Origin of the sequence: Nostoc sp. PCC 9305, assembly GCF_963920915.1 — a bacterium.
In the GTDB taxonomy this organism is placed as follows: Bacteria; Cyanobacteriota; Cyanobacteriia; order Cyanobacteriales; family Nostocaceae; genus Nostoc.
Map to the genome: position 1 here is coordinate 57672 of NZ_CAWUDN010000001.1, position 115343 is coordinate 173014.

The 115343-nt window shown below is 41.4% G+C and carries 92 protein-coding genes, 3 tRNA genes and 1 pseudogene (2 of these 96 cut by a window edge); 40 read left to right on the forward strand and 56 right to left on the reverse strand.

Annotation, left to right across the window (positions count from 1 at the left end; genetic code table 11):
• From ACM0OX_RS00235 to ACM0OX_RS00275, 9 genes are all read left to right on the forward strand, one after another.
• Nucleotides 1-31 carry the 3' end of a hypothetical protein gene (locus ACM0OX_RS00235; protein ID WP_414512089.1) on the forward strand. 203 nt of this gene lie to the left of the window's left edge, so only the last 31 of its 234 coding nucleotides appear in the window; its start codon lies off the left edge, out of view; the stop codon is at nucleotides 29-31.
• Between the two features lie 292 nt (nucleotides 32-323).
• A complete protein-coding gene (locus ACM0OX_RS00240; RefSeq protein ID WP_414512091.1) occupies nucleotides 324-446 on the forward strand; it encodes a hypothetical protein in 123 nt (40 codons plus the stop codon).
• A complete protein-coding gene (locus tag ACM0OX_RS00245; RefSeq protein WP_414512092.1) occupies nucleotides 409-543 on the forward strand; it encodes a hypothetical protein in 135 nt (44 codons plus the stop codon). The genes ACM0OX_RS00240 and ACM0OX_RS00245 overlap by 38 nt, the downstream gene beginning before the upstream one ends.
• Nucleotides 544-607: 64 nt before the next feature.
• Nucleotides 608-2428, forward strand: a complete 1821-nt coding sequence (locus ACM0OX_RS00250) for a hypothetical protein (RefSeq protein WP_414512094.1) — start codon at nucleotides 608-610, stop codon at nucleotides 2426-2428.
• A gap of 189 nt (nucleotides 2429-2617) precedes the next feature.
• Entirely contained in the window at nucleotides 2618-3757 is a 1140-nt protein-coding gene (gene gshA / locus ACM0OX_RS00255) for a glutamate--cysteine ligase (RefSeq protein ID WP_414512096.1), read from the forward strand.
• 336 nt (nucleotides 3758-4093) lie between these two features.
• The gene (locus ACM0OX_RS00260; protein WP_335198969.1) at nucleotides 4094-4555 is read left to right on the forward strand and encodes a tRNA (cytidine(34)-2'-O)-methyltransferase; all 462 of its coding nucleotides are present in this window, start codon (nucleotides 4094-4096) and stop codon (nucleotides 4553-4555) included.
• A gap of 792 nt (nucleotides 4556-5347) precedes the next feature.
• The gene (locus ACM0OX_RS00265; RefSeq protein WP_414512099.1) at nucleotides 5348-7672 is read left to right on the forward strand and encodes a peptidoglycan DD-metalloendopeptidase family protein; all 2325 of its coding nucleotides are present in this window, start codon (nucleotides 5348-5350) and stop codon (nucleotides 7670-7672) included.
• Between the two features lie 166 nt (nucleotides 7673-7838).
• Nucleotides 7839-7912: transfer RNA gene (locus tag ACM0OX_RS00270), tRNA-Met, on the forward strand.
• Between the two features lie 407 nt (nucleotides 7913-8319).
• Nucleotides 8320-8392 (forward strand) — tRNA-Ala (locus ACM0OX_RS00275).
• Nucleotides 8393-8471: 79 nt separating this feature from the next.
• Here the strand turns inward: ACM0OX_RS00275 and ACM0OX_RS00280 are convergent.
• Together ACM0OX_RS00280 and ACM0OX_RS00285 are read right to left on the reverse strand one after the other, a co-directional pair.
• Nucleotides 8472-8780 (reverse strand): hypothetical protein, encoded by a 309-nt coding sequence (locus tag ACM0OX_RS00280; protein WP_414512101.1) that lies wholly within the window; start codon nucleotides 8778-8780, stop codon nucleotides 8472-8474.
• 75 nt (nucleotides 8781-8855) lie between these two features.
• On the reverse strand, nucleotides 8856-9767 hold the full coding sequence (locus ACM0OX_RS00285) for a hypothetical protein (protein ID WP_414512103.1): 912 nt from the start codon (nucleotides 9765-9767) through the stop codon (nucleotides 8856-8858).
• A gap of 244 nt (nucleotides 9768-10011) precedes the next feature.
• On the opposite strand from ACM0OX_RS00285, the gene ACM0OX_RS00290 reads away from it, so the two are divergent.
• Nucleotides 10012-13716, forward strand: coding sequence for a hypothetical protein (locus ACM0OX_RS00290; protein WP_414512104.1), 3705 nt, complete (start codon nucleotides 10012-10014; stop codon nucleotides 13714-13716).
• 406 nt (nucleotides 13717-14122) lie between these two features.
• Nucleotides 14123-15298 (forward strand): sulfate ABC transporter substrate-binding protein, encoded by a 1176-nt coding sequence (locus tag ACM0OX_RS00295; protein WP_414512106.1) that lies wholly within the window; start codon nucleotides 14123-14125, stop codon nucleotides 15296-15298.
• Between the two features lie 8 nt (nucleotides 15299-15306).
• Here the strand turns inward: ACM0OX_RS00295 and ACM0OX_RS00300 are convergent, their stop codons facing one another.
• The 3 genes from ACM0OX_RS00300 to ACM0OX_RS00310 form a co-directional block, all read right to left on the reverse strand.
• Nucleotides 15307-16713, reverse strand: coding sequence for a lysophospholipid acyltransferase family protein (locus ACM0OX_RS00300; RefSeq protein ID WP_414512108.1), 1407 nt, complete (start codon nucleotides 16711-16713; stop codon nucleotides 15307-15309).
• 112 nt (nucleotides 16714-16825) lie between these two features.
• Nucleotides 16826-17272: a DUF2127 domain-containing protein gene (locus ACM0OX_RS00305; protein ID WP_414512110.1), complete on the reverse strand. Its 447-nt coding sequence runs from the start codon at nucleotides 17270-17272 to the stop codon at nucleotides 16826-16828.
• Between the two features lie 280 nt (nucleotides 17273-17552).
• Nucleotides 17553-17625: transfer RNA gene (locus tag ACM0OX_RS00310), tRNA-Ala, on the reverse strand.
• A gap of 71 nt (nucleotides 17626-17696) precedes the next feature.
• Between ACM0OX_RS00310 and ACM0OX_RS00315 the strand changes: the two genes are divergently transcribed.
• Nucleotides 17697-18611: a rhodanese-related sulfurtransferase gene (locus ACM0OX_RS00315; protein ID WP_414512111.1), complete on the forward strand. Its 915-nt coding sequence runs from the start codon at nucleotides 17697-17699 to the stop codon at nucleotides 18609-18611.
• Between the two features lie 15 nt (nucleotides 18612-18626).
• On the opposite strand, the gene ACM0OX_RS00320 is transcribed toward ACM0OX_RS00315, so the two are convergent.
• From ACM0OX_RS00320 to psbA, 3 genes are all read right to left on the reverse strand, one after another.
• Nucleotides 18627-20126: an ATP-binding protein gene (locus tag ACM0OX_RS00320; protein WP_414512113.1), complete on the reverse strand. Its 1500-nt coding sequence runs from the start codon at nucleotides 20124-20126 to the stop codon at nucleotides 18627-18629.
• 10 nt (nucleotides 20127-20136) lie between these two features.
• The gene (locus tag ACM0OX_RS00325; protein ID WP_414512115.1) at nucleotides 20137-22461 is read right to left on the reverse strand and encodes a PAS domain S-box protein; all 2325 of its coding nucleotides are present in this window, start codon (nucleotides 22459-22461) and stop codon (nucleotides 20137-20139) included.
• A gap of 856 nt (nucleotides 22462-23317) precedes the next feature.
• A complete protein-coding gene (gene psbA / locus ACM0OX_RS00330; RefSeq protein WP_414512117.1) occupies nucleotides 23318-24400 on the reverse strand; it encodes a photosystem II q(b) protein in 1083 nt (360 codons plus the stop codon).
• A gap of 726 nt (nucleotides 24401-25126) precedes the next feature.
• Here psbA and ACM0OX_RS00335 point away from each other — a divergent pair.
• A complete protein-coding gene (locus ACM0OX_RS00335) occupies nucleotides 25127-25498 on the forward strand; it encodes a DUF2237 domain-containing protein (protein WP_335181780.1) in 372 nt (123 codons plus the stop codon).
• Between the two features lie 104 nt (nucleotides 25499-25602).
• Here ACM0OX_RS00335 and ACM0OX_RS00340 read toward each other — a convergent pair whose 3' ends face one another.
• From ACM0OX_RS00340 to ACM0OX_RS00360, 5 genes are all read right to left on the reverse strand, one after another.
• On the reverse strand, nucleotides 25603-27846 hold the full coding sequence (locus tag ACM0OX_RS00340) for a response regulator (protein WP_414512118.1): 2244 nt from the start codon (nucleotides 27844-27846) through the stop codon (nucleotides 25603-25605).
• Nucleotides 27847-27850: 4 nt separating this feature from the next.
• Nucleotides 27851-28423: a chemotaxis protein CheB gene (locus tag ACM0OX_RS00345; RefSeq protein WP_414512120.1), complete on the reverse strand. Its 573-nt coding sequence runs from the start codon at nucleotides 28421-28423 to the stop codon at nucleotides 27851-27853.
• 64 nt (nucleotides 28424-28487) lie between these two features.
• Nucleotides 28488-29351 carry a metal ABC transporter permease gene (locus ACM0OX_RS00350; RefSeq protein ID WP_334728224.1) on the reverse strand — a complete coding sequence of 288 codons (864 nt, stop codon included), beginning with the start codon at nucleotides 29349-29351 and terminating at the stop codon, nucleotides 28488-28490.
• 24 nt (nucleotides 29352-29375) lie between these two features.
• A complete protein-coding gene (locus ACM0OX_RS00355; RefSeq protein ID WP_094351264.1) occupies nucleotides 29376-30155 on the reverse strand; it encodes a metal ABC transporter ATP-binding protein in 780 nt (259 codons plus the stop codon).
• Nucleotides 30156-30305: 150 nt separating this feature from the next.
• Nucleotides 30306-31277, reverse strand: a complete 972-nt coding sequence (locus tag ACM0OX_RS00360) for a metal ABC transporter substrate-binding protein (RefSeq protein ID WP_414512123.1) — start codon at nucleotides 31275-31277, stop codon at nucleotides 30306-30308.
• A gap of 820 nt (nucleotides 31278-32097) precedes the next feature.
• Here ACM0OX_RS00360 and ACM0OX_RS00365 point away from each other — a divergent pair.
• The 5 genes from ACM0OX_RS00365 to ACM0OX_RS00385 all read left to right on the forward strand — a co-directional run bounded on the left by ACM0OX_RS00365 (nucleotide 32098) and on the right by ACM0OX_RS00385 (nucleotide 36615).
• A complete protein-coding gene (locus ACM0OX_RS00365) occupies nucleotides 32098-32598 on the forward strand; it encodes a DUF2231 domain-containing protein (protein ID WP_414512124.1) in 501 nt (166 codons plus the stop codon).
• Nucleotides 32595-33212, forward strand: a complete 618-nt coding sequence (locus tag ACM0OX_RS00370; protein ID WP_414512125.1) for a DUF2231 domain-containing protein — start codon at nucleotides 32595-32597, stop codon at nucleotides 33210-33212. The genes ACM0OX_RS00365 and ACM0OX_RS00370 overlap by 4 nt, the downstream gene beginning before the upstream one ends.
• 74 nt (nucleotides 33213-33286) lie before the next feature.
• A complete protein-coding gene (locus ACM0OX_RS00375) occupies nucleotides 33287-34201 on the forward strand; it encodes a cytochrome c oxidase subunit II (protein ID WP_414512127.1) in 915 nt (304 codons plus the stop codon).
• A gap of 13 nt (nucleotides 34202-34214) precedes the next feature.
• Nucleotides 34215-35876 (forward strand): cytochrome c oxidase subunit I, encoded by a 1662-nt coding sequence (gene ctaD, locus ACM0OX_RS00380; protein ID WP_414512129.1) that lies wholly within the window; start codon nucleotides 34215-34217, stop codon nucleotides 35874-35876.
• A 136-nt stretch (nucleotides 35877-36012) separates the two neighbouring features.
• Entirely contained in the window at nucleotides 36013-36615 is a 603-nt protein-coding gene (locus tag ACM0OX_RS00385) for a heme-copper oxidase subunit III (protein ID WP_334842311.1), read from the forward strand.
• Between the two features lie 114 nt (nucleotides 36616-36729).
• On the opposite strand, the gene ACM0OX_RS00390 is transcribed toward ACM0OX_RS00385, so the two are convergent.
• The 3 genes from ACM0OX_RS00390 to ACM0OX_RS00400 all read right to left on the reverse strand — a co-directional run bounded on the left by ACM0OX_RS00390 (nucleotide 36730) and on the right by ACM0OX_RS00400 (nucleotide 39234).
• On the reverse strand, nucleotides 36730-37326 hold the full coding sequence (locus tag ACM0OX_RS00390) for a hypothetical protein (protein ID WP_292723666.1): 597 nt from the start codon (nucleotides 37324-37326) through the stop codon (nucleotides 36730-36732).
• A gap of 202 nt (nucleotides 37327-37528) precedes the next feature.
• Nucleotides 37529-38881, reverse strand: coding sequence for an OB-fold nucleic acid binding domain-containing protein (locus ACM0OX_RS00395; RefSeq protein WP_414512131.1), 1353 nt, complete (start codon nucleotides 38879-38881; stop codon nucleotides 37529-37531).
• 227 nt (nucleotides 38882-39108) lie between these two features.
• Nucleotides 39109-39234 (reverse strand): hypothetical protein, encoded by a 126-nt coding sequence (locus ACM0OX_RS00400; protein ID WP_414512133.1) that lies wholly within the window; start codon nucleotides 39232-39234, stop codon nucleotides 39109-39111.
• Here ACM0OX_RS00400 and gatA point away from each other — a divergent pair.
• Nucleotides 39233-40693, forward strand: coding sequence for an Asp-tRNA(Asn)/Glu-tRNA(Gln) amidotransferase subunit GatA (gene gatA / locus ACM0OX_RS00405; RefSeq protein ID WP_334842319.1), 1461 nt, complete (start codon nucleotides 39233-39235; stop codon nucleotides 40691-40693). The two genes, ACM0OX_RS00400 and gatA, sit on opposite strands and share 2 nt — an antisense overlap.
• Before the next feature lie 170 nt (nucleotides 40694-40863).
• On the opposite strand, the gene ACM0OX_RS00410 is transcribed toward gatA, so the two are convergent.
• Nucleotides 40864-41328: a helix-turn-helix domain-containing protein gene (locus tag ACM0OX_RS00410; protein WP_414512135.1), complete on the reverse strand. Its 465-nt coding sequence runs from the start codon at nucleotides 41326-41328 to the stop codon at nucleotides 40864-40866.
• Nucleotides 41329-41621: 293 nt separating this feature from the next.
• Complete coding sequence (locus ACM0OX_RS00415; protein WP_414512136.1) at nucleotides 41622-47021, reverse strand: Calx-beta domain-containing protein; 5400 nt, start codon at nucleotides 47019-47021, stop codon at nucleotides 41622-41624.
• A gap of 296 nt (nucleotides 47022-47317) precedes the next feature.
• Between ACM0OX_RS00415 and ACM0OX_RS00420 the strand changes: the two genes are divergently transcribed.
• From ACM0OX_RS00420 to ACM0OX_RS00430, 3 genes are all read left to right on the forward strand, one after another.
• Nucleotides 47318-47461 (forward strand): hypothetical protein, encoded by a 144-nt coding sequence (locus ACM0OX_RS00420; RefSeq protein ID WP_414512138.1) that lies wholly within the window; start codon nucleotides 47318-47320, stop codon nucleotides 47459-47461.
• A 77-nt stretch (nucleotides 47462-47538) separates the two neighbouring features.
• Nucleotides 47539-48666: an acyltransferase family protein gene (locus ACM0OX_RS00425; RefSeq protein WP_414512139.1), complete on the forward strand. Its 1128-nt coding sequence runs from the start codon at nucleotides 47539-47541 to the stop codon at nucleotides 48664-48666.
• Between the two features lie 263 nt (nucleotides 48667-48929).
• Nucleotides 48930-49634, forward strand: a complete 705-nt coding sequence (locus ACM0OX_RS00430) for a CAP domain-containing protein (protein WP_414512140.1) — start codon at nucleotides 48930-48932, stop codon at nucleotides 49632-49634.
• Between the two features lie 188 nt (nucleotides 49635-49822).
• Here the strand turns inward: ACM0OX_RS00430 and ACM0OX_RS00435 are convergent, their stop codons facing one another.
• The 5 genes from ACM0OX_RS00435 to ACM0OX_RS00455 form a co-directional block, all read right to left on the reverse strand.
• Nucleotides 49823-51205: a carotenoid oxygenase family protein gene (locus ACM0OX_RS00435; RefSeq protein WP_414512142.1), complete on the reverse strand. Its 1383-nt coding sequence runs from the start codon at nucleotides 51203-51205 to the stop codon at nucleotides 49823-49825.
• Between the two features lie 130 nt (nucleotides 51206-51335).
• Nucleotides 51336-54527 (reverse strand): efflux RND transporter permease subunit, encoded by a 3192-nt coding sequence (locus tag ACM0OX_RS00440; protein WP_414512143.1) that lies wholly within the window; start codon nucleotides 54525-54527, stop codon nucleotides 51336-51338.
• A 119-nt stretch (nucleotides 54528-54646) separates the two neighbouring features.
• Complete coding sequence (locus ACM0OX_RS00445) at nucleotides 54647-56233, reverse strand: efflux RND transporter periplasmic adaptor subunit (protein ID WP_414512144.1); 1587 nt, start codon at nucleotides 56231-56233, stop codon at nucleotides 54647-54649.
• A gap of 996 nt (nucleotides 56234-57229) precedes the next feature.
• Nucleotides 57230-58519 carry a glycosyltransferase family 4 protein gene (locus ACM0OX_RS00450; protein ID WP_414512146.1) on the reverse strand — a complete coding sequence of 430 codons (1290 nt, stop codon included), beginning with the start codon at nucleotides 58517-58519 and terminating at the stop codon, nucleotides 57230-57232.
• An 865-nt stretch (nucleotides 58520-59384) separates the two neighbouring features.
• On the reverse strand, nucleotides 59385-59963 hold the full coding sequence (locus ACM0OX_RS00455) for a PEP-CTERM sorting domain-containing protein (RefSeq protein ID WP_414512148.1): 579 nt from the start codon (nucleotides 59961-59963) through the stop codon (nucleotides 59385-59387).
• Nucleotides 59964-60141: 178 nt separating this feature from the next.
• On the opposite strand from ACM0OX_RS00455, the gene ACM0OX_RS00460 reads away from it, so the two are divergent.
• From ACM0OX_RS00460 to ACM0OX_RS00470, 3 genes are all read left to right on the forward strand, one after another.
• Complete coding sequence (locus ACM0OX_RS00460; protein WP_414512150.1) at nucleotides 60142-60300, forward strand: hypothetical protein; 159 nt, start codon at nucleotides 60142-60144, stop codon at nucleotides 60298-60300.
• Nucleotides 60301-60467: 167 nt separating this feature from the next.
• Nucleotides 60468-62111, forward strand: a complete 1644-nt coding sequence (locus ACM0OX_RS00465) for a type I secretion C-terminal target domain-containing protein (RefSeq protein ID WP_414512152.1) — start codon at nucleotides 60468-60470, stop codon at nucleotides 62109-62111.
• 848 nt (nucleotides 62112-62959) lie between these two features.
• Nucleotides 62960-63154: a hypothetical protein gene (locus tag ACM0OX_RS00470; RefSeq protein ID WP_414512154.1), complete on the forward strand. Its 195-nt coding sequence runs from the start codon at nucleotides 62960-62962 to the stop codon at nucleotides 63152-63154.
• Nucleotides 63155-63382: 228 nt separating this feature from the next.
• Here ACM0OX_RS00470 and ACM0OX_RS00475 read toward each other — a convergent pair whose 3' ends face one another.
• The 4 genes from ACM0OX_RS00475 to ACM0OX_RS00490 all read right to left on the reverse strand — a co-directional run bounded on the left by ACM0OX_RS00475 (nucleotide 63383) and on the right by ACM0OX_RS00490 (nucleotide 70713).
• Nucleotides 63383-64579, reverse strand: coding sequence for a serine hydrolase domain-containing protein (locus tag ACM0OX_RS00475; RefSeq protein ID WP_414512156.1), 1197 nt, complete (start codon nucleotides 64577-64579; stop codon nucleotides 63383-63385).
• Nucleotides 64580-64991: 412 nt separating this feature from the next.
• Nucleotides 64992-66047, reverse strand: a complete 1056-nt coding sequence (locus tag ACM0OX_RS00480; protein WP_414512157.1) for a calcium-binding protein — start codon at nucleotides 66045-66047, stop codon at nucleotides 64992-64994.
• A 573-nt stretch (nucleotides 66048-66620) separates the two neighbouring features.
• The gene (locus ACM0OX_RS00485) at nucleotides 66621-66857 is read right to left on the reverse strand and encodes a hypothetical protein (RefSeq protein ID WP_414512159.1); all 237 of its coding nucleotides are present in this window, start codon (nucleotides 66855-66857) and stop codon (nucleotides 66621-66623) included.
• Between the two features lie 313 nt (nucleotides 66858-67170).
• Nucleotides 67171-70713, reverse strand: coding sequence for an AAA-like domain-containing protein (locus ACM0OX_RS00490; RefSeq protein WP_414512161.1), 3543 nt, complete (start codon nucleotides 70711-70713; stop codon nucleotides 67171-67173).
• 183 nt (nucleotides 70714-70896) lie between these two features.
• Here ACM0OX_RS00490 and ACM0OX_RS00495 point away from each other — a divergent pair, with 183 nt between their 5' ends.
• From ACM0OX_RS00495 to murD, 3 genes are all read left to right on the forward strand, one after another.
• Complete coding sequence (locus ACM0OX_RS00495; protein WP_414512162.1) at nucleotides 70897-72294, forward strand: AAA-like domain-containing protein; 1398 nt, start codon at nucleotides 70897-70899, stop codon at nucleotides 72292-72294.
• A gap of 371 nt (nucleotides 72295-72665) precedes the next feature.
• Entirely contained in the window at nucleotides 72666-74819 is a 2154-nt protein-coding gene (gene glyS, locus ACM0OX_RS00500; protein WP_414512164.1) for a glycine--tRNA ligase subunit beta, read from the forward strand.
• An 84-nt stretch (nucleotides 74820-74903) separates the two neighbouring features.
• Nucleotides 74904-76439, forward strand: coding sequence for a UDP-N-acetylmuramoyl-L-alanine--D-glutamate ligase (gene murD, locus ACM0OX_RS00505; RefSeq protein ID WP_414512166.1), 1536 nt, complete (start codon nucleotides 74904-74906; stop codon nucleotides 76437-76439).
• Nucleotides 76440-76578: 139 nt separating this feature from the next.
• Here murD and ACM0OX_RS00510 read toward each other — a convergent pair whose 3' ends face one another.
• The 4 genes from ACM0OX_RS00510 to ACM0OX_RS00525 all read right to left on the reverse strand — a co-directional run bounded on the left by ACM0OX_RS00510 (nucleotide 76579) and on the right by ACM0OX_RS00525 (nucleotide 78493).
• A complete protein-coding gene (locus ACM0OX_RS00510; RefSeq protein ID WP_292719064.1) occupies nucleotides 76579-76803 on the reverse strand; it encodes a type II toxin-antitoxin system HicB family antitoxin in 225 nt (74 codons plus the stop codon).
• Nucleotides 76803-76994, reverse strand: a complete 192-nt coding sequence (locus tag ACM0OX_RS00515) for a type II toxin-antitoxin system HicA family toxin (protein ID WP_414512168.1) — start codon at nucleotides 76992-76994, stop codon at nucleotides 76803-76805. Before ACM0OX_RS00515 ends, ACM0OX_RS00510 begins: the two co-directional genes overlap by 1 nt.
• Before the next feature lie 125 nt (nucleotides 76995-77119).
• Nucleotides 77120-77728, reverse strand: a complete 609-nt coding sequence (locus ACM0OX_RS00520; RefSeq protein ID WP_414512170.1) for a hypothetical protein — start codon at nucleotides 77726-77728, stop codon at nucleotides 77120-77122.
• Nucleotides 77729-77905: 177 nt separating this feature from the next.
• Nucleotides 77906-78493, reverse strand: coding sequence for a thylakoid membrane photosystem I accumulation factor (locus ACM0OX_RS00525; protein WP_414512172.1), 588 nt, complete (start codon nucleotides 78491-78493; stop codon nucleotides 77906-77908).
• Nucleotides 78494-78780: 287 nt separating this feature from the next.
• Between ACM0OX_RS00525 and ACM0OX_RS00530 the strand changes: the two genes are divergently transcribed.
• The 3 genes from ACM0OX_RS00530 (at nucleotide 78781) to ACM0OX_RS00540 (ending at nucleotide 81742) form a co-directional block, all read left to right on the forward strand.
• Nucleotides 78781-80118 (forward strand): MurT ligase domain-containing protein, encoded by a 1338-nt coding sequence (locus ACM0OX_RS00530; protein WP_414512174.1) that lies wholly within the window; start codon nucleotides 78781-78783, stop codon nucleotides 80116-80118.
• Between the two features lie 96 nt (nucleotides 80119-80214).
• On the forward strand, nucleotides 80215-81033 hold the full coding sequence (locus tag ACM0OX_RS00535) for a type 1 glutamine amidotransferase (RefSeq protein ID WP_414512175.1): 819 nt from the start codon (nucleotides 80215-80217) through the stop codon (nucleotides 81031-81033).
• An 85-nt stretch (nucleotides 81034-81118) separates the two neighbouring features.
• Nucleotides 81119-81742, forward strand: coding sequence for a Uma2 family endonuclease (locus ACM0OX_RS00540; protein ID WP_414512177.1), 624 nt, complete (start codon nucleotides 81119-81121; stop codon nucleotides 81740-81742).
• A gap of 92 nt (nucleotides 81743-81834) precedes the next feature.
• On the opposite strand, the gene ACM0OX_RS00545 is transcribed toward ACM0OX_RS00540, so the two are convergent.
• From ACM0OX_RS00545 to ACM0OX_RS00555, 3 genes are all read right to left on the reverse strand, one after another.
• Nucleotides 81835-82401 carry a hypothetical protein gene (locus tag ACM0OX_RS00545; RefSeq protein WP_414512179.1) on the reverse strand — a complete coding sequence of 189 codons (567 nt, stop codon included), beginning with the start codon at nucleotides 82399-82401 and terminating at the stop codon, nucleotides 81835-81837.
• A 112-nt stretch (nucleotides 82402-82513) separates the two neighbouring features.
• A complete protein-coding gene (locus ACM0OX_RS00550) occupies nucleotides 82514-83050 on the reverse strand; it encodes a DUF4360 domain-containing protein (protein ID WP_414512180.1) in 537 nt (178 codons plus the stop codon).
• 741 nt (nucleotides 83051-83791) lie between these two features.
• Nucleotides 83792-83986, reverse strand: a complete 195-nt coding sequence (locus tag ACM0OX_RS00555) for a hypothetical protein (protein ID WP_414512182.1) — start codon at nucleotides 83984-83986, stop codon at nucleotides 83792-83794.
• A 293-nt stretch (nucleotides 83987-84279) separates the two neighbouring features.
• Here ACM0OX_RS00555 and ACM0OX_RS00560 point away from each other — a divergent pair, with 293 nt between their 5' ends.
• Nucleotides 84280-84666: a CVNH domain-containing protein gene (locus ACM0OX_RS00560; protein ID WP_414512184.1), complete on the forward strand. Its 387-nt coding sequence runs from the start codon at nucleotides 84280-84282 to the stop codon at nucleotides 84664-84666.
• A gap of 240 nt (nucleotides 84667-84906) precedes the next feature.
• Here the strand turns inward: ACM0OX_RS00560 and ACM0OX_RS00565 are convergent, their stop codons facing one another.
• The 9 genes and pseudogenes from ACM0OX_RS00565 to ACM0OX_RS00605 all read right to left on the reverse strand — a co-directional run bounded on the left by ACM0OX_RS00565 (nucleotide 84907) and on the right by ACM0OX_RS00605 (nucleotide 94297).
• Nucleotides 84907-86520 carry an NAD(P)H-quinone oxidoreductase subunit 4 gene (locus ACM0OX_RS00565; protein ID WP_414512185.1) on the reverse strand — a complete coding sequence of 538 codons (1614 nt, stop codon included), beginning with the start codon at nucleotides 86518-86520 and terminating at the stop codon, nucleotides 84907-84909.
• 762 nt (nucleotides 86521-87282) lie between these two features.
• Nucleotides 87283-88476, reverse strand: a complete 1194-nt coding sequence (locus ACM0OX_RS00570) for a hypothetical protein (protein WP_414512187.1) — start codon at nucleotides 88474-88476, stop codon at nucleotides 87283-87285.
• Nucleotides 88477-88558: 82 nt separating this feature from the next.
• Entirely contained in the window at nucleotides 88559-88798 is a 240-nt protein-coding gene (locus ACM0OX_RS00575; protein ID WP_414512188.1) for a type II toxin-antitoxin system HicA family toxin, read from the reverse strand.
• Nucleotides 88791-89057, reverse strand: a complete 267-nt coding sequence (locus tag ACM0OX_RS00580; RefSeq protein WP_414512190.1) for a type II toxin-antitoxin system HicB family antitoxin — start codon at nucleotides 89055-89057, stop codon at nucleotides 88791-88793. The genes ACM0OX_RS00575 and ACM0OX_RS00580 overlap by 8 nt, the downstream gene beginning before the upstream one ends.
• Nucleotides 89058-89070: 13 nt before the next feature.
• Complete coding sequence (locus ACM0OX_RS00585; RefSeq protein ID WP_414512192.1) at nucleotides 89071-89517, reverse strand: DUF29 domain-containing protein; 447 nt, start codon at nucleotides 89515-89517, stop codon at nucleotides 89071-89073.
• Nucleotides 89518-89574: 57 nt separating this feature from the next.
• Nucleotides 89575-92205, reverse strand: a complete 2631-nt coding sequence (gene acnB / locus ACM0OX_RS00590) for a bifunctional aconitate hydratase 2/2-methylisocitrate dehydratase (protein WP_414512270.1) — start codon at nucleotides 92203-92205, stop codon at nucleotides 89575-89577.
• A gap of 284 nt (nucleotides 92206-92489) precedes the next feature.
• Nucleotides 92490-92672 (reverse strand): annotated as a pseudogene (locus tag ACM0OX_RS00595) (DUF4351 domain-containing protein); the annotation flags it as partial.
• An 84-nt stretch (nucleotides 92673-92756) separates the two neighbouring features.
• Nucleotides 92757-93677 carry a DUF4351 domain-containing protein gene (locus ACM0OX_RS00600; protein WP_414512194.1) on the reverse strand — a complete coding sequence of 307 codons (921 nt, stop codon included), beginning with the start codon at nucleotides 93675-93677 and terminating at the stop codon, nucleotides 92757-92759.
• Nucleotides 93678-93901: 224 nt separating this feature from the next.
• Nucleotides 93902-94297 carry a hypothetical protein gene (locus tag ACM0OX_RS00605; protein ID WP_414512195.1) on the reverse strand — a complete coding sequence of 132 codons (396 nt, stop codon included), beginning with the start codon at nucleotides 94295-94297 and terminating at the stop codon, nucleotides 93902-93904.
• A 974-nt stretch (nucleotides 94298-95271) separates the two neighbouring features.
• On the opposite strand from ACM0OX_RS00605, the gene ACM0OX_RS00610 reads away from it, so the two are divergent.
• The 5 genes from ACM0OX_RS00610 to ACM0OX_RS00630 all read left to right on the forward strand — a co-directional run bounded on the left by ACM0OX_RS00610 (nucleotide 95272) and on the right by ACM0OX_RS00630 (nucleotide 98611).
• A complete protein-coding gene (locus tag ACM0OX_RS00610; protein ID WP_414512197.1) occupies nucleotides 95272-95592 on the forward strand; it encodes a 2Fe-2S iron-sulfur cluster-binding protein in 321 nt (106 codons plus the stop codon).
• 147 nt (nucleotides 95593-95739) lie between these two features.
• Nucleotides 95740-95919: a hypothetical protein gene (locus tag ACM0OX_RS00615; RefSeq protein ID WP_414512199.1), complete on the forward strand. Its 180-nt coding sequence runs from the start codon at nucleotides 95740-95742 to the stop codon at nucleotides 95917-95919.
• Between the two features lie 96 nt (nucleotides 95920-96015).
• Nucleotides 96016-97083 (forward strand): DUF3326 domain-containing protein, encoded by a 1068-nt coding sequence (locus tag ACM0OX_RS00620; RefSeq protein WP_414512201.1) that lies wholly within the window; start codon nucleotides 96016-96018, stop codon nucleotides 97081-97083.
• An 85-nt stretch (nucleotides 97084-97168) separates the two neighbouring features.
• Complete coding sequence (locus tag ACM0OX_RS00625; RefSeq protein ID WP_414512202.1) at nucleotides 97169-97759, forward strand: CPBP family intramembrane glutamic endopeptidase; 591 nt, start codon at nucleotides 97169-97171, stop codon at nucleotides 97757-97759.
• A gap of 231 nt (nucleotides 97760-97990) precedes the next feature.
• Nucleotides 97991-98611: a CP12 domain-containing protein gene (locus ACM0OX_RS00630; protein WP_414512204.1), complete on the forward strand. Its 621-nt coding sequence runs from the start codon at nucleotides 97991-97993 to the stop codon at nucleotides 98609-98611.
• Between the two features lie 268 nt (nucleotides 98612-98879).
• Here ACM0OX_RS00630 and ACM0OX_RS00635 read toward each other — a convergent pair whose 3' ends face one another.
• From ACM0OX_RS00635 to typA, 12 genes are all read right to left on the reverse strand, one after another.
• Nucleotides 98880-99995, reverse strand: coding sequence for an LptF/LptG family permease (locus ACM0OX_RS00635; RefSeq protein WP_414512209.1), 1116 nt, complete (start codon nucleotides 99993-99995; stop codon nucleotides 98880-98882).
• 351 nt (nucleotides 99996-100346) lie between these two features.
• Nucleotides 100347-101075 carry an LPS export ABC transporter ATP-binding protein gene (gene lptB, locus ACM0OX_RS00640; RefSeq protein ID WP_414512211.1) on the reverse strand — a complete coding sequence of 243 codons (729 nt, stop codon included), beginning with the start codon at nucleotides 101073-101075 and terminating at the stop codon, nucleotides 100347-100349.
• Between the two features lie 30 nt (nucleotides 101076-101105).
• On the reverse strand, nucleotides 101106-101603 hold the full coding sequence (locus tag ACM0OX_RS00645) for an LptA/OstA family protein (protein WP_414512212.1): 498 nt from the start codon (nucleotides 101601-101603) through the stop codon (nucleotides 101106-101108).
• A gap of 284 nt (nucleotides 101604-101887) precedes the next feature.
• The gene (locus ACM0OX_RS00650; protein ID WP_414512214.1) at nucleotides 101888-102280 is read right to left on the reverse strand and encodes a DUF309 domain-containing protein; all 393 of its coding nucleotides are present in this window, start codon (nucleotides 102278-102280) and stop codon (nucleotides 101888-101890) included.
• Nucleotides 102277-102642, reverse strand: coding sequence for a ferredoxin thioredoxin reductase catalytic beta subunit (locus ACM0OX_RS00655; protein ID WP_099100573.1), 366 nt, complete (start codon nucleotides 102640-102642; stop codon nucleotides 102277-102279). The genes ACM0OX_RS00650 and ACM0OX_RS00655 overlap by 4 nt, the downstream gene beginning before the upstream one ends.
• 206 nt (nucleotides 102643-102848) lie before the next feature.
• The gene (locus ACM0OX_RS00660; protein WP_414512216.1) at nucleotides 102849-104009 is read right to left on the reverse strand and encodes a DUF58 domain-containing protein; all 1161 of its coding nucleotides are present in this window, start codon (nucleotides 104007-104009) and stop codon (nucleotides 102849-102851) included.
• 271 nt (nucleotides 104010-104280) lie between these two features.
• On the reverse strand, nucleotides 104281-104868 hold the full coding sequence (locus tag ACM0OX_RS00665; RefSeq protein WP_414512217.1) for a Uma2 family endonuclease: 588 nt from the start codon (nucleotides 104866-104868) through the stop codon (nucleotides 104281-104283).
• 199 nt (nucleotides 104869-105067) lie between these two features.
• Complete coding sequence (locus ACM0OX_RS00670; protein ID WP_414512219.1) at nucleotides 105068-105457, reverse strand: type II toxin-antitoxin system VapC family toxin; 390 nt, start codon at nucleotides 105455-105457, stop codon at nucleotides 105068-105070.
• The gene (locus ACM0OX_RS00675; protein ID WP_414512221.1) at nucleotides 105454-105681 is read right to left on the reverse strand and encodes a type II toxin-antitoxin system Phd/YefM family antitoxin; all 228 of its coding nucleotides are present in this window, start codon (nucleotides 105679-105681) and stop codon (nucleotides 105454-105456) included. Before ACM0OX_RS00675 ends, ACM0OX_RS00670 begins: the two co-directional genes overlap by 4 nt.
• A 105-nt stretch (nucleotides 105682-105786) precedes the next feature.
• Entirely contained in the window at nucleotides 105787-106953 is a 1167-nt protein-coding gene (locus ACM0OX_RS00680) for a GUN4 domain-containing protein (protein ID WP_414512223.1), read from the reverse strand.
• Between the two features lie 47 nt (nucleotides 106954-107000).
• Complete coding sequence (locus tag ACM0OX_RS00685; protein WP_414512225.1) at nucleotides 107001-107396, reverse strand: hypothetical protein; 396 nt, start codon at nucleotides 107394-107396, stop codon at nucleotides 107001-107003.
• 194 nt (nucleotides 107397-107590) lie between these two features.
• Nucleotides 107591-109381 (reverse strand): translational GTPase TypA, encoded by a 1791-nt coding sequence (gene typA / locus ACM0OX_RS00690; RefSeq protein WP_414512227.1) that lies wholly within the window; start codon nucleotides 109379-109381, stop codon nucleotides 107591-107593.
• Nucleotides 109382-109878: 497 nt separating this feature from the next.
• Between typA and ACM0OX_RS00695 the strand changes: the two genes are divergently transcribed.
• From ACM0OX_RS00695 to ACM0OX_RS00705, 3 genes are all read left to right on the forward strand, one after another.
• Nucleotides 109879-111249, forward strand: coding sequence for a protein kinase domain-containing protein (locus tag ACM0OX_RS00695; RefSeq protein ID WP_414512229.1), 1371 nt, complete (start codon nucleotides 109879-109881; stop codon nucleotides 111247-111249).
• A 72-nt stretch (nucleotides 111250-111321) separates the two neighbouring features.
• Complete coding sequence (locus ACM0OX_RS00700; protein WP_414512231.1) at nucleotides 111322-112785, forward strand: ABC transporter substrate-binding protein; 1464 nt, start codon at nucleotides 111322-111324, stop codon at nucleotides 112783-112785.
• Nucleotides 112786-113147: 362 nt separating this feature from the next.
• Nucleotides 113148-114200 carry a hemerythrin domain-containing protein gene (locus tag ACM0OX_RS00705; protein WP_414512272.1) on the forward strand — a complete coding sequence of 351 codons (1053 nt, stop codon included), beginning with the start codon at nucleotides 113148-113150 and terminating at the stop codon, nucleotides 114198-114200.
• 81 nt (nucleotides 114201-114281) lie between these two features.
• Here the strand turns inward: ACM0OX_RS00705 and ACM0OX_RS00710 are convergent, their stop codons facing one another.
• On the reverse strand, nucleotides 114282-115343 hold the 3' portion of the coding sequence (locus tag ACM0OX_RS00710; RefSeq protein ID WP_414512233.1) for a M20 family metallopeptidase. Its footprint extends 123 nt past the window's final position; 1062 of the gene's 1185 nt are visible here — the last part of the coding sequence; its start codon lies beyond the right edge, outside the window; it ends in the stop codon at nucleotides 114282-114284.

Consider the following 115343-nt stretch of genomic DNA (forward strand, 5'->3'; position numbering starts at 1 on the left):
AGAAGAGGTACAAACCACTCATCTTCCATGAAGCCTGCCTGCTGTAGCGATTCTCATTTGAATTAAATATAGGCTTGATTAGGGGCGTACATCTGTGCGCCTCTATGAGAATCTATGTTTATATCGATTGTCACAAGCAATAACTAGAATTTTAACGGGAATACGGTAAAATCCAAAAGAGCTTTTATTGTTACCAACGCGGGTTAAGGATGGAAGTAATATGATTACGTTTTTGGCTGGAGGTGATGTTGCTCTTTGTGTGAGGCTATTGTTTCTATGTCATACATGTGGGCTGGGCAACTCTAATTTTGAATGTGGTTGCAATGGCTTTAGGTTTTGCGATCGCTACTTTAACCCGATTAGGAGAAAAACGCGTTACGGCAATTACAGTAGAAGTAGGAATTCAAAATGGGACACTGGCGATCGCTACCTACGCTGCTGAATAGTATTACAATGGCTATTCCTGGGACAATTTATAGGTTTGTGACTGGTGCTGGATTTGCTTGGTGGTCTAGTCGTCGCCAAGGCTTGTTGAAAGCATAAAATTACTTTGCATTATGGATTACAAGTATTTATAGAAATTGAATTATCCAATCTTGTTACGTTGATGTTTATAGCCTCTTCTGCTAAACCAATTGATGACAATCTCAAAAATTTTGTAGACGAAATTGAAGCGCAAAGTTCTAGTTTATCAGTTTTAGCAGCGCGTCAATTCCGTTATAGTTTGCGTCAGACTCCGGTAGAAGTGAGCATTAAAGAACCCCGTCAGTTTAACGTACTCGAAGAATTTATCATCCGCGCTGCTATTGAATTTCAACCTCCGCCAACAGAGGATGAATTAGCTTCTGTACTTGGGCTTGATTCTGTATTTATTAAAACTACTACTACAACTCTTCGTTCCCTACAAACTCTATCAGCAACATCGGCACTAACAGTTACTCCTGAAGGTCGATCATTTTATGAAAAAGGGTCGGTACCACAGCCGCCATATCCTATACAAATTTATGCTATTACAGACCCTTTAAGCGACAAGATAACTTTTCAATCTGAATCCTTAAATGAGACAGTCATAAATTTGCCTGATTTGGCAGACTTTATAACTATTGATAATACAATTACCGATATTGCTTCCTTACCGCTTGAGGAAATCCAAAAAAGTATTCAAGCTTCAGGTTTAGCACTTCATGTTCCAGAAGAGGGAAAAATTGTCACTTCCTCCAAGGTACTAGCTTCGACTCAAAAAATTTGGAGAAAGATATCGCTTTTCGTTATCTTTGATGCTCTTGAGAATAAATTGAGTATCCAAATAAGAAATGGAAAGCAAATTGTAGAGTCAGCATCAAATTGGTTAGAAGTTCTACATGCTGAAGGTAAAATATCCTTGCAAGTGTTATGTAAATTGTCAACCGAAACCATCAACTTTGAACGTGAAGCCATTCTCAAGCAGAAAAATACTGAAATAGAAGCTAGACTCGAAAATATTCGCACAAAGGCGATAACAACTGCTAAAAAATCTGATAAAAAGCCAGTAGTAGGTGAAGCCATTCAGTTACGAAATGGACAAATTAGCCAAACTTTTTTAGAAGTTTTAAATTCGGCTAAAAGCCAAATTCTGATTTATTCTCCTTGGGTGAATCAAGCAGTTGTTAATGAAAAATTTCTTACTCTATTACAGAAATTAGCTAATCGCGGAGTATGGATTTTAATTGGATATGGAATTGCGCAGCGACAAGAAGATGAAGAGAAACCAATTCCACCAGAAGTGGAGAAAAAACTTCGAGCGATAAAAACACTTGATGGTTTATCATCTGTACAGGTTTTTTGGTTGGGAGATTCCCATGTCAAAGAAGTAATAGTTGATCGAGGAATCTACCTTTGCGGATCTCATCACTGGCTATCTTATCGCGGCGATTACCTACCACTAGGCGAGTCAGTTTATAAAGTGACAATTCCTCTTCAAGTCCAGGAGGCTTATGAATTTCTCACCAATCGCTTCCAAAATCACGCTCAAAAATTATGGCAAAATGCTCTAAAAAACCGCGATTCTGAACTGGCTGTAGAGTCTTTATGTGTGTGGGGTGCGTTAGGTATGGAAGATATTGCACTCAAAGAGATACAGAAAAATAATTGGTTTGAACTTTTGCCTATATGCTTAAATGTAGCACTACAGGGATTAAAATCGAAAAACCTATCAGGTGATTCAGCAAGTTTTAAAACAGCACTTTCGTTGCTCAATCAAGTTTCTGTTGAAGAAGCTTTTATTGAGCAATTGCAACAGGGATGGCGGAAAGTTATCGGCGCGATCGCAATTAACAATCCCGAAACTGCTTTAAACTTACTTAATGATGAAGTCTGGGCACAGTTTATACGTCTCAAGATTGTTCAAGAGAGTGATTCACCCAATGATTTTATTTTGTCCTGTACTTAACTGACACTAGGATATTTTTCATACTCCAATAGTCATAATTTATCAAAGACAGCCCAGAAATATACCTAGCTTGTATTTCGCGGGGATTATCAATTAAATGATTCTTAACCTTTGATTGACTTAAAGATAGATCCAGAGATTCGTCTTGTTCGATACAATTTATAGGTAGAGAGAGCCGAGGAGAACAAGGTGGTCTTATTAAAAGGCTTTGAGATTGAGATGTACACTGGCACGCCTCAAGGTGAAATCGTCGGTCTCTCCGACAAAATTGTTGCGGCTTTGGATGGATTTATGCGCGAACCAGATAGCCGCAACGTCGAGTACATAACTCAACCATCCCATAATTACGAAAATTTATTGTGTGCTTTGTTGCGTCCCCGGCGAGAGTTGCGAAACTACCTCAATCGTTTGGGCGATTACACCCTGATACCAGGGAGTACTTTATCTTTGGGTGGGGGCGATCGCTTTCTCCGTTCCGATCCAGCAAACCCGTATCATGATTACATTGAGAATACCTACGGCACGAAAGTAGTTACCGCTAGCGTACACATCAATATAGGCATCAGTGACCCAGAAGTATTAATGCGGGCATGTCGAGTCATCCGTATGGAAGCGCCCCTATTTCTCGCCCTCAGCGCCTCATCTCCCTTCTTGGATGGCAAAGCTACTGGCTATCACTCCACCCGTTGGGGCGTCTTCCCACAAACGCCCAGCCATGTACCCTTATTTGCCAGTCACGCCGATCATATCCAGTGGGTGGAAGATCAACTCGTTGCCGGAACTATGCAAAATGTAAGGCATTTGTGGGCATCAGTGCGACCAAATGGCGATCGCCGTCCTTATGACTTGAATCGCCTAGAACTACGAATTTGCGATTTAGTCACAGATCCCATTGCCTTATTAGCTATTACTGCCTTATTAGAAGCGCGTTTGTTGCAAATAATCGAAAACCCCAGCATCGATCCGTTAACCCAAAGCACTTTCTCTGCTGAAGAACTTGTTACTCTGACAGCTGACAACGAAGCTGCTGCTGCTGCTGGTAGTCTTGATGCTCAATTGAGGCATTGGCAAGATGGCAGAAACATTATAGCCAGAGATTGGATTGCCGAAATTTACCAAGATGTTTGGGCGATCGCCAAACAACAAGGTTTTAGCTGTTTCCTTTCCCCTTTGCACAAAATCCTCCGCGAAGGCAATGAAGCTCAACAGTGGTTGCAATTACACGCAGTCGGTTTTGACAGCCAGCGCGTCATCACTCAGGCTATTATTGCCACCCAAGAGCGCGAAATCGAACTCGAAGACAAATTATGTTCGTCTCTGCTGGGTTAACTCAAAAGGCATTGGGGATTAGGCATTGAGAAAACACTTTGTCTTATTCCCTTATCTCCCCATTTTCGTCTTCATACAAATGGTAGATTTTTTTCAGGCACTACCAGCCCTAAAAGACACAAGTAATTACCTTTTCTACACAAAACTTAATATTTACCGATTGTTGTCAAATATCCTCTCAGGCATTGCTCTGGGATGGTTTGTACTTCGTTTTAAAAATCTAATCGATAGATGATGCTTGATTATTATTAACAAAACCTATGAATAGCCTCTACCTTTTGGTAGATTTAACATTGACACTAAATTGTTTTATACAATACGTAAGTTGTACGGATAATGCCTCAGGTAGTTTTAGTTAACCCGCAGATACCTCCTAATACAGGTAATATTGCCCGTACTTGTGCAGCTACGGGTACAGAGTTGCATTTGGTGGGGCCTTTGGGATTTGAAATTAGCGATCGCTACCTCAAAAGAGCCGGCTTAGATTACTGGCCTTATGTCAAACTACACTATCACGAATCACTAGAAGCCTTTAAAACCGTACATCAGAGGCGTGGCGGCAGATGGTTGGGTTATACGGTTAATGGAAATTGTAATTATGTAAGCTTTCAGTTTCAACCTGATGATTGGCTACTTTTTGGTAGTGAAACCACGGGTTTACCACCAGCAATTTTGTCAGATTGCGATGCTACCCTTTATATTCCCATGAGCCAACCGGGGGTTCGCAGCTTGAATCTGTCAGTGAGTGTAGCAATTGGTTTATTTGAAACCCGTCGTCAGTTAGGCTATTTACAATAGTTGCTTACATTCCTGGTTATAAGTGTATTTACTTATGAGCTTTCCAGAAACCTATTAGACGATTTATTTGTGACTGCAAAAATTTTCTTGGTGACAGCAAGAATATGTAAAACAATATACCAAAAATTAAGTTTATTCGCAAAATGTAGTGGAAGATACTTACAAGTATAGTAAGGTTATTATAAGAAATTTGTATATGAAACTTGGGATATTACCAAATTTGAATGATAGATTTTGATGAATTTAAAACATCCTAAACTAGGAACGAAATTGCTAAAATCCAGTCATGTATTACATTTGAGCTATTTTTGCTCAATCAAGGACAGAAATCAGCCCAAAAGTAGCCGATAGTTAATACGGTTGTTTTTTAGGGAATAATCAACGTAAAGTCTCGTGTTGAGAAGACTGATGGGGTAGAAATATCTTGAAGATATCTACAGCAGGGGGCATAACTTTTCCAGAAGTCGCCGCAATTTAATTTTCAGCAGCGACTTGGACTTGGCAAATAGTTTGTCCAGTCCCCGCGATTGACGCAAGACAAGCGCGGATAATGGTAAAGAGTAAAATCGTCCTAAGTGGTGTTAGGAGTGGTTCGGACAGGTAAACACAGCAAAATTTAAGTTTTGCAAACAGATGTGAACTTGTCTAAATCAGAGAAGCAGGTTAATCTTGCGTAAGCATCTCTGGTGAATGTGATCTCGATCTATCATTTGTTGCGATCTAAATCATTGACTAGTATCCAACTGAAAAATCGAGGTTAGTTAAGCGCTAGTGATCGTAAGGAGGTCGTCTTTGAAACGAGCATTGAAAAAGAGAGTAAAAGCTGTGTTGAACAATACCCCTAGCAGCGATGATGCCCCGGTAGAACTGCTAAATGTGATGAATCCAAAAGTTAACAGCCGGGTGCGGACAAAAGCGGCGATGATTGGCTTGGCAATCTCTATGGGAGCAACCAGCCTTTTGGTGACTCGACAAAGCGATCAAGCCCAAGCAGCAGTGCCAGTAGGTAGCCAAAAGGCAACTTCAGCGATTCCTGCTGTTCCTGACACCCAGGTGAAATTCGCCTCCACTAAGCTGGAGTCCCAAGCAGTCTCATCAGCGAGCGTGCCGGAAAATCCTGTAATCGTGGAACCAACGGCAGTCTCACAAGTGCCTGGGCTTGAAGCTAAATGGCAAGTCGCGGCAAGTGGAATATCTTTGCAAGTTCCTGCATCAAACACGTTTTCTCAAACAACAGCAGGTTATAAAAATTCCACTTACCTGAAGCCCAAAATGGCACAGGGATTGAACAATACCTTAGCCGAAACTAGTTTTCCAACAGTCAATAAGCTGTCTGACTATAGTGCTGATGGTGTTGATAGTACAAATACATCACTAACTGCCCAGCCACAAACAGTGGCAACGTCAACCGCAGCTAACAGTGAAATAAATGCACAACTTAAGGCGCAACAAGAGTTCGCACTAAATCGCTTACAAGAAAAATCGAACCGTTTAAGAAAGAGTCTGGCGCAGTTGCAGTCTGGAGAGACCAAAAATTTATCACAAGCTGATATAGAATTGGCGCAGCCGACAACTGTGGTTGAGAAAACTGCATTAGCAGTCCAGTCAGACACTTCTAGCGATGCAAGCCAAGCGAACCTGATATCGAGGTTGAAACAGAAGACACAGACAAGTGCATCTGTACCAGCGGCGCCAATAGTGATTGCCTCCTCGACACATACAGCTTATGAAGTTAAACCTGGAGATACATTAGCAGCGATCGCCAGCAGATACAACACTTCAGTATCAGAACTAGTTAAAGCAAATAACCTCAATAATCCCAATGAACTGCGAATTAGTCAAAAACTAGTTATTCCTGCTGTTCAAACTCCTGCTGTTCAAATTCCTGCTGTTCAAGTTGAGGCAACTGTAGCGAGTCAGCCCACTTTTGTAGAGCCTAGCAAAACTCCAAAAGTAGCTACCTCCCCTTTGAATATTGGCAGTGCTAACTCATATCTACCTAGTTCACCATCGCCAACTATTGCCGATAACAGTAGCGTTGCCGTCCCTACACCGGTAACTGTACAGGTTCAGGCAAATAGTGCGACCGAATTAGAAACTGCCCCCCTGCCTACAGCTAAATCTTATGGCGTCGGTGGTGACATTCCAGTGCCACAAGCTTTTGCCGAAATGCAACAGCCTAAGACACCAGCAAATAGGGTAGCAAGGGTAAACAATAACAATAATGACCGTTTGCGGGGCTTACAAGCGGAAATCCAGAGGTTACAGCAGAAATATCGCGCTCAACAGTCTGGTAATTTAGTTGTGCCAGCAGCAGCGATCGAAGCAAATAATCCTGCTATGCTCACTCCTATTTCTACGCCCAATAATTTCAGTGTACCTAACCCTGCATCTAGACCAAATAGTGTAGCAATACCAATTCCAGTTCCGACACCGATTCAGGCTAACTATAGAGTTCAGCCAATTAAGTCCCAATTCCGTACTACTGTACGCCCTACCGAAGCAGTAAACCCAGAATTCCTGCCTAATCTAGGTTCTGCTAGCCAGTGGACTCCCTCTCGTACTCAATCTGCCACAAGGGTTGCAACGCCTTCTGGAAGAGTAAATGCCTCTGACTCCTTAGGAAAGATGCGAGGAACTACAGTTTCTCCACAGGTATTACCGCCTTTGGCAGCAGTGGATCAATATCTTCCCAGACCCATTGACGAACTTACACCTCCTCCATCTTCCTCAACCTTAGCTTACACCTGGCCAGCAAAGGGCACCCTTACTTCTGGCTACGGCTGGCGCTGGGGTAGAATGCACAAAGGAATTGACGTTGCTAACTCTACTGGCACGCCAGTTGTCGCTTCTGCTGAGGGGACGATACTAAAAGCTGGCTGGAACAATGGTGGCTACGGCAACCTCGTCGAAATCCGCCATCCTGATGGCAGCACGACTCGCTATGCTCATAACAGCAAGATTCTGGTGCAACCTGGTCAGGCAGTACATCAGGGAGAAACAATTGCTTTAATGGGTACCACTGGTCACAGTACTGGGCCACACACCCACTTTGAAATCCATCCATCAGGCAAGGGTGCTGTTAACCCAATAGCTATGTTACCGGAACGCCTATAATTCTTGGCTGTCTGTAACTAAATTATTACCTTCTTAGTTGAGGGAGCTTCCCTCCCTCTTCTACTTTCTATTCACTCAATAGGGATGGAAGTTATAACAAAATTGCAAAAGGGGCTAGTCTTATGCAATTTTGTATGCTATCATAGATGATGATTTGGAAAAACATGGCTCAGTAGCTCAGTTGGTTAGAGCACGGGACTCATAAGCCTGGGGTCGTTGGTTCAACTCCGACCTGAGCCACTTTAAAAGTCAATCTATATAAGGGTTTCAGTTTCTAGTCATCTGTAGTACTAGGGAGCGGAATTGCTATATAAGGCTCTTTTGACTATCCAATGACTATGCTTATTCAACAGCGTGATAGTCATGAAAGTTGGAATTGAAGCCTTGAAAGCTCGTTGAAGATTAAGATTTCCTAGACTTTTGTTTAATGGTAATGAGAAATACTTATCTTAAAATTTAGCTGACATTGCTGAAAATACGGTGATTGTTGAAATTAAGGCACGTCAAGCTGAATTAGACATACTAGCTGGCATAGAACTTAATATAGTTGTCTTGACTTAACTTGCATAAACTTGCATAATAGTTAAGTTAATGCAGTTTATATTAACTAATTAGTAAGCTTTCAAAGCTTACCTAATAAAGGTTCTGGGGTTATAGCGCAGTTGGTAGCGCACCTCAATGGCATTGAGGGGGTCAGCGGTTCGAATCCGCTTAGCTCCATTATTCAAATCTAGCTACTCAAAACCGTTGTTATGCCAAAAACATACCTGTAAACGCTCTGGTGATTCTTTAGTTATTCTTAAATATTCCAAAAAACAATTCCAGCACTACTCTCACTGCCTACGGGAGTAGTTCTGAGCATGATAAAACCACACCATTGCTTGCTGCATGAAGGGGGTGTGAGAGGATTAGAAAAACCATTAAACCCATTAAGTTGTACTCCGTTTTGCTGGATAGAAGTTGTATCTTGGAGTTCGGTGTTGGAGTCATCAGTCAGCGTTGGTGCAGAGTTAGTTCCAGAGTCAGCGATCGCTGTACCTATTCCCACAAAAGAGCATAAATAAATCACTACAATTGGTGCCAATTTTTCAAGCATATATTTATTCATAGTTGCACCTCTTAAGAAAAGAAATTAGGTAAAAGCCGCAACGAAAGTTTTTGTTGCGGCTTTTACTTCACGAGCTTAACGGCTTGCGCGATCGCATAACTGAGTACCACCAGAGGACGCAAAGCACGATGTTCGCATTTTCGCCACATCTTCCTTGGGAATCGGCGATAGAGAAACAACAGTATAATAGTTAACACCTTTGAGGGTATCACCCGAACCGTCAAGGTTACTCAAGGTTAAGGAATTACTTGTTGCCAGCTGTTCGCCGTCCCAGTATCTGTCGGATAAATTACCAACAGCAGGTCGATACAAACGCCAGTAAAGTTTTTTACCAGACAAGTTGTTTGCCTTAACAGCTAAGTCAATAGAGGGTACAGAAACGCTCAACTGAGTAATAGGAGATTGGAAAGTAGTCGGTTGTGGTGGCGTAACTGTACTGTTGCTAGAGGTAAGCAAAGTATATAAAGCAGGAGATGTTTTAGTAAAAGTTACACCATCCACTACTTCATTCTGGGTAGGCAAGCCAAAATGAAGGTGAACTGCGTAGCTCACTGCACAGCCACGATCCTTAGGTGTATCACCAGCAACAACACCAATCTGTTCACCTGCACGAAACTGACGGTTGTTATAGATATTTCCAGAATTGCCTTGAACATGGAATAAAGTATATTGCCTGCCACCACTATTAGCTTGTTCAAGTAAAATTGCGTAGTGGTTAGAAGTTCCTTTTGCAATACAATGCCAGACAACTTTTGAATCAACAGGTGCGAGGACTGGAGTACCTGCTGGAAGGTCAATATCAAATGCTGACTTGCCTAAACCATCGACGTGCAATGTCTGGGATACTTTACCGGAGACTCCTCCTTGCCAAGGAAATTTGCCAAGAGTATTTGCTTGGGCAGCAAGAACACTTGCTAGAATGATTGTGGAAGCGATCGCGCCAGTAGCTAAAGTTCTAGAGATAAGTTTTTCAAGTAAAAATTGCATATTGGCTCTCCAAAGGTTTTGTGGATAAAGGTGTTTGCTTTTTGTCTTGGCTTGATTACCTCGACACAACCTATCAAATCACCACTGCCAAATGGTCGGGGCGCAATTAACGACATTAAAGTAAAGTTCCTGAGTAATAATCCTGAAACCTTTGTCACAATTAGATTTGGGGATTTGCTAAAGAAAACCTAACTTAGTAAGGTCGTCCTTAACTTCCTTAAAGTCATCTTTCTAAAATAGGTCTATGGGAACAGGAAGAAAACGAGGTTTCGTGCTGACGGAGATTGGTGAGAAAAAAATAATTGATGCCCTCACTAAAAAAGAAGTGAAGCCTCGTTATCAGGCTAGTTGCTTAAAAGAGGCGACACAAAAGATTGGTGAATCCCTAGATAACACCACAATCCGCAAAATTTTACGAAAGCAGGGTGTTGACGAAAACTCAATCCATTCTGTTTTTAAAGCGTTAGAACTACAATACAAGCATGGTATTGATAGCGTACTAGCTTTAAAAGATACTAGTATTATAAAGAGTGAAATTTTAGAAAAATGTCCCTATCAAGGCTTATTTGCTTTTAGGAAGGAGGATGCGCCTTTTTTCTTTGGGCGTGAAAGTTTTATCAAAACTTTAGTAAATGCGGTACAAAAAAAACCGCTAGTAGCAGTTGTTGGTAATTCTGGAATTGGTAAATCTTCGGTAATTTTTGCTGGGCTTATTCCTATATTAGAGGAACTAGGAACATGGAATATAGCAACTTTTAGACCAACTAATAGTCCTTTTTACGGACTGGCTAAGGCATTGCTTGAATTATTTGAACCAGAGATGGATACGTTAGAACGAGTAACCAAAGCTAAAAAATATGTAGATAATTTCAAAAAAGAAGATTTAACTTTAAAAAATATTTTAGAATTTAAGTTGCAAGAATTTTCTTCTAAAGAGCGGTTTTTAATAGTCATTGATCAACTTGAAGAACTTTACACACTTTCTTTAGAATATGAAAGAAATATTTTTATAAATCAATTATTAGAAGTAATCGAAATAGAAAGTCAAAAACGAATACCTGATGTTATTTTAGTTATTACTTTGAGAGCAGATTTTTATGGATATGCTCTATCTCATCCTGCTTTAGGAAAAGCTTTGCAAACATGGAAGCCAGAAAATCTTCTAAAGATGAGTTTCGATGAGTTAAAAGAGGCTATTGAAAAACCTGCGAAGGTAGCAGGATTAAAAATTCAAGATGGACTAACACAAATTATCCTGAATGCTATAAAGAACAATCAAGGCGAATTACCCTTGCTAGAGTTTACCCTAGAAAAACTATGGAAAAAGCGTAGCAATGGTCAATTGACAATTTCTGCCTATGATGAAATTGGGGGGGTAGAGAAAGCGTTAGCTAATCATGCTGAGGAAGTTTACAACAAGTTAGACGAAGACGAGAAGAAGCAAGCCAAGCATATATTTACTCAATTGGTAAGTTTTGGAGAAAATACAGATGATACCCGTCGTCTGGCTACCCGTGATGAGATTGGAGAAGAAAACTGGAAATTAGTAAATAAATTAGCTAGTTCAGAGCGCGAACTAGAAGCTCGTTTAGTAGCCACAAGTTATGATGAATCTAAACAACAACCAACTGTTGAAGTAGTTCATGAAGCTTTAATTAGAGGTTGGGAACGCCTGCGGCAATGGATGGAGGAAGACCGGGAATTTAGAAAATGGCAAGAGCGGTTACGAACTGAAAAGTATATCTGGGAAAACAGTGGTAAAGATAATGGTGCTTTGTTGCGAGGAGCATTACTAGTAGAAGCTCAAGACTGGTTACAGCGAAGACGTGAAAGTATTACTAATTCAAAAGAGATAGAGTTTATTCTAGCAAGTCGTCAGTATCAGGAACAGGAAGATGTTGAACGTATTCAAGAGTTATTGAATTTATCTCAGAAAGAATTACAGTTAAAACAGCAGTTAATTTCTTTAGTAACTGCTGTGAAGGCTGGTATCAAGTTACGCAATATTGAAGATCCTTCAGAGAAATTAATAATAAATGTTATTGAAAGGCTACAACAAGGAAGCCATGAAATTAGTGAACAAAATCAATTGATAAGACATGAGGGTGAAGTAAATGGGGTGGCTTTCAGCCCAGATGCTTCAATAATCGCTTCAGTCAGTGACGATCAAACTGTTAAAATCTGGGACTTAGACGGTAAGCTTTTACAAACTTTTTTAGGGCATACTAATGATGTTCTTCGAGTGGGTTTTAGCCCCGATGGTCAAATAATTGCTTCTGCTAGTTCTGATAAAACAGTAAAATTATGGAATTGTGATGGGATACTTTTGAGAACCTTAGAAGGACATACTGATCGGGTTTATGGAATAAGTTTTAGCCCCGATGGTCAAATGATTGCTTCTGCTAGTCTGGACACAACAGTCAGACTGTGGAATCTGGATGGAATCCTTTTGAAAACCCTAGAAGGACATACCGATCGGGTTTATGGAGTAAGTTTTAGCCCCGATGGTCAAATGATTGCTTCTGCTAGTCTGGACACAACAGTCAGACTGTGGAATCTGAATGGAGTCCTTTTGAGAACCCTAGAAGGACATACTGATCAGGTCTGGGGACTAGCTTTTAGCCCCGATGGTCAAATGATTACTTCTGCTAGTTCTGACAGAACAGTAAAATTATGGAATCTGAATGGAGTCCTCTTGAGAACCCTAGAAGGACATACCGATCGGGTTTATGGAGTAAGTTTTAGCCCCGATGGTCAAATGATTGCTTCTGCTAGTTCTGACAGAACAGTAAAATTATGGAGTCTGAATGGAGTCCTCTTGAGAACCCTAGAAGGACATACCGATCGGGTCTGGGGAGTAAGTTTTAGCCCCGATGGTCAAATGATTGCTTCTGCTAGTGGTGACAGAACATTGAGATTATGGAATCTGGATGGAATCCTCTTGAGAACCCTAGAAGGACATACTGATCAGGTCTGGGGAGTAAGTTTTAGCCCCGATGGTCAAATGATTGCTTCTGCTAGTATTGACAGAACAGTCAGATTACGTAGTAATAATGGAATCCTCTTGAGAACCCTAGAAGGACATACTGATCAGGTCTGGGGAGTAAGTTTTAGCCCCGATGGTCAAATGATTGCTTCTGCTAGTATTGACAGAACAGTCAGATTATGGAATTGTGATGGGATACTTTTTAGAACCTTAGAAGGACATACCGATCGGGTCTATGGAGTAAGTTTTAGCCCCGATGGTGAAATAATTGCCTCTGCTAGTGCTGATAAAACAGTAAGACTATGGAATCGTAATGGGACAATTTTGAGAACCTTAGAAGGACATACCGATCGGGTCTATAGAGTAAGTTTTAGCCCTGATAGTCAAATGATTGCTTCTGCTAGTCTGGACACAACAGTCAGACTGTGGAATCCTGATGGGACAATTTTGAGAACCTTAGAAGGACATACCGATCGGGTTTATGGAGTAAGTTTTAGTCCCGATGGTCAAATGATTGCTTCTGCTAGTTCTGACAGAACAGTCAGATTATGGAATCTGAATGGAATCCTCTTGAAAACCCTGGAAGGACATACTGAGCGGGTCTGGGAAGTAAGTTTTAGCCCTGATGGTCAAATGATTGCTTCTGCTAGTTCTGACAGAACAGTAAAATTATGGAATCGTGATGGGACAATTTTGAGAACCCTAGAAGGACATACCGATCAGGTTTATGGAGTAAGTTTTAGCCCCGATGGTCAAATGATTGCTTCTGCTAGTTCTGACAGAACAGTCAGATTATGGAGTATTGATCGTGAAGATTTAATATTAAACTTGAATGTTAAATTGAATAACTTACTCAAAAAAGGTTGTAATTGGATCGGGGATTATCTCGCAACTAATCCTAATGTTACCGAAAGTGACAGCCATCTGTGTGACGATATTTGCTCTCCACAACAAAAGTCATAAAGAAAACTAATTGATATAGTATAAGTTTTGTCTAATCTCTTATTAATAGTTATTTTATCCACCATTGGTTATTCGTTTGTAAACTTCCCCAACTAGCCAATCTGACACTACCTTCCGAAAATCACGGTCATTCATGTAAGGCATCATGTAAAAATAAGTTGTACAAAATTTATTTGGAATAGCTTGCTAAATCTAGCTTTCACACAAAAACTGTTCAGGTTATTTTTACACAAATCCTTGGTTGAACAGCGATCGCTTTTGACTGTCTGACTGGTTGATTTCGGTACGGAGATAATTTCTTTAAATTTAGGTTAATAAAAAGTTATTTATCCTTAACCACTGTTTTATAATGCCCCTTAACAACAGTATCTAGATCAAGTTACCGCAGATTTAAGGGAAAAATTTGATGAACCAGAGGCAACGTACTTTTAAATCAAAGAGATATTTGACTGAATTAGTTCAGACTTATATTGTTAAAGCTTTACACGCTGCAAGACAGTGGCGCATACAACTAATACGAAATTGGTTGTATAAGTATTCTTCGTTGGGTGTTACGTCCCTATTCTTTGTCGGAGTTAGCTTGAGTGTCGTGATGGCTGCCTGCTCTCCACGTGATATCAATAATACTGGTAATACTGGCACGATTTCCCAGAATGATGTAACACTAACGTTTGTTTCTTACTCAGTTACTAGCGCAGCATACCAGCAGATCATTCCCAAATTTATTGAACAGTGGAAGAAAGAACATAACCAAAACGTCACTTTCAATCAAAGTTATGATGGATCGGGTTCCCAGACTCTTGCTGTGATTGACGGTAAAGAAGCTGATGTGGTACACCTCTCACTTGCCCTTGATATTAATAAACTTGTTCAGGCAGGGTTTATTCAACCTGGGTGGGAAAAAGAAGCACCTAATGATGCAATTGTTACTAAATCTCTAGATGCGATAGCTATTCGTGAGGGTAATCCCAAAAACATCAAAACTTGGGCAGATTTGGCACGAGATGGCGTAAATGTGGTTACACCTGACCCTAGAACCTCTGGCGGTGCTCGCTGGAATTTCCTTAGTCTTTGGGGTTCTGTAACAAAAACTGGCAAAAATGAAAATCAAGCAATGGACTTTACCTCTAAAGTCTATAACAATGCACCTTTGTTACCTAAAACGGCTCGCAATGCCAGTGAACTATTCTTCAACGATAATCAAGGTGATGTTCTGCTCAACTACGAAAACGAGATGATTTTACTAGCAAAAAATGGTAAAAAAATCTCATATATTGTGCCTGATATTAATATCTCCATCGACAATCCTGTTGCTGTTGTAGACAAAAATGTTGATAAACATGGTACTCGCCCGATTGCCGAAGCATTTATCAAATTTCTTTACACCCCAGAGTCGCAACGAGAGTTTACCAAATTAGGATTTCGTCCCGTTAACCTGACTGTTACAAAAGAAACGGAAGGCAAATTTCCTAAAATTAAAACGATCTTCAAAGCTCAAGATTTAGGAGGATGGGACGAAATTCAAAAGAAATTTTTTGATGAAGGTGCAATATTTGACAAAATTCGAGCGAAAAAGTCTTAGAATTTCTGTTATCTAATCATTTTCTCTAAAGCGATTTGCAAATCTTTTGTCAAATCGCTCACAGCTTGTTTAGACGCTTGGCGATCGCCCTGACAATTTGTGAAGCGTTCTGTAACTGAAATTGGCTCCCCCACAGTGATTTGTGCCTGTCGCAAACCTAACCTCGGTCGTCCCGGAAGCGTTGTATCCTGAATTCTAGAAAGCATATCGAATACAAGCAAAGCTGTTTCCGCAAACCGTTCCGCCGTTGGTTGTTCTTGAATATAAGTAGCTGTGACTGCAACAAAACTTTCCACTATCCGCATATGCCGCATTCGCAAGTCGGCTTCTTCAGCAATCCAGTCTGCTAAACCGCGTTTGAAGGGTGCTAAAGCATTAATATCTGGCAAATCTTCTCGGTAAACGTAACTCCAGCCAGCCTCTTCTAAACGGCGACAGCGGTCAATAAAATTACCCTGCGCTTGAACTTCAAAATATTGCTCAGTAACTTGCAAAGCCTTATCTAGTAGGCGATGGAGTCGGGCAATTAATACCTGATTAGCACTAGCAGATTCATCAGTTGAGATGGTTTTTGGGATATCTTGATGATAGAAGCGACGATAAAATTCTTCCATCTCAGTAATCAGATATTCAGCCAACCTACAGAGGCGCTGATAATAAATCTCTTCGCGATTGCCCGAATCAGTTTCCAAAACTTTCAAGCCACTATCAGCTTCTAACTTACTCAACAGCCAATCCAGTTTAGACCAAGGTGGCTCAACGTAGCGATATTGGATAGCGATCGGTACAACGATTACAGTCTCAGAACGGTTAGCTTTTTCTAAGTCTTCTACACACCAGAAGGCCATTTGAGCAACACCAGGTTCTAAGGGGCTAACAATGCCACTATGACCATTAGTACCACCTTCCGGCGCCACTGCGATCGGTAGTTCGCCATTAGCAAACAACTCCCGTGCATTTTGGATCGCTTGCCGATCTAGTCGCCTACCACGACGAACCGGCACACCCCCCAGCAGAGAGAACAGCCAACCTAGCCACTTTCCAGCCCAAACTGTCATACCTCGGTCATAAAGAAAATAGCTGTGAACCAGGGATTTTAGTGTAATACCTTTTTGACGAGCAACTTGTGGCACAATTCGAGAAAGCAAATACAGCATACAGAGGGGATCTTCTACCTCTGGGTGGCGAAATGCTAACAAAAAGCGAATTTTTCCAGACTGGAATTGTTGATAGAGTTCAGCTAATACTTCAACATTCTTGGCTTCAATCTTGACAATCCCAGCCGGTAGCCAAGGGCGAGTACGAAACCGTAGTGCGATCGGCAGTAACCACCGAACAATCTGGATTACCAACAGATTCAACTGTTGGGGAATAAATTTTAGCGGTGGTTGAGTAGACTGAATCGATCTAGGCAAGTTGCTCTCCAGATTGTATTTCTAGCGATTGTACAACGTGGGGTCTTGGTTTTGCGGAAACCCGTAGGCTCTTATCGTCAAACATTTGAAGTACCTTTTTTCTTATCAAAAATTAGTTTGGATCTTTAGGAAAATTTCGGAATAGATAGCCAAATACTGCTAAGTTCAACAAAAAAACGAATATTTTTATCAGAGATATTCCCTGAATCAATTCATAAATCTCTGGTGGAATACTTATACCGACAAGTCCCAATACCAAGACATGTGCCCAACGCTTTTCGTACCATAAACCAACGGCTTCAATAGCAGTAACAATAGCATAGATGCCTGTCCCGATACCGCTAAATGCCAGAGTTCTAGGATTTAAGTTAACAACTTTTTTTAAAAGCCAATCAATAATTATCGATTTACCTTCTAAAACATAATTTTCTGAAAATGCCTCTAGAGTTTGATAATTTTTTAATGTCAATAATAAAGCGATCGAAGTAACCATAAGCAGCAAGGCGGCAAATGTTTTGTAGATAACAATTGCCACTAACCCCAATGGACGCTTTTTCAAATAACCCCCTAAGTATAAATAAGTCAAATTTTGAAGGTCAAAATTACCTGAGTGCTGTCAAGTCAGAGTTCACCTCCCGATCCAGAGATTCTTCTAACTAAGTACGGCTTTGAATCGGTGCCATGAATGCAATACTATAATAATTTCCTCTCCCCGACCCCCCTGCCTAACAAGGAAAAACAATCCCATTTTTTGATAATGAATGGGGTTTTAATTGATTTGAATATGTGTAGACTAGCAAAAATAGCAGGCATCACACATTTCAATCAAAAATTTCCAATGGAGGTTAGCGGACTCGAACCGCTGACATCCTGCTTGCAAAGCAGGCGCTCTACCAACTGAGCTAAACCCCCATAAAATTAAAATAGTAGATAACTTTGATTACCGTTGCTATTGTAACTTATATTGTTCTATTACCAAAGGGATGAAGCCAGAAAATATTCAAGTTGTTGCAGCACTGTATAAATTTGTTAAGCTGCCAGATTTTGCCGAGAAACGAGATCCTCTGCTGTCTTACTGCCAAGCGCAAGGTGTCAAGGGGACGATTTTGCTGGCACTTGAAGGGATTAATGGTACAATTGCCGGTTCGCGTCAGGCCATTGACTCAGTTCTCTGGTTTCTGCGTTCTGACCCCCGTCTAGCAGACTTAGAATCCAAAGAGTCCTATACCGAAACCCCACCTTTTGAACGGATGAAGGTGCGGTTAAAGCAAGAAATTGTCACTTTGGGGTTGCCAGAAATTGACCCAAACGAGCAAGTTGGTATCTATGTCAATCCCCAAGAATGGAATGATTTAATTTCCAATCCAGAAGTAACGGTAATTGACACCCGCAATGATTATGAGGTGAATATTGGTACTTTCCAAGGGGCAGAAAATCCCCAAACTGAATCATTCCGCGAATTTCCTGATTATGTGCGCCACCATCTCGACCCAACTAAACACAAAAAGGTTGCTCTGTTTTGTACAGGCGGCATTCGCTGTGAAAAAGCTTCATCCTTCATGCTTGCCCAAGGCTTTGGAGAAGTTTATCATCTCAAAGGCGGTATTCTTAAGTATTTGCAGGAAGTTCCAGCACAAGAAAGTTTATGGGAAGGAGAATGTTTTGTTTTTGATGAGCGGGTAACCGTTAGTCATGGATTGGAGAAAGGAAGTTATGAGTTGTGCCTCTGTTGTGGGCGTCCGATTTCTGAGGAAGATAAAGCGTCTCCCAAATATGAGCAAGGTATCTCCTGTCCCGATTGTTTTGATAGCCTCACCGAAGAGAAAAGAGCGCGTCAGCAAGAAAAATGGCGCCACTACCAAACCCAAGTTGGCAACAAAAATCAGGATGTGAGTTGAAGAAGAATTTATAACTTATGATTCAGAATTTAAGGGCAAAATTACTGTAAATTTAGTACCAACTCCAACTTCACTTGTGACACTGATTTGACCTTGATGAGCATCAACGCATCTTTTAACAATTACTAATCCCAATCCAGTACCCTGAATTGATTTGACATTTGAGGCTCGGTAGAATGATTCAAAAAGTCGAGCTTGGTCTGCTTCGGGAATACCCATACCTCGATCTTGAATATAAAAAGTTGCTACTTTCTCAATGGGGTCGCATATTAAATCAAATTGAATTTTGCCACCTTCGGGAGAATATTTAACCGCGTTTGAGAGCAGATTTCCAAATAGGTAATGTAAGAGTCCTTCATCCATCACAGCAGATGTATTCTCACTATGACAGGTAAAAATAATTTCACATACGCTGTTTTCAAGAATCGAAAAATCTTCGATTAACTCTCGACAAAATTGCTCTAAGTTAAGAGAAGCTGGGTTGTATATGAGTTTCTCTGCTTCCGCTCGACCCATAAATAGCACCTCCTCCATGAGCTTTTCCATAGATTGCACAGCTCCTTGAATTCGCTTTAAATAGATACCTCTTTTTGTATCTGTCAAATTTGCTCCTTGCATTTCTATGAGTTCTACTGCCGTTTGAACAACAGTCAGGGGATTACGGAATTCATGAGATACAGTAGAGATAAATAGGGACTTGAGACGGTTAAGTTCTTGCTCCTTTTCCAATGCTTGCTCTAGCAATTTTGTTTGCCGTCGTTCGCTAAGATCCCAAAAAACAACTACTACACCATTTATCTGGTCAGTTCCTCGCTTCAGTGGTGAAGCACTATCGCCAATGGGAACTCTTTTGCCATTTTTTGTAATCAGAGATGTGAATTCCCCTAAATAAACAACCTGTTGCTCACGCAGTACTTTTGTCACAGGATTTTCTAATGTAACCTCTGTAACTTCATTGACAATATGAAAAATCCTCGCAGCCTCATTTCCTAAAGCATCTTTTTGCTGCCAGCCAGTCAGCGCCTCAGCCGCAGGATTCATAAATGTTATTTTTCCCTGCTCATTAGTAGCGATTACAGCATCACTCATTGAGTTTAAAAGGGTTGCTAACTGATCTCGATTCTCCCGCAGTTCGCGTTCTAACTGGTGTTTCAAGAGACCGATTTCGATCGCAATTTTTAAATCTTTTGTAGTAAATGGTTTAACTATGTATCCAAAAGGCTGGGTAATTTTGGCTCTTTCTAAAGTATGATCGTCGCCATAAGCGGTTAAATAAATTACAGGTACATCTAACTGTTCGCGAATCTGACTGGCGGTAGTAATACCGTCCATATCACCTTTAAGAATAATATCCATTAATACTAGTTCTGGTTGAGTTTCCGATGCCTTGGCAATGGCAACTTTTCCAGATGAAGCTGTACCCGTAACAATGTATCCTAATTGACTGAGTTGACTAGCAATAGTCCTAGCCACAATCACTTCATCTTCAACAACTAAAATCCTAGCTTGACCCATTTGATATTTATTAATGCAAAGTTAACTGCGTAAATTTTATTTTGAATACTGTTCCACGATCGCGTTCTAGAGTAATATCGCCTTCTAGTTGTTCTGTAACCAAGTCATGTACTAACGATAGACCCAAAGAATCAGTATTTCTCCAATCTAAATTATCTGGCAAACCAATCCCATTATCTCGGATAGTCATCTCGATACTATTGCCAATATTGTGTAAAGTAATACTGATTGTGCCTACTTGTTGATTGGGAAAAGCGTGTTTGAGAGCATTGGAGATTAATTCGTTAATCACCAATCCACAGGCAATAGCTTGATCGACATTCAAGCTTACTGAATCTATATGAGTTTCTAAAGAAATTTTACCAGGACATATTTGATAGGAAATTAGCAAGCTGGCTGCTAAATTACTGATATAGTCAGCGACATCAATTTGTCCAATATTTGCGGAAGTATATAAATTTTTGTGAATTAGAGATATTGACTCAATTCGATTTTGACTTTCTCGAAGAACTTTGATTATTTCTGGATCTTTGAGTGTTTGAGACTGAAGTTGTAATAAACTGGAGACAATTTGCAAATTATTTTTAACGCGATGATGAACTTCTTTTAAAAGAACTTCTTTTTCAGCCAAGGCTGTTTTTAACTTTATTTGAGCTTTTTGTCTTTGAACAAGTTCAGTTTGAGCTTGCGCTAAGATGCTGGATTGTTGAATTGCGATCGCTAATTGGACTGTCACTTGATCGAGCAAATCTAATTGATTTTCTTCCCACTCACGAAAACTAGAGCATTGGTGAGCAATCAGTAAACCCCAAATGTGAGAGCCAGGGTTTTGAGAGCTTACTTCTAGTAAAATTGGCACAACTAAATTTGCTTTCACCTCAAATTGTTCTAACAGGCGAATATGGCAATCAGTTAGTCCAGCTTCATAAATATTAGCGATCGCTCGTTTGTGTCCCTGATAATATTCCAATCCTGCACCTGTTTGAAAACACGTATCAGGAATCTCCACACCTAAAGAAACTGTCCATCCAGGTTCCACTGATTCTGCCATAATTGTGCCGATCATCTCTGAGTCAAACTGATAAACTACTACTCGATCAACCCCAAGTAAATCTCGCACTTCCTGAACTGTTGCATTCAGAATATTTTGAAGATTCAAAGATTGACGAATCCGTTGAGCGACAGTTCGCATCAATTGCTCCCGCTCGGCTTGGGCTTTGAGAGCTAGTTCAGTTTGCTTACGTTCTGTGATGTCTTGTCCAATACCGATAATTTGACCATTTGAAAGGTAAACATTAGTCCAAGACGTATCCAATAAACGACCATCGCGCACCTGAGTTTTAAAGTCACCCCAATTGCGTTGTGCAGACTGCATATAACTAATTACATACTGTCGATATTCAGGATTAGGGTATAGTGCTTCCAAAACATCACGAGTTTGGAAATCTTGAAATTTCCAACCGAGAATATTTTCCCATTCTTGGTTCACCCACTGGAGTTTACCATTGGCATTGACCAGGGCAATCATCAATGGTATATTCTCAAAAATTATCCGCAAAAAATCATTTTGTTCTTGAAGTTTTGTTTCGGCATTTTTGCGGTCATTAATATCATTAAATACTGTTAAAATGGCTGACTCATTGTTAAAAACTAAATATTGTAAGGAAGCGATCGCCCAAAAACGAGTTCCATCTACTTTTTTTAATTGCAGTTCATAATTATGAATAAAACCTTGCTGATTAAGAACTTTTAACAGGGCTTCTAAATCTGTCACATTATGATATAAATCTACAATTTTCTTACGATTAACTAAATACTCTGGAGAAAACTGAAATGTTTGAAGCAACTCTGTATTAGCGTATAAAATTAACCCATCAGACACACGCGAAATAATGAATGGAACAGGGATAGCTTCAGAAATAACTCGAAATCTAGCTTCACTTTGTTGAAGAGTTCTTTCTATTTGTTTGTGTTCTGTGATATCTCGTATATGAACTAAGCGAGCCTTATAACTTCCATAGTCTATTGTCTGTGTGAAAATTTCAACATCAATAATCTGTCCGTCTTTTCGCTGATGTCGCCATCGTCCAGTAAAGTCCAAGCTAGAATGCTTTTGTCGTAAATATTCAAGCAAGAGAGGCACATCTTCTGAAGGGCGAATGTCAGTTATTCGCATTTGCAAGAACTCTTCTCGTGAGTAGCCGTAGTGAAAAACAGCAGCTTCATTTACATCTAAGAATTGCAGATTATTCTGGTTATAGACCCACATCGGATTGGGATTTTTAGAGAAAAGGAAATTAAAACTCCTTTGGCTTTCATTTTCAGGAAATAGCATTAGTGGTTGCGTGATAAAAGTTTTTATTATGTACTAAAATTTAATAACTTTAAATCTAAAATAATTATTAATTTTTTTGCAAAATTTGTTTTTTATGATCAAATCTTCTAATAATTTAGAATTTCGTGTATAAGCTCTTTGATATTTAGGGATAAAAAAATAGTCTGTATTCAAAGAGACTTCCTACAGAGGTATATGTAGGTTCAATGTTTATGCAAATCTCGCAGTGTAAAATATGTCTGATAGTTTACACTAAGAAAATATCACTTGCACAGCTTGAGGTAAGATAAAATAGCCTGAAATGCCTACATACTAAAGAATTTGGCAATTTATGATAAAACAATAAAGAGCCTTCATTCGCAATAAGCATTATTTAATGATAAAATTGTCTGAATTTTAGGAAAAACACCTGAAACAGGAACTTGGACTTGCCGAATATTTAATACTAAAAATCCTGATTAATTTATTACAATCTATAAAAACTGTCAGCATAGAAGCATTGGCTACAGCTTTACCACAGCAATACTATTTGAAAGTAGAAGAAAGAAAATTCAACGGTTTTGATCTTTAAATTATATAAATGTTGAAGAGATATGGTTCCCTATAGTGAAAAATTGGCTAGAAATATATTTTTCCTTAACTCAAGTCGTTTACGTAGTAATTGACAGAACTAATTAAGGATGCGTCAACTTATTATTGATAAGTGTAGTTTGGGATAAGATGTCTATTCCTATATATTGTCCTATAGGAAATTTTTAGAAAAAGTACGTTAAAGCAACTTGTAATTCCTATACATTAAAACAAAAAGCGCTCTCCTTTTAAGGAGAGCGCTTTTTGATTAAGCTAAACTTCAGAATTAACCGGTGATGGCAGGAGCGGAAAGAGCTACAGGAGCAGAATCACCAGCAGCCAAATCAAGAGGGAAGTTGTGAGCGTTACGCTCGTGCATTACTTCCATACCCAGGTTAGCGCGGTTGATTACATCCGCCCAAGTTGCAATCACACGACCTTCAGAGTCAATGATTGATTGGTTGAAGTTGAAACCGTTCAAGTTGAACGCCATTGTGCTGACACCCAAGGCGGTGAACCAGATGCCGATTACAGGCCATGCTGCGAGGAAGAAGTGCAGTGAACGGCTGTTGTTGAAAGAAGCGTATTGGAAGATTAGACGACCGAAGTAGCCGTGGGCTGCAACGATGTTGTAGGTTTCTTCTTCTTGACCGAATTTGTAACCGTAGTTAAGGGACTCGGTTTCGGTTGTTTCACGAACCAAGGAAGATGTAACCAAAGAACCGTGCATTGCAGAGAACAAACTTCCGCCGAATACACCAGCTACACCGAGTTGGTGGAAGGGGTGCATTAAGATGTTGTGTTCTGCTTGGAACACGATCATGAAGTTGAAGGTTCCAGAAATACCCAAGGGCATACCATCAGAGAAAGAACCTTGTCCGATGGGGTATACCAAGAATACTGCACTTGCTGCTGCAACAGGTGCTGAATATGCGATCGCAATCCAAGGACGCATACCTAAGCGGTAGGATAATTCCCATTCACGACCCATGTAGCAGAATATGCCAATCAGGAAGTGGAAAATTACCAATTGGTAAGGGCCGCCGTTGTATAACCACTCATCTAAGGAAGCTGCTTCCCAAATTGGGTAGAAGTGCAAGCCGATAGCGTTGGAGGAAGGAACAACTGCACCAGAGATGATGTTGTTTCCGTAAATCAAAGAACCTGCTACTGGTTCGCGGATACCATCAATGTCTACTGGAGGAGCAGCGATGAAAGCGATTACGAAGCAAGCGGTAGCCGCTAGCAAGGTTGGAATCATTACTACGCCGAACCAACCGATGTAGATCCGGTTGTTGGTGCTGGTGATCCATTCGCAGAATCGATCCCATACGTTAGCGCTTGAGCGCTGTTGTAAGGTTGTTGTCATGGTTTTATGATTGCGGTTATTTATGAATCAGGCGGTTTCGTCTTTGCCTGTGAAACTACTTTACACTGCTTTACAATTTTTAATCAACTTTTATTGCTACAGTAAACCTGATACCAGTTATCAGGTTTGCTTATTTAAAAGCAAACTATAAGGCAGGAATACGCCGAAGTTATTTTTGATATATGACATCATGTATCTGGTTATATGCCTCTTTAGTATCGGTGTCTGATTTTATGTCTACGATTGCTGAATGGGAGCAACTCTCTATTCGCGCAGCCTTTCGTAGAAAAAGGAACAAGAAATTCTGATGTTGGAGGCTATAAGTATTATTTGCTTACTTATTTGGGAATAATAGCTTTGTATATTACCGCTATTCTAAAAAATTAACCCTCAGCTTACCACTGAGGGCTTTTTTGTTTGGCAAAATGGCATATCTCTAAATTAGGAGGTTGCTATGGTATTTGAGTAGGATACATTCCATGCGAAAAGTACTGACTTGCATTACCCCTGGTAGTTAGCCAGGGGTTTTATTTTTGATTTAAACTGAGAGCGATCGCTCTTAAATATTCTGCTGAGAAATTTATTTTTAACGATTTTGAGATAAGTAATTTTAGAATTCCCTGTTTTTGGGATATTAATTAGCGATCGCGATTTTAATTCAACCAGGGAATTGACAATAAATATAAGCTTATATCAAGTGGAAAAATCAAGTACAACGAATTAACGATGACAGACGCTAAAAATGTAATCGATGGAAACCTAGAGGTTTGCTGTACTTCTCCCATGACTGGGTTTCACCGCGACGGTTTTTGTCGTACAGGTGGTCAAGATTTCGGGTCGCATGTCGTATGTGCCCAAGTGACATCAGAATTCCTGGAGTTCACCAAATCGCAGGGGAACGACCTCAGCACACCTGTTCCTGATTTTAATTTTCCTGGATTGAAGCCTGGCGATCGCTGGTGTTTGTGTGCTTCTCGCTGGCAAGAAGCTCTAGAAGCTGGCGTTGCTCCACCCGTCATACTTTCAGCAACCCATGCTAGAGCTTTGGAAGTGGTTTCTCTAGACGAACTCAAAAAACATGCCTTAACTTCGTCTTGATTAGGCATTGGGGTTATGGGAGAGGTTACAGGTGAGAGGTTATAGGGAATAATCTGTCACCTGTACCCTGTACCCTATTCCATTCCCCAATCCCCACTTCCAAATCAACTCACTGGAACTTCTAGAGGTAGTTCTAAAACATTGGCAACGGCAGCAATCAATTTATTGGGGTCAATTGGCTTAGATAAATGCTGCTGGAACCCTGCTGAAAGTGCTTCTAAACGGTCTTCTTCTCGCGTGTACGCTGTTAAAGCGATCGCAGGGATGCGTCCGCCTTTTTCTGGTTCTAAAGAGCGCAGTTTCCTAATCAGCGTATAACCATCTTGCTCTGACATACCGATGTCGCTAATCAGGATATCTGGTTTTGCTTGTTCAAGTACTGCTAGTGCTTCATCAACTGATCCTACCGCAGTGGCAAAAGCCCCATGCTCCTCAAACATAAAACTGAGAAAGTTACGGGTATCTGCTTCATCATCTACAACTAGAACTCTTAATCCAGCAAGGGGCGTCGATGCCACAGAGGAAGAAGTTTCTCCTGTCGCTTCTCTACTCGTCCTGCCACCCCTATTGTCTTGTAGCAGTGGTAGTCTCACAGTAAAGGTTGCTCCTTGTCCACTACCTAAACTTTGAGCAAAGATTTTACCCTTGTGCAGTTCCACTAGATGACGGACGATCGCTAGTCCTAGCCCTAATCCATTGTGCGATCGCGTTGTGGTACTGTCTGCTTGCCGAAAACGTTCAAATACTTTGGGTAAAAACTCGGAACTGATGCCAATGCCCGTATCAATAACTTGAATTTGGGCGTACTGAGATTGTGGATTTTGAATTTTGGATTTTAGATTACTGCTTTCATCAGTGTTTGAAGAGTCTAAATTTTCACTATTAGATCCTAATCCAAAATCGTTTGACTGACTTGTACTGAGCCTTGTCGTTGGCGTAGCCTCTGTCTGCGACACGCTGTGCGAACGTAGAGAAGTAGCGCTCACGCCGTTCGCGTAGTATTCCGCAGGAAAGTCTGAAATCGAAAATCCAAGATACTTTGATAGCCTGACTTCAACCCTACCACCTTTAGGGGTAAACTTAATGGCATTAGTTAGTAGGTTCCAGACAATTTGCTGTAAACGGGCTGGATCGCCATATACTGACCCTATCGAAGTATCCAGCACAGTATTTAATTGAATATCTTTTGGCTCTGCGAGGGGACGAACTGCCTCTAAAGCTGCCTCCATCACCGAGAGCAAATTTACCGCAGATACATTTAACCGCAACTGACCACGGATAATCCGAGATACATCCAAGATATCCTCAATTAGTTGCATCTGAGATATGGCGTTGCGTTCGATCGCCTCCAAGGCACGGGAAGTAGCTTTTTCGTCAAGTTTTTTGGCGCGGAGGATTTTCGACCAGCCGAGCATCGAGGTTAGAGGCGTGCGAAGTTCGTGGGAGAGAACAGCTAGAAACTCATCTTTCATGCGATTCGCGGCTTCTGCTTCTTGTCTTGCCGTCTGTTCGCGAATCACTTGAGCGCGGACTTCTTCTGCTTGCTTGCGTTCAGTAATATCTTCAAGAGTGCCTACATAACCCAACAAGTCTCCTTGACTGGAAAGCATCGGTGATGAGCGGACTTGAACCCAACGAATGTTACCATGAACAGCTTGAAAGCGAAATTCTTCTGAGTATTCCCGACCTTCACAGATGTAAGCAGACCAACTAGCGATCGCTCGTTCTTTATCTTCTGGATGAACCGATTCTAGCCATTTTTTTTCTAAACTCTCTGCCGCTTTCAAGCCACAAATTGCCTGATAGCGGGGATTAGTATATTTACAGTTACCTTCAGTATCAGTTTCAAAAATGCCAACGGGTGAGCAGGTACTTAGCGATCGAAATCGTTCTTCACTTTGCCTGAGTTCGGTATTCACAGCTACTAGCTGCGCTGTTTGTTGCTTGACGGCTTCTGTTTTCTTAAATAGTTCTACGAATACTGTGACTTTAGAAGTCAAAATATTGGGGTCTAGTGGTTTAAGCAGATAATCAACAGCACCCAAAGCATAACCTTTAAACAGCATTTGGTCGCTGGTGCTAAAGGCGGTAAGAAAGATAATTGGAGTGTGACGCGATCGCCCCCGATTGCGAATTAAGGTAGCAGTTTCAAAGCCATCCATCCCTGGCATTTGCACATCCAGCAAAATCACTGCAAAGTCTTGATGCAGCAGACACCTCAAAGCTTCTTCCCCAGAAGTAGCTCTCACAAGATTTTCCCCTAGTTTTTCTAGGATTGCCTCTAGTGCCAGCAAATTTTCTAGTTTATCATCCACTAGGAGGATGTTGACTTTGGGTTCCATCTGCATCGGTTTATTTCTGTGATGATTGACAAAGCTTGACCATCTGGGAAGCAATGTTTGAGAGTGTCAAAATCCAGTCTACTGCAACACCAGAAATTGCTGCCTCTGGCATAATGTCGCTCTCCGCTGTGGCAGGTTCTTGTACAATGGTAATTCCTCCCCGCGCCTTTATTTTCTTAAGACCTTGCATACCATCTTGGTTTGCTCCTGTCAATATTACACCAATAACTTCCTCTGTGTAGACATCAGCTGCCGACTCAAACAGCACATCAATAGATGGTCTAGCATAAGAAACAGGCTCATCAGTCGAAAGGGCAAAGTGACCTGGCTCAACCAGTAAATGATAATCTGCTGGTGCTATGTAGATATATCCCGGTAGTATTTCGTCCTTGTCTTCCACTTCGCGAATTTTCAACAAAGTAGACTCTTGTAATAAATCCTGGAGTGTATTGCTAGACTCTTTGTGACGGTGTTGCACGATCGCGATCGGTACAGAGAAGTCTGCTGGTAAATTGCCCAGGATAATTTTCAATGCTGATAATCCGCCTAAAGAAGTACCAATTACCACAATTTTAAACGACACTTGTTTCGCCCTCACACCTGCGGAATGGGGATTACGTAAATAGCAAAGGCTATTTCATACTGAATCAGTCAGTGTTTTCTTGCTTCTTTGCTCTTACCAATAACCCATGTTTAGGTGCAAAAATCATTGCTATGACAAACAACAAGGTTTGCAACACAACTATGCAACCCCCTGTTGCACCATCGATATGATAGCTGATGTAAGTCCCCATAACACTAGAAAATACGCCCGATGCCATTGCAATTAGTATCATGTGGTCGAAACGGTCTGTTAATAAGTAAGCCGTTGCTCCCGGAGTAACCAACATAGCTACAACCAGAATAATTCCCACTGTCTGGAGTCCGGCGACAGCAGTTAACGAGAGTAATGATAGTAAAATATAGTGCAGTACCCCTGTATTCAAGCCAATGGAACGTGCATGAGTGGGGTCAAAACAAAATAATAGTAAGTCTTTGCGTAAAACAGCTATTGTTACTAAAGTAATTACGCTAATAATCACCGTTTGGATAATGTCTTCATTAGAAATACCCAAGACATTCCCAAACAAAATATGCGTCAAGTCAACGCTGCTTGGAGTTTTGGAAACTAATACCAAACCCAGAGCAAAAAATCCTGTAAATACAAGTCCGATGACAGTATCTTCCTTAATTCTCGTCTTCGCTTTGATATAACCGATCGCAATAACTGAACCCACTCCAAAGACAAAAGCGCCCACAGCAAAAGGGATATTTAAAACATAAGCAATTACAACCCCAGGCATTACCGCATGGGAAACAGCATCTCCCATTAATGCCCAACCTTTGAGGGTCATAAAACAAGATAAAACAGAACAGACCACCCCAACTAAGGCACTTACACAAATTGCCTTCACCATGAATTCATGCTGTAGGGGTGTGGTTAACCAGTCTAAGAATGCAAGAGTATTCATATTTTTAACAATATTAATTAGTGATTAATCAGATTCATTTTGATTTCTGCGGATTATCTGGCTTTTGCTGAGTGATAAATCTCCCAGAGAACCGCCAAAAGTCCGTGAGAGATTTTCTTCTGTGAAGACTTCGGATGTATCACCATAAGCTAAAATAGTCCGATTAATTAGTACTACTTGGTCACAGAAAGTAGTTATAGAAGCCAAATCATGAGTAGAAATCAAAATTGTATGACCTTCTTCTCGCAATTCCAGCAATAAGTCAATCATCGCTTTTTCTGTTTTGATATCTACCCCGGTGAAGGGTTCATCTAATAGTAAGACTGTTCCTTTTTGTGCTAAAGCACGGGCGAGAAAAGCACGTTTCTTCTGTCCCCCAGAGAGTTCTCCAATTTGGCGATCGCGCATCGACCACATTTGCACTCTTTCCAAACTCTCCCTCACCACTCTTTGATCGTTCGCCGACGGAATTCGCAGTATATTCATGTATCCGTAGCGTCCCATCATCACCACATCATGGACACTTACTGGAAAATTCCAGTCTACTTCTTCCGACTGTGGTACATAAGCAACCAAGCTTTTTTTCTGTACAGCTTTTATGGGTAAACCATTAATCAAAACCCGTCCTGTAACTGGCTTCAAAAAACCCATAATCGCCTTAAATAAGGTTGATTTACCACTACCATTCATCCCCACTAAACCACTAATTGAACCTGCTTGAATTCGCAAAGAAGCACCATGTAAAGCAACTTTGCCGTGGTAAGCAACTGTCAGATTTTCGACATCAATACTAATAGATTTCACTAAAAATCACCTCTAAGATTAATCATTAGTTTGTAATGAGTGGCTCCAGCCTTTTTTGCGAATACTTAACGTTTTCTAGAGAACAAAACAGGACTAAAGTCCTTACTACAAGCTAATTTTAAATAATTAAATTTATTCTTGCATACTTGCTCACTTTTCCTCTAATCCCTGAGTTAGAGTATTAATATTAAGTTCTAGCAACTTGAGATAAGTTGGTGCTGGCCCATTCGCTGGAGAGAGGGAATCAACATAAAACACTCCACCAAACCTTGCTCCCGATTCTCTAGCTACCTGACGTTGCGCTCCATCGTTCACTGTACTTTCACAGAAAACTACAGGTATTTTATTTTTTTTAACTATATCAATGACTTTTTCTAGCTGTTTGGGAGTAGCTTGTTGTTCAGAGTTGACTGCCCAGAGATAAGCTTCTTTCAAGCCATAATCGCGGGTGACGTATGAGAACGCGCCTTCACAGCTTACCATGTAGCGCTTGTCTGCTGGAACTACCGACACGGCTTTTCGCAGTTTCTCGTCAACTTCCTTAATCTTTTGGCTGTATGCTTTGGCATTGGTGTTATAAGTCTCTGCATTCGCTGAGTCTAAATTAACTAATGCCTTGCGAATATTATCTACGTAAATCAAGGCATTTTGTGGTGACATCCAAGCATGGGGATTAGGTTTCCCTTTGTAGGCATCCTCCGTAATTTCTACAGGCTTAATTCCTTCACTTAGGGTAATGTGAGGTACATTAGGGACGCTATTATACAATTTCTGCGCCCAACGCTCTAAATTAAGACCATTATTCAAAATTAGGTCTGCTTTTTGCGCCCTCACCAAATCGCTAGGAGTTGGTTCGTAACCATGAATTTCCGCCCCTGGTTTGGTGAGGGATTCAACAATCGCCTTGTCTCCTGCCACGTTTTGCGCCATATCTGCAATGACTGTAAAGGTGGTAAGAACTACTTTTTTACCTTTTTTATCTAGGTTGGTGTTAGTTGTGCCTGGGTTTGGACTTAACTGTGGTTGAGAATCGGAGATTGACGGGCTACACCCACTCAAACATAGCCACAATAGCAGCCCAGACGCTACAGCCAATTTTTGTCCGTGCTGCGGTAGTTGCATCTGAAAATTATTGATATTAAATCTCATTATACCAATTTCATAATCTTCTCACTTTTGTCTCACTTTAGCAGAAGTAAGATAAAAATGAAAGAATTATGAAAATAATATCATGACGAAAAAGCGAACCTGTTGTAATAAACTATATTTCTGAGTTCTGACTTAAGATTGATTCCTTACTTTTGTCTTTTTAAGGGGCTTTTTGAGTGATTCAAATATTTTTGTTATTTACATCACAAACAAATATTTTATTATTGTGAAATAACTTACAGACAAATATGATATTTCGACTTTTTTATATTTTAAAAACTGCAAAAATAAATACATTGTGAAAATATTTATTTGTTAAACACTTAACTTTTAAAAGTTTAATATTTATTGTTTTGACAATTCATAAAAATTTACTTAAGCTAAAGGATAGGTTAAGCAAATCAACAAACGACAGCGATTTGATTTAGCTACATCAAGAATTGCTGTTGCAGACTATTGGCATAAGGAAATGAATCAAAACAAAAATTATTCCATGTAGGCAATTTAACCAAATTTGGCTACAAAAAGCTAAGACATGATTAAGCGTATTGAACCGCGCAGATATTGAACAGAATTCGATCAATTATGGATGGATACTTGTGGTGATGTTAGTGAGTGTCCATCAATTATTGAAGCTTGACTAGCGATTTTAGATTTTTGATTAGGGTCTTTTAGTTTATATCTCGTCTGGGACGGAATAAATCTAAAAGACGCTCGCTAAGACTGCGCGATCGCTAATCCAAAATCCAAAATTTATTGACCAAAGTGCGGTAGATATGTCTAGGAGAAGACGATGATTGAGTATTTAACATCCTTGAACGACCACAATTTGCCCTATCCAGATACGATTCATCCCATCGTTGTCCACTTCGTAATTGCGATGGTGTTGTTTTCCTTCTTCTGCGATGTAATTGGCTATTTTACTGGTAAATCCGGTCTTTTTGAGGTGAGTTGGTGGAATATGTTAGTTGCCACGATCGCCATCTTCGTCGCAATTATTTTTGGTCAGTTTGAAGCGGGATTAGCACAGCCTTACAGTTTAGCGAAATCGGTGCTGAATTTGCATACGCTAATTGGTTGGTCGCTTTCGGGAATTATCACAGCAATTACAGCTTGGCGCTATGTAATTCGTGCCCGAAATCCGAAAAAAGTACCGATTTATTATTTGGGAGCCGGACTAATTTTAACCTTAATAGTTGGCTTACAAGTATATCTCGGCGATGAGCTTGTTTGGGTATATGGATTGCATACCGTGCCAGTTGTGGAAGCAGTAAAGGATGGTGTGTTGCGATGAACTCAGAATTAATTGATCAATTGAGCGGCTCTCTAGGTGCAAACGGACTGCCTTACACAATTCCCATTCATCCCAACTTAGTCCATCTGACAATAGGTTTGTTCATCATTGGGATGACCTTTGATATTGTTGGTGTTCTGTTCCCCTTTGAAAAATGGGTCTTCAAATTTTTGGCAATTACTGTGGAACGTGACAACTTATTTGCTGTTGGCTGGTACAACATGTTAGCTGCCAGCATCATCACATTTTTCACAGTAGGAGCAGGCTTTTACGAAATGCTATTGGCAGCACCACCAGCTGATATAAAGAGTGCCTGGGGATTGCAGGCAATGGAAACTATGCTTTGGCATGGTGTAGGTGGTGTGTTCTTATTAGCGCTGATTGTTGGTATGACCATCTGGAGAGCATGGCAGCGCTTCGTTTGGGGCAAACAAGAATATAAACAGACAGATAGAGAAGTGCAATGGATCTATTTGTTCGCAGGCATAGCAATCATGTTCATTCTGTATATCCACGGCACACTAGGAGCGCAATTAGCCGCCGAGTTTGGTGTACACAATACCGCAGATAATTTGCTGCGATCGCACCAAGACCTCAACACAACACTTAAGTAAGTCATTTGTCCTTTGACTAATACCCAATGCCCCATGCCCAATGCCCAATACCCAATGCCCAATAACCAAAGACCATGAAAATCCAGAAGATTTTAAATATTTTGACGCTGCTTACAGGCGCGATCGCAGTGACTTCTATGAGTCTCTGGATCGGCAAGCAGTCTTACTCTTGGCTTCCTCCCCAAGCAGCAGCCGAATCCCTACTCATTGATGATTTGATTAGCTTTTTAGTAACCCTCGGTGCCTTCATCTTCTTGGGAGTAACAAGTACTCTGATGTATTCTGTCATCTTCCATCGGGCAGTCAAAGATGACTTCACTGACGGCCCCCCGATTGAAGGTAACGTCGCCTTGGAAGTTGTCTGGACAGCAATCCCAATTCTGTTAGTCTTTTGGATTGCAAGCTACAGCTACCAAGTTTACGAACAAATGGGAATTCAAGGCCCATCGGAAATAGTTCACTTGCATAATCCCCTGGCAATGGAATCAGCTTATGCAGCACCAGCTAAAGCCTTAGCAGAACCCGTTGAGAAAATCGACGTATTAGCTAAACAGTGGGCGTGGGTTTTTCATTACCCAGAAAGAGATATTACCAGTACCGAATTGCATTTACCAAGCGATCGCCGGATACGTTTAGCACTGAAATCACAAGACGTTCTCCACGGCTTCTATATTCCTGCGTTCCGCCTCAAGCAGGATATTATCCCTAACCACGCGATCGACTTTGAATTTACTCCCATCCGCCCCGGACAATACCGATTAACCGATTCTCAATACAGCGGCACATACTTTGCGACGATGCAAGCGAATGTTATCGTCGAATCTCCTGAAGATTATCAGCAGTGGCTAGCCCAAGCTGCAACTCAAAAGCCATCCCCAGCAAAGAATCAAGCGGCTTCTGAGTATGCTCAAACATCCAATCAATCAGTCCAAACTGGTTGGGTTACAGTTCCACCTGCTGCACCTCCTCTAGTCAATTCACCTGGTTGAAAGGAAAGTAACCATGACTAATGTTCCTATTGAAGGCATCCTTCTCCCTGATGAGAAGCCTAACCACGAATCTCCGAGTAGCTGGAAAGAATACTTTAGCTTTAGTACCGACCACAAGGTAATTGGTATCCAGTATCTCGTTACCTCATTTTTCTTCTTTCTCGTCGGCGGTATCTTTGCGATGGTGATGCGGGGAGAACTGATGACACCCGAATCAGATTTAGTCGATCGCACTGTCTATAACGGTATGTTCACCATGCACGGCACTGTGATGCTGTTTTTGTGGACATTTCCCTCACTCGTTGGTTTTGCCAACTATCTAGTGCCCCTGATGATTGGGGCGCGAGATATGGCATTTCCCCGCCTGAATGCCGTCGCCTTTTGGATGGTACCAGTGGTTGGGATTTTGATGATGGGTAGCTTCTTCGTCCCTGGAGGCCCAGCCCAAGCCGGTTGGTGGTCTTATCCGCCAGTCAGTCTCCAGAATCCCACAGGTAACTTAATTAATGGTCAAGTTCTCTGGCTGTTAGCAGTGGCAATATCCGGCGTATCCTCAATTATGGGGGCAGTCAACTTTGTCACCACAATCGTCAAGATGCGGGCCCCAGGAATGGGCTTCTTCAAAATGCCGTTGTTTGTCTGGGCAGTCTTTAGCGCCCAAATCATTCAACTATTTGGACTGCCAGCACTGACAGCTGGTGCGGTGATGCTGCTACTAGACTTAACTGCTGGCACCGCCTTTTTCGACCCCGCCAAGGGTGGAAATCCAGTAATGTTCCAGCATTACTTCTGGTTCTACTCCCACCCAGCCGTTTACGTGATTATTTTGCCCATCTTCGGCATTTTCTCAGAAATCTTCCCAGTTTATTCACGTAAACCCTTATTTGGTTACAAAGTAGTTGCTGTTTCATCAATGTTGATTGCCGTAGTTAGCGGCATTGTTTGGGTACACCACATGTACGTCAGCGGTACTCCTGGCTGGATGCGGTTGATTTTCATGCTGACAACGATGTGCGTGTCTGTCCCCACAGGAATAAAAGTATTTGCTTGGGTAGCAACTATTTGGGGCGGTAAACTGCGGCTAAATACCGCCATGCTGTTTGCCTTGGGCGCATTAGTCATGTTTGTGTTCGCAGGAATCACAGGCATTATGCTTTCCTCCGTGCCCGTTGATGTCCACGTTAACAATACATACTTTGTAGTCGGACACTTCCACTACGTCCTCTACGGCACCGTGACAATGGGCTTATTTGCAGCCATCTATCACTGGTTCCCCAAAATGACCGGGCGGATGTACTCCGAAAGCTGGGGTAAAATCCACTTTTGGTTAGCCTTTATCGGCACCAACCTCAACTTTTTGCCCATGCACCCCTTGGGATTGCAAGGAATGTTACGCCGAGTTGCTTCCTACGCCCCAGAGTACCAATTCTGGAACATCATCGCCAGCCTCGGTGGATTTCTCTTAGGAATGTCCACCTTGCCCTTCATATTCAACATGGTGATTTCTTGGATGCAAGGCGAGAAAGCACCCGCTAACCCTTGGCGAGCAATCGGACTAGAGTGGTTAGTTTCTTCACCCCCCCCAGTAGAAAACTTTGAAGAAACTCCCATCATCATCTCCGAACCCTACGGCTACGGCAAATCAGAACCCCTAACAGCCAACCTCCCAGAATAACGCCAACCATCGGGAAGACGCAAAAACCCTCTGCGTACCTCTGCGCTTCCCTCCGCGACGGCAGTCGCTCATGGGGGAGACCCCCAAGACCGCGCTGCCTCTCCTTTGCGTTTCAAACTCCCCCTCAAAAACCAAAATGGACAGCTATATCAATTCCCACGAATTGCCCCACACAGCCGCAGAACATACCCACGACGAAGAAGGCAACAAAATGTTTGGCTTCATCGTCTTCCTCCTCTCAGAAAGCGTCATTTTCTTAAGTTTTTTCGCTGGATATGCCATCTACAAAACAACAACCCCTAACTGGCTACCAGCAGGTGTTTCTGGACTAGAAATAAAAGAACCAGCAATCAACACAGTAATTCTTGTTGCTAGTAGCTTTGTAATTTACTTAGCAGAACGCGCCCTTCAACGCCACGACTTAGTAAAATATCGCCTGTTTCTATTGGCAACAATGGCAATGGGAACTTACTTTTTAGTTGGCCAAGCGATTGAATGGAACGGCCTCGCCTTTGGTTTCACCTCCGGGGTATTTGGTGGAACCTTCTATCTACTTACAGGCTTCCACGGTTTGCACGTTTTCACTGGTATCCTGTTGCAGTTAATAATTTTGATCCGTTCTTTCATCCCTGGAAACTACGACACAGGTCACTTCGGCGTCAATGCAACTTCATTGTTTTGGCACTTCGTCGATGTTATCTGGATTATTTTGTTTGTCCTTATCTATGTTTGGCAGTAAAGATTGATGGGAAGGAAAACCCAGATAATTTCTCTGGGTTGGTGTATGTGGCATTGTTAATTACTTTTATGCCCCATACACCATTCACTGTAATAACTATATTTGGGTCTTAGTTCAACCTTTTAAATTCACCTTCTCCTCAAACTTTGACCCATCTTGATGAGATAAAAATTTTTCACTACTGTGATAACTTCTTCGCCATTGTTCGAGCTTATCTATAGATATTGATTTAGATGTGACATTCACACCATTTCCTCGCCAAGCAACTTCTGCATCTGTTGTGAAAACCCCGCACTCTAATTGATCTAGCCTCATATTCCAATATTCGCTAAATCTACCTTTTAAAGTGATGACTTGCTCAAATACCTTGTTTCTATGCTTATTTCTTCTTTTTCTTTCCGTTGCTCCAGTGGCTTCTGTATCAATAAACTTAGTTTCTATTAAAAACAGACTACCTTTAAAAGTCAGAAAGACAAAATCACACTTCCCTAAATCTGTATAATCTGAAATTGGAGACTTTTCAAATAACAGCAATTCAGCGCACGAGGGGAACAATTCTTTAATATTCAGAAATAAATAAGCTTGCAATAGAAGTTCCTTATCATAAGGAAACAAGATTACTCCTTCAAAAAATTTTTGAATGTCATCGTGAGTTTGGGGTTGAATTTTTTTACAGTATGAAACAAATCTATGTAGCTCGTTGACGATCATCAAGTTTTAACTCCTTCCCCCAGTCGCAGCCTTAAGGGTCTTAGCATAAAAAGATACCACTCCCTCAAAGAAATTATCATCAGCATAAGTAACTAAAAAAACGATTAAAATCCTCAATACTTAAGACAATTTACTGTTGACAGTTCAATAAAACTAATTTTCAAGCTGCTTTTCAGTATTGGTGGATTTTTTACACCTGGCCTCAGCTACCAGTCAGCGATTTTATATGAGCAGGAAAACTGGCATTTTGCAAAGCTTGAACAGTAATTCTAGAATCTTGTACACAAAATTGCCAACCTAAGCGAACAAGTTTACGAGAAGTTTCAGTTTGGATAATTCCAATCACTGGCATTTTTGCCTTTTCTTTGTCTACTGAATGGTCTTGCAAAATTGTTTTCAAGCGATGTAAATCTTCCATGTTACCTGCTTGTTGTGGATTTAATTCCACCATCACCATTTGTACTGTTTCCACTGGCTCTGCATCTTCAAGAATAAATTGAGTTTGCTCATCACGCCGATCTACTTTGCCCCAAATAATCAATCTAGTATCAACTTGCAGTAAGGAACTAATGCGTTCATAAGTTTTCGGAAAAACTACAGCTTCTGATTGTGTAGTGAGGTCTTCTATTTGCAATATTGCCATCTGATCGCCTTTTTTTGTCACCACTTTTTTGACGTTATTCAACATCACAACTGCACAAAGCCTTGTATCTTCTCTTTGTTCTCCCAGTTGTGAAAGGTTAATTGGTGTCAAAAGGGGTGCTATTTGCCGTAAGGATTTCAGTGGATGATCTGATACATAAAAGCCTAATAATTCTTTCTCCATCTGCAACTTTTTCTGTGGGGGTAAATCTGTCACAGGTTTAGATTTGGGAGCAGTTTCAAAGGCATTATTGGCTCTTTTATTCTGAGTTGCAGAAAAGCCGTCGCCCAATAAATCAAATAGATTCCCTTGACCACTAGCTCTATCTTTAGCACGAGATTGTGCCCAATCATACACTAATTCTGAGTCGTTAATTAACTGTTGGCGGTTGGATTCAATTTTGTCAAAAGCTCCACAGTAAATTAACGACTCCAGAGTTCGGCGGTTAACAGCACGCAAATCCACGCGATCGCAAAAATCAGCTAGTGATTTAAATTCTCCTGTCTCATTTCTCGCCTCCAAAATACAAGCGATCGCATTTTGTCCCACGTTACGCACTGCCGAAAATCCAAACAGAATCTTTCCTGCCGTTGGCGTAAAATCAACACCAGAGCGATTAATATCTGGTGGATCTATGGAAATCCCCATATTTGTACAGTTAGTAATGTATCTCTGTACCTTATCGGTATCGCCACTGTTAGCTGTTAACAGCGCCGCCATATATTCCAATGGGTAATTAGCTTTTAAATATGCTGTTTGATATGTTACATAACCATAGGCTGTCGAATGGGATTTATTGAAACAATTAGCAGCTATTAAGCCATTTTTTATCGTAAAATTATGGTCGCGCTCAACCCCAATGTCATAAACATTTTGTTTGCCTAAATATTTACGTGTGGCTATTTTTATCATCCTACCTTACCTCGAAAAATTTTGTGGAATTGAATAAAATTATGAAGTTTGTAGTATTAATAAGGTTGTAATACAAAATTATATCATTAGAAAACACTGCTATACTCTTACACAAAAGTAGCCAATATAGATGAAAACTTTGGCAAACTATTCAATAGATGGTTGATAGCCATGTGTTTGCTGTTTTTAAAAACTTATTAAACACATTTCAATACATATTAATCCGCTTAGTCAGATGAATGGGGAATGACAAGCAGAGGAGAATAAGCAATGCCCAAAGCCCAATAACCAATACCCAATTTTGACCAATATGTACTAGAATCAATGACTTGAGTCACAAAGAGAGCAATCATGGCATCCATCCGCGAGTTGCACCAACAGCTGGTAAAAAAAGAACGTTCTGCCGTTGAAATTACCCAAGAAGCTTTAGAGCGCATTCAAGCGTTAGAGCCGAAATTGCACAGCTTTTTATGTGTGACGGCAGATCGGGCATTAGAGCAGGCGGGTGCTGTGGATGCCAAAATTGCCGCAGGAGAAGAAATTGGGCTGCTAGCGGGCATTCCTGTGGGTATCAAGGACAATATGTGTACCAAGGGGATTCCTACCACCTGTGCCTCCCGGATTTTAGAAAATTTTGTGCCGCCTTATGAATCAACGGCGACGCAAAAACTGGCAGATGCTGGAGCAGTAATGGTTGGCAAAACCAACTTGGATGAGTTTGCAATGGGTAGTTCCACTGAAAACTCTGCCTATCAAGTCACGGCTAATCCTTGGGATTTGTCACGAGTTCCAGGTGGTTCTTCTGGGGGTTCTGCGGCGGCGGTGTCTGCCCAAGAATGTGTAGTTGCTCTCGGTTCTGATACTGGCGGTTCGATTCGCCAACCTGCATCTTTCTGCGGTGTGGTGGGGATGAAACCAACTTATGGTTTGGTTTCTCGTTATGGTTTGGTGGCTTACGCTTCGTCTTTGGATCAAATTGGGCCATTTGGAAATACGGTAGAAGATGCGGCAATATTGTTAAGTGCGATCGCAGGTTACGATCCCAAAGACTCTACCAGCCTAAAAGTTGCCATTCCTAACTATGCTGCTAGCCTAAAACCAAACTTCAAACCCAGAGGTCAGCTGAGAATTGGTATCATTAAAGAAACTTTTGGTGAAGGTTTAGACCCTGTAGTGGAACAAGCTGTTACCAAAGCAGTAGATCAACTACAAAGCTTAGGAGCAGAAATTCATATAATTTCCTGTCCCCGTTTTCGCTATGGCCTGCCCACCTATTACATTATCGCCCCATCCGAAGCATCAGCCAACCTGGCTCGTTACGATGGCGTGAAATATGGGTATCGCGCTCCTGATGCCGATAATTTGCTATCAATGTACACTCGTACCCGTGCCGCTGGTTTTGGTACAGAAGTCAAACGCCGGATTATGATTGGCACTTACGCCCTTTCGGCTGGCTATTATGACGCTTACTACCTGAAAGCGCAAAAAGTCCGTACTTTGATTAAGCAAGACTTTGAAAAGGCTTTTGGTGCGGTTGATGTGTTAGTTTGTCCCACATCTCCCACTACAGCATTCAAAGCAGGGGAAAAAACTACTGACCCCTTGAGTATGTATTTAACTGACTTGATGACTATTCCTGTGAATCTTGCTGGTTTACCTAGTTTAAGTTTGCCATGTGGTTTTGACGAACAGGGTCTACCGATAGGATTACAGCTAATTGGCAATGTGCTGCGCGAAGACCAGCTATTTCAGGTAGCTTATGCTTATGAGCAATCTACTACTTGGCATCTGCGTAAACCGCAAATATCTTGAAAATTGTCATTTGTCACTTGTACTGAGCGTAGTCGTTGGCGCAGCCTCTGTCTGCGACACGCTGCGCGAACGTAGAGAAGTATTGGTCATTTGTCATTGGTTCTTAATTCTTCTCCTCTACTCAGTAGAGACGCGATTAATCGCGTCTCACACTCTTTCTGCTTTTTTGGTCATTTGTTAGTCTGATTACTGACTATTGACTGTTGATTATTATCTTCTGGAGTCAGAGATTCAGCTGTAAGCTGTGGACTAAGTATATGAAGAAGACCAGCAGATGCACCGACCAATAATAAAATATAGGTCATAACAAGAGGGATGTATGTATTTTGTTTGTTGTCTGAGTTGTGGTGAGCATTTTTAGAATCTTGACAGACAACATTGGTTATAAGGCTGTACGATAAAGCATTTCCATCCAGCCCTAAAGCATCTCCATAACGACGGATGAATCCTTGCAGAAAAATCGGTTCAGGCAATTCTTCAAATCGATCTTCTTCTAACGCTTGCAAAATACCTACTCGAAGCATTGTCTGAGAGGCTATTTCTTCTATGCGGATAGATTTTTCTTGTCTTACTTGTCGTAAGCGTGTGGTTATTTGCTTTAGTTGCTCTACTTGAGCTTCATTTAAGAGCGTCACAGTCTTCTCCTGTATGGGCTAATTCTACTATTCATTGAGAAGACTTAAATCCGCATACGTAATTTTACTAGATATTTGATTTTAGGATAAATTTTTTTGATAATGGCTTAATCCTGGATTTTAAAATGCTAGTCCAATTCTAGCTAAGTATATTTTTTGTTACATTTGGTACTTTTTAGCCAAAAACCTGGGCGTGAAAATTAATAACCCGCAACTTATAATACAAGTATTTTGCCAACGCCTACCTGAGCTGGGATAATTGCAGCGATCGCTAATATTCTGCTCAATAACGATTAGTCATCATTCTTGATTGTGCCAACTCCTTGGTTATTATTAAATGTGGCATTTGCTGCACCATAAATATTGACAAAAAATGTTTCATTGGGTTCAACTTTATTATCACCTCTGACGCCAATACTAATAACTTTGCTGGTTTCGCCATAGTCAAAAATAATTGTCCCCAGCCCAAAATTGTAATCCGAGTCAGATTCTTTCGCAGTACCATCACTCGTACTATAATTTACAATCACCCGTTGATAAAATTCATTCGAGAGAGTGACGACAAAATTAGCATTAGTTGTCATCCCTGTTGTGCCTTCTTTGACTGATACATCTGCAATGCTAATGGTGGGGGGAGCATCATCATTTGTGATAGTAGCCACTCCCAAGCTATCAGTAATTGTGGTGTTTGTAGGGCCGAAGAGATTAACAGAAAATGTCTCGTTGGTTTCAGCTTTGCTATCACCTATGACACCAATACCAAGAGTTTTGGTGGTTTCGCCAGGATTGAAAACGATTGTCCCGGAAGTAGCGTTGTAATCAGAGTCAGAAGTTTTCGCAGTGCCATCACTCGTGTTGTAATTTACAGTAACCTGCTGTAAACTCGGTGCGGAGAGAGTGACGATAAAGTTAGCATTAGTTGTTGTGCCTGTGTTACCTTCAGCAATTGAGACATCCGAGATACTGACAGTTGTTGGGTTGTCATCATCAATGATGGTAGCGATTCCTAAAGCATCTGCGATCGTTGCATTTGTCTCACTTGAAAGATTGACAGAAAATGTCTCGTTGGCTTCACTTTGGTTATCGCCGATGACGCCAATACTAAGAGTTTTGCTAGTTTCACCAGGAGCGAAAATAATTGTTCCTGAATCAGAGTTGTAATCAGAGTCAGCAATTTGAGCAGTGCCATCACTCGTATTGTAATTTACAGTAACCTGCTGATAACTAGGATTGGAGAGACTGATAGTAAAGTTAGCATTACTTGTTGTGCCTGTGTTGTCTTCAGTAACAGAGACATCCGAGATGCTGATAGTTGGTTGGTTATCATCGTTGATGATGGTAGCAACTGCTAAACTATCTGCGATCGCGGCATTTGTTGCACCCAAAAGATTGACGGAAAATGTCTCGTCAGTTTCAAATTTGTTATCGCCTACAACACCAATGCTAAGAGTTTTACTGGTTTCGCCAGGATTGAAAGTAATCGTCCCCTGAGTAGAATTGTAATCAGAGTCAGCAACATCAGCAGTGCCATCACTCGTGTTGTAATTTACAGTAATCTGTTGAGAACTAGGATTAGAAAGACTGATAGTAAAGTTAGCATTAGTTGTTGTACCTGTGTTGTCTTCAGTAACAGAGATATCCGAGATGCTGATAGTTGGTTGGTTATCATCGTTGATAATAGTACCAACTCCTAAACCATCTGCGATCGCAGCATTTGTTGCAGCCGAAAGATTCACAGAGAATGTCTCGTCAGTTTCAGTTTGGTTATCGCCTATGACGCCAATACTAATAACTTTGCTCGTTTCCCCAGGATTGAAAGTAATCGTCCCCTGAGTAGAATTGTAATCAGAGTCAGCAACTTGAGCAGTGCCATCACTCGTGTTGTAATTTACAGTAATCTGTTGAGAACTAGGATTAGAAAGACTGATAGTAAAGTTAGCATTAGTTGTTGTGCCTGTATTGCCTTCGGTAACTGAGACATCTGAGATACTGATAGTTGGTTGGTTGTCATCATCAATGATGCTACCAACTGCTAAATTATCTGCGATCGCGGCATTTGTCGCAGCCGAAAGATTGACAGAAAATGTCTCGTTGGTTTCAGCTTTGTTATCACCGATGACACCAATGCTAATAACTTTGCTCGTTTCCCCAGGATTGAAAGTAATCGTCCCTAAAGCCGAGTTGTAATCAGAGTCACCAACTTGAGCAGTGCCATCACTCGTGTTGTAATTTACAGTAATCTGCTGATAACTAGGATTGGAGAGAGTGACAATAAAGTTGGCATTAGTTGTTGTGCCTGTATTGCCTTCAGAAACTGAGACATCCGAGATACTGATAGTTGGTTGGTTATCATCGTTGATGATGGTAGCAACTGCTAAACTATCTGCGATCGTGGCATTTGTCGCACCCAAAAGATTGACAGAAAATGTCTCGTCAGTTTCAAATTTGTTATCGCCTACAACACCAATGTTAAGGGTTTTACTGGTTTCGCCAGGATTGAAAGTAATCGTTCCAGAAGCCGAATTGTAATCAGAGTCACCAACTTGAGCAGAGCCGTTACTCGTGTTGTAATTTACAGTGATCTGCTGAGAACTGGGATTAGAAAGACTGATAGTAAAATTAGCGTTAGTTGTTGTACCTGTGTTGCCTTCAGTAACAGAGACATCCGAGATGCTGATAGTTGGTTGGCTATCATCGTTGATGATATTTACTGTAGCCGAACTGTTAATAATTGTGGAATTTGGCGCTCCAGTTATCAGGCTGGGGTTACTCAGGATAATAGTAATGTCTTCATTGAGTTCAAATGTGTTGTCACCCAAAACATCGGCTGTAATTGTCTTTGTGGTTTCCCCAACAGCGAAGCTTAAAGTTCCAGATGTAGCAGTTCCTCCACCCGTAATTTGAATATTGTTATAGTCACTGCCAAAAGTTGCCGTACCACCAAAAGCATAATCTACGGTGCTAGCGACGCCAATACCACCACTGCGAGTAACCGTGAAGGTAAGAGCTTGAGTACCACTATTACCTTCAGTTAAAGTTGAAGTGGGAGTGGAAATTGCATATTGAATCGCATCATTAGCAGCAATATTTAGAGTAGTTTCAGTTATTGTCCCCAAATCAGCCCCTGTTAGCGTGCCGAAGTTGAGTACAACTGTTTCTGCATTCTCAGGTAAATCGTCTGGGTTAATAGTAAAAGTAATTAGCTGTGTTAAATTTGCGCCTGTTGCGCCAGCAGTAAAAGAGATGGTAGCGGGGGAAAAAGTGTAATCGTTGCCACTACTAGCCGTGCTACTGTTTTTGACGACAATAGGAACTGTGACAGCGGTTTCAGGAGAGGCATTTAAGGTAACAGAAATAGTTACTGTAGTGGCAGTACTATCTTCTGTTGTATTGTACGTAGCAGCACCAAAGCTGACTTTTGGAAGTACATATTCAAATGCTCCAATGTCAATTCTGCTGCTTTCAATACGGTTAAAATCTGTGCCGCGTTGGTCGGTAGTTAAGCTACCATTGTAAGCGGGATCGCCAGCATTCCTGGCAAGACTGTTAAAGTATAGAGCGTGAGTTTGTGTCGAACCACCATAATCTCCTAGTGGTTTGAGTCCGGGGTTGGGGTTAATAATATCTGTACCCGTACCCAAAGTCCCCGATATTTTACCAGTAATTTTGCCAATCAGGTTGTAAGCATTACCATTGAAGTTGGCACCAGAGATATCGGCTCCTTGATTACCTAAATCAATATTGCCAGCAATGATGCTATTGCTAATGCTCCAAGTACCAGCAGATCTATAAATGCCGCCACCATTACCTGTGTTATTGTTATCGCTATCAGCGGTGTTGCCAAATATAGTGCTATTACTTACTGTGCCACCGCCAGAATAGATACCGCCGCCATTGACTTTTGCGGTGTTACTGGAAACAGTGCTATTAGTAAGTGTGGTGGTAGTACTGCTGTAGATGCCGCCACCATTAGTGTTCGCTGTGTTGCCAGAAATAGTGCTATTACTAGCTGTGACACTACTAGTGCTGTAGATGCCGCCGCCACTAGCGTTCGCTGTGTTGCCAGAAATAGTGCTATTACTAGCTGTGACACTACTAGTGCTGTAGATGCCTCCTCCAAGGGAAGCTATGTTGCCAGAAAGATTACTATTGCTGACTGTGACACTACTAGTGCTGTAGATGCCGCCACCGTTATTATTACTGCCTGCATTTCCCCCAGTTATCTTCAACCCATCAATTGATAGGGAGGCACTGGCATTAAAAATACGGGAAGTATTGTTACCACTGATGGTGAGTTTATTCGCCCCAGTTCCTTGAATGATGACTCCTTCAGTGATACTCAATTCCCCAGAAGTGAGGGTAATGGTGTCGGGGGTAGCATCACCGAATATCCCAGTCGGATCAAAGATAATTGTCTCAATCCCTGGATCGTTATTGGCATTGATAAGAGCTTGCCTTAACGAACCAGTACCACTGTCATTGATGTTAGTTACTATGTAGGTGGTGTTATCTACTTTGATAGATACATCGTCAATGGCTAAACCATGATCGTTGCCTCCATCATCTATATCTTCCCAACGCAATATAATCTCTTCACCATTAGCGATTGGGGTCGCTAAATTAAATATTACAGGCGTTATAACAACTTGATTGGCAATCAAATTGCCATTCAGGGCACCCGCAGTTGTAGTTGCAATTGGTCCGGTGAAATCTAGCGAGGTGACAGGCGTCCATGTTCCTGTTGTTAAACTTGTGATAGTTGACCCAGTTTGATAACTGAATTTCAACTGTTGCTGTGATGTATTACCACCATTACGCCATTGCTCACCTGTGTAACTTACTTGCAACTTAGTAATTGCTAAACCTGTGTTATTTTGGAGGCGCAACCCATAATAAATAGTTCCTGTACTACCAGAAGCTAGAGAACCAAGTGCCCGGTCTGGGTTATTAGAACTACCAAAACTGTACAATCCACCTGTGTTATTACTGCCAGTACCAGGGCTGTAAGTTGTTCTCGTAGAATACCAGCCCGAAATAGTTGAATCATTAACCCAAGTTGGTGTTCCAGAAATAGCTAATGAGTTAAAGTTTTGAGAGTATGTGCCAGTAAAAGTAGCGGGCAAAATCGATTGATAAGCCTGTATTATTTCAGGTTTAAATGCCAGAGAAGCCTCAATTTTCCCTGTCTTCACTTCTAAATCCCAGTCGCCACCTAAAGCTGCACTTCCGGTTTTGTCAGTGGAAGCGGCAACATCTGCTCCAGTAATTTGGCTAATCTGCTGTACAAATTTTGTGCCTTCACCGCTGGCTACATCACAGCCATAAAGTAGGATGTCAGCCTTATCAGTTAAAGCACTTGCCCACTTTTGTAACTGATTTTTGTAGCTATCCAGATTGCTAAGGTTGAAGTTGATTGACCCTAGCTGCAAACTCCCCACACTTCCGTGGGAAACAATGTGAATTGATTGAACTGAATTGGATTCACGTTTTGCTAGAAACTCGGTAATTTGTGCTAAACCGTCTCTATTGGCATCAAGAATAACAACTTCACTACCGAGTGTGATACCAGCCATTAAGCTTTGGTAATCTATAACTTTTGGATCTATAAAAACAATATTTGTGCTTGCATCTATTAATTTTATAGTAGACTTGTTTCTGGTTTTAGGATGATAACTTTCTGGCTGTTTTATCATAATTATTATTCCTTAAATATAATTTATTAGCTTTGGCTTAGTAATATTTATCGTGCATAACAAAATAGAAAGTGAATGACTCTGCATTCGCTTTCATTCCCAAATTAAATCGGTAATTAAACCTTTTATCTAATGAGACAAAACCGCGATATTTTTAGTTTTTATATAAGCAAGCACGCCTTGAGTAAAGTTAGCTGTTTTTTAATCACAGCTTTTGTTTATAGCAATTTATACTAAGCCTAGTGACAATACAACTGCATTTTTACTTAAATAACGATGGAGAGATTGGTTGAAATTTGAGTATATCTAGCTTTATTAACAGTTCTGGTACTACCAATGCTTTTTGGATAGCTAAAACTGTGGTCTGGGTGCGATCGCGTACTTCTAGTTTCGTACAAGATAGTATGGGCAGGAACCTTGATGAAAACTATATTTGGTAAGTAGACCTATAAATTTTGCTTGCTTACCTGCATCAAGCGGAGTAATTTAGATACTCATGTAACATAAAATTCCGCTTATGCGCCTGACTTCACTGGATGTTTTTCGCGGCATTACCATCGCTGCAATGATTCTCGTCAATATGGCGGGTGTCGCAGATGATGTATATCCTCCCTTAGCCCACGCCGATTGGCATGGCTGCACACCAACGGACTTGGTATTTCCCTTTTTTCTCTTTATTATCGGTATAGCGATGACTTTCTCGCTGTCAAAATACACCGAAGGCAATAAACCAACCTCAGCTGTTTACTGGCGGATATTGCGCCGTGCCGCTATTCTCTTTGCCTTGGGATTACTACTAAATGGCTTTTGGAATCAAGGTATTTGGACTTTTGATTTGAGTAGTATCCGCATTATGGGAGTGTTACAGCGCATCAGCCTTACCTATCTGCTGGCTTCTCTAGCTGTTCTCAACCTTCCGCGCAAAGGTCAATGGATACTAGCAGCAGTGCTACTCATTGGCTACTGGCTAACGATGATGTATGTCGCAGTGCCAGAATATGGTGCGGGAGTTTTGACGCGAGAGGGTAATTTTGGCGCTTATGTTGACCGCCTGATTATTCCCAAAGCACATTTATATAAAGGTGATAGTTTCAACTTTATGGGAGATCCAGAAGGACTTTTCAGTACTATTCCCGCCATAGTAAGCGTCCTCGCTGGCTACTTCACTGGTCAATGGATACGCAGTCAACCTGTACAGTCACGTACAAGTATCGGTTTAGGATTATTTGGAGTCGGTTGCTTAATTATCGGTTGGACGTGGGGATGGACATTTCCTATTAACAAAAAGCTGTGGACAAGTTCTTATGTAGTATTTACAACAGGTTGGGCGTTACTATTGCTAGCAGCTTGTTATGAACTTATCGAAGTACGGCTGATGCGTCGCTGGAGTAAACCTTTTGAAATTATGGGCTTAAATGCGATCGCTCTTTTCGTTGCATCGGTTTTATTAATTAAAATTTTAGTCAAAACTACTATTGGCACTGGCAAAGACGCTCCCAGTACCTACAATTGGATTTACCAGAATTTTTTCGCATCTTGGGCGGGAGTGCTGAATGGTTCCCTGTTATTTGCCTTAGTCACCGTGTTGTTGTGGTCGGCTGTTGGTTTTCTGATGTATCGGCAACGTTGGTTTCTGAAAGTGTAAAAAAGATTTTTGTTATTATTTACGTTTTAGTGTTTTCAATGTTACAACAGGTGTTAAGTGATAGATTGTAATACTTTAGGAACAAAGGCAATCGCAACTTTATCAATATTATTAGCGCGTTAATCTGCGCTTTCTTTAGCGAACTCACTTAAGTCCTGATATCGTTTCTAACGGCAGAAGCGTGTACAGATTTATCTGTGCGTTTAAAATTCTTATTTCTTCTAATTCACTAAATTAATCCATAAAAAATTGTGAGGTAATGGATGCGTCGCATGAAATTTTGGGTATTTTTGCCAATTGCCTTAATATTCGGCTGCTCAGATCAACTGTTTCAATCTAACCCGTCTGTAGCCAACTCTAACCCAGCAGTAGTTGAACAAACTAGTCCAACTTTATTAGCAAAAGCGAGTTACCTTTCACCATTGGAACAACAGGTAATTGTTGAAACAAATAAGGTAAGAACAAATCCTAAAGCATACCTCCCGATTCTGGAAAACTATAGAAAGCGCTTTGAGGGGAACCGAGTCAAAATTTCTAATAATACTTATCTGCGAACTCAAGAAGGAGTTAAGGCAGTTGATGAAGCGATCGCATTTCTCAAATCAGCACGTCCTGTAGGAGCCTTGAGTGCATCTAAGGGTATGTCTTTAGGAGCAAAAGATCACGTAAAAGACCAAGGCCCAAAAGGTGCTATAGGTCATGATGGTAGCGATGGTAGCAACCCATTTACTCGCATCAACCGCTATGGTAAGTGGCAAACAACCGCAGGCGAAAATATCAGTTATGGGCCAAACAGCGCTCAAGATATTGTTATGCAGTTAATTATTGATGATGGTGTGCGCGATCGCGGCCATCGAAAAAACATTTTTAATGGAGCTTTTAAAGTCTCTGGTGTTGCTTATGGAACTCACAAATCATATAGAACAATCTGCGTGATTGACTACGCTGGCGGATATAGGGAAAAATAATTTGCGTGCGCGGCAGATGTAGAGACGCGATTTATCGCGTCTTGAAAGACCAATAATCCTTAAGATATACCTGGCGATTAGAAATCGCGGTTACACAAGCCAAGTCCGCATACGCTGACTCAAAGAATTTGAAACCCGCTTAAGCGAGTTTTGTCTGTGTAAACACGGTTTCTAACTGCCCATTGAGCTTATTCCCCAGGAAACCAAGCACCATGAAACCCATAAGGCACTCGCTGAGGAATTATCACCCGCGCTACAGGTTCAGCTGTTACATCTTGGGCATTCACTACTACTAATTCTGAAGTATTTGAACCCTCATCGTGGACGAAAGTTATGAGCCAACCATCATCCTCAGCCGTTGCACCAGGACGCGGCGCAAATACAGCTTCACCGTTATAGCGCCCCTGCCCAAATTCATGTGTTTGGGATTTTCCACTGCTGAAGTCGTATTTGATGATACCGTCAAATAAAGGTACGGGACTGTTTGCCGCTTTGTTAGTGTAGCCATATCGGTTTTGTCGCCCCAATCGGTTTTCGTTGACGCGGGGAAATTCAGAGGCGACATCATCCAACATCTCTTCACGCACTGAACCAGTGCTGAGGTTAAATCGCCAGCGATGCAAACAGGGTATATTTGCGTTTGGATCGGGTTGCGAATCATCAGAACTCAAAACAGTTGTAGAACTCATGCGACAGGCAATCAGCACTACTTCGTATCCCTCTTCGTAAGCGTTGAGGGTATGAAAGACGTAGCAAGCAGGACTTTCAAACCAGCGGATATTACTGTTGTCACCGTGACGTGGTACAATGCCAAAGCGACTGGGGCGATCGCGCTCAAACATCATTACAGGTTCTCCCCGTTGCGCTCTTTCAGGGTTAAAAGTCAGCGGCAAATCCATGAAAATGGTATAGTTTTCAGTGATAGCAAAATCGTGCATCATCACCCCTATTGGCAACTCAATTGGCACTGTCCGCAACAGTTCACCTTCTGCTGAGACCACGCTATATTGCAGATACGGTGGCGCAAATAGAGAATAGCCAAAAAAGATCATTTCCCCTGTAACGGGGTCTACCTTGGGATGGGCTGTGAAGGCAGAAACCAGCTTGCCATTGTAGGTGTACTCGCCAATGGTTTCTAATTCAGGCAGCTTGATGGCATGAGGTTTACCTCCCTCGTTCAACGCCAGCATTTGACCACCGTGCCACACTAAGGCAGTATTGGCAGTATTTTTGTAAGCACCGTAAGGATTATCTATCTGTGGTGGTTCTAACAATCCACTCCAGATAGCCTTACCCGCTTCTCGTTCTTTTTTCCATCCGACTGTCTGGATGTAGCGGTTACGATAAGTGGCTATGCCGTTGCTAATTTGCACACCATGCAACATCCCATCCCCATCAAACCAATGATATTGACCGATAGGCGTCCATTGAGGGTTGGGGCCATTCCGCACAAACATCCCTGAGAGGTCAAGCGGTAATTCACCGATGACTGGCAATTGGTCGGTGGTGATTTCTTTATGGACTGGAGCAAAATTGTCATTGAGATAAGCATTGACTGCTATTGTTACCATTGTCTTGATTTCAGCGTACATTCGTACTATACATTCTGGTTTGTTATCATGCCCACATGGAAATTTTGAGAGCGTTGTCGAATTTTTGCAAGTTCCTAAATTTATCTACTTCAATCGATAACGAAGAGAATCAATCCTCAGCTTTTGGTGAATATACAGCAGTACTACCATTCAATGACACTGCTTCTACTGGTACTTCTTGATGCCTATTTGGTTTGATAAATTGCTCTGTTATCGTTTTAATTACGATATACAAAATCGGGACGACGAACAAACTCAAGAAAGTAGCGATTAACATTCCTCCAAAAACTGCTGTTCCCAAAGATTGACGACTTCCCGCCCCTGCACCTGTGGCAATAGCTAAAGGAAAAATCCCCAAGAGTGTAGAAAAAGCAGTCATCAAAATTGGGCGTAACCGCTCTTGTGAAGCCTCAATAACTGCTTTGGTAATCGAAAGTCCTTGGTCTCGTAATTGGTTAGCAAATTCTACAATTAAAATTGCATTCTTGCTAGCTAAACCGATCAACATTACTAGACCAATTTGACAATAAACATCATTCGCAAAACCCCGTATTGATTGAGCAATAAGCGCTCCAAATATAGCTAAGGGAACAGATAACAGAATGATAAATGGGTCAACATAGTTCTCGTATTGAGCGGCTAGTACCAAAAACACAAAGATTATTCCTAATCCAAATATCAGGGGTGCTAAACCACCAGAATCGATTTCTTCTAATGCAGTTCCTGACCATTCGTAACCATAACCAGCAGGTAAAACTTCTTTAGCAACTTTTTCCATTGCTTTAATTGCGTCTCCAGAACTAGAACCAGGGGCGGCAGCACCATTAATTTCAATTGAGCGGAACAGATTGTAGTGATTTATCGTTTGCGCTCCCACAGTCGGAGTAACTGTGACTAAGTTACTCAAAGGAATCATTTGATTCTTTTGAGAACGAACATATAGTTTACCAATATCTTTTGGATTGGAACGAAACTGTTGATCCGCTTGGATATACACCCGATAATTGCGCTGTTGGAGATTGAAATCATTGACATATTGCGATCCCAAAGCAGTTTGTAAAGTACTGAAGACATCATCTATGGAAACTTGCAATGCTTTGGCTTTGTTGCGGTTTACTTCCACAAGCAATTGTGGTGTATCTGCGGCAAAGGTGCTAAATACAGCTTGTAATCCTGGTGTTTGATTAGCTTTACCCAGCAACTGACCCATCGACTGGACTAGATTTTCTAAGCCACTGTTACCTCTGCGGTCTTGCAGTTGAAAAACAAAGCCGCCAAAGTTGCCTAAACCCTGAATTGGTGGCGGATTCACAGGAAACACCCTAGCTTCTGGGATTGCCAATAGCTTCCCTTGCAATTTGCCAATAATCGCCTGTACTGATTGATCGGGTCTTGAGCGTTCTGCCCAAGGTTTTAAAGTTGTAAAGATGATGCCGCTATTGGCGGTGCTACCACTAAAACCAAATCCTCCCACGGCGAAAGTCCCCAGGACTTCTGGAAGTGGCAGGATTTCTTTTTCTACCTTTGCCATGACATCGCTGGTATATTGCAGCGAAACTCCTTGAGGCCCTTGGATAATGGTGATGAAGTAGCCTTCGTCTTCATCGGGTAGAAAGGCTGTCGGTACTGTGGTGTACAGCCAAGCAGTCATTCCCAAAGAAATGATAAACAGTCCAATGACGATGCTTTTGAATCGTACCATCCAGGTAAGCGATCGCTCGTAACCCGACCTTACCGATTCCAAGAACCTATTAATCTGGTCAAAAATCCAACCCAGTAAGCCTGAAGGTTTTTGTCCTTGACGCAGCAGCAGCGCACATAAAGAAGGTGTCAGCGTCAAAGCTAGAAATGTCGAAATCGCAATGGAAAAAGCGATCGTCAGCGCAAATTGCCGATAAAGTGCGCCTGTGGTTCCCGGAAAAAATGCCACTGGCACAAACACCGCCATCAATACCAGTGATGTGGCAATAACTGCACCAAACAGTTCCTTCATTGATTCACTAGCAGCTCGGCGAGGACTAATTCCTTTATCCTGAATAAAACGGCTAATTTGCTCCACCACCACGATCGCATCGTCTACCACCATCCCCGATGCTAAAGTTAGACCAAACAAAGTCAAACTATTAATGGAAAAGTTAAAAACTTTGATGAAAACAAATGTCCCAATTAGTGCCAGAGGAATAGTCAATGCTGGAATTAAAGTGGTTCGCCAATCCTGCAAAAACACAAAAATTACAATTACAACCAGCACTACCGCTTCAATTAGAGTCTTGACCACTTCTGTCATCGACTCTTCCACAAAGGATGTTGTGTCAAAAGCTACCTGATATTCCATTCCTGGTGGAAAGCTCGGAGCCAATCGCTTCATTTCAGCTTTGACTCCTTTCGCTACATCCAAGGCATTACTGCCAGGAACCTGATAAATCCCTAAACCTACAGCATCGCTGCCCCGAAATCGCAGAAATGTATTGTAATTTTCTGCCCCCAGCTCGGCTTTACCTACATCTTTGAGCTTGACTAACGTACCATCGTCTTGAGTTTTCAGGACAATTTCTTCAAATTCTGATGGTTCTGCTAATCGGCTGGCAGCACGGACATCAAGTTGATATCTTTGTCCTTCAGGAGCTGGTTCTTGTCCAATTCTCCCTGCACCGACTTGTAAGTTTTGTTCAGATAAAGCATTCGCTACATCCTTGGTTGTTAGTCCCCGACTGGCAAGGCGGCTCGGATCTAACCACAAACGCATTGCGTAGCGGCGTTCGCCAAAAATTTGAGCGTTGCTTACCCCTTTAACTCTTTTTAAAGCATCTGCTATGTAAAGGTCAGCATAGTTGCTTAAAAATATATTGTCGTACTCTTTATTTTTAGCGAATAAACCAATTGCTAAGAGAATGTTGCTAGATTCTTTAGATACTCTTACACCCGTGCGCTGCACAGAGTCGGGTAGTTGTGGTTGGGCAACAGAAACACGGTTTTGCACATCCACAGCCGCAATATCTTTATCCCGTGATGAATCAAAGGTGGCTGTAATGGTACTTGTACCATCGTTACTGCTGCTAGAAGTCATATATCTTAGACCCTCAATCCCGTTGATTTGCCTTTCTAAGATATTTGTCACCCCGCTTTCTACGACTTCTGCACTAGCTCCGCTGTAGTTGGAGGTTACACTAATTTGGGTGGGACTAATTTCTGGGAACCTCGCGATTGGTAGTGTGGGAATACTGATTAATCCGATTAAAAGGATGACGATCGCACATACCGACGCAAAAATTGGCCGCTTAATAAAGAAGTCAACAAACATAGTTTAAAAATTGGGCTTTGGGTATTTGGTATTTGGTATGGTGCATCGGGGCATTGGGCATTGGTTATTTCCCCCTGCTCCTCTGCTCCTCTGCCCCCATGCCCTCATCTTCTCTTCAGCTAAGGCTTCTGGCTACCAACTTCTTCTGTTTCAGGAGTAATGGGAGCGCCATTGGTTAAGTTAAGAATGCCGGAAACAACAATTTTGTCCCCTGCTTTTAGTCCTTCGATAACTTGATAATTATTCCCCTCAATAACTCCTAATTTCACCGGTTTTTGTTGAGCTACCAAAGCTGGCGCTCCAGGTTTAGACTTTTCCTGCGGCGCCTGCGCCACAAATACAAAAGTCTCTCCACCCAAGCGAGATATTGCTGTAACTGGAATTAAAATTCCTGGACGTTCGTTCCAGATCACTTTGGTTTGCACTGACTGAAGATTGAGCAGTCGATTTCTTAAATTGCCAAAGTTGGCTTTTACCAAAACTGTCTGCGAATCGGAACTAGCATTTGGGGAGATAAAACTGATTTTACCTGTTGCGATGGGTTTGTCTTGGACATCGAGCATTTGCACAGGTAAGCCTAAGCGCAACTTTCTGGCTTCGGCTACGGGAACGGAAATATTTAGTTCTAAAGAGTCGTTTCTAGTTAGTGTAGTCAGTTGATCGGCTTTTTCCACATAATCTCCCACCTTTGCTGGAATATCACCAACAATGCCAGTGAAAGGTGCTAGAACTTTTGTGTATTGCAATTGGACTTGGGCGGCTTGAACTTGGGCCGCTGCTTGAGTTACTTGCGATCGCGCTTGGGCAATTTCTTCTGGACGGGAACCATTTTCTAGTTGTCTTAAGTTTTGTTTCTGTTGTTCTAGGGCACCAGCTAGCTCGTTGATACTATATTTTCTGCTTTGACGGAGTTGGTCTAGGCGTTTCTGGGCTACAACCAGAGCAGCTTCAGCACTTTGCTGTTCTTTGACATATCCTTCTAAGGTATCTTGGGAAACTGCGCCCTCTTTTCTCAATTGTGCATATCGCTTGGCGCGTGACTGTGCTAGTTCGACATCGGATTTCGCTGACTGAATTTGAGCCTCAGCCTGAGCAATTTCTTCTGGTTGCGATCCCGATTGGGCATCTCTAAAGCGAGCTTGGGCTTGGGTTAACTGCGCTCTAGCTTGAGCAACTTCTTCTTGTCGCGTACCTGCTTTGAGTTCGGCAAGACGTGCTTGGGCTTGTTGGAGTGAGCCTCTAGCTTGTAACAATTGAGCTTGGACATTATCACTTTGCAGACTAATAATGACTTGTCCTTGTTGAACGCGGTTGCCCTCTTGGATGAAAATCTCGGTAATTCGCCCTTCAACCTGTGGCTTGATGATTACTGAACGTGGAGCCTCTAAGGAGCCAATAAACTCCGAACTTTCTTGAACGGTTTCAGTTTTCACTGTCGCTAGCTTGACTGGAACTGCTCTAGGTTGACTAGCATTTGCTTCAGCACCACCTTGTGCTTTGTTAGCATTACTAGTTTGCCACCAGCGCCAACCAAAACCTACACCTGCAATTAATAAGACGATTCCTAATAGTAGGGGCCAACGACGTTTTTGAGGTGGCTTAGGCGATCGCTGTGGTAATTGTTGCGACTCTTGACTAGAATCAGTAACAGCAGGCTGTTCTATTTCAATGGGTAAGGGAGAGTCAGGGAACTCAGAATGGGACATCTTCGTTTTCTCGTCTTATGGATTTAGACTTGGGCAATCTACTCTTTGCTAAAAAAGCATTATTTGAATAGTTTTTTAGCCCTTTTTTCTCTATGTTGGTGACAAATATGTTTGGGTATTTGGGCGATCGCTCACGATGTCTAGCACCTAAAATGAACCAATTTTCTTCAGCACATTATGGTTGATTTGTACATTACTTAACTCCGTTCAATTTCTTAAAGTGTAATTTATAGTTTTTTGTTAGTAAGTATAAACCCAGTGCCTTAGCTCAGAGAGAAAGCACGGTTCATGTTGTTGCAGCTAAAGCTTCTGCCTGTAAAGTGTAGGCGTAGCCCGCCATTCGCGTAGCGTCTCGTAGAGAAGGCATCGCTTCGGTAATTAGAGCAAGTTAGTAGTTGCTTTTTAGTTTTGGAAATGACGAAATAAAGTTACCTCATTGACCGCAGCAACACGAGCTAATTTCTCGTGTTGTCGCTGTGGTTAAACTTGCCGTTGCAAATACCTTAGTTGCTGATTAGATCAAGGATGCATAAGTTTGTGCCGTACTTGACGCTAAGTATTCTATGAGTGTTTGCAAGCGCTTGCTTGCATTATAACCACATACCAGGCAAGATTGGTATAAGTTACAGATGAGTTTATCGCCCTTGAGTACTAGTGAATACTGATCTTAAGGAAGAAAAAAGTCTGGAGCGATGCCTTGTTCACGAGACGCTTGTCTGCGACACGCTATGCGTAGCTTTGCTTCTTTGCAGGAGTAAGCCTACGCTGATTAATTCAGCTATCTTAATCAAAGTTGCGAGTTTCATCAAGTTATCCTCACCAAGAACGACGTGCAATCAGCCAGTGTTCTCTAGATTCCTATTTTTGAGCAGTCTCAACTTCCTACAGTTAGTTCACCCGATCGGTTGATCTTTAACTCACCCGAATGGGTGATTTAATTTATCCCAATCGGAGCTTTGTGTGTATAGCCGACGAGTGAGAAATCCTCAATCCCCTTCAACCATCCACAACTGATTTCTTAGAATCGAATTTCGGTAAAATCCCCACAGTTGATTTTCGGTTGGTAACAATATGAGAAAAAAGCCACTCATACCGATCGAGCGCTTGCTCTAAGGAATAGTTTTCTTCGGCAAATTGTCTTCCTGTGTTACCTAACTTCCTCCCTAGAGCCGGATTAGCATATAAATCATGCACCGCAGCGGCCATTGCCTGGGGCGATTCTGGCTCAACAACTATCCCACCACCACTGAGTTCGATGGCTTTAGCAGCAGTACCAGTGGCGGGAACTGAACCCACAATTGGGCGACCACTCGCCAACAACAGTGGTATTTTTGAAGGCATATTGAACGAAATCACATTGTGCTTTTGCACAATTAGCCCGACATCAGAAGCTGCTAGCATTTCAGGTAGTTTTTCTCGCGGCTGTAACGGTAGTAGCAAAACATTATCTGCTCCATTTGATAGACAATATTCCTGCAACCTTTGCAATGCTGTTGATTCGCCAACAATAACAAAGACAATATCTTTAATATGACGTAAACAAACGGCTGCTTCTATTACTGTCTCTAAACCTTGCGTTAGAGCAATGTTGCCTGAATAAAGTACTACAAATTTCCCATTTAGTTGATGGTTAGATATCCAGGAGTTGCTCTGTTTCGGTAACGGGCGAATGAAATTTATATTTACCCAATTGGGAATACAAACGATTTTATTAACAGGTACTCCCTTATTTACTAAATTCTCACGAAACCCATCAGCGATCACACTAATAGTGTGTGCACTCCGATATGCAAATTTCTCTAAAGCTGCAAGAGTTCGGATCATCCACTTGTTTTTTAATAGCCCGATACGCACAGCCGCTTCTGGTAAAATATCTTGCACATTTAGAACTACTGGGCAGTTGTATAACCAGCCCAATGTTGTTGCTGGCAACGTACCTAGTAGCGGCGGAACTGTTAAGATAATCACATCTGGCCGCCCACCTTTAAAGGCTTGGGGTAAGCTCGTGAAAACAAAGCTCAACTCCAGCAACAGCCGATCCACGAGGTTAGGTTTAGACTTAATTCGGACGTAACTTCGCTGAATAGTCACGCCATTTTTTTGTTCGGTAAGATACCATTTATTCTGATACCCATCATAAATTTCGCGCTGAGGATAGTTGGGCATTCCCGTAATCACTCGCACTTTATGACCTCGCTTGACTAGTCCTTCTGCCAATTCAGTCATTAACGGAGCAATTCCAATTGGCTCTGGATGATAGTTGTAGGAATAAATCAGAATATGCATGAATTATTTGTGAATTTTGTGAAGATAGCATGAGACGATCGAATTACTTATCAATAGCCAGTAGGGCTGCTATTTTTATTATTTACAGATTTTTTTTTGCATGAAGTACAAAGCTACCAATTTGGAAGCAGTAGGCAGAGATAGAAACTATTTATATCGGATTTGTATCCCTGCATTTTGTTACCTCATTTATTTACAAATGCTGTATTTTGACTGGTTAAATTGTTTGATTAAAAAAAATGTGTTAAACATTGGTTAGAATTTTTCTTTGTGGTTTTCAAAAGATAATTTTTGTCCAGCATAAAATACTTAAAAATCAAAATATGACTTTGTATAAACAGGTTAGAATATTGATAAATATAAACTTTATTTTTTGGTGATTATGACAATAGTTGGTCTGTTTATTTCCGAACTAATGCCTAAATTTATACTTGGAAAATTGTAACATTATATTCACTGTTATGCATATAACCCTCATTCCGCCTTTTCAACTGGCACATGAAGTATTTTTAACCAAGTTATCAGTATTGTATTCATTAAGCAAAATCCAATTTTTTGATTAGTTCAAAGGCACTGACCAAAACAGTGTTGGGTGCTAAGTCATAAATGCTGGGGTAAAAGTAAAATTAATTTCACTCAGCCCTGAGCTTTGTAAAAGTGTTGATGACAAACTAATAGACATTTGGTGAAATTAAATATGCGTTATCCAGAATCCTTGTAAAGACTTAGCGGTGCTAAGTCTTTACATTCTTTTTCCCTCATATTTTAATGAGGTTATATGATAACCCCACTAGTTAACTGAACTAGTAGGGCTAGAATAGAGATTCAGTAAATTTGGCAACCTCTGACTAGAAAGCCCTAATTTCTAGTAAGAGGCTTGCTTTTTCTTGAAAGTTGAAGCTATACCCAACCCAGAAAATGCTAGCAAACCCAAGAGAGAAGAAGGTTCAGGGACTTTGGATACTTGAATAGAACCAGAATTTTGATCTAGTGTTGTTGACGTTCCCTGTTGATCGACATCCTGACGTAATTGCAAAGAGTCGCCAACCGTTCCCTGGAAGAAATATTCTCCAATTACACCCGTTCCTCCGGCGACATCAAAGGGGCCAAATAATGTCTGAGTGGAAGTATCAAAGTTGAAAGCAAAGAAGCTAGATTCTGAAACTCCACCACTAACGGTGTTATAGGTTCCCAGAAGATTTTTAGATGGATCTAAGAAGGAGACATTCAAGGATTGTAAAAAGTTGGTGGCTCCACTACCAAGTTCTGAAATGATTGTTGGTGCTGTAGTTTCGTCGTAGCTGAATGAACCTGTTGCTGAGTAACCAGCATCACCTTGCCAGTTAAAGTTTAATTCAATAGCTTGGGCTGGGTTGTTAGCACTAGTAGCGATCGCAGCAACCAGTGTTGCGATCGCGGTGATTTTGGCGAAAATATTCTTCATGGTCATAACTCCGAAATTGATTGTCATGATGCATATATCAGTGCATCAATCAACACTAAGCTTACGATAGAAATATATATCCGTAAATACCGCATAAAATACGGTATGTAATGTAATGAATCTATGAAGAGAAGCACTTGTTTTATAAAGTTTTGCATAAAATGTCAAGTCTGTAGTGATGTCTGACGACAAACCCCTCTGCGTCTATGCTTCTTTGTATGCAATCCACTCTGGCTTAACTGTAGCGACCTGCAATACTAATCGCTCAAACCTGCAATCAAGACATTTACAAACCTACAAGTGTGCGATTCCTGAAGCTGAATTTATCGCACCGTAGACGATCGCTTTTCCCAAATTTGGGAAAAAATCGTGCCTGTTTCTCTCCATTCGGCAGTTTTTTTTACTGGGCTTACGCCTTTTCCCCTCCTTGGTTTCATCAAATCCATCCTCGATTACGCGAACGGTAAGATAAAAATTAACTTTGCTCGTAATTAGGTGATATCAATGACCAATTCGTATTTTCATACCATCTTTAACCTTACACAAACCTTCGTTAACCCTAACCCAGCTATATCTAATGATTCTTCTACCGATGCTTTCGGTAGTGAAATAGCTATCTCTGGGGACAAAGTTCTTGTAGGCGCACGCTATGATGAGACATTTGGAAACGGCAGTGGTGCTGCCTATCTATTTAATACTGTCAGTGGGAACCTAACCAAAACTTTTTTCTACCCGCAATTAAATAGCAGTGACACCTTCGGAACCGCAGTAGCCATTGACGGTAATAAAGTGCTAATCGGTGCAACAGGAGAGAGTGACTTTGGAAGCAATGGTGCTGCCTTATTGTTCAACGCTGATAGCGGCAAGCTAATCCAGACCTTTTCTTACTCAAACTCAATTATTTTAGGTTCGGCAGTAGCCCTTGACGGAAACAAAGTTCTTGTCGGCGATGTACAGAACAACACATTTGCAAGTGTCAGTGGCGCAGCCTTTTTATTTGATGCCGTCAGTGGCAAAAATAGCCAAAGCTTTTTCCCTCCTAATCCAAGTGTTGAGGACTTTTTCGGTGAGCCAGTAGCTATCGACGGAAACAAAGTTCTTGTCGGCGCTTCGGGAGGCAGTAGTGGCAGAAACAAGAGCGGTAGTGCCTACTTGTTCGATACTAATGGCAACTTACTTCAAACCTTTCTCAACCCTAGCCCTGATGCTATGGACTTCTTCGGTGGAGCAGTAGCTATCGACGGCAACAAAGTTCTCATTGGCGCGACAGGGGAAGACAGATTTGGAAACAGCAGTGGTGCTGCCTACCTGTTCGATGTCGTTAGCGGCAATCTGCTCCAAAGTTTTTTCAGCCCTAATGCGAATGAGGGTGACTTGTTTGGTCGCTCAGTAGCGATCGACGGAGATCAAGTGTTGATCGGCTCAGTTCGTGACGATACAGCAGCAACCAACGGTGGTGCTGCCTACCTGTTCGATGCCGTTAGCGGCAATCTTATCCAGAGCTTTTTCGATCTCAGTCCGGCTGAAGATGACTTGTTTGGTGCTAGTGTGGCTATCGAAGCAAATAACTTGTTAATCGGTGCGCCACAAGACGATCGAGGAGGAAGTAACAGTGGTAGTGTGTTTCTTTTCCAGTCAAAGACTTTTAACATCATTAACGGTACCAATAGCAAGGATAAACTTGTTGGTACTCTGGGTGATGACAAAATTAATGGATTGAATGGCAATGACACCCTCAACGGCGGTTGCGGCAATGATACCCTCAACGGCGGTTGCGGTAATGACATCCTCAATGGCGGCGGCGGTAATGACATCCTCATCGGTAGCGCTGGCAACGATATTCTCACTGGCGGTGCAGGTCACGACCAGTTTGTTTACCAAGCTTTAAGTGACAAGGGTACTAGAGGTGATGCTATCACTGACTTTAATCAGAATCAAGATCGGTTAGTCTTGAGTAAACTGTTCGCGAGTTTAGGATACAGTGGCAGCAATCCGATTACCGATGGCTATCTACAATTTGTACAATCTGGTGCTTCTACCAAAATTCAGATTGACTCTAATGGTGGTGCTGACGGTTTTAACACCTTGGCAACTTTGAATAATTTCACTGCGACAAGTCTAGTCCTTGATGCTAATATCTTCGTCTAATGGAAAACAGTTAGCCAGCCACGACGAAGCTTCCTGATGCATTCTGCCTTGGAGCTTGTTCACGGGAGCTAGTGGCTCTTTATCCGTTGTGTGTGATTAGTTAGTCTGCGATCGCCTTTCCCGATTTCGGGAAAAATCGTGCCTTCACTACTCTCCTGCCGGATTTTTTTATTGGGGCTTATGCCTTTTCCCAGATCGCAACTAAGAGAATTAATGAACAATTCTTCGGTATGAAGACTAGCCAATTTTCCTGATATAGCACCAAAAATCGCATATCCCTTTGTGAAAATTCCCAATACTTGGGCGATCGTGAAAAGGAAATACTCTCAGTTGAGCTTACGCCCAAAACAAGTAATAAGCTGTACTTGAAAAGACTGATGGCAACGTCCGCAAAGCACAAAAACTCAGCATACACGCTAAATTAAATACGCTCCAAATTTACGACGATAATCGCAATCGCGATCAACTGGAGATGTCTGAGCTATTAATGGATGGGTTGGATTGAATCGGTTGCTAGACTATTGGTGAAGCGGACAGTGGCGGCAGCAGAATTGGAGAATGCCATGAATGTTTCAGCGCACTGGTTTAGGCACAGTAGAGCAAGCGTTTGAGCAAATTGAGTTAGAGGAATAAGTTACTCAATTACTTAACTCAATTACTTATTACTAGAGATTTGGGAATTAGAATTTAGAAACTTTTATTCTCTAAGTGCATAAAGGTAAAAACCTATCGTAAAGAGTGATTGTGAAGAGCATCCCAGTTTTTTAAATGTGATGTTTTTGGCTGGTGGCCGTCAACCAAACTTAGGAATTACTTTGCAATTAGTAACCCAATTGAAGGAGAAAACTATGAAAGACTTACCACTTTTTACCGATATTAATGTTAGCGAACAGGAAACAATATCTGGGGGAGGCTGGTTTAAAGATTTAACTGGTATTAGTACACCTGAAGTTTTACAAGATTTAGATAAAACCGTTCGTAAAAAAGTCGATGGGGGTTGGGTGGGAGTTGGTATAACAGCTGCCAAACTACTGTTGTTGTAAAAGCTGCCGAACTACTAATGACGGTATAGTGAGTGGTTTTCATCTAACCTTTCAGGAGACTTTCACCATAACTATTACTCCAGTTTGGTGATGAGAAGAATGAAGGGTTTAGATGATAATAAGCACAACGCCATGTTTCTCGTAGAATTTAAAACAAACAATTCGACCCGACCAAGATTGTCCAGGAGCAGAAACTAAATCTACTAATGGTTGTCAGGTCTAGATGGATTACCAATTAGGAACTTTGCTTCTAATGTTCCACATGAGTTGGTCGAGGTGTAAACCGAAGTCTGGTTTTGGACTGCGGGTATTAACTAGCACTGCCCACGAGAAACCATCGCTGGTATTGACTAGTAATGCTTGTTCTCCCGGTAAACTGCCGTCGTGCCAACGGTTATTGGCTGTATTTATTAACCATCCTTTAGCGTATCCAGGGTTGACACTTGAGCCTTGATACATAGTAGCGATCGCATTAGCACTAAGAATATCAGGTTTGGAATTCAAACCATCTACCCGCACTGCCAACCGTACTAGGTCACTAGGTTTAGCAATCCAACCGCCGTGAGCATCCATCCGTGCTATTTTCAGATCGTAGGGATTTTCACCATCTTGACCGTAATAGGTAACTTCATTGGCTTTTTTCTCGTTTAGGGTATCACCGCCAATTTCCATATCGGTGATACCGGATGGTTTGAGAATATTAGTTTTGACATAATTTTCGTAGGTTTGCCCTGTCAGCTGTTCGATTACCCGCCCCAAAACACAGAAACCAAAATTAGAGTAAGCATATGTAGTCCCTGGTACATTATCTAAAGGACGGTTATCTAATACCCAACTAATTAGTTGGGTATGGTTCATGAAGGGATTAGCAAACATCGGGTCAGAATTATCATTAGGCCAACCGCCACCCAAATGGGTAAGTAAATGTTCTACGGTGATGTTTTCGATATTGGTATTATAAGGGGTTGTGCCGTAGGTAGTGCGTAAGATGCCATCTTCACCGAAAATGCGATCGCTTAATTGTAGCTGGCCTAGTTCTACCAGTTTCATAATGGCGATCGCGGTAATTGGTTTTGATACACTGGCAATGCGGAAGCGGTGACGCGGTGTGACTTTTTCACCTGTCGATTTGTCAGCCAAGCCGTAGCTTTTGGATAAGACAAAGCGCTCATCTTTAGCAATAGCGAAGGAAAGACCGGGAACATCATAATTTTGCATATACTCAGCCACGGTTTGATCAATGGCTTGTAGTTCCGAAGACTTATAACCCTTTTGACTTTCCCAGATAACAGCATCTGTGTCTTGACCGTTGATAGTGTAACCATTTACCCGTTGATTTGGGAATAAATCAGCCAGAATTACTGCGACTGAACCCATGCCCATTAACTGCATAAATCGCCGACGGCTTTTTAAAGAAAAATTCATATTAAGCTATATCCTTATCTAGATGGGGTGAAATGAGCGTGCAATTCGTTGAGTGCTAAATCACGGTTAAAAGACCGTACATAATCGCTCCAATCCAAGACTTCCCAATTTCAGATTGAACTTCCCGATTGATGTAGGCAAAATTTTTGCGTCTACTGAATGTTATTTCTACGTGGTAGGGTAATTTTGGAGTTGCGATCGCAATGTTATGTTTAGGTTTAGCAACCTCAAAGAGAAAGAGGGAGGGGTAAACTTAGTTTGCATCTCCCTCGACTGTTCGACGATCCTTAATTAGAACATCGTGTCAATTTTTAGTTTCTGTTAGAAAATCAAGTCTCGAACCTGGATTAAATCAAAGTCTCAGAATTCGGCTTCGATTATTGTTTTGCGAGAATGACAAAACAGGGATTGATTATACGAACACAAACTGAGTTGGGTCATTTAGGCTTAATTGCCCAGAATTACCGCCTGCATTAACTCTTTGGACAAGGCCAATCAGATCGTCATCAGATATAGCGCTGGTTGAGTTTTTGTCAAAAATACCCACTCCTAAAAATCCTCCTGCGCTAACATTATTTGCTAACCGATAGTCAGCTGCTGTCCCTTTAAGCTGGATTCGATCTACCTCATTTGCTGGTTCCCCTGTAAAATCCATGAGGTCAAAATCAGTAATTAGAGCGAAATCAGCATTGCCTGCTGAGTCATAGAGGATCGAGCTAAAAAAGCCTGCCGTGCCCAGTACGAAGGTATCTTGATCGCCGCTACTACCGCTCGTCAACACATCTATTTGACTGCGTGTAGCGCCGGAGAAGATATTGTCGCCCTGGAGGATATCGTTGCCCACGCCGCCGTTAAGCGAGTCGTTGCCTGCACCACCGCTGAGGATATCGTTGCCCGCACCACCGTTAAGGGTGTCATTCCCTGCGCCGCCATTGATCCTGTTGCCAGAGGCGCTTCCCGTAACATTGTCATTCCCGGCGCCCATGATGGCGTTCTCGAAGTTGATGTAGCTTTCACCACTAGAGTTCGTCAGACCGGTTGTCATGTTGAAAACATAGTCCCCAGAGAAGGCAGTATGGTCGATCTGGTCAACCCCCGTACCACCGTCCATGATCTCGTTGCCGATCGCTGAGAACATCACGTCGTTGCCAGCATCACCACGATAAGTACCACCGTCGGCGTCCGAACGGATGATGTCGTTGTCGTTACCACCGTTGAGCGTATCCCTGCCAGTGCCGCCGATGAGCGAGTCGTTGCCTGCACCGCCGTTGAGGATATCGTTGCCCGCACCACCGTTGAGTGTGTCATCACCTGTGTCCCCATTGAGTGTATCATTGGTGCCAAGACCAGTGAGACTATCATTACCGTCCAGCCCATTGATGGTATCAGGAAAATCAAAAAATAATACAGGAAGGTCAAATCTACCAATCAGTGTGTCATTACCATTAGTACCGTTAATGACTGCCATAGTGAGCGTCTCCTTAAATTAGAGGTTAAAGAAATTACTTCATCGCTTTCTCGTGAGGAAGCGAAAAGGAAAAATTAAGAGACAGTTGAACCAGACCTGATTAGAGCAGGTCTTTGCGGTCAAGTCTGAAGATTTGAGAAGCACTGGATACATCAATGATGTTGGTCTTAAAATTGTGCCAACCGTCATCATGTTGAATGTTTGTGCGTTATATCTTTGCTGTTTAGCTTAGGTTTAAGCTTGTCTGTCGTAGATTTCGGAAATCGTCTAAGGAAGAACTAAATGCGATGCCTAGGGTGGTCACTGAGCCTTGCCGAAGTGCGGTAAATTACGCACTGTGGCTGAAGTTTCAGCTTGTCTTTGACCGCTCATAATGTTAGGCGTAGGTTGGCTTGAGGAACGAAACTCAACACTAATAATCCTTGATTTTGTTGGGTAACACTAAAGTTCAACCCAACCTACAAATATTTTATTTTTTCAGAGTAATAAAAGAGCGTTAACAGAGCGTTTAACGTAAGTTTCATGAGTGAGGTATGATTTACACTTATGATTTACGTGTATTTTAAAAAGCTCTTATCCTTTCCTTGCTCCTTCAATACTGTGTACGATTATTCCTCTATTCTCAAACCACTGTATACCCTTATCTCCACTCATTCCACCTCTTATACAATTTTCTTCTTCTTGTGACAATAAAATTCCCCAGTTTGACCAATTTGGGTTGGAGAGTGCTTCTTCCTCGGTTAGTTCAATGAGTTCGTTAAATAATAATTCGCTTTTTTTTGAAGTTACGGAATTTGTTTGAGTAGACATATTGTTTTTCCTTGTTTAAGAGACTAGGTTTTGACGCGATGTCTGCGACGGTAAACTACGCACTTGGGCTGAAGTTTTAGCTTGTCTTTGACCGCTCATAATGTCAGTATCTTGGATAATTCAATGAAATAGTTCAGTTAAATTCAGGAGTATAAGAAAGAAATAGAATTCAGGTAAATTCAGGTAAATTCAGGTGGGTATTACCTCAGATTTCTGTAATTACAGCGATCGCCTCAGAAAAATTACGTAATAAAATCCCAAAAAATACTACGGATAAAATACGCAAATATTTTATAAATAGCTCTGGCAGTCTTTATTTATGTGTTTGTCTGGAGATTGGATCGAGGTGTATCCGATCGCAAAGATGGCGATCGCTCTCTTTCACCCCAATATTCGTCCGTAAATAATCGCCTACCCAATTGCAACCATAAGCCAATAAGTCGAGATTGAGAACCTGCTCCAAATTCCAGAGAATGATGCTCTTGTCTAAAGAAGCCGAGGCAAGTGTTTTCCCGTCAGGACTAAAATCAATTCCAGAAACCCCAGAGCTATGAAGATTTAAAGTACGCAGCAATGTACCATCTAATTGCCAGAGTTTAACTGTCTTGTCCAGACTTGCCGTGGCAATCATTTTACTGTCGGGGCTGAAAGCAACTTCGTATACCGCACCGTTATGACCTTTGAGCGAGCGAAGCAACTTGCCATTAATAGGATTCCAGAGTGTGACCGTGTTGACACTCCCCGAAGCAATAGTCTTGCCGTCAGGGCTGAAGGCAACTCCCCAAACCCAATCTCCGTAACCCTGCGTTAGGGTATGAACTAACTTGCCATCAGCAGCGTTCCAGAGTTTAACGGTGTTGTTCTGGCTCGCCGAGGCAACAGTTTTGCCGTCAGGGCTGAAAGCAACTCCCCAAACCATAGTTTTATGACCCGTGAAGGTGCGAAGTAATTTGCCGTCTGCAACGTTCCAGAGTTTAACTGTCTTGTCCACGCTTGATGAGGCAATCGTCTTGCTGTCGGGGCTGAAGGCAACTCTCCAAACTCCATCGCTATGACCTGTTAGAGTACGAAGCAACTTACCGTCTGAAGCGTTCCAGAGTTTTATTGTTTTGTCCAAACTCGCCGAGGCAATAGTTTTGCCGTCGGGGCTGAAGGCAGCTCCCCAAATCTCAGAACGATGACCTGTTAAGGTATGAAGCAATGTACCGTCTGTTTTCCAGAGTTTAACTGTTCCATCCACACTGGTTGAGGCAATAAAAGACCCATTAGGGCTGAAAATGGCTCTTGTAAATGAATCAGTCTTTTGAGTTAAGGTGCGGAGCAGGGGGGTATTCTTCTTATAAAGTCTCACAGTTTTGTCGTAACTCGCGGAAGCGATCGCATTACTATCAGGAGCAATGGAAACTCCCCAAACTATAGAGCTATGCCCTTCTAAGGTTTTTAGCAATCTCCCATCCAGACTCCAGAGTTTAGTCGTGTTGTCCACACTTCCTGAAGCAATAAAAGACCCATCAAGACTAAAATGTATCCCCCAAATAGGGCTACTGTGTCCCTCTAGGCTTTTGTATGGATGGTTTTCAAACTCACCCGCGTTATTTCGTTTCCAGAGTTTAATCGTCTTGTCTTGTCCTGCTGAGGCAATTAAACTGCTGTCGGGGCTGAAAGCTACAGCATAAATCGTAGTGCCACTAGTATGCCCTGTTAGGGTTTTATAGGCTGTGTAAGAGCTGTTTGCACCTTTTCGCCGCCAGAGTTTCACCGTTCCATCCACACTTGAGGAGGCAATTAAACGGCTATCGGGACTAATGGCAACTGCGACGACGCTAGCGCGATGCCCTTTAAGAGTTTGCAGTAAAGTGCCATCCCTCTGCCAAACTTTGACCGTTCCATCTGCACTTGATGAGGCAATTAAACGACTATCGTGGCTAAAAGAAATGCCCCAAACGGCAGCACTATGCCCCTTGACGGTTTTGAGCAAAGTTCCATCGGGCTTCCAGAGCTTGAAGGTGTTGTCTGAGCTTCCTGAGGCAATAATCTGACCATCGGGGCTGAAAGTAATGACGTAAATCTCAGAGTCATGTCCTGTTAGGTTTTTCAGTAAAGTTCCATCGGACTTCCAGAGTTTAACTAGACTGTCCCCACCTCCCGAAGCAATTAATTTCCCATCGGGGCTGAAATCAACGGCGTAAACCTCAACACTATGCCCTGACAAGCGGTTGTACTCAACTGCCCCATAGACTGCCTGCCGTAAAGATTTTTCTACCTGTTCGGTTAAATATGCATCTGCCTTACCGAATGAAAGCAGTTTTTGCTTCGCCTTAATAGCTTCTACCAGTGCGTCTAAACGTTGATTGGAAACAAAAAGGGCTTCTGAGGATTGAACGATCGCCCCAATCTCGCTTTTAAGTGCTTTGCGATACTGCAAGAAAGCTGTCACCCCTAACCCGGAGGAAACTACTAGGGCAATACTGACTGCCCCTAGCAGAAATCGCTGGAGTTTAGCTGTTTTTTTCTCAGCACTCAAACGGGCTTCCACTTCCTTGAGTCTTGCTGCTTCTAGGGCTTGTTGCACTTCTTGGCGATCGCAATCTTCGCTCTGTGCCAAAAACTGATAATCCAAATCACTTAAACTTTTGCCCACTGACCAGCTTTGCGCCTCTTGCAATGCTTGACCCCGCAGCAGGCGTGATTCATCTTGGTAATTTGATTCTAACCAAGCAGTAAATCCTTCACAGTAGGGACGCAGAGAAGCTAATTGCTGTTCTACCCAATCACGATCGAAAACAATGCGATAAATATGGTTATAAACTTTGAGAAAGCCTTGTTGCTTAACTACCAGTCCTGTCAGCCGCAATTCCATCTGTTCGGAACTGTCATCGGCAGCAACTTCCTGCTCTAATATTTGTTGATATAGTCCCAGTAGACGACTAGCACGCTGCTCATTGCAAAGTAGGCGATCGCGGATGGTTCTTAGATGTTCTGGATTGTCTTGATATTCCCAATTTTCAATGAGATGCGATCGCACAATTTGCCCAATCAACTCGGCTTCACTGCCTGCGGTTAGGTAAACGGGAGAAACCAAAATTAGCCGACACAACTTTTGTGTGAGAAAGGGCTGTCCCCCTGTCCATTCCACAATTTCTTTCATTACCGTCTGCCGATTCTCTATCTTGTTGGCTAATCCTTGAACTAAGGGGGTAATTTCTGACCATTTAAACCCCTCTAGCTGAATCCCATGACCAATATTAAACGGAGTGCGGCTCTTATCTGCAATAAGATCCCCAGGCGTTGCAACTCCCAATAATACAAAGGTTAGACGATTATAAACCAGACGATCGGCCCGTCGATTGTAACAGGCGCGGATGAAGGCAAAGAAATCATCGGCTGGAAAGTTAAGGCTAATAACGCTATCAATTTCATCGATAAAGATAACAATGTTTTGCTCGATTTCTTTTAATAAAATTTCTTCAATAAAACCACTCAATCGTTGCAGAGGTGATAAACAGTCTTCTTGATGCCACCACGCCGACAATTTGCCCCGTTGTGACAAAGAAACTGAAAAACAGCTAGTCAGAGTTTTGATAAATCCGAGATACCATTGTTCTGGGGTAATTTTCTGGCTACCAATTTCTGTTAAATCAATATCGGCGCAAGCAAATCCTTCAGTTTGTAATCGCTGCATGATGCGTACCCGCAAGCTAGATTTGCCCATTTGCCGGGAATTGAGAACATAACAGAATTGTCCCGATTTTAAGTTTTCATATAAAGATGCATCGGCTTGTCGCTCTATATATGTAAGTGCATCAGCCGGTAAACTCCCCCCGACTTGATAGAGTAGGCCCTCCTTAATAAACATAAGGCATTCTTTTGGAGGTTGTGAGAAACCTACCAACTCCATACTAGGTTTAGAATCTTACCATATTAGAACTCGAAATACTCATTTGAAGCAAATTTAATATCAAGTCAGGTAAAATCAAGTTTTAAGGGTTATGGAGTTTTTTATTCTTTTCTAAGAAAATATTTAATATTAAGTTTTAATATGAAAAGCTTTGACTTTCAAACAGCTATTAAAATTGCCAATCAAGCCTTTTTATTACAAACAAAAAGAAATTTGAATGATGTAGAAATTATTGTCATTCAAGGAGCATGGGATCGAGAAGAATACGATCAGATGGCAGCCAAACATCAATACGCAACCAGTTATATTAGTCAAGATGTTGCTCCAAAACTATGGAAAATACTCTCTAAAGCATTGGGAGAAAAGGTGAAAAAAGGTAATTTAAAAGAAGCGTTAAAACGTTATTATGAACAACAGCTTATCTCTGAAAGCGAAAAAACTAATCAAACTTTGAGTGATAGCGAAGACTCACCAGAAATAGTTCCAAGTTTTCTCCAAACAAAGATTAACGATGCCACCCTAGACACGTTAATTCCCGATTGCTATATTGAACGACCTCCCATTGAATCTATTTGCTATGAAACTCTTTTACAACCTGGTTCTCTGATTCGGATTAAAGCCCCCAACTTGATGGGAAAAACCTCCTTAATTAACCGAATCTTAACTCAAGTTGCTGCTCACAACTATCAGACCGTGAGTCTAAGCTTGGAACTTGCCGATCGCAAAACTCATTTTAGTAATCTTGATAAATTCTTGCGCTGGTTTGGGATTAACCTCAGTCGAGAATTAGGCGTACCAAATCAGTTAGAAGACTATTGGGATGAGGCGGGAATGGGAAGTAAAGTCAGTTGTACCAGCTATTTTGAAGAATATCTCTTGGCTCAGGCAGACAGTCCTCTCATACTCTGTTTAGATGATGTTGATTTACTGTTTCCCTATCCAGAAATTTATGAGGACTTTTTTGGGCTATTGCGGTCTTGGTATGAGAAGGCAAGAAGTCGGCAAAACTGGAAGAAACTGCGCTTAGTTCTTGCCCATTCCACTGACGTTTATATCCGGCTCAATATTAATCAATCTCCCTTTAATGTTGGCTTGCTAATTGAACTATCAGAATTTACCCGGGAACAAGCACAAGACTTTTCTCAACAATATGGACTAGAAAACGAATCCACCTGGGTCGAGCTATTAATGAGTCTAGTGGGAGGGCATCCTTACCTTTTAAAGCAAGCGTTTGCCTATCTCAAAAGTCATCCCGATGTCACCAGAGAAGACCTTTTAGCAGCAGCAGCTACAGAGTCCGGCATTTATAGTAACCACTTGCGGGAATTTTGGTTAAATTTACAAGACAATCCAGTTTTAGCGATCGCATTTCAAAAAGTCATCACTTCCCCTAGCCGTGTGCAATTAGAACCTTTATCTGCTTATAAGTTACAGAGTATGGGATTGGTGCAACTGTCTGGCAATGAAGTTGAGCCTCGCTGCCAATTATACCGCCAGTATTTCTCTGCACGACTAGGGTTAGGGACTTCCAAGGAATAAAATCACCAAGTACAATAATGATAATAATTCTGAGGGAGGGGACTTAGTGGTGCAGAAAACTTTTTTGAGTTTTAAGTAGAGAAAACAGTGACTTTAGAGAACTCAACCCTGGTCTGTAATTGCTCCCGTTTTTTAAGTGAGGCACAGCTCGGTATATGACTCCTTCGAGTAAAGAGGCAAAGGTGGGAATCGGCAGACATTGATAACACAGTCGTTTAATCTCACGTAAACCCAATTGTAAAAAGCTCAAACCTCTGTCTGTTTTTAAATCCTACCTAATATCTACGTTTCAAGCCTTTTCTGCACCACTAAGGCGATCGCCTGAGAATAACTGATAAAGTTGAGCTACGCAAAGTTGAAAACAGTATTATATGCCTGGGTTTCTATTAGAAGTTGGTACAGAAGAACTACCTGCAAGTTTTCTCAGTGATGCTTTAGTGCAATGGCAGGAACGCATTCCCCAAAGCCTGGAAGCAAACAGTCTCAAGGGCGAAAGTGTCCAGGTGTACGGTACTCCCCGGCGGCTGGCAGTATTGATTACAGGGCTACCATCGCAGCAACCAGATCGAGAAGAAGAAATTAAAGGGCCCCCCGCCCAAGCGGCCTTTAAAGATGGTCAGCCGACAGCAGCAGCAGCAGGCTTTGCCAAAAAGCAAGGTGTGGAACTGGATGCGCTGTCAGTTCGCCCTACTGACAAAGGGGAATTTGTCTTTGTGCAAAAAAGAATTCCCGGTCGTCCTGTGGCGGAAATTTTGACAGAACTTGTTCCCCAGTGGATTTGGGGGTTAGAAGGTAAGCGGTTGATGCGTTGGGGGAATGGGGATGCAAGATTTTCCCGACCAATTCGTTGGCTGGTAGCTTTGTTAGATGAGACGGTGCTGCCTCTAGAATTAGTGAATGGTTCTAAAACGATTCAGAGCGATCGCATTTCTCAAGGTCATCGGGTCTTGCATCCTGAACCTGTGACAATTGCCCAAGCTACTGATTATGTTACCGCCCTCAAGTCTGCTTATGTCACCGTTGACCCAGAAGAACGGGTAAATCTGATTAAAGAGCAAGTAAATGTAGTCGCAGAGAATTTAGGCGGGTATACAGTAATTTACCCCGATTTGTTAGCGGAAGTAACCAACCTTGTAGAATATCCTTCCGCAGTTGTTGGTAAATTTGAACCAGAATTTTTGGAATTACCAACTGAGGTAATTACTGAAGTGATGGTTACTCATCAACGTTATTTTCCTGTATTCAAACCAGGGAGTTTTGAGCAAGAATTATTGCCTAACTTCATCACTATTTCTAACGGCGATCCCAAGAAATCAGATATTGTTGCAGTCGGGAATGAAAGGGTAATTCGTGCCAGATTAGCTGATGGCAGATTTTTCTACGAAGCTGATTTAACTAAGCCAATAGATAGCTTTTTACCCCAGTTAGAAAAAGTCACTTTCCAAGAAGAATTGGGTTCGGTGCGTGCCAAGGTAGATAGAATAGTTCAAATTGCCGAGCAAATTAGCAGTCAATTAGAATTAGCGGAAGATCAAAGCCAAAGAATCCAACGTGCTGCTTTATTATGTAAAGCAGATTTGGTGACACAAATGGTGTATGAATTCCCCGAATTGCAAGGCATTATGGGAGAAAAATATGCCTTAGCCAGTGGTGAAGATGCGGAAGTAGCAAAGGCAATTTATCAACATTATTTGCCAAAGGGAGCCGGTGATGTCTTACCGGAAACACTCACGGGTAAAATTGTTGGTTTGGCAGATAGATTAGATACTTTAGTGAGTATCTTTGGTTTAGGTTTAATTCCTTCCGGTTCCTCCGATCCCTTTGCCTTGCGCCGTGCTGCTAATGCTGTAGTTAAAATTGTTTGGTTTGATAATCTGCCAATAAATTTAGATGATTTATTGAAGGAAATAGCAACAGACTTTGCAGCCAAATATCACAAAGATCGAGCATCATTAACCACAGCATTACAAGAGTTTTTCTTGCAACGCATCCGCACTTTACTACAAGAAGAAAAGCAGATTGATTACGACTTGGTAAATGCAGTTTTGGGAGAAAATGACCCAGAATACACAGAACGGACGTTAAAAGATTTATTGGATGTCCGCGATCGCGCCTTATACTTACAACAAATCCGCAACGATAGTACCTTAGATAACATCTACGAAACCGTTAACCGTTCCACGCGATTAGCCGCCCAAGGTGATTTGGATACAAAACAGCTAGAACCAACAACCGTGGTTCGTCAAGAACTATTCCAAAAGCCCTCTGAGGCAGCTTTGTATAATGCGCTAATCGAATCAGTGCCGCAAACTCAAGCAGCACAGCAAACCCGAAATTATCAACTGTTAGTAGCAGCACTCACAAAAATTGCTCCGGCAGTTAGTAACTTCTTTGATGGCCCAGATAGCGTTTTAGTTATGGACTCCGATCCAGAAATCAAGCGTAATCGACTACATCTTCTGGGATTAGTTCGCAATCATGCCCGTGTTTTAGCTGACTTCGGTGCGATCGTCAAAAATCTGTAGCGTAGGTCAACAAAAACTTGTGTAATTTTTGCCAAGAAACGCTACTATAGGGAGTGCTTAACCAGGGACACTCTGCTGCAATCTATGTCCAAAGCTACTGTTATTGGATTGGGAAAGTCCGGTGTTGCTGCGGCGAGATTGTTGAAACGGGAAGGTTGGGAGGTAGAGCTGAGCGATCGCAACACCTCCAAAACCCTCCTAGAACAACAACAAGAACTCGCTGCCGAGCAAATAACCGTGAAACTAGGACAATCCCTAGAATTGAATGGTGCTAATTTACCCCAATTAATAGTCGTTAGTCCTGGCGTGCCTTGGGATATTCCCGTATTAGTTGAGGCACGCCAACTAGGTATTGAAACCATTGGCGAAATGGAACTCGCTTGGCGAAATTTACAATCGCTACCTTGGGTAGGAATTACCGGCACTAATGGCAAAACTACTACCACAGCTTTAATTGCTGCCATTTTCCAAGCAGCAGAATTAAATGCACCCGCCTGCGGTAATATTGGCTACGCCGCTTGTGAAGTTGCCCTATCCCAGGGAACAGGGAGCAGGGAGCAGGGAGCAGGGGGAGTAGGGGAAGCATTTGATAATTCCTCACTCTTAACTCCTAACTCCTCACTCCTAACTCCTAACTCCTCACTTGATTGGGTGATTGCGGAAGTTAGCAGCTATCAAATAGAGTCTTCGAGTTCTCTTGCTCCCCGGATCGGTGTTTGGACGACTTTCACACCGGATCATCTCAGTCGCCATCAGACTTTAGAGAACTATTACAACATCAAAGCCAAGTTATTACGTCAGTCGGAGTTGCAAGTATTCAATGGTGATGATGCCTACTTGAGCCAGCTAGGTTTAAGTGCTTGGCCTGATGCCTATTGGACAAGTGTCAGAGGAAAAGATTTTCTGATTAGCGAAAAAGGCTTTTACATTGAAGACGGCTGGGTTGTGGAAAAATTGACTGCAACCTCTGCACCAGAACCAATTGTGAAAGTATCTAGTTTGCGAATGGTGGGAGAACATAACCAGCAAAATCTGTTGATGGCAGTAGCAACAGCAAGATTAGCGGGAATTAATCGTGATGCGATCGCGCTTGCAGTTCGGGAATTTCCTGGTGTTGCCCATCGTTTGGAGCATATCTGCACATGGGAAGGGATTGATTTCATTAACGACAGCAAAGCCACCAACTACGATGCTGCTGAAGTTGGTTTAGCATCTGTTAACAGTCCAGCAATTTTAATTGCTGGTGGAGAAGCTAAAGCGGGTGATGATACTGCCTGGCTAGCACAAATTCAAACCAAAGCTGCTGCTGTGCTATTGATTGGTTCTGCTGCACCTGCATTTGCCAAACGTCTCCGAGAGGTGGGGTATCATACATACCATATCGTGGAAACTATGGAAAGGGCAGTTCCCAAATCGGCAGAATTAGCCAAGCAGTATCAAGCGCCTGTGGTGTTGCTATCTCCGGCTTGTGCGAGTTTCGACCAATATCCGAATTTTGAGGTGCGGGGCGATCGCTTCCGTCATCTATGCCTTGCTTGGGCAGGTGGTTGGAAACCTGCCAAAGTAGAATTTCCAGAACTTGAAAACTCTAGTCAAGAGTCTATAGTTCAAAGTCGATAAGCATCGTTTGTCTACAAGTTCGTAGTAAGGGCTTTAGTCCTTGTTTTCTAAGCACTAAAATCCTTACTACAAATTCTCAAAACGAATTTGACAAAAGACTAGAAGGATTATTTAGTACTAATTTAGTAGTTTTCTATAATTATATTTTGCTGTAGTTTGCAACTTCAACCTCATGAGCAATGCTTGTAGGTTTAGGAATAGGTAAACCATCTTCTAGCATTCCTTCTATATGAAATTCAATAGCTTCTGCAATCATCTGCTTGACTTCTTCTAAAGTTTCACCCACAGCTACACAACCTGGTAAATCAGGGACATAAGCACCATAGCTAGTTGCTCCCTTTTCAATCACAACTGTATAACGCATCAGTCTTCCTCCAATTGAGCTTGTCTCCAGATATTTTTCAGAGTACCAATTGGCACATCGACGTTTGGCTTACCAGCCACTGTTACAGTACCAGCTTTATCAGGATGTTTGAACTGTCGATGACTACCTTTAGTTCTAGCAAGATACCAACCATCAGCTTCTAGTCGTTTGATCGCTTCGCGTACTTTCATGCTACTACTTATCTGTACAGTTAAAATTTCTGTTACAGATAGAGTGCCTTATTAAGAAAGCAAAATAAACGCAATTCTATCCGTCATTTTGTCGTGGTTTTCAGTATTGCTACCCAACATATCAATCAACCAATAGGGCGATTTCCGGGATTGACTGCATGAATATATTCACTACCCGATCGCGGTCTTCCTCGTTTATAATCAGCTTCTTCTGGTTTACCCCATCCTAACTGCAAAATCATTTCCAAAAAGCTAGAATTTTCCCACTTGCACAAACTTGCCCACTCTGTTCTTTGAACAATTCTCTCTACATCAGATGTGGCAATTGGTTGGTGTTGTTTACTATTATTGAAACTCAAGTATAAATCCATCCCTTCAGTGACTTCATACCAAAATTCTACGATGGAATTTTTAGCGGCTTTTAATATTTCTAAGTCACCATTGAGGGCAATTAACTCAGTATCTATTTCGGGATAGTGCAAGTTTTTTCCTTTAACTGTCACTTCTCGCCAAATAATACCGGAAACTCGATTTTCTTTCTGATACTCGTGAATTGCAGTTTTAAAATCTTGATAGGCAGTAAACTGTTGCAACCCATCAGTGCTGATAAACTGGTCAATTACAGGATTGCCAGAGACTTTTATTTCTAACTTTAAGCGTTTTCCTTTGAGGCAAGCTTGGCGTTCGGCTGCCAAAATTTGAATTAGTTCCTGGGTGGTGTAAACCTTTGACATCAGAATACACTCTATTTAGTCATTGGTCATTGGTCATTGGTCATTAGTCATTAGTCAGTTGTTACAGACTTATAGACTATAGATTAACTTTCTAATCATTATGCTTTGACATCGGCAGCAATGTAGTAACAGATATAACTAAAAATTAGGGCAGACCAATTTGGTCTACCCCATAGGTTACTTAGCTAACTCACTACTAAACTCGTTAAAAGCTCGCCGCTTTAGCTGTGCTGTTTCAGTACGTGGTAATAAATCAAAGATTTTACGAAATTGATCGTCTATATCTTCAAAAGGTACTTGACCTTTTTTATTCAAAACTACTTCACCTGATTTATTTAACACCACGACTTGAGGAACACTCCCAGCATAATAATATCCTGGTTCTGTTGGATCGTAGCTCTCTTTAGGCGGGATAGTATCTACATTAATTGGCATAATCTCTGCTACCCTGCCATAGAATTCCTGTACCCGTGAAATGGAAATGGCATATCTTTTGGAATCGCTACTATCATCCAGATAAAAAGCCAAAAATACGGGTTTATGTTCCGCTAAAGTCTGTGCGAGTGTCTGTCTGGGAGGAACCAAGGAACCATTGCCAGCATAAACGACAAAGATGTTGCCATCATATAAATCATTATTCAGACCAGCAGATGCAGGTTGCATACTTATAATGAAAAGACTTACAAGCAACAACAGGCATTTGGACAACCACCTTTGCCAGCTAGTAATTTGTTTATGTAAAAAAAGAAACTTTGTGCTATTCATCAAAAGGAACCTTGCAAGCTACTACTTGTTGTGAGTTTGTGCTGAATTCGGCCAACTGGGCTGGATATGTAATTACGCCCACGCACTATTTTTTAAGATAACGCCTACTGAGATTATCTCTCGCAAGTGGCTGGTATCGCTACGCAGAAGTCAAAACAGAGCTAAAGTAGCGCAACAATCCAAAATCTAAAATTGTGATTACTGGCTTTTTCAGCCAGGATTCGCTAAACTCACAAGATTAAATTTGCACTTTTAATTAGCAACCGCCAGAAGACTAGGGTACAGATGTGGGAAACAAAATACAATTCATAGATAGACTGCGATTGGGTTTCGCGGTGTCAGTGGCCAAGAGTGTGACCTTTATAGTGCGATCGCTCCGTCTGGGTGCTGCTAGTGTATTACCAGGCTCGATTGCTCGTCGCATTGAACCCAGACTCTTGCAATTATTGAGTCAGCAAGTTAAAAACGGGGTGATTTTAATTGCTGGTACTAACGGTAAAACCACTACAGCACTGCTTTTATGCACAATACTAGAACGCAAGGGTTTTCGCGTCACTCATAATTCTACAGGTGCAAATCTGGAAAATGGCTTGATGACGGCGCTGTTAGAAAGCACCAACTTACTAGGTACGCTAAATACTGATTACGCCATTTTGGAAGTTGATGAAAATATTGTACCAAGAGTATTAGCGCCACTCCAGCCGCGAATCATTCTCTGTTTAAACTTGTTCCGCGACCAACTTGATAGGTACGGCGAAGTAGATACCATTAGTAAGCGTTGGACAAAAGTTATTTCTACCCTACCACCAGAAACGGTAGTAATTCCTAATGCTGATGACCCAACTTTATCCAACCTTGGTCAGCAGTTACCCCAACGGGTGTTATTCTTTGGCTTGAATGAACCAGAACATTATTTAGAAGCAATTCCTCACGCTGTTGATTCTATTTATTGTCCCAAATGTGGACATTCTCTGGATTACAAGGGTGTTTATTTGTCTCATTTGGGAGATTTTACTTGTCCTAAGTGTGGTTTTAGTAAAAGTAAACCGACTCTAGAAAGTAGTGAATGGTCGCAAATTTTAGTTGGTTTGTACAACAAATATAATACTTTGGCGGCTGCAACTGCGGCTATTGAGTTAGGAGTTGATGAAGTAACAATCAGAGATACTATTAATACCTTTCAAGCTGCGTTTGGTCGTGCAGAAGATTTAGTAATTAACGGTAAACGGGTGCGGATATTGTTATCAAAAAATCCTGTGGGAACGAATGAAACTATTCGCGTAGTTACTCAAAGCACAGATAAAACCACACTGCTAGTATTGAACGATCGCACACCCGATGGCACTGATGTATCGTGGATTTGGGACGTGGATACCGAGAAATTAGTCGAACGCGGCGGGACTTTAGTAGTGAGTGGCGATCGCGTCTACGATATGGCACTACGTCTACGTTACAGCCAAAAGTCCCTTGAGAGCAACTTAAATCTAATTGTCGAAGAAGATTTACGACAAGCGATTGCTACTGCATTAGAGCATACACCAGAGAATGAAACTCTGCACATTTTACCTACCTACTCAGCCATGTTAGAAGTGCGAGAAGTTCTTACTGGTCGTAAAATTCTTTAAATTGGGTAGTGGGAATTAGAGAAATTTTTCCCATTCCCCAGTTCCCAACACCCAATCGAATTACGAATTACGAATTACGAATTACGAATTATGAATATGACTTCTCAAAATTTAGAATTAACAATTGGTTGGCTTTATCCGACGCTGATGAGTACTTATGGCGATCGCGGTAATGTAATTACTATAGAACGTCGCGCTCAATGGCGGGGATACGATGTTAAGGTGTTACCCCTAGATCAAAATTCCACAGCCGTAGATATTAAAACTGTAGATGTCATAGTTGGTGGTGGCGCACAAGATCGTCAGCAAGAGATTGTCATGCGTGATTTGCAAGGTGCAAAAGCTGATGCCATGCGTGACAAAATCGAAAATGGTACACCAGGAGTATTTACTTGTGGTTCACCTCAATTACTGGGACATTATTATGAACCAGGCTTGGGACACCGGATTGATGGTTTGGGAATACTCGATTTAGTTTCTGTGCATCCTGGTGAAAATACTAAGCGCTGTATTGGGAACTTGGTAATTGAAGTGACAGCCTCACGTCTGGCGCAAGATTTAAAAGAGATGACGGGTAGCACACCATATTTAGTAGGCTTTGAAAATCACGGCGGACGTACCAAACTAGGAAAAGTGGAAGCTTTAGGGCGAGTGGTGTACGGTTTGGGAAATAATGGTGAAGATGGGACAGAAGGAGCATTTTATCAGAATGCGATCGCTACTTATTCTCACGGCCCATTGTTACCGAAAAATCCCTTTGTCGCCGATTGGTTAATTCAAACAGCACTGCGGCTAAAGTATCAACAGGAAATTATCTTAAAACCTTTTGACGATAGCCTCGCTACACAAGCACGAGAAGCGATGTTTAAGCGATTGAAAGTGAATTTACCAAATACTGCTGCGGCGAAAGTTTAACCTAAGTTCGCTGATTAAGCCTCTCTCCGTGTCGGGGAGAGGTTTGGAGAGGGGTCAAATTTGACATCAAGCAAAAGGGCAAAGTATGACTCAAGCCTTAACCAAACAAGTAACATTTGATGAATTTATCGCCTGGTATCCAGAAAACTCACAACGACGCTATGAGCTGCATGACGGAGTAATTGTTGAAATGGCCCCTCCCACAGGCGAACATGAACAGATTGTTGGATTTTTAGTTGGGGAAATAGTTACAGAATACAAACGTTTAAAACTACCTTATTTCATCCCCAAAACAGCATTCATTAAACCGACTCAGAGCGAAGCAGCTTACTCACCAGATGTACTGTTGTTGAATAACTCTAATTTAGTAAATGAACCTCTGTGGAAAAAAGAATCTACTGTAAGCCAAGCGGCATCAATTCCTTTAGTAATTGAAGTGGTAAGTACCAATTGGCGAGATGACTATTTTACCAAAGCAGGTAAATATGAAGAGGTCGGAATACCTGAATACTGGATTGTAGACTATTTAGGTTTAGGTGGTAGGCGCTTTATTGGCAATCCTAAACAACCAACTATTTCGATTTACCAATTAATTGAAGGTGAGTATCAAGTTAAGCAATTTAGGGGAAATGACCGTATTCAGTCGCCAGCGTTCCCAGAGTTGAATTTAACTGCTGAACAGATTTTTCGGGCTGGAGAAGTCGCGTAAAAAACAGATATTTTGCAGCATTCTTGATTAGTAGCCGCGATCGTCTGAAACTTGAAATTCTAGGAAGCAATAGCCAACGCTAAAACCACCTTTTATTGTTGTTGAAGTGCAAACTTCATTTCTGTCAACTCTAATTCTCCTCCGGTTGTTGTTAATACTAAATTAACGCCTAAAACACTTTTTCCTGTAGTTGTATAGTTAGTTGGCAGTATTTGATTAGTCAAATCAAAATTCATAGCACTTCCATAGATCATTTGATATGGAGTTGGTTTATCGCCAAGTAAAAATGATGTGATAGCTACTCGTGCTGCTGCTTTCTTTACTACACCTTTTACAGCTAAAGGCACAAGCCTAAATTGCTTTTGAGTATTAGAGATATTAATTCTAACGATACATCTAGCCCTTGGCGATTGTGCATTTACAGTTATAGGAGAGCGAAGTGTAAACTGATTTATTTGCGGATCGAAACTTATATTACATCTCCTATTAACCAAAAACTTTGGCTGGTTGTCTATTGCAGTAGCAATGCTAGATGAATTGGCATCATAACAATAGAAAAAAAACAAGCACATTAATATGAAAAAATTACGTGCATCACTTAATCTCAACATAACTTCCTCTTCATCAACAGAAATTTTTAATCTTAAAGAAGAATACATTCGGTAGATTCAATGAGTGGTGGATTTAGACCCATCACTCATTGAAGACCACCAAATTTGGAATTTGGTTCGGTGTATCACCATCTATCCGCAGAATTGCTACAAGCGAGGACTAGCAACGTCTTAGGTCAAAATAAAGCCTTACATCCCCAGCATTGATATCGGCTGTATCAACGAAAATAGAACTTGCTCGTGAGGATTGTGCAATCATATTAATACCTAATAGTCCTTGCCCACCACCACTACATAAACCTGTAGCAGCTAGAACAGTAATCTCATCTTGCTCCGCAAATGCCTTACTAGATGTAAACTTAGTAGTTTTAGGGGGAGCTACAGCTTGACCAAGAGCACCACCACTAAAGCTATAAGTTCTGCTTAAGCTGGTACCTTTACTCCCTCTATCAATATCAGTAGTTCCTTGGTACAGTACTTGTACATCTTGGACGATAAAACCACTTGGAATAAAAGTTTGAACGCGTAAAATACACTTTTGACGCTGACCATTGAATGCACTAAAGTTATCCAAGACGATCGATAAGCTTCTACCATCATCTCCAGGAAGCTGATCGGCAACACTACATCCACCAGAACCGAGTGCATCTCCAAAAGTAATACTAGGCTCTCCAGCCAAAACCTTGGTCGTAAGCACATTCATTCCAAGAATTGTAGATAGAGAAAGTAATACACCAAATTGTTTAAAGTTCATATTGATTGTACCTATGTTGTTAAAGTTGTTTTTTCATGGAAAATGCAGTCAAAATGCATCTCCCTCAACTATTTAACTAGTGCAGGATAAATCTCTAGAAGGTTTACTTTATTTAGAAACTAAATCGTTTTTAACTGTGGCAGGAATTAACTTAGTGTAGGTATAGCATCACCTACGTAGGACTCACCTGTAATAGCCTAAAGTCTTGAGATTAAAAAATGGCACTTTCTCTGTAAAATCCATGAGAGAACTCTCCTACAGATGCAAAAGTAGAATTAAGCCTTAATACCTTTGCCAAAAAAAGAGGTAGTCTAGCTTTTGCCGAAAGACCCCAACGCAAGAAGGCTGTAAACTCTCAAGCTAATTAATTGCAATAGTTGAGTGTCTCTATCTTGAAGTTACAAAAAGAATCTGAGGAACTTGTGAGGAAATATGGTGCTTATTAAAACTTAAATTTTGTCAGGATTCAAACTGGAGTTTGCTGAAATATCAACAAAACTAATATTAAAGCTAAAGAGATATTTATGTTGTTTGTCCTTATATGAGATATCTGATTAAAAAGAATGTGAGGAACTTGTGAGGAAATCCGATACTTATTAAAACTTAAATTTTGTCAGGATTCAGACTGGAGTCTGCTGGGATATGAATAAAACTAACATTAAAGCTACAGAGATATTTATGTCGTTATCTTTTTGTATGAAACATCTGGTGAAAAAGTATGTAGAGACGTTGCATTGCAGCAAATTTTTGTCGCAGTTCCCATGCAATGGTATAGCTTCCCAGCGATCGCTTTTTATCCACGCTGCATCGGGCGATCGCAGGTTGCAATTGCAAGACCATTGGTATAATTTCTTTGACTACAGGTAAGTTGGCGATCATAATTGCTTTTTGGCTACTTTACTTGCCTTCACTATAATCTTTTCACGCTCTAGGGCAAAATTATTAGAAGTGATTCGGTAGCCATAAGTCTATTGTCCAACCTTGAAAATAATAGTTGCATTAATAGGATAGTGATGTGCGTCAGTATTCGCGTAACATCTTGTAGAGAAGGTATCAAGGTATCGCTATAAAGTATAGTTAAAAACTATTATTTTTAAATAGAGAAAAATACAAAAGTATAAAATGTTCTCTTGGTTAATTTAACCAATGATCTACTTGAGGACAGAGGACTAATGCTGAAAATTTGTGCAGCTTTTTTGTGTGCTATCTTTCTGAGCTTTCATTTAGTTACCGCTAACGCTTGGGCAACTGGTCAATTTTCTCAGACTTGTAAAGACATTAGTATTGATGGCTCAACTTTAACGGCTACTTGTGAAAAAGCTGATGGATATACTCCTTCTACAACTTCTATCGACTTAAATCCATATATCGCCAATCTTGATGGAACATTAGACTGGGATGGAGATAAATTTGCTCTGACCTGCGACAATATTGGTTTAGCTGGTGCTAGCAGACTGCGTGCTGAATGCGAAAGAGCTGATGGGCAGACATCTCTCGGAACATATATCGATCTTAATGAACACATTACCAACATTGACGGAACTCTCAAGTTTGAATAATTTTTAGGCAGGGGCAATACTCTGCGGGAAGTCGCTTCTCTACGTTCCCTGCGGGACGCTTACGCGAACGCGCAGCATGTCGCAGACAGATGCTTTGTGAATGCATCTACATAAATTGCCCTTACCTAAAAATCTATTTCAACTCAATAATTCCAAAATTTTAGGGGTGGTTTCATAACCACCCCTTTATTCTCCTAATATTTAGAATTTACTTGCAGACCCCTTAATGGGAAAGTTAATTTACTCAGAAATGTTAATCGAACTTTCAACTTGAGAAGTAGCCAATGTTGGTGTAGAGAAAATACGCGAGTACAGACTTGATGGTTGTTGATGAGCAACAACTGGTAAAACTTGACGAGCATGGGCGGCTAATTCTACTGCTTTCACATCATAAGTCTGCGTTGCCAACTTGGGATAAAACCCGATTCCGATGATTGGCAATAGCAAACAAGCAGTAATAAATATTTCGCGGGGTTTGACATCAGATATTACAGCATCCAAGTGCAACTCTTGACTTTGCTCACCGTAGAACACTTGACGCAGCATCGACAGTAAATAAATCGGTGTCAAAATTATGCCAACTGCTGACAGTAGCACGACTACAACTTTGAAACTGGAACTGTAAACATCACTGCTGGCGATACCTAGAAATACCATCAACTCACCCACAAAACCACTCATTCCGGGTAAGGCGAGAGAAGCCATTGAACCAATGGTAAACAGAGCAAAGGTTTTGGGCATTACCTTAGCCATACCGCCCATTTTATCCATCATTAAGGTGTGAGTGCGATCGTAAGTCACGCCAGACAGGAAGAACAAGCTAGCAGCAATCAAGCCGTGGGAAACCATTTGTAACACTGCACCACTGATACCTAGTTCTGTGTAAGAGGCAATTCCAATCAGCACAAACCCCATGTGAGCAATTGAAGAGTAAGCCAAGCGGCGTTTGAGATTGGTTTGAGCAAAGGCACAGCAAGCACCGTAGACAATATTAACCACACCCAAAACTGCTAACACTGGGGCAAAAGTCACATGGGCATTGGGCAACATTTCCACATTGAAGCGGATAAGAGCATAACCACCCATTTTTAACAATACACCAGCCAAAATCATCGAACCGGGTGCTGATGCTTCGCCGTGGGCATCAGGTAGCCAAGTGTGTAAGGGGAAAATCGGCAACTTCACACCGAAGGCAATTAAGAAACCTGCATAAACTAGCAATTCTAAGGTTTTGGGATATTCTTTCATTCCTAGAGCCGCCATATCGAAAGTGACGGTATCTCCAGAGAATGCCATTGCAAAGCCAGCAATCAAGATAAATATTGATGCAGCAGCGGTGTAAAGAATGAATTTGGTAGCGGCATAACGGCGGTTTTGTCCTCCCCAGATGGAAATCAGCAGGTAAACCGGCACTAACTCGATTTCCCACATTAGGAAGAACAGCAGCAAATCTTGGGCAACAAATACGCCAAGCTGGGCGCTGTACATCGCTAACATCAAACCATAAAATAATCGCGGCTTGGTGGTAACTTTCCAAGCCGCGAATATTGCGAGGGTATTTATTAAGCCTGTCAGAAGCAGTAATGGCATCGATAAACCGTCAACCCCCACAGCCCAATGCAAACCCAACTGTGGTATCCAAGGATAGTTTTCTACAAGTTGGAGTGTTGAACTCTGGAAGTCGTACTTATACCAAAAGGCATAAATCATCAGTGCAAAGTCGGCAAAAGCAACTCCCAGACCATACCAGCGGACAGTTCTACCTTCTTTGTCTGGGATTAGGGGGATGGCTAAGGTTGCCACCAAGGGTAAAAGGATTATGGCTGTTAGCCAGGGAAATTCAATAGCATTCATCACTTCTGACAATCAATTTGGCTTATCGCTTTTAATTTCATTATATTAAGGATTCAATACTTTTGTAAACATTCTTTAACTCTATGAATATTAAATTTTTGACAGAGATAAGAACATATACTCATTGAATGTCAAATTATCAGGATAAATAAGAATAAATACTTATCTGTTTTTGACGATTCCATTCTAAATGTAAACTTTTGCAACGTCAACTAAAGCCAGCGTTACAATACAGTTACATTTCCTGCTTCAGCCCCATTGTCAGGGCTATCTAGTCTATGCTTCTAAGTTGAGTCATAGACTTAACGCCCAACACTTCCCAACTAGCACTGGGTAAGGTGGAGAAAAATGGATAACTAACAAGCATGAATTTTGTCTAACAATTGCAGCAAGTCCCAGAGTATAGGCACATCCGGGGACGAAGACATGAATTATCGTTGGTATAAAAAATTAGTGAGATAGCGTAGGCGTAGCCCGTCGTAGACATCGTACAGTAATTAATATCTGAAGTCTACGATGGGCTACATTTACGAACTTTGACGTAAACTTTCTTGATCTCGAAGATTTATCATACTAATTTAATGTTATTCACTGACAAAAACGAATACAGTTCAGTTAAGAAAAATTGCAGGTTAGGTTAAGCAAAACGCAACCCAACAAAGCCCAGAAAATGTTGGGTTTCGTTCCTCAACCCAATCTACACAGGTTAAGATTTTTAGCGCTAACTGAATTGTATTGTCACAAAAACTCATTTTATGTTGTTCACTTAATCCTATAGTTCCAAGTCTTAATAGCTAAATCAATATACCATCCCAAATTAGTAGGAGTATTTTTTTCCTGTGACCTCCACCATTCCCAAATAGAATCATCAAAAGGACGGTTAGCACCTTTCAAGAGATAGATAAATAAATCTAAAGTATTTATATAACCGCCAGCTTGGCATAAATACATATTTGCACTCGTCCATTTCGCCATACCATGTCTATCAAATGATAAACAAATCTTATTGTTAGATTGGTCTTCAATATTAACGGTAGTCTTAGTACACACCAACCATTCAACAACAGAATCTTGAGCAAAATGGCTGTTATTTGCAGCTAATACAAAACCAAATCGTGCTACTGGAATTTTGATTTTAGTTTTCACCCTAGTTGGCAACCAAAGAAATAACCATATTCCTTTACTTGTATTAGTTATTTCAGCTAGTTTCTTATGATTTTCTCCTTCACCAGTACCATATAATATTTTTCTATAAGTAGGGCTAACCATTTCCTTCATCTTTGGTTGAGCCATAAAAAGCTCTCTAATGATTCTAAAATTTTGATGAGTATCTACAGGCAAGTTGCTTTTAAAGTTATGAGTAAAAGCTGGTAAGACTGTATTTTGTATAACTTCATTTTGCAAGCTCCGAGGTAAGCCAAACACAGGGTAAAGAACATCATAACTTTTACCTTCTAATTGGAATTTAGTACCTGTTGTATCATATTCGACATGGAATTTCCAAAAAGATATATCATTTTCAAATTTTGATGCTTCTTTGTCTGTGTAGTTGTCTTCATGAAAAGTAGGAGCAATAGCAATTAGTTTGATAGGTAATGAGTAATCAATTAGTTCGGCAAAAGATTGATTTTGGGAAATTATTTTTCGATATCTCATTAGCTGAGATACTAATCCCCTATCTTCTTCATTTTTTAATTCAATAATAACTGCTTGTTTATGTAATTTGCTACAGCACAGTAAATCACAACGCTGCATTTTGAGACTATGCTGACGTTTAATTAAAACCAATTCTGGGAATATTGTGTCAAAATAAGCTTCAATATAATCTTCTAAATATTGTTCAGACTGAAAGCGGATTTTTCCGCCAATGTAGATTAATTTACGATTAGCTTTGTCTGAATCCTCATTCCAGTTTTTCAAGTTAGTTGTTAAATGTTTTGATTTTAGGTAGGGCATCAAAGTTTTTAAATACAATAATCTATATACAAATTATTATATTTTTATACTGTTAAAAATGGGATAAATACTGAAAAATTATCTATTTCAACAGACTCTCAACTTCCTCATCAGTAAAACCAAACTGGCGAAAAATACGCAAAACATAACCAGGAGACATTTCTCTTGCACCCATATCTATAGGAACTACTCTTCTTTTACCATCAACTTCACGAGTGTATAAACAATGGTCGCCTTTTCCTTCTCTATGAAATGTGCAACCTGCTTGTTCTAAAAGCTTAATTAACTCCTTTGGTTTCAGGGAAGGTATATTTTTAGGCATAAACCTTCCTTAATTCATATATCTCTGAATCTTGTTCTTTTTCTTCAACAAATAAAAATTCATGTAATTCATCTATTGAAACGGGAGATTTATAAATATTACTTTCAGACTCATAAACCTCTTCAAAAGATTCAATTGCTTCTTTCAGTTTTTTAATTGCATCTTCTTGACTATTTCCCTGCCCGACAATACCATTTTCTAAACATAAAGCAACCCAATAGCCAGAATTCTTTCTAAGTACGACAGTATAAAAATTCATTCTTTCCTTCAACCTAATAATTATTTTTTAACGTTTCTTCTAATGTAAACGGAGATTCTTTAGGAAAAAAATTTAATTTAATCCCTGTTTCATCAGATGCTTTGAGACGAGCTTTTTGATAACAGTTTTCAAATACTTCTGCAAGTAGAGGTTGCAAACTGGGACTATCTTCTAATAATGTTTCGATACAGATACGCTGTTCAGAAATGGTACTGCGCCAACTTTCACTACGTTTTTCTGGTTGGTATTGCCATTTCAGTAAGTGCATCAATAGTACAATTAATCGATTTTTTAACTCGCGTTTTTCACTCCTCCCCATGCTTTCAATTTCTTCAACTAAATTAACTATATCTATTTCATGAAAATTATTTTCTTTTAACTGATGGGCAATTCTTTGTGTCCACAAGTAAAAATCTTGTTCATAAAGATTTTTTTCGTTGATAAAAGATGGATTGGTCATTAATATTCCTCTTGGAAACGCTAAAAATTAGGTGGGCATAACACCCACCTAATTAAACTATACTAACAACGCTTGCTCTTCTTTAGAAATAACGCGCCCTTCATCCTCAAAACCAGCAATTTGATCGAAGTTCAAATACCGATACAAATCATCTGCAAAAGGATGAATTCGACTCGCCACAATATCCAAATATTCCTGCACTGTCGGGAGGCGTCCTAGCAGCGCACAAACTGCGGCTAATTCTGCTGAACCAAGATACACTCGCGCATCTTTACCCATGCGATTATTGAAGTTGCGGGTAGAGGTAGAAAACACTGTTGTCCCATCAGCAACTCGCGCCTGATTACCCATGCATAAACTGCATCCTGGCATTTCTGTTCTAGCACCGGCAGCCCCAAAAACGCTGTATACACCTTCTTCTTTTAATTGGTGTTCATCCATGCGGGTTGGTGGTGCTATCCACAAGCGAGTTTTGACTTCACCTGCACCTTCCAAAACTTTTGCTGTTGCCCGATAATGACCGATATTCGTCATACAAGAACCGACGAATACTTCTTGCACTGGATCGTTAGCAACTTCCGATAATAACTTAACATTATCGGGGTCATTGGGAGCAGCAACAATTGGCTCTTTGATTTCGTTCAAATCAATTTCAATTATTTCGGCATACTCCGCATCGGCATCGCCTTCTAATAATACGGGATTGGCTAACCATTCTTCCATTTTTGCGACACGGCGCAGCATGGTACGCGGATCGTGATAGCCCCGTGCTATCATATTTTTCAGCAGCGCTACGTTGGAACGCAGATATTCAGAAATTGTCTCTACACTCAGCTTAATCGTGCATCCGGCACAAGAACGTTCGGCGCTAGCATCGGTGAGTTCAAAGGCTTGTTCAACTTTTAAATCTGGCAAACCTTCGATTTCCAGAATTCGCCCAGAGAAAACATTTTTCTTATTCTGCTTCTCTGCTGTCAGCAAACCTTTTTGAATTGCCACGTAGGGTATGGCATTCACGACATCGCGCAGGGTGATACCTGGTTGCAATTCACCTTTGAATCTTACCAAAACTGACTCTGGCATATCTAAAGGCATGACACCCAAGGCGGCTGCAAAGGCTACTAATCCAGAACCGGCGGGGAAGGAAATACCCAAGGGGAAGCGAGTGTGAGAGTCGCCACCAGTTCCCACGGTGTCGGGTAGCAGCATCCGGTTTAACCAAGAGTGGATGATACCATCACCGGGACGGAGGGCGACACCGCCACGAGAAGCGAAGAAGTCGGGGAGTTCGTGATGGGTTTGGATGTCTACTGGTTTGGGATAAGCTGCTGTGTGGCAGAAACTTTGGATTACTAAGTCTGCACTGAAACCGAGACAGGCGAGTTCTTTCAATTCGTCGCGGGTCATGGGGCCTGTGGTATCTTGAGAACCAACGGTGGTGATGATGGGTTCGCAAGATGTGCCGGGACGCACACCAGGTAATCCGCAAGCTTTACCTACCATTTTTTGTGCTAGGCTGTACCCTTTGCCTGTATCAAAGGCTTGCTGAGGACGGGTGAAAACGGTGCTGTGTTCTAAACCAAGTGCAAGACGAGTTTTATCGGTGAGGGTACGTCCGATAAGTAGGGGGATGCGTCCACCTGCGCGGACTTCATCGAGGATGGTGTCAGGTTTGAGGGCAAAGGTGGAAATGACTTCGCCTGTTTCGTTGGTGATTTCGCCTTTGTAGGGATGGATGGTAATTACCATGTCGGTTTCGAGTTTGGTGACATCGCACTGAATAGGCAAAGCACCGGCATCTTCTGCTGTATTAAAAAAGATTGGCGCGATCGCACCACCTAAAACATAACCCCCAGCACGTTTGTTTGGCACAAAAGGTATATCATTTCCCATGTGCCACAATACTGAGTTAATAGCAGATTTACGCGAGGAACCTGTACCAACTACATCTCCCACGTAAGCTACAGGATGCCCTTTTTTCTTCAGTTCGGCAATGGTTGCCAAGCTTCCCGGTTGCCGTGACTCTAACATCACTAAGGCGTGTAAGGGAATATCTGGGCGAGTTGTGGCGCTTTGGGCGGGGGATAAATCATCGGTATTGGTTTCGCCTGGAACTTTAAAAACGGTGACAGTAATCGCTTCTGGAACTGTGGGGCGCATGGTAAACCATTCAGCTTCCGCCCAAGAGTCAATCACCCGCTTGGCGAAAGGATTGGTTTTAGACAACTCTAAAACATCGTGATAAGCGTCATATACCAAAAGGATTTTGCTTAAGGCGTTGGCGGCATAAGCGGCGATGGGTTCCTTTCCTTGTCCGCCCATTACTAGAGGTGTTTCAGATGAGTCTGAGACGGATACAGTAGGCAATTGCAGCAAATCGATTAAAGATTGCACATTGTAGCCACCTATCATCGTCCCTAACAATTGCACCGCTTCTATGCGCGAAACCAAGGGACTGGTGATTTCCTTTTTGGCAATGGCGGTGAGAAATCCGGCTTTGACATAAGCTGCTGGATCGACACCAGGAGAAACGCGATCGCGCAATAAATGTAATAATATCTCCTCTTGACCCTTGGGCGGATTTTTCAGTAATTCACATAATTCTGAGGTTTGCTTCGCATCCAATGGTAAAGGGGGAATACCGAGTGCTGCTCTTTCGGCAACGTGTTTACGATATTGTTCTAGCATTTTTATGTTCTCCATTGGGATGTTCTATCTTTAATTATGAAATTTTTAGGCAATACTTGGCTATAAAAGTTTAGCTTACTTTTATGATGAAAGCCTTACTGGTAATCGGTTATTAGCAACTTTTTTTATACTGAAAGTTTGAAGGTATGAGGCAAATAGAATTCGCTACTACACAAACAAAGTCCACCTCCGTGGACTAAGAGGAAATCAAGGATTTTTAACCCAGGTCGGTGGGTAAAGTCTCGTATAGCCGCGACTTCTAGTCGCCAGGAGTAATAATAAATTTAGATTGATTGTTGGTTTAACCAAATTTCTAAATCAGCAACACTAGAAAAGTCTAGTAATGCTTCTCCTAAATTTTCTAATTGTTCAATAGATAAACCATTAATTCGCCCGATTAACGACGTATCAATTTCACCAATACGGCGATTGAGTTGACGTAGTATTAAATCTTGTTTTCCTTCTTGCCTTCCCTCTTCTTTGGCTTGTTTTCTGCTCCTTTAATAAAGTGGTTCTAATCGCATAATTAACTCTTTATCAATCGAAATAAATTAGGTTGATTGTTGGTTTAACCAAGTTTCTAAATCAGCAACACTAGAAAAGTCTAGTAATGCCTCTCCTAAATTCTCTAATTGTTCAAGCGATAAGCCTTGAATTCGCTCGATTAATGACGTATCAATCTCACCAATACGGCGATTTAGTAGACGCAGTATTAAGTCTTGTTTTCCTTCTTGCCTGCCCTCTTGCCTGCCCTCTTGCCTTCCCTCTTCTTTGGCTTGTTCTCTGTCTCTTTGATAAAGTGGTTCTAATCGCATAATTAACTCCCTATCATCTGCTTCTAATTCTTGGTTTACTCTCAAGTTTTCGCGCAAGTTGTAAACTAATTCGAGAGTTTCTTTTTGATATGGATAATCTAATGGTAACGCTTGCAACTCGATAATCGCTTGTGACTGCACGCTTCCCCTACCTAAAAGTCTCAACCATAATGTCTCTGGTGTTTGGGGTAGTTGGTGTATTGCTACAATTGCTGTCCGCAAGGCATCTGGCAGAAAATGTACTCCTGATAACCAACCTGCTTTTTGTATAGTTCCGAAGCTAGACAATCTAGTTTCAGATATGGTAGGTGTAAGAACCCACAATTTGGGAATTTCTGAGTCCTGAAGTTTGGTTTTATTGGTTTTAGCTTCTCGTCGTAAGAGAGCCTTTATTTCTAATAATTTGAGAATACAGTCGCAGATTTCATCGGTAGAAGCTGGATTGCGGTATGGTTCTATAATTGCAGGCTGTTCGGCAAATCTTCCTAGCAAACCCAGTATTTGTATATTAGAGCTTTGTTGTTTGGCGGGAGTGAATAAAACATCTATTTCTTTAATCTCTCCTGATACTTTTTCTGATGCTTTGACTTCTCCGTAATCTTTTAGTAGTTCTTCTAGATAGTCTTTGGCAAATTTATCATGGATAAACCTGGTCATTTCATTTTAAAAGTTCGGAAGTTCTGGGTTAATGCAAAGTCTTATTATATAGCAGTCCTAAATCATTCGTGATGAAATAGATCCCCGACTTTTTTAAGAAGTCGGGGATCTGGACACTTTGAATTTTCACAGATACCATTATAAAAAAGTTAAAAGCAGATTCTATAAGGCTTTTGACACTTCGACTTCGCTCAGTGTTAACTTTTGATTTTTGCGTAGCGGTGCTAGGCGGTTATTGCATTTTCATCTGATGTTTTATCTGTGTTAGCTTTCAAGCGTGTCAATCGGCTTTTACGGATACGTTCGCTGTCTCTAACGCCGCCTGCAAGTTCATATTCGTTGCTGTTTTTGCCGTACTTGCAACCAACCCATGTCAGCATTTTGTCTGAAACCTGACTTAAGGTTTTTTCCATCTCATCCAGCTTATTTCTAGAAGAGTCAATCATAGCTATAGCAGCGTTATAATCATCAAGCACATTGTGAAAATTGTCTATTAATTGAGTCAGGTTTTGCAAGTTGTGAGTATCATCAAAATTGATCTGTGGATCGATAGCTTTCAGCCCGGCAACTCTAAACTCAGCTTTTTCTAAAATCCGAGAACTACGTTTTTTTCGAGCCATAAATTTACACTTTTAAGAGTTTTACAGAGCTATTTTGTCTCAATTAAGCTGGATTCTGGTTCAGCAAAAAGCGCATTTTTTTAGTAAAAGTTTTTATTTATGTCCGTGATTTCTCGGAATTTAATCATCAAAGGTTGATTTTCAGCAAAATAATATTATGTTTAAGCGATAGACAATAGGGCACAGCATTGCTGTAACCCTACAAATGGTCTGTATTCTATGTCAACAGCGAGATCGCTGTAACATTAAGGCTTAATGTTGTAACCTTGAGCCTTAATGTTCTAGCTCTTTGGCTTAATGTTGTAACCTTAAGCCTTAATGTTGTAACTTTAAGTCTTAATGTTGTAACTTTAAGTCTTAATGCTGTAACCTTAAGGCTTAATGTTGTAACTTTAAGAGTCAACCTTATAACATTGATGACCAAAGTTTGTTGGTGAGTGCATTATAACAAGCGTGGTATTTTAGAGGTTGTTTGAAAAGTGGTTGGCTGTGATTTTAGGCACTTATTGATCCCCCCTAACCCCCCTTAAAAAGGGGGGAAGCGGAATCAAAGCCCCCCAATTTATCGGGGGGAACCAGAATCAAAGCCCCCCTTAAAAAGGGGGGAACCGGAATCAAAGTCTCCCTTTTTAAGGGGAGCCAGTGCGGTCTTGGGGGTTTCCCCCATGAGCAACTGGCGTGGATTTAGGGGGATCTAGAACGTTTTGTTACCGAGAAAAAAACTTTTCAAACATTCTCTAAGGGAACGCGATGCCTACGGCGGGCTACACCTACGCGCATATTCTATAGTAAGCAAATTTAACTAATTTATTTGTGTATTGTATAGTAAATAATGTTACTAATCTAAAAATCGTTCAGGATTAGTTGCTATAATTATCAATCTTTTACCTAAATTTTTATAGTAACATCTGGATATTTTTAACTAATTCAGATAAACTAATACATTTGTCCGTTGCATCACGCTTCTTTTGTATATGCCCAAAACTTACACCGTAGAAATCGATCACCAAGGCAAAATTCATACCTTGCAAGTTCCTGAAAATGAAACGATCTTATCAGTTGCCGATGCTGCTGGTTTGGAACTGCCGAGTTCTTGTAATGCAGGTGTCTGCACAACTTGCGCCGGTCAACTATCTGAGGGAACTGTGGATCAAACTGATGGCATGGGCGTTAGTCCAGATTTGCAAAAGCAAGGTTACGTATTGCTTTGTGTTGCCAAACCCCTTTCTGATTTAAAACTTGAGACGGAAAAAGAAGATGTAGTTTATCAGTTACAATTTGGCAAAGGCAAATAATCAGCGAACAGTTATCAGTATATCGGATGATTATTCATAACTGAATAACTGTTCGCGGAGATGACCAAATCTGATAAATTACACAAGTCTTTCATCGCAGATGAAATCATCTATTCTAGAAACTACAAATCAACAGGATTTACCAAAATGACAACTCATTTTATTACCGCAGAAATTGATTTACAAGAAACTCCCGCAGACTTACTAGAAGTAATTGAAACAGAGTTAAAGAAACAAGGCGAACCTCTGCGTTGGGCAGTTACTTCTGTGGATGCTGACGAACAAAAAGCTACAGTTGAAGCCGTTGTCACAACAGTTAAGAGTTAGGATAGACGCGATTAAGAGAGACGCGATTAATCGCGTCTGTACAAGAGTTAGGATTTGATGGCTTGTGATTCATAAACTCATCACTCTTAACTTAAGATGAATCGTCCATATACCGCTATTTTAATTGTACCAACAGGCGTTGGGGCTGCCATTGGGGGTTATGCAGGAGATGCTTTACCTGTTGCCAAAGTCATAGCACAGGTTTGCGATCGCCTAATTACTCACCCCAATGTCCTTAATGGCGCAAGTTTGTATTGGAATCTCCCAAATGCTTTCTATGTTGAAGGTTACGGGCTTGACAAATTCGCCTCTGGATGCTGGGGTTTGCGTCCAGTCCGCAGTAACAAAGTAGGTTTGCTTTTAGACCAAGCTATTGAGCCAGAGTTACGGCTACGACATATACAAGCAGCCGATGCAGTCAGAGCAACTCTGGGATTGACTCTAACAGATTATGTAATTACTGATGCACCATTAAATGTAGAATTACGGACTACAGCATCGGGGGCTAGTTGGGGAACAATTGGCAACCCGGATAGCTTGTTAAGGGCAGCTGAGATATTAATTAAAAAAGCGGGGGCAGAAGCGATCGCAGTTGTAGCCCGTTTCCCCGATGATATGGATGAGGAAGCAGTACAGAAATATCGCCAAGGTGAAGGCGTAGATTCTTTAGCGGGTGCAGAAGCCGTAATTAGCCATTTGCTAGTGCGAACCTTTCAAATTCCTTGCGCCCATTCTCCCGCCCTTTTGAGCGAACCTCCACAACCTGATTTATCTCCGCGTTCCGCCGCCGAAGAATTAGGCTATACCTTTTTGCCGTGCGTCCTTGTCGGATTAAGTCGTGCCCCACAATTTATAATAGATAAAAGAGCGATTGCATCAGAGAAAGGAGATATTTGGGTAGATGAAGTGGATGCTGCGATCGTACCTGCAACTGCCTGTGGTAGCAGTGCCTTACTGAGTTTAAGCCAAAGACAATGCCAAATAATTACAGTAGAAGAAAATAAAACTCTGATAAAAGTTCCTGCCCAACCTTTGGGGATCAAATCTATACAGGTAAACTCATATTTAGAAGCAGTAGGTGTATTGGTAGCACATAAAGCAGGCATCAATCCCTGCGCTCTCCGTCCCAAATTATTACCTTTGCAGTCAGTAATTAAAAGTTAGGAGTTAGGAGTTAGGAGTTAGGAGTTTTTACCCTTCCCCTGCTCCCCATGCCCAATGCCCAATGCCCCTTAAAAATTAAAAACCTGTGATTGAACAACAAAAGCAAGAGCCAGAAATTCCATACCTGACGCGCATCCAAGTACTTGGGGCGATGGGAGCGACTGCAATCATTTTGTTGATAGTCGCTAAACTTTCGTTATACCTTGGTAACTTTTCGCTATTTTCTTGGGACTTGAATCCAAGAGAAGCGCTGTTAGGTGTAGGGTTGGGGTTTGTGCTCACCGCGTTAAGTGGCTTAACTTACCGCCTATGGACTGCCTATCGTAAGAGTGCAGATTATTACCTAGAAGTAGTACTAAAGCCTTTAGCTTTACCAGATTTGATTTGGCTGGGGTTGCTACCAGGGTTGAGTGAAGAATTGTTATTTAGAGGTGTGATGCTACCAGCTTTAGGCTCCGATCTTACAGCTGTAATCGTATCTAGTCTTTGCTTTGGCATCTTGCATTTTAGCGGTTCCCAACAATGGCCTTATGTAATTTGGGCAACAATTGTCGGGATGATATTAGCATATAGTGCCCTGCTCACGGGCAACTTGTTAGTGCCGATTGTCGCTCATATTATTACCAATTTGATTTCTAGCTATTTCTGGAAAATGCGGCAATTTTCGGCAATTTAAAAATAAATATTTGTTAATCGGCAAAATATTATCACAATTTATGCTTAGTTTTTGGGCATTGGTTACATTGGATAACATCATAAGTTGACAACTGGTCTAATTTATTGTTGTAGCTGGGCAAAAGTTCAACTTTTTTTACTTTCTAGTTAAAGCAAACTGTGCGCTGCAACGCTTCGATACGTCCATGAGGGCGCAGTGCTGCACCGGACTATTAACCAGGAGACTACAGCAATGATGAAAGCTGAAGATATCATGACCAAAGACGTAGTTACCATTCGCGGTTCGGCAACTGTTGCTGAAGCGGTGGGGCTGATGAAGGATAAAGGATTGCGGGCGCTGGTTGTGGATCGTCGCTATGACAATGATGCTTATGGCATTGTTACAGAAACGGATATTGTTTATAAGATCGCAGCCTACGGTAAAGATCCAAAGCAAGTGCGGGTTTATGAAATTATGAGCAAGCCCTGCATTGTAGTCAATCCTGATTTGGGTGTGGAATATGTAGCGCGGTTATTTGCTAATACTGGTATTCATCGCGCACCTGTGATTCAAGGCAAGTTGTTAGGCATCATCTCGATTACCGACATTTTGACTAAAAGCGACTTTGTGGAAGCGCCAAAAGCGCTACTGCTGGAGGAGAGAATTCAAAAAGCTATTGAGCAGGCTCGTGCTATTTGCACTGAACAAGGTGCTTATTCTAAAGCCTGTGCAGCTGCCTGGGATGAGGTAGAAGAACTTCAGGCAGAAGCAGCTCATCAGAAAGCTGAGGGTATGATATCAGCCAAAGTCTCTTTTGAAGAATACTGCAAGGAAAACCCCAATGCACCAGAATGTCGAAATTATCACCCGTAATTGAAGTGGGGGATGAGGGAGAATAAGGGACTTCCAAATAAAAAAATATCCCATCGCTTTTAGGGCAGGGGAGCAGGGAGCAGGGGGAGGAAAAGTCGTTGTGATTCCAAAAATTGGATAATTTATTTTTTGGAGTTCCCTATAGACATCTGGTGAAAATAAATGTAGAGACGTACCACTGCTATGTTTCTGCAAGGGTTATGGATAACGCATATTTAATTTCACCAGATGTTTAATATTGTTTGTGTACTGCCGCATCCTCCTCAATTTAACGTCTGGCAACTCGCATCAATAAGAATAGACCTATTCCCAAAAAAAGAAAGTTGGGCAACCAAGCTCCCATAAAGGGAGATAGGACACCTGCTTGTGCCATCGCCCCACTAATAAAGAAAATTAAGTAGTACGAAAATATAACTAGGACACTAATCCCAAAGCTTGTACCTCTCCCCGTCCGCTGCGGTATGCTTCCCATCGCTGCACCTACCAAGCCAAAAACCACGCATACAAAGGGCAAAGAGACTTTTTGTTGAATCCGCACTTCAAGTTTACGAATTTTTTGGCGATCGCCACCAAGATTTTCCACTTCTAGTTGCTGTAGTGCTTCAGAAATATTCATCTCACCATAATCGCGGCTTTTTTCTGCCAGACTTAATGGCGTGCGCGGTAGTTGCAGTTGTTGTTGTTCAAATTTGACGATGTTACGATAAGAGCGATCGGCAGCCACAAAATAGATCGTACCGTTGTAAAAATCCCAGACATTTTGCGAAGGATTCCACTGAGCAGATTCTGATACCACAATTTGATTCAGATTTTTTGTTGAGCGATCTATAATTGTCAACCCTTTCATCCGCTTACCATCAAATTGGTCGGCGTAAAACAAGCGTGTCAATATCCGATTCTTAGAACCATCCGGCTGAACAACATCCTGGTATTCAGGATAGAAAATATTTTGTTGTTTAAAAGTTGGCTTGTCTGATTTCAGGGCTTTCTCTAAAGTCGTCGCCGCTTGATAATTTGCTGCTGGTGCGATTTCTTCGTTAAACACAAATGTCATTCCTGTGACTACAAGACTTAACATCACAGCAGTTAGCACCATGCGATAGACACTGACGCCACAACCACGCAAGGCAATTAGTTCGCTCTCGCTAGAAAGACGACTGTAGGTCATCAAAGTAGCCAGCAGCGTAGACATCGGGAAAGCTAAAACGATAAAATTGGGAAATTTTAACAAAAAAACTTGAATAGCAATGTCTATGGGTAGCCCAGATTCTACAATTTTTCTGACGAGATCGAATACAGCATCAATGGTGACGCCAATTGATGAAAAAGCTCCGACACCAAAGAAAAACGGCGCTAACAATTCGCTGGCAAGGTAGCGATCCATGATCGTAAAAGGCAGCAGCGAATAAAGACTATTAAAAGACGGGAGCTTCTTTGATATCATAAGCAACTTGAAAATTTAGATATTGGCAACCCTGGTAAAGCAAAGTATATAGCAGGAGGCAGGGGTAGGAGGCAGGGGGTAGGAGGCAGGAGAAAAATAGTCTTTATATCTGGTCTGGAAATTTAGGCTCTCTACCTCACTTAATTACAAACTGCTGTATCTAATTTATTCAGTATCAAAGTTTAATTCTCAATAGCTGAGAAAACAGAACTAAAATGAATTCATAAAATTCATGCTGAAGAATCAAAAATCAAAATATTCTTTGAAATTATTAACTAAATAATTATTAATTTAGACTTGAAAATTATCCCCCAAATAATATTGCCGCACAAGGGAATTGCTGTAGAGTTCGTCAGCAGCGCCAAAAGCGAGGATTTGTCCCTCACGCATGATGTAGGCGCGATCGGTGATGGCAAGGGTTTCACGGACATTATGATCTGTAATTAAGATTCCCATACCGCGCTCGCGCAGTTGTGCTACGATTTGCTGAATTTCTGAGACTGCGATCGGATCGACTCCCGCAAATGGTTCATCCAAAAGTAAAAATTTTGGCCCTTCTTTTCCAGCAGCTAAAGACCTTGCTAATTCCGTCCGCCGTCGCTCACCACCAGAAAGTTGAATTCCTTTACTCCTAGCTAATTTTTCCAACCGAAACTCCCGTAGTAAAGTTTTGAGTCGCCTTGACCACTCCCAACGTGGCACATGAGTTTGCTCTAGCACTAACAGAATATTATCCTCTACCGAGAGCTGGCGAAAAACACTTGGTTCTTGTGCTAGATAACCAATACCCAGTCGTGCCCTTTGATGCATTGGCATTCCCGTCACGTCTACATTACCCAGCCAAACTTTTCCTTGATTGGGTTTTTCTAAACCTGTGGCAATGTAAAAAGTCGTCGTTTTACCAGCCCCATTGGGGCCTAGTAAACCAACGATTTCGCCCTGAGCAACAGAAAGATTGACACGATTGACAATTACTCGCTTGCCGTAAGATTTGTGAATATTCTCTAAAACAATTTTCACGCTGGAAGCACCCTTTCTTGGTGGTAAATGCTAATTAGAAGGCTTCAAAGGTGGCGTCTTTGGGGCAGGTGTCGCAGTTTGTCCGCTATTATTTGATTCCTCAATCATGTAGATGGACTCTACCTGACGGTTGGATTGGGGTAAAGCAACAAATCGCCCTTCATCAATTAAATAGGTTACTTTCTCTGCTCGGATACTATTACCGCCCTGTTGCAGAATATATACATTACCACTGAAATCAATTCGGCGTTCCTTACTAAAATACTGTGCTTGGGCAGATGTTGCCTGAAGTTGACGAGCCGGATACAACATTTGCACGTTACCGCGAGCGGTAATTACTTGATTTTTAGCGTCATATTCTTGCACATCAGCGCGGATAGTCAGGGGGCGATTTGCCTCAGATGTTTGTGCAGTAGCGGTTTGCACTTGGGTAGGGAAGGCAAAAGCGCCCAAAAGTGCAGCTGGCAGCATTAAAGCTAATCCAAAGCGACGTATCTGTGAGAAGGGCAATTGATAGCAGGGCATCATAGCAATTGGGGATTTAGGATTTCAGCTTGCATTCTAATTATCTCAAGTACTTTATCCAGATATGAAATATACAATCTGGAGTGATTTACGATAACTACTGGCTGAAATAGTGACGCTACCCCCAACCTCAAGGTTTCAGGTAATTGACATCTGAGTGAAATCGACGTAGGCACAATACTCTTCTTTTAACGGAGACACACGCGTAGCTAGTGGTACGGGAAGCCCTTGGCTAGATGAATTTCGCCTACCAGTGATTTCAGGCAACGCATAATTTAACTAGATGTCTAATCAGTACTCAGCACAATTCTAGGCAAAGATAAGACTTGATTTTCGCCCAGATCGCCAGCAGCAATTTTATCTGGCCCTATTTGTTGTAAATTCGTCAACAACGCTGCGCTCTGACTCAATAGCTCATCTACGTCAACGCCGCCGTAACTAGATGGGTAACGGCGTAGGCGATTGCTACCTTCTCCCAATAGAATTACCGCACCTCGCCAATTCCGATTTTCCAAATGATACAGTGCCACAGCAATTTGGAGAATGCCTTGATAAAAGCTTTTTTCCGGTTCGCCAGCTTCAATCCACAAAGCCTCTAAAGTGTCATGACAAGCGTAGAACTCTCCAGAATTGAACTGTTCTACGCCTTGCCAAAACTCTTGGGGGATGATTTCGCTCATCCCATACTGTCTCGTACTTCTTTGATTGTTTCCAGAGAGATTTCTTGTTTATCTCCAGCAAACTCGTTGTCAGGGGTGAGGAATAACATGCAATGGCACTCTTTGCGTTCTCTCATTGGCACACAAGGACAGTTCCAATATGTGGCGTGAATCTCAGCTTCTTTGTCTTCGTAATGGCGACAAGGACATAAAGGCGCACCCAGGTCGTCTTTATGTTTGGCTAGTCCTTCAATCACAACTGCGGTGACAGAAGGTTCAGAACAGAAGTATGTTCCAGTACGCTTGGCGTATTGTTCGGAAAAATGCCGCATTGCCTCTAGGCTTTTATCGCTGGATTTTGTGTTATGTTCTGATGCGATCATGTCGTTCATAATTTAAATATTTCTTTGCATTGTACCTCAGCCTCACTAAGGGATTACTGGGTGTATTTCCCCAACCTTACCTGCTCAAATCGTTTTACTTTTGCTCAAAGGCTGATCTATCGAGTGTCCTGGGATCGGAGAAAATCTCAGAAATCGCAGAACCTGAACTTGTCAGCAGTCTTTGAAATTATAAAATTTGAATTGATTTATGAATGTAATGTTTTTTGTAGCTGGGGTTGCAGTAAACCATCGCTTTGCAAAACTATACCAGGGTGTTCCCAATTAATTACCTCTTGCTCTGCTGGTGAGGAGATATTTGGCCACAAAACCCAACGACTACCTTGAGGAAGAGTAGCAAGGCTCAGGGGGTTTTGAGTCAACCAAATCAAAGGATAGCTTTTAGGAACAACTGAACTGGCATCTTCTAAGGCTGCGGTTGCTGCTAAGGTTTCTAGAACAAAGCGATCGCCTTTAACTAAACTTGTTGATGCTGTCCACAGTTGCACCTGTAATTGCTGTTGCTGTGCATAAAAGTACAGTGATGCTGCGGCAATTACTGCTTGTTCAAAGTTTTCTTCTTCCCACTTGCTAGCACTGTCAAGGGCAATAACTATTTCTTGTCCACCTGTGACCATTTCTAACTCCCGCACCCTTAATTCGCCATAGCGGGCGCTAGTTCGCCAGTGAATCAGACGGGTGGGATCTCCGATGCGGTAGGGACGGAGCGATCGCACCAGCCCTGTTGTCGCTGTCTGCAATGGTCTACCACGAGGATCGCCCCTTTTGCTCTCTTCTTGTCCCATTTCATCTACTAGGGGGCAGGTAGCCAAGGGTAACACTGTCGGATAAACGATCGCTGTGGCGGCACAATCACGCTGACGGCGACACCAGAACAATCCTAAAGGCGCACCAGAACCAAGTTCGACTGTGTGCCAGCGATAAACGCCCCGGCGCTGAGTCGGATGGTAATATACCCAACGGTAACTACCTTGGCTAGGAATTGTTTCGATTGCCTTTTGTACTGGTTTTCCTAAGACGAAGGGCAGTATATCTTCAACTTGCAATAAGCTTACAGGCTGCTGTGTCTGATTGCAGATTTCTAATTCCACCGTTAGATCGTCGCCTGCTGATACTGGTCGCATGGGACGGCGGGTGATGGATAGACCTGTGAGCGATCGCGGTGGTAAGATGGCTGCTACACCCAAAAGGGCAAAACTGATGCCGCTAATGGCATACAGCCAACCAGCCATCGTATTGATACCTGCGCCAAAAAAACAAATAGCCGTTGCTGCTAGTACCCAACCGCCATAAGCAGGGGCACTGGCGCGAGTTTCTAACCAATTGGTGATGGGTTTGATGATTTTCATGTTTCTTTTTTAACCCAATACCACCTAAAATTCACAGTGTCTCAGGGGTTCGTCAAAAAAGCTTTTAGTTGGATTCCTCAAAACAGAGATGGAAAGTTACGACGACTACTTACAATTGAGACTTATGCTCACAGAAAACCTCTATTTAGATTATTCAGCATTTTAAGTTAAAAAACTCACTCTACTTTTTCGTTCAGTTAGAGTTTATTCGGGAAATAGAGTAAGTCATATTCACACAAGATGCAGATTTTTTGATGATTGCGAGTTGCTGTCAAACTGTACGCTGTAACCAAGCAAAGACTTCATTAACAGAGAGCGTCAAATTTAAATCTTCTAACACTGGTAATATATCCTGTCCTGCTAACAAATCTGGTAAAGAATTAGGCTGATAAACTAAAATACAGCGTTCACTTGGATCAATCAACCAGCCTAGCTGACTGCCATTTCTCAAACAGTGTAAGATATTGCCAGTTACTTTCGTTTGACTTTGAGCAGGGGAAAGAATTTCGATGATCCAAGGGGGTGCAAAATCAATCCCGCTGCTAATAATATCACCGCTCTCATCCAGTGGTATTTGATTGGTAGAGATCACAACCACATCAGGAACTACTGAACGATTACCGCAGGTACAGCGTAATTCAGGAAAAGCTTCGTAGTTACTTCCCAACGTATCAATCACTGCAACTAAACGTTTTTGCAATAAGCTGTGTTTACCTCCTCCCATAGGTTTCTGAATTGCCTCTCCGTTGATATATTCCCAAGCTGGTGACTCTTCAATATATGGAAGTTTTAAGAACTCTTCTAAAGTCGCGCTTTCTGGAACTGTAATTTTTCCTTGCGTCGACGTAATATTTTTCATAATTCGGTTACAAGCGGAAGTGGGTCAGTTGTTGAAACCAATGGCATTTTGAGATCAAGATTGTTCTAGTCTTCCCTTTTTAGTATAGGCTGAAGCTTATACTAGTCTTGAGCGTCTCTTGCCACCGTAGGCATCGCTTTCCGATCTGGACTTTTGACAATAACTTAATAACTTCTATTGTGTATAAATGTGGTACGATTCACCACAATATCTGCACGGGATAACTTTCAAACATACTGTCTCTAGTAATTATAGGTATGCTATCTACTAAACTTTGAGAAATTATGAGCCGATCAAATGGATCTTTATGGTAAAAAGGTAACTTTGCTAACTCATCTAAATGTTCTGGTCGTATTTCAAGCAATTCAATAGCATTACCATAAACTTGTTGCTTGACCAACTCAGTAAAAGTCATTTCCAGTTTTAGCTTGTCGATACTGACCTTGATAGAAATTTCCCAAAGACTCGCAATGCTCAAAAATCTTTGATTTCCCCGATCTTCAATCAAGTTTTTTGCTGTGTCACTGAGGTTAAAACTGCCCTCAATAAACCATAAAAACGTATGAGTGTCGACGAGCAGGAGTCTCATGGAGCGTATTCCTCAAAATCTGCCAACGGCTCATCAAAATCATCTGACATTTTTACCAAATCCCTAGCACTACCAAACTTGGGGCGTACTTCTACTCCATTAAGTGGCACAATTTTGAAAGATGTCCCATCATTACGCATGATGATGACTTCTTCTCCAGCAGCCGCCTCTTCAATTAATTCTGCTAGGCGAGTCTCAGCTTCTTTCAAATTAACTTGGTGCATTGATAGTCTTTACCAAAACCCGATATTTTGAATATAACTTCTTTGTCAGTTATTGACTCAAGGATCTTTTCATGTGGACAATGGCGATCGCAGTTTCACGAATAGTCATGATATACGCCCAACAATGACTTCTAGTATTTCAAAATCAATATCACATCGCTCAGATTTCTCTGAGTTTAGCATTAAACATATTGGAAGATGCCCAGATGGTGCTGTCCGCGAGTAGTAAATATCCGAGTAATATACCCAATCTCCTTCTTTCCGCCAGCCAACTTCATCACCAAATTTTTCTTGTATTTCTTCACTATTATAAGTTGTATCTGAACCGCCTCCAATACGTTTCCAAATGCGTTTTTGAACGCTAAATCCAAACCGCCCATTGCTATATTTTAACCAGAGTTTATTTATATTATTTAAGTCTTTTCTTGGGAGAACTTTTATATGTTCTGAACAAAAATAATCTGTAAGGTAAGTTCTGTATAGTGAAGTTTCTGGTAACTCTTTCTGAGATATTATATAAATTATCTTAGCCGTTTCTAAATCAGCTTCTTTCCAGTTCTTAGCTTGAAGTAATTCGTCTAGTTTCTGATAATGCCCCGATACTACTTCAGTGAAATCTTTAGAAGAAGTATGACTATAGGCTGTAGCACTAGTAACAACTTCTCTTGCTACTTCAGTTTCATCATTAGTCTTCTTAGTGTTAGTACTAAAAGATTTTTTCCACATAAAAAGCTTTTTTCTAACCTTGGGCTTTTTACGGGCTTCTTCTGCTAATTCAGTTGCAATTTCTGTTTTAGCGTCTTCTTCACTATAACCCTGATTTTTTAGTTCAGTTATTAACTCACGAATTTCTTGAGCAATTTCTGAAAAATCCTGATTTATGTTAATAACATCTCCATATATCTCAATTTGATCGCCATTAATATTTGCGTTATAATTACCTCCTTCTGTATAGATATTGCGAGGTTCATTTGTCTCATCATCTACTGAGCTTTCATCTAAACTGTTTTGCTTATTCCTAACTTTTAAAATATATAAATAGAAACCTAATCCAAATATGAGTATAGCTAGTCCGCCGAAAAAAATAGCAAAAATCATTTGATAGTTTGCTAAAACATAATCAATGATTTTTTTTGATAAATTAAGAATCGTTAGGTATACAGCCCTAACTAAAGCTATGCTAAACACACCGTATATTACCTTCTCTACCAACGAAAGCCGATTGCTCAGAAGATAGAACTCTCTGAATATTTGCTTTATTGGGACTTTCATATTTCAAATTCTGCTCAGTGCTTTATAGCATAGGAGTAATTGACCTTTTAAAATGGCATAGGAATGCCTAATGAAGCAAAAACTAATTTAATCACATTTAGCGTAGCTTCTCCTATGACAGCACTTGCAGCAGCATCACGTATAGATTGCCCTAATTTAACAAGTTTACCTTTAGCTCTAGGGTTCTTTTGAACTTCATTCGCCCAGTCTTTAACTACCTTCTGTTGAGCATCTTGGCGATTATAGCCCTGATTTTCTAGCTGGCGTAATAACTCTTGAATCTGTGTAGCAGCTTCAGATAAATCCTGACTGATATTTATATAATTACCATTATTTATGTAATTACCGTGTACTTGTAAATAATTCCCTTCAATAGACTTGTTAAAGTTCCCACCATCCCCTAAATATATATTGAAAGTATTATTATGATTTTCATTGCTCATACAAGAAACCTTTAGCTAGTATGTTTGCGAATCGAATTGACTGACTCGCTCTAAATAGATTGATTAATTTATAGTAGCGTATAGTACTACATTTAACTACTAGAAGATTACTAAACGAAAAAGCCTGCGTCAGCAGGCTTTGTTTTGTGATGTTATTAAATGAGTGGGTGAGCAAGAAAAGCCACCGCTATGAATTACCGTTTCGCCAACTTCTTCGACATCTTCCGCAGACGAATAGATTGAGGTGTAACTTCCACTAATTCATCGGGGCCAATGTATTCCAAAGCACGCTCTAGGCTCATGTCTATTGGTGCTTGCAGTTGCACTAATTCATCGCCACCAGCTGCGCGGTGGTTGGTTAACTGCTTGGTCTTACAGATATTCAATTCCAAATCTTGGGAACGATTGTGTTCTCCCACAATCATGCCTCTGTAAACCTTTGTACCGGGAGTAATAAAGAATGCTCCTCTATCTTCGGCATTTCTCATAGCGTAGAAGGTAGAAACGCCTTCTTCAAAGGAGATTAAAACGCCTTTGTTACGGGCTTCAATGTCGCCACTGATTTGACGGTAGTCTAAGAAGCTGTGGTTCATGATGCCTTCGCCACGAGTCATCCGCATGAATTCACCCCGGAAACCAATCAATCCACGGGCGGGAATGACAAACTCTAACTGGGTGCGATCGCCACTACCTGGCTGCATATCTTGCATTTCGCCTTTGCGTTGTCCCAGGCGTTCAATACAGCTACCCACACCATCAGCAGGAACGTCTAACACCAAGAGTTCAAAAGGTTCGCAAGGTTGGCCGTTAATTTCGCGGTAAATTACCTGTGGCTGAGATACCTGAAACTCGAAGCCTTCCCGACGCATGGTTTCAATTAAGATACCCAGGTGGAGTTCACCACGACCGGAAACGAGGAATTTATCAGGAGAATCGGTTTCTTCGACACGCAAAGCAACGTTGGTTTCGAGTTCGCGGAATAGGCGATCGCGTATTTGTCTTGATGTCACCAACTTGCCTTCTTGACCAGCAAAGGGCGAATCATTCACCCAGAAGGCCATTTGCAAGGTTGGTTCATCCACTTTAATAAGTGGTAAAGCTTGCGGTTCATTGGGGTCAGTAATCGTTTCCCCAATATAAGCATCAGCGAAACCAGCCACCGCCACAATATAACCTGCGGTTGCTTCTTCCATCTCTACGCGCTTCAGTCCATCAAAACCCATCAACTTGGTAATTTTACCCTTGACAATGGTACCATCTTCTGTTACCAAAGCCGCTTGTTGCCCTGCGCGGATAGTACCGTTGTGAATTCTGCCAATCACAATCCGTCCCAGATATTCAGAATAATCTAGGGTTGTAACTTGCAATTGTAGAGGCTTATTGCTGTCGCCTACTGGTGGTGGAACGTGTTGCAGAATTGCGTTAAACAGGGGTTGCATATCTACCGATTCTGCTTCCAAGCTTTCCTTGGCGAAACCTCCCATACCGGAGGCAAACAGATAGGTAAAATCACACTGGTCTTCATCTGCCCCTAATTCCAAGAACAGATCCAATACTTTATCAACAGCAACGTGGGGGTCAGTTTGACCGCGATCGATTTTGTTGATGATAACGATGGGGCGCAGCCCTTTTTCTAAGGCTTTTTTGAGGACAAAGCGCGTTTGGGGCATGGGGCCTTCGTTGGCATCAACAATCAGAAGACAGCCGTCAACCATACCGAGTACGCGTTCAACTTCGCCACCAAAGTCAGCGTGTCCAGGAGTATCAACAATATTAATTAGTGTTTCTTTGTAGCGAACTGCCGTATTTTTGGACAGGATAGTAATACCCCGTTCCCGTTCTAGGGCGTTAGAGTCCATAACGCAATCCGGAACGTCTTCGCCTTCGCGGAAAATGCCGGATTGTTTGAGGAGTGCGTCAACCAGGGTCGTTTTACCGTGGTCAACGTGGGCGATAATGGCGACGTTGCGAATTGGGAGCGTCATAGAAGCTTTTGGTGAACTCTAGAGGGTGTTTAATAAGATTTACATTTGAATGCTAGGCTGTTTTAACAGAATTGAGAACGATCGGCAAACTCTGTAAAGAACCTTTAATAATTCTAGCGTAATCGTCACAATTGCGGGGAGTTTTATAAACCCTACAATGGAGATGTGTGGTAATTACGGCATTGGTGGGATAAAAAAAGCTTCTGTTAGAAACAAGTGTTGCTTAAAGGGCGGTATTGTTTTTGAGAATTGCGGTTGATTTGGGGAGAGTAATGAGTCGAATAGAGATGAAGTTGCTGGCTGCTGAAAGTCAAGTGATTTCCTGTTTGGGATCAAAAGGAAGCGATCGCCTAGCCTTGTTTTTACTGACTAGAATGGAGTGAGTCTCTCTACAAAAATATTCCTAGCGATCGCCATTGCTGATGTAGAGACTTTACAATGCAACGCCTTTAGTTAAGGTATATTCTAAAAACGAATAAAATGACAGCGATAATTATATGGTCTGCTGCCTAAATCCTAATTGCGAGAATCCCCAAAATCCTGACGGGGCAAATTTCTGCCTCAGTTGTGGCACAGAGTTGGTATCGCTATTGAGAAATCGTTACCGAATCATCGCACCATTAGGGAGAGGAGGGTTTGCACGCACATATATCGCAGAAGATATAGACAAGCTCAATGAACGATGTGTTGTGAAGCAGCTGGTTCTAAGTCAATTTTATGGCAGCCAGGGTAGTCAGGCACATAAAAAAGCGACTGAGTTGTTTGAACGAGAGGCCAAACGTCTCAAAGAACTAGGAGAACATCTCCAAATTCCCAATTTGTATGCATATTTTAAGGAATCTGAATATCTGTATTTAGTGCAGCAGTTTATCGAAGGGCAAAATCTGTTGCAAGAGTTAAAACAGCAGGGAGTTTTTAATGAAGCCAAGATTCGAGATTTTTTAAATGATTTGTTATCTGTGCTGGTAGACATACATCAACAACAAGTAATTCACCGCGATCTTAAGCCAGAAAATATTATTCGCCGTCAAAATGATGGAAAATTAGTACTAATTGATTTTGGAGTGGCAAAGCAAAAAACGGAACCTACAAACACCGCAGTGGGAACAATTATTGGTTCATTAGGTTATGCACCAATTGAGCAAATGCAAGCGGGTAAAGTTTTTCCTTCCAGCGATATTTACAGTTTAGGAATAACTTGCTTTCATCTGCTGACTAATATCTCTCCTTCGAGTTTGTGGATGAAACAAGGCTATGGTTGGACTTCTAATTGGCGGCAGTATTTAACGCAACCCATAAGTCAAGAATTAGAGATGATTCTTAATAAGTGCCTACAAGAAAATCACGAACAGCGTTATCAATCTGCACAGGCTGTTTTACAAGATTTGAATAAATTGCCACCGCTAAGGTATACATCGGCTCCTACAGTTATTCCACCTACTCTGCGATCGAGATCGCAACCACAAAATCAACATCAATCAACTCGATATCTACCACAATTCTCTAACAGTAGATTATTGTCTGGAGCAATAATAGCTGGATCGGGTAGTTCATTTTTAGCGATCGCACTTATAAGTTTTCTCGGAACGACTTGGATTAGTTCTGGATTGTGGTTGCTAATTTTGGGAGGATTAGTCTTTATTCAATCTCGCCCGCTTCTAGAAAAAGCTTATTTAATTGTTATTGCTATCATCGCAAATTTACTCGTTGTCTTTATTTTCAGAAATCTCCTAACTAATAATCTTCTCAACGCTGGTTTAAATGGACTATTACTTGTAGGATTGCTAGTTATTCTGGCTGGTTTATTGACAGTTATTATTGTCGGTGTATCTGAAATAATCAACAAACTGATTGCTAAATATCTTTAGTTTTTTGGTTTTATTCAATTATCATAAATCTCTTTATTTAAGATAATTTTTGTAAAATATTGGTAATTGTTCATGACAAATAAAAAAGAAAACTTGAGACTGCTTATTTCTCTTGGTCTAGCTGGGGTAATGGTAGCAGCTATTTTATGGTTAATTAGCAAAGTCTCTTCTACTATCGTAACAACATCATCAAACCCCACACAAACTTCATCTTCATTTACAAATAAGTTGTCATTAATGAATTTGGGTACAAGGATTTTGGTGAAAGTGCAAACATCTCCTGAAAAAACAGATGGAGTTAAAGCTTTTGCTGAGAAAGATTTTACTACTGCTGTTCAAAAGTTTACTGCTTCACTAAAAAATAATCCTAACGATCCAGAAACTTTAATTTATTTAAACAATGCCAAAATAGCACGAGATAATTTAGAAGCAATAAAAGTTGCGATCGTCGCACCAATTAGCTTCGATCCTAGTTTAGCAGAAGAGATTTTACGCGGTGTAGCTCAAGCCCAAAATGAAGTTAATAACCAAGGAGGAATTAATGGTAAAAAATTGCAAATTGTAATTGCAAGTGCTGAGAATAGAGAAGATTCTGCACGTCTAGATAATGAATTAGTTGAAGATAAAAGCCTTGTAGCTGCCGTGGGTGTTAGACGTAAGGCAGAAATATATAAAGAGAAAGGTTTGGTTTTAGTCTTACCCGTCGAGCTTCCAAATCAAGCAGAAAATTCCGAAAGATTAGATAATAATACATTAAATAGTCAGCCTAATAGTTCCACAAGTAACTATTTGTTTCACGTAAATCCGTTATATGATAATTTAGTAGATACTCATTCTCGCTACATTGCTCGACAAGCCAAAAATGTTGCTATTTGTGGCGATGTTCGTAGTGCAAGAGATAATTCAACCTCTTCATCAAATCAGATACTTGTAGAAAAATACACTCAAGCTATCAAAAAATATGGCAGCAACGTTATTAGTACACCTTGCAATTTAGCCGATAAGAATTTTGACCCTAAAGCTTTTGTGGATAAAGCAATCGAAACAGAAAATGCAAGTGGCTTTTTACTAATGCCTTCAATCAGAAATATATACTTTGCCACCAAGGTAGCACAAGAGGTTAAAGGTAGAAAGCCACTGTTTGCTTCTGAAACTATGTACAGTGCAACAACTTTACAAAATGGCAAGGATCTCGAGGGAATGATTTTACCTGTGTATTGGCATCGTAATGCTAATAAAGATAATCCTTTTGCGAAAAATGCCTTTCAGCTTTGGAATGCCCAAGTAAATCAGAGAACGGCGGGAGCTTATGATGCACTGCAAGCAATTATTGCTGGCTTAAAAGAAGATAGTACCCGCGAAGGATTACAAAGGGTATTGTCTAATCCCAATTTTTCAACATCTGGAGCAACCGGAATGATTCAGTTTTCGCCATCCGGGGAGCGTCAAGGAGAAGCAATGCTTGTCAAAATTGAGCGTTGTGAGTCTTGCTCTAGTGGAACTGGTTACGATTTTGCCCTCTTGAATAAGAAGTAGTTTTTTTGATGTTAATTGTCATTCTAAAGATATAGATTACTCCCAAATAGATAATCTTAGGACTTACGCACGGGTAACGGAAAACGAACCACAGAGGGCGCAGAGTTCACGGAGGAATGAGAGTTTGAGAGGGTTTTTGCGTAAGTCCTAAATCTATTGAATTTTAATGTAATACTAAATTGCTTAATTTGATGGCAATCAAAAATAGAAGCGATCGCTTCTATTTTTCTCTAACGAAAAGTTTTGTTTATCTACCCAGAGTTGTGAGAGCGATCGCTCAAAAGAAAGATGGAATCTCCCTAGCCTCTGTGTCAAGGTTATATCAAGTAAGAATTACGAACACTTTGCCGAGGAGAACACGGATGGTAGCTACTTTAGATGATACGAAACGCAATGCAATTGCTGTAAAACTTGCAAGTCTTAAAGCTCTGCAACAGTTGGTCATCGAAAATGAACAATCGCTTTTGACGCAAGGGCTTGATGCTGAAATTGCCGATCGCATCCGAAATTTCATAAATGACGATCAAAAAAACCTTGGTGTTTTAGAAACCGTAATTGGTCAGTATGGGATTCAGGCAGAACCCAAAAAAACTGTTACACAATTCATTGAAAAAGCTCGCGAATTGTTCAAAGGTTCTGAGTTGAGCCTGTATGAAAAAGTATCTCAGCATGAATTACTGAAACATCAATTAGTAATGAGTGGCTTGATAGTTCACAAAGCTGCTCAAAAAATTGGCGCTGATGTGTTGCTAGCAATTGGGCCTTTGAATACCATTAACTTTGAAAACCGCGCTCACCAAGAACAACTCAAAGGCATTCTGGAAATTTTGGGCGTCCGTGAATTCACTGGACAAGATGCAGATCAAGGAATTTGGGCGCGTGTTCAAGACGCGATGGCCGCAGTCAGTGGTGTGGTAGGTAGTGCTGTCACCCAAAACAGCGACAAAAAGGATCTAAACATCCAAGATGTCATCCGCCTCGATCACAATAAGGTAAATACCCTGTTCACCGAACTATTGCAAAGCAACGATCCCCAGAAGATCCAAGAGTACTTCGGTCAAATTTATAAGGATTTAAATGCCCACGCTGAAGCTGAAGAAGAAGTAGTCTACCCAAGAGTACGTCCTTTCTACGGTCAAGATAACACCCAAGAGCTTTTTGATGAACAAGCTGAAATGAAGCAGGTGTTAGACCAAATTAAGGGTATTAGCCCTTCTTCATCTGAATTCAAAGATCGAGTTAGACAGCTTATGGAAGCTGTTGGCGACCATATTCGTCAAGAAGAAAGCACAATGTTTGCTGCTATTCGTAACAACTTGAGCAGCGATGAAAGCGAACAACTGGCTACTGAATTCAAAGCCGCTAAGACCAGAATTCAAGAGAAATTGGGTGTTGTTAGCGAATCGAACGTGTAGAATGCTTTCGAGCTTTTTATATCCGCTAACAAAAGTTAGTTAAACAAAAACTCCCAGCAGATAAACGCTGGGAGTTTTTGTTTACAAATTTTGCTGACAGTACTTATAAGCTGTGTATGCCATAGTTACAACCCCGGTGATAATGGCAGATTCATCAACTTCAAATTGGGGATGGTGTAATGGGTGGTTAATGATTCTTTCTTTGTAGCCGACACCCAAACGAAACATGGAACCAGGGACGTGTTCCAGATACATAGAAAAATCTTCAGCACCAAGGGAGGGTTCGGGTAAGACTTGAACGCGATCGCAACTCCAAGCTTCTTCTGCGGCTGACTGTAACAATTGCGTCAGGGCGTAATCATTTTGGACGCTGGGTACACCTTGGCGATAATTAACTTGATACTTTGCTCCGTAGGTATGGCAAACATTAGATACAATGTTTTCAATCCAGTTTGGGAGATGGGCACGGGTTTCAGGATGGAGCGATCGCACTGTTCCCAATAACTGCACTTTATCCGCAATTATATTCGGCGCTCTGCCACCATTTATCTTCCCGATACTCAATACTACAGGACGCAAAGGATTTTGTGTTCGGCTGATGGCTTGTTGCAGTGCGCTAATCACTTGGCAAGCAATCCAAATCGCATCAATCGCCTCATGGGGACGCGCCCCGTGCCCAGATTCTCCCATAATCAGAATCTCTAAATCATCAGCGGCGGCTGTCAATGCCCCGTAACGCACCCCAATAGAACCTGCGGGTATAGAAGGGAAAACATGAACCCCTAATAAAGCTGAGACGTTTTCCATCGCCCCATCTTTTACCATCCAGCTTGCCCCTTGAGCAATTTCCTCGGCTGGCTGAAATAAAAACCGCACTTTCCCACCCAACTCCTCAGCCATTTGGGACAGCACCATCGCCGTTCCTAACCCTACAGTAGTGTGGACATCGTGACCGCAAGCGTGCATAATCCCATCTGCACGAGAGGCATATTCCAAATTTGTGCCCTCTTGAATTGGCAAGGCATCCATATCAGTGCGAATTGCCAATAAACGGTCATTTTGACCAGTGCCTTGAAGTTCTCCAATGACACCCGTTTTGCCAACTCCCTCTTGTACATGCAGTCCACTGGAAGACAAAACACC

Excerpts from the sequence above, each read along its gene's own strand:
- ACM0OX_RS00240 (WP_414512091.1), top strand. The coding sequence starts at position 324 with ATGGCTTTAGGTTTTGCGATCGCTACTTTAACCCGATTAGGAGAAAAA.
- ACM0OX_RS00245 (WP_414512092.1), top strand. The coding sequence starts at position 409 with ATGGGACACTGGCGATCGCTACCTACGCTGCTGAATAGTATTACAATG.
- ACM0OX_RS00250 (WP_414512094.1), top strand. The coding sequence starts at position 608 with ATGTTTATAGCCTCTTCTGCTAAACCAATTGATGACAATCTCAAAAAT.
- ACM0OX_RS00260 (WP_335198969.1), top strand. The coding sequence starts at position 4,094 with ATGCCTCAGGTAGTTTTAGTTAACCCGCAGATACCTCCTAATACAGGT.
- ACM0OX_RS00280 (WP_414512101.1), bottom strand. The coding sequence starts at position 8,780 with ATGAATAAATATATGCTTGAAAAATTGGCACCAATTGTAGTGATTTAT.
- ACM0OX_RS00285 (WP_414512103.1), bottom strand. The coding sequence starts at position 9,767 with ATGCAATTTTTACTTGAAAAACTTATCTCTAGAACTTTAGCTACTGGC.
- ACM0OX_RS00290 (WP_414512104.1), top strand. The coding sequence starts at position 10,012 with ATGGGAACAGGAAGAAAACGAGGTTTCGTGCTGACGGAGATTGGTGAG.
- ACM0OX_RS00295 (WP_414512106.1), top strand. The coding sequence starts at position 14,123 with ATGAACCAGAGGCAACGTACTTTTAAATCAAAGAGATATTTGACTGAA.
- ACM0OX_RS00315 (WP_414512111.1), top strand. The coding sequence starts at position 17,697 with ATGAAGCCAGAAAATATTCAAGTTGTTGCAGCACTGTATAAATTTGTT.
- ACM0OX_RS00320 (WP_414512113.1), bottom strand. The coding sequence starts at position 20,126 with ATGGGTCAAGCTAGGATTTTAGTTGTTGAAGATGAAGTGATTGTGGCT.
- ACM0OX_RS00325 (WP_414512115.1), bottom strand. The coding sequence starts at position 22,461 with ATGCTATTTCCTGAAAATGAAAGCCAAAGGAGTTTTAATTTCCTTTTC.
- psbA (WP_414512117.1), bottom strand. The coding sequence starts at position 24,400 with ATGACAACAACCTTACAACAGCGCTCAAGCGCTAACGTATGGGATCGA.
- ACM0OX_RS00335 (WP_335181780.1), top strand. The coding sequence starts at position 25,127 with ATGACAGACGCTAAAAATGTAATCGATGGAAACCTAGAGGTTTGCTGT.
- ACM0OX_RS00340 (WP_414512118.1), bottom strand. The coding sequence starts at position 27,846 with ATGCAGATGGAACCCAAAGTCAACATCCTCCTAGTGGATGATAAACTA.
- ACM0OX_RS00350 (WP_334728224.1), bottom strand. The coding sequence starts at position 29,351 with ATGAATACTCTTGCATTCTTAGACTGGTTAACCACACCCCTACAGCAT.
- ACM0OX_RS00360 (WP_414512123.1), bottom strand. The coding sequence starts at position 31,277 with ATGCAACTACCGCAGCACGGACAAAAATTGGCTGTAGCGTCTGGGCTG.
- ACM0OX_RS00365 (WP_414512124.1), top strand. The coding sequence starts at position 32,098 with ATGATTGAGTATTTAACATCCTTGAACGACCACAATTTGCCCTATCCA.
- ACM0OX_RS00370 (WP_414512125.1), top strand. The coding sequence starts at position 32,595 with ATGAACTCAGAATTAATTGATCAATTGAGCGGCTCTCTAGGTGCAAAC.
- ACM0OX_RS00375 (WP_414512127.1), top strand. The coding sequence starts at position 33,287 with ATGAAAATCCAGAAGATTTTAAATATTTTGACGCTGCTTACAGGCGCG.
- ctaD (WP_414512129.1), top strand. The coding sequence starts at position 34,215 with ATGACTAATGTTCCTATTGAAGGCATCCTTCTCCCTGATGAGAAGCCT.
- ACM0OX_RS00385 (WP_334842311.1), top strand. The coding sequence starts at position 36,013 with ATGGACAGCTATATCAATTCCCACGAATTGCCCCACACAGCCGCAGAA.
- ACM0OX_RS00390 (WP_292723666.1), bottom strand. The coding sequence starts at position 37,326 with ATGATCGTCAACGAGCTACATAGATTTGTTTCATACTGTAAAAAAATT.
- ACM0OX_RS00395 (WP_414512131.1), bottom strand. The coding sequence starts at position 38,881 with ATGATAAAAATAGCCACACGTAAATATTTAGGCAAACAAAATGTTTAT.
- gatA (WP_334842319.1), top strand. The coding sequence starts at position 39,233 with ATGGCATCCATCCGCGAGTTGCACCAACAGCTGGTAAAAAAAGAACGT.
- ACM0OX_RS00400 (WP_414512133.1), bottom strand. The coding sequence starts at position 39,234 with ATGATTGCTCTCTTTGTGACTCAAGTCATTGATTCTAGTACATATTGG.
- ACM0OX_RS00415 (WP_414512136.1), bottom strand. The coding sequence starts at position 47,021 with ATGATAAAACAGCCAGAAAGTTATCATCCTAAAACCAGAAACAAGTCT.
- ACM0OX_RS00425 (WP_414512139.1), top strand. The coding sequence starts at position 47,539 with ATGCGCCTGACTTCACTGGATGTTTTTCGCGGCATTACCATCGCTGCA.
- ACM0OX_RS00430 (WP_414512140.1), top strand. The coding sequence starts at position 48,930 with ATGCGTCGCATGAAATTTTGGGTATTTTTGCCAATTGCCTTAATATTC.
- ACM0OX_RS00435 (WP_414512142.1), bottom strand. The coding sequence starts at position 51,205 with ATGGTAACAATAGCAGTCAATGCTTATCTCAATGACAATTTTGCTCCA.
- ACM0OX_RS00440 (WP_414512143.1), bottom strand. The coding sequence starts at position 54,527 with ATGTTTGTTGACTTCTTTATTAAGCGGCCAATTTTTGCGTCGGTATGT.
- ACM0OX_RS00445 (WP_414512144.1), bottom strand. The coding sequence starts at position 56,233 with ATGTCCCATTCTGAGTTCCCTGACTCTCCCTTACCCATTGAAATAGAA.
- ACM0OX_RS00450 (WP_414512146.1), bottom strand. The coding sequence starts at position 58,519 with ATGCATATTCTGATTTATTCCTACAACTATCATCCAGAGCCAATTGGA.
- ACM0OX_RS00455 (WP_414512148.1), bottom strand. The coding sequence starts at position 59,963 with ATGAAGAATATTTTCGCCAAAATCACCGCGATCGCAACACTGGTTGCT.
- ACM0OX_RS00460 (WP_414512150.1), top strand. The coding sequence starts at position 60,142 with ATGTCTGACGACAAACCCCTCTGCGTCTATGCTTCTTTGTATGCAATC.
- ACM0OX_RS00465 (WP_414512152.1), top strand. The coding sequence starts at position 60,468 with ATGACCAATTCGTATTTTCATACCATCTTTAACCTTACACAAACCTTC.
- ACM0OX_RS00470 (WP_414512154.1), top strand. The coding sequence starts at position 62,960 with ATGAAAGACTTACCACTTTTTACCGATATTAATGTTAGCGAACAGGAA.
- ACM0OX_RS00475 (WP_414512156.1), bottom strand. The coding sequence starts at position 64,579 with ATGAATTTTTCTTTAAAAAGCCGTCGGCGATTTATGCAGTTAATGGGC.
- ACM0OX_RS00480 (WP_414512157.1), bottom strand. The coding sequence starts at position 66,047 with ATGGCAGTCATTAACGGTACTAATGGTAATGACACACTGATTGGTAGA.
- ACM0OX_RS00485 (WP_414512159.1), bottom strand. The coding sequence starts at position 66,857 with ATGTCTACTCAAACAAATTCCGTAACTTCAAAAAAAAGCGAATTATTA.
- ACM0OX_RS00490 (WP_414512161.1), bottom strand. The coding sequence starts at position 70,713 with ATGTTTATTAAGGAGGGCCTACTCTATCAAGTCGGGGGGAGTTTACCG.
- ACM0OX_RS00495 (WP_414512162.1), top strand. The coding sequence starts at position 70,897 with ATGAAAAGCTTTGACTTTCAAACAGCTATTAAAATTGCCAATCAAGCC.
- glyS (WP_414512164.1), top strand. The coding sequence starts at position 72,666 with ATGCCTGGGTTTCTATTAGAAGTTGGTACAGAAGAACTACCTGCAAGT.
- murD (WP_414512166.1), top strand. The coding sequence starts at position 74,904 with ATGTCCAAAGCTACTGTTATTGGATTGGGAAAGTCCGGTGTTGCTGCG.
- ACM0OX_RS00510 (WP_292719064.1), bottom strand. The coding sequence starts at position 76,803 with ATGCGTTATACAGTTGTGATTGAAAAGGGAGCAACTAGCTATGGTGCT.
- ACM0OX_RS00515 (WP_414512168.1), bottom strand. The coding sequence starts at position 76,994 with ATGAAAGTACGCGAAGCGATCAAACGACTAGAAGCTGATGGTTGGTAT.
- ACM0OX_RS00520 (WP_414512170.1), bottom strand. The coding sequence starts at position 77,728 with ATGTCAAAGGTTTACACCACCCAGGAACTAATTCAAATTTTGGCAGCC.
- ACM0OX_RS00525 (WP_414512172.1), bottom strand. The coding sequence starts at position 78,493 with ATGAATAGCACAAAGTTTCTTTTTTTACATAAACAAATTACTAGCTGG.
- ACM0OX_RS00535 (WP_414512175.1), top strand. The coding sequence starts at position 80,215 with ATGACTTCTCAAAATTTAGAATTAACAATTGGTTGGCTTTATCCGACG.
- ACM0OX_RS00540 (WP_414512177.1), top strand. The coding sequence starts at position 81,119 with ATGACTCAAGCCTTAACCAAACAAGTAACATTTGATGAATTTATCGCC.
- ACM0OX_RS00545 (WP_414512179.1), bottom strand. The coding sequence starts at position 82,401 with ATGTATTCTTCTTTAAGATTAAAAATTTCTGTTGATGAAGAGGAAGTT.
- ACM0OX_RS00555 (WP_414512182.1), bottom strand. The coding sequence starts at position 83,986 with ATGATCGCCAACTTACCTGTAGTCAAAGAAATTATACCAATGGTCTTG.
- ACM0OX_RS00560 (WP_414512184.1), top strand. The coding sequence starts at position 84,280 with ATGCTGAAAATTTGTGCAGCTTTTTTGTGTGCTATCTTTCTGAGCTTT.
- ACM0OX_RS00565 (WP_414512185.1), bottom strand. The coding sequence starts at position 86,520 with ATGAATGCTATTGAATTTCCCTGGCTAACAGCCATAATCCTTTTACCC.
- ACM0OX_RS00570 (WP_414512187.1), bottom strand. The coding sequence starts at position 88,476 with ATGCCCTACCTAAAATCAAAACATTTAACAACTAACTTGAAAAACTGG.
- ACM0OX_RS00575 (WP_414512188.1), bottom strand. The coding sequence starts at position 88,798 with ATGCCTAAAAATATACCTTCCCTGAAACCAAAGGAGTTAATTAAGCTT.
- ACM0OX_RS00580 (WP_414512190.1), bottom strand. The coding sequence starts at position 89,057 with ATGAATTTTTATACTGTCGTACTTAGAAAGAATTCTGGCTATTGGGTT.
- ACM0OX_RS00585 (WP_414512192.1), bottom strand. The coding sequence starts at position 89,517 with ATGACCAATCCATCTTTTATCAACGAAAAAAATCTTTATGAACAAGAT.
- acnB (WP_414512270.1), bottom strand. The coding sequence starts at position 92,205 with ATGCTAGAACAATATCGTAAACACGTTGCCGAAAGAGCAGCACTCGGT.
- ACM0OX_RS00600 (WP_414512194.1), bottom strand. The coding sequence starts at position 93,677 with ATGACCAGGTTTATCCATGATAAATTTGCCAAAGACTATCTAGAAGAA.
- ACM0OX_RS00605 (WP_414512195.1), bottom strand. The coding sequence starts at position 94,297 with ATGGCTCGAAAAAAACGTAGTTCTCGGATTTTAGAAAAAGCTGAGTTT.
- ACM0OX_RS00610 (WP_414512197.1), top strand. The coding sequence starts at position 95,272 with ATGCCCAAAACTTACACCGTAGAAATCGATCACCAAGGCAAAATTCAT.
- ACM0OX_RS00615 (WP_414512199.1), top strand. The coding sequence starts at position 95,740 with ATGACAACTCATTTTATTACCGCAGAAATTGATTTACAAGAAACTCCC.
- ACM0OX_RS00620 (WP_414512201.1), top strand. The coding sequence starts at position 96,016 with ATGAATCGTCCATATACCGCTATTTTAATTGTACCAACAGGCGTTGGG.
- ACM0OX_RS00630 (WP_414512204.1), top strand. The coding sequence starts at position 97,991 with ATGATGAAAGCTGAAGATATCATGACCAAAGACGTAGTTACCATTCGC.
- ACM0OX_RS00635 (WP_414512209.1), bottom strand. The coding sequence starts at position 99,995 with ATGGATCGCTACCTTGCCAGCGAATTGTTAGCGCCGTTTTTCTTTGGT.
- ACM0OX_RS00645 (WP_414512212.1), bottom strand. The coding sequence starts at position 101,603 with ATGATGCCCTGCTATCAATTGCCCTTCTCACAGATACGTCGCTTTGGA.
- ACM0OX_RS00650 (WP_414512214.1), bottom strand. The coding sequence starts at position 102,280 with ATGAGCGAAATCATCCCCCAAGAGTTTTGGCAAGGCGTAGAACAGTTC.
- ACM0OX_RS00655 (WP_099100573.1), bottom strand. The coding sequence starts at position 102,642 with ATGATCGCATCAGAACATAACACAAAATCCAGCGATAAAAGCCTAGAG.
- ACM0OX_RS00660 (WP_414512216.1), bottom strand. The coding sequence starts at position 104,009 with ATGAAAATCATCAAACCCATCACCAATTGGTTAGAAACTCGCGCCAGT.
- ACM0OX_RS00665 (WP_414512217.1), bottom strand. The coding sequence starts at position 104,868 with ATGAAAAATATTACGTCGACGCAAGGAAAAATTACAGTTCCAGAAAGC.
- ACM0OX_RS00670 (WP_414512219.1), bottom strand. The coding sequence starts at position 105,457 with ATGAGACTCCTGCTCGTCGACACTCATACGTTTTTATGGTTTATTGAG.
- ACM0OX_RS00675 (WP_414512221.1), bottom strand. The coding sequence starts at position 105,681 with ATGCACCAAGTTAATTTGAAAGAAGCTGAGACTCGCCTAGCAGAATTA.
- ACM0OX_RS00680 (WP_414512223.1), bottom strand. The coding sequence starts at position 106,953 with ATGAAAGTCCCAATAAAGCAAATATTCAGAGAGTTCTATCTTCTGAGC.
- ACM0OX_RS00685 (WP_414512225.1), bottom strand. The coding sequence starts at position 107,396 with ATGAGCAATGAAAATCATAATAATACTTTCAATATATATTTAGGGGAT.
- typA (WP_414512227.1), bottom strand. The coding sequence starts at position 109,381 with ATGACGCTCCCAATTCGCAACGTCGCCATTATCGCCCACGTTGACCAC.
- ACM0OX_RS00695 (WP_414512229.1), top strand. The coding sequence starts at position 109,879 with ATGGTCTGCTGCCTAAATCCTAATTGCGAGAATCCCCAAAATCCTGAC.
- ACM0OX_RS00700 (WP_414512231.1), top strand. The coding sequence starts at position 111,322 with ATGACAAATAAAAAAGAAAACTTGAGACTGCTTATTTCTCTTGGTCTA.
- ACM0OX_RS00705 (WP_414512272.1), top strand. The coding sequence starts at position 113,148 with ATGGTAGCTACTTTAGATGATACGAAACGCAATGCAATTGCTGTAAAA.